103 protein-coding genes and 4 pseudogenes (2 of these 107 only partly in view) are annotated in these 115,343 nt (G+C 56.1%); 68 read left to right on the forward strand and 39 right to left on the reverse strand.

The window, feature by feature from the left end:
- From C2U54_RS15950 to C2U54_RS16015, 14 genes are all read left to right on the forward strand, one after another.
- Window positions 1–1,324: the end of a phage tail tape measure protein gene (locus tag C2U54_RS15950; protein WP_103179524.1), read on the forward strand. 2,132 nt of this gene lie to the left of the window's left edge; 1,324 of the gene's 3,456 nt are visible here — the last part of the coding sequence; the start codon falls outside the window, past its left edge; it ends in the stop codon at window positions 1,322–1,324.
- Between the two features lie 33 nt (window positions 1,325–1,357).
- Complete coding sequence (locus tag C2U54_RS15955) at window positions 1,358–1,708, forward strand: phage tail protein (protein WP_103179525.1); 351 nt, start codon at window positions 1,358–1,360, stop codon at window positions 1,706–1,708.
- Complete coding sequence (locus C2U54_RS15960; RefSeq protein WP_168192017.1) at window positions 1,708–2,478, forward strand: phage minor tail protein L; 771 nt, start codon at window positions 1,708–1,710, stop codon at window positions 2,476–2,478. The genes C2U54_RS15955 and C2U54_RS15960 overlap by 1 nt, the downstream gene beginning before the upstream one ends.
- 12 nt (window positions 2,479–2,490) lie before the next feature.
- A complete protein-coding gene (locus C2U54_RS15965; RefSeq protein ID WP_103179527.1) occupies window positions 2,491–3,222 on the forward strand; it encodes a C40 family peptidase in 732 nt (243 codons plus the stop codon).
- Window positions 3,210–3,809 carry a tail assembly protein gene (locus tag C2U54_RS15970; RefSeq protein ID WP_103179528.1) on the forward strand — a complete coding sequence of 200 codons (600 nt, stop codon included), beginning with the start codon at window positions 3,210–3,212 and terminating at the stop codon, window positions 3,807–3,809. Before C2U54_RS15965 ends, C2U54_RS15970 begins: the two co-directional genes overlap by 13 nt.
- A gap of 85 nt (window positions 3,810–3,894) precedes the next feature.
- Window positions 3,895–4,293, forward strand: a complete 399-nt coding sequence (locus C2U54_RS15975) for a hypothetical protein (RefSeq protein ID WP_103179529.1) — start codon at window positions 3,895–3,897, stop codon at window positions 4,291–4,293.
- A 57-nt stretch (window positions 4,294–4,350) separates the two neighbouring features.
- Window positions 4,351–6,777, forward strand: coding sequence for a host specificity protein J (locus C2U54_RS15980; protein ID WP_233210520.1), 2,427 nt, complete (start codon window positions 4,351–4,353; stop codon window positions 6,775–6,777).
- Window positions 6,668–9,349 carry a phage tail tip fiber protein gene (locus tag C2U54_RS27740; protein WP_233210519.1) on the forward strand — a complete coding sequence of 894 codons (2,682 nt, stop codon included), beginning with the start codon at window positions 6,668–6,670 and terminating at the stop codon, window positions 9,347–9,349. Before C2U54_RS15980 ends, C2U54_RS27740 begins: the two co-directional genes overlap by 110 nt.
- A 158-nt stretch (window positions 9,350–9,507) precedes the next feature.
- Window positions 9,508–11,163, forward strand: a complete 1,656-nt coding sequence (locus tag C2U54_RS15990) for a phage head spike fiber domain-containing protein (RefSeq protein WP_103179530.1) — start codon at window positions 9,508–9,510, stop codon at window positions 11,161–11,163.
- Window positions 11,163–11,465 carry a hypothetical protein gene (locus C2U54_RS15995; protein ID WP_103179531.1) on the forward strand — a complete coding sequence of 101 codons (303 nt, stop codon included), beginning with the start codon at window positions 11,163–11,165 and terminating at the stop codon, window positions 11,463–11,465. Before C2U54_RS15990 ends, C2U54_RS15995 begins: the two co-directional genes overlap by 1 nt.
- Before the next feature lie 9 nt (window positions 11,466–11,474).
- On the forward strand, window positions 11,475–12,431 hold the full coding sequence (locus C2U54_RS16000) for a tail fiber domain-containing protein (RefSeq protein ID WP_103179532.1): 957 nt from the start codon (window positions 11,475–11,477) through the stop codon (window positions 12,429–12,431).
- Window positions 12,432–13,551: 1,120 nt separating this feature from the next.
- Entirely contained in the window at window positions 13,552–13,791 is a 240-nt protein-coding gene (locus C2U54_RS27750; RefSeq protein WP_103179533.1) for a hypothetical protein, read from the forward strand.
- On the forward strand, window positions 13,791–14,123 hold the full coding sequence (locus tag C2U54_RS16010; protein ID WP_103179534.1) for a hypothetical protein: 333 nt from the start codon (window positions 13,791–13,793) through the stop codon (window positions 14,121–14,123). Before C2U54_RS27750 ends, C2U54_RS16010 begins: the two co-directional genes overlap by 1 nt.
- 191 nt (window positions 14,124–14,314) lie before the next feature.
- Entirely contained in the window at window positions 14,315–14,725 is a 411-nt protein-coding gene (locus tag C2U54_RS16015) for a hemerythrin domain-containing protein (protein WP_103179535.1), read from the forward strand.
- Between the two features lie 85 nt (window positions 14,726–14,810).
- On the opposite strand, the pseudogene C2U54_RS16020 reads toward C2U54_RS16015, so the two are convergent.
- Window positions 14,811–14,927 (reverse strand): annotated as a pseudogene (locus tag C2U54_RS16020) (DinI-like family protein); the annotation flags it as partial.
- A 228-nt stretch (window positions 14,928–15,155) separates the two neighbouring features.
- Between C2U54_RS16020 and C2U54_RS16025 the strand changes: the two are divergent.
- Together C2U54_RS16025 and C2U54_RS16030 are read left to right on the forward strand one after the other, a co-directional pair.
- A pseudogene (locus C2U54_RS16025) lies at window positions 15,156–16,451 on the forward strand (MFS transporter); the annotation flags it as partial.
- 320 nt (window positions 16,452–16,771) lie between these two features.
- Window positions 16,772–18,232, forward strand: coding sequence for a mannitol dehydrogenase family protein (locus C2U54_RS16030; RefSeq protein WP_103179537.1), 1,461 nt, complete (start codon window positions 16,772–16,774; stop codon window positions 18,230–18,232).
- Between the two features lie 42 nt (window positions 18,233–18,274).
- On the opposite strand, the gene C2U54_RS16035 is transcribed toward C2U54_RS16030, so the two are convergent.
- Together C2U54_RS16035 and ydfG are read right to left on the reverse strand one after the other, a co-directional pair.
- A complete protein-coding gene (locus C2U54_RS16035; protein ID WP_103179538.1) occupies window positions 18,275–18,961 on the reverse strand; it encodes a GntR family transcriptional regulator in 687 nt (228 codons plus the stop codon).
- Window positions 18,962–19,052: 91 nt separating this feature from the next.
- Complete coding sequence (gene ydfG, locus C2U54_RS16040) at window positions 19,053–19,799, reverse strand: bifunctional NADP-dependent 3-hydroxy acid dehydrogenase/3-hydroxypropionate dehydrogenase YdfG (protein ID WP_103179539.1); 747 nt, start codon at window positions 19,797–19,799, stop codon at window positions 19,053–19,055.
- Window positions 19,800–19,952: 153 nt separating this feature from the next.
- On the opposite strand from ydfG, the gene dcp reads away from it, so the two are divergent.
- From dcp to C2U54_RS16105, 13 genes are all read left to right on the forward strand, one after another.
- On the forward strand, window positions 19,953–21,998 hold the full coding sequence (gene dcp / locus C2U54_RS16045; RefSeq protein WP_103179540.1) for a peptidyl-dipeptidase Dcp: 2,046 nt from the start codon (window positions 19,953–19,955) through the stop codon (window positions 21,996–21,998).
- A gap of 909 nt (window positions 21,999–22,907) precedes the next feature.
- On the forward strand, window positions 22,908–23,042 hold the full coding sequence (locus C2U54_RS27755; protein WP_231736623.1) for a hypothetical protein: 135 nt from the start codon (window positions 22,908–22,910) through the stop codon (window positions 23,040–23,042).
- A 114-nt stretch (window positions 23,043–23,156) separates the two neighbouring features.
- Window positions 23,157–23,480: a hypothetical protein gene (locus tag C2U54_RS16055; protein ID WP_103179541.1), complete on the forward strand. Its 324-nt coding sequence runs from the start codon at window positions 23,157–23,159 to the stop codon at window positions 23,478–23,480.
- A gap of 315 nt (window positions 23,481–23,795) precedes the next feature.
- Window positions 23,796–24,899: a cobalamin-independent methionine synthase II family protein gene (locus C2U54_RS16060; RefSeq protein WP_103179542.1), complete on the forward strand. Its 1,104-nt coding sequence runs from the start codon at window positions 23,796–23,798 to the stop codon at window positions 24,897–24,899.
- A gap of 203 nt (window positions 24,900–25,102) precedes the next feature.
- Complete coding sequence (urtA, locus tag C2U54_RS16065; protein WP_103179543.1) at window positions 25,103–26,374, forward strand: urea ABC transporter substrate-binding protein; 1,272 nt, start codon at window positions 25,103–25,105, stop codon at window positions 26,372–26,374.
- A 23-nt stretch (window positions 26,375–26,397) separates the two neighbouring features.
- Complete coding sequence (urtB, locus tag C2U54_RS16070; RefSeq protein WP_103179544.1) at window positions 26,398–27,972, forward strand: urea ABC transporter permease subunit UrtB; 1,575 nt, start codon at window positions 26,398–26,400, stop codon at window positions 27,970–27,972.
- Window positions 27,972–29,045 (forward strand): urea ABC transporter permease subunit UrtC, encoded by a 1,074-nt coding sequence (urtC, locus tag C2U54_RS16075; RefSeq protein ID WP_103179545.1) that lies wholly within the window; start codon window positions 27,972–27,974, stop codon window positions 29,043–29,045. The genes urtB and urtC overlap by 1 nt, the downstream gene beginning before the upstream one ends.
- On the forward strand, window positions 29,045–29,842 hold the full coding sequence (gene urtD, locus C2U54_RS16080; RefSeq protein ID WP_103179546.1) for an urea ABC transporter ATP-binding protein UrtD: 798 nt from the start codon (window positions 29,045–29,047) through the stop codon (window positions 29,840–29,842). Before urtC ends, urtD begins: the two co-directional genes overlap by 1 nt.
- Window positions 29,843–29,851: 9 nt before the next feature.
- Window positions 29,852–30,550: an urea ABC transporter ATP-binding subunit UrtE gene (gene urtE, locus C2U54_RS16085; RefSeq protein WP_103179547.1), complete on the forward strand. Its 699-nt coding sequence runs from the start codon at window positions 29,852–29,854 to the stop codon at window positions 30,548–30,550.
- Between the two features lie 67 nt (window positions 30,551–30,617).
- Complete coding sequence (gene zinT, locus C2U54_RS16090) at window positions 30,618–31,259, forward strand: metal-binding protein ZinT (RefSeq protein WP_103179548.1); 642 nt, start codon at window positions 30,618–30,620, stop codon at window positions 31,257–31,259.
- Between the two features lie 142 nt (window positions 31,260–31,401).
- Entirely contained in the window at window positions 31,402–32,118 is a 717-nt protein-coding gene (locus C2U54_RS16095; RefSeq protein WP_103179549.1) for a hypothetical protein, read from the forward strand.
- Window positions 32,119–32,121: 3 nt separating this feature from the next.
- Entirely contained in the window at window positions 32,122–32,316 is a 195-nt protein-coding gene (locus tag C2U54_RS27760; RefSeq protein ID WP_103179550.1) for a hypothetical protein, read from the forward strand.
- A gap of 17 nt (window positions 32,317–32,333) precedes the next feature.
- Entirely contained in the window at window positions 32,334–32,759 is a 426-nt protein-coding gene (locus C2U54_RS16105; RefSeq protein WP_103179551.1) for an Hcp family type VI secretion system effector, read from the forward strand.
- 122 nt (window positions 32,760–32,881) lie between these two features.
- On the opposite strand, the gene ydeE is transcribed toward C2U54_RS16105, so the two are convergent.
- Entirely contained in the window at window positions 32,882–34,075 is a 1,194-nt protein-coding gene (ydeE, locus tag C2U54_RS16110; protein WP_103179552.1) for an efflux MFS transporter YdeE, read from the reverse strand.
- A 191-nt stretch (window positions 34,076–34,266) separates the two neighbouring features.
- Between ydeE and eamA the strand changes: the two genes are divergently transcribed.
- Window positions 34,267–35,166 (forward strand): O-acetylserine/cysteine exporter, encoded by a 900-nt coding sequence (gene eamA, locus C2U54_RS16115; protein WP_103179553.1) that lies wholly within the window; start codon window positions 34,267–34,269, stop codon window positions 35,164–35,166.
- 32 nt (window positions 35,167–35,198) lie between these two features.
- On the opposite strand, the gene marB is transcribed toward eamA, so the two are convergent.
- The 3 genes from marB to marR are packed head-to-tail and all read right to left on the reverse strand — an operon-like array spanning window position 35,199 to window position 36,304.
- Complete coding sequence (gene marB / locus C2U54_RS16120; RefSeq protein ID WP_103179554.1) at window positions 35,199–35,414, reverse strand: multiple antibiotic resistance protein MarB; 216 nt, start codon at window positions 35,412–35,414, stop codon at window positions 35,199–35,201.
- 53 nt (window positions 35,415–35,467) lie between these two features.
- A complete protein-coding gene (marA, locus tag C2U54_RS16125; RefSeq protein ID WP_139156372.1) occupies window positions 35,468–35,851 on the reverse strand; it encodes an MDR efflux pump AcrAB transcriptional activator MarA in 384 nt (127 codons plus the stop codon).
- Between the two features lie 18 nt (window positions 35,852–35,869).
- Window positions 35,870–36,304 (reverse strand): multiple antibiotic resistance transcriptional regulator MarR, encoded by a 435-nt coding sequence (marR, locus tag C2U54_RS16130; protein WP_103179556.1) that lies wholly within the window; start codon window positions 36,302–36,304, stop codon window positions 35,870–35,872.
- 257 nt (window positions 36,305–36,561) lie between these two features.
- Here marR and C2U54_RS16135 point away from each other — a divergent pair, with 257 nt between their 5' ends.
- Entirely contained in the window at window positions 36,562–37,227 is a 666-nt protein-coding gene (locus C2U54_RS16135; RefSeq protein WP_103179557.1) for a MarC family NAAT transporter, read from the forward strand.
- A 39-nt stretch (window positions 37,228–37,266) separates the two neighbouring features.
- Here the strand turns inward: C2U54_RS16135 and C2U54_RS16140 are convergent, their stop codons facing one another.
- Complete coding sequence (locus C2U54_RS16140; protein WP_103179558.1) at window positions 37,267–38,463, reverse strand: sugar transporter; 1,197 nt, start codon at window positions 38,461–38,463, stop codon at window positions 37,267–37,269.
- A gap of 175 nt (window positions 38,464–38,638) precedes the next feature.
- Here C2U54_RS16140 and C2U54_RS16145 point away from each other — a divergent pair, with 175 nt between their 5' ends.
- Both C2U54_RS16145 and C2U54_RS16150 read left to right on the forward strand, forming a co-directional pair.
- A complete protein-coding gene (locus tag C2U54_RS16145; RefSeq protein WP_103179559.1) occupies window positions 38,639–39,427 on the forward strand; it encodes a PhzF family phenazine biosynthesis protein in 789 nt (262 codons plus the stop codon).
- A 17-nt stretch (window positions 39,428–39,444) separates the two neighbouring features.
- Window positions 39,445–40,236, forward strand: coding sequence for a PhzF family phenazine biosynthesis protein (locus C2U54_RS16150; RefSeq protein WP_103179560.1), 792 nt, complete (start codon window positions 39,445–39,447; stop codon window positions 40,234–40,236).
- Window positions 40,237–40,490: 254 nt separating this feature from the next.
- On the opposite strand, the gene C2U54_RS16155 is transcribed toward C2U54_RS16150, so the two are convergent.
- The 6 genes from C2U54_RS16155 to C2U54_RS16180 all read right to left on the reverse strand — a co-directional run bounded on the left by C2U54_RS16155 (window position 40,491) and on the right by C2U54_RS16180 (window position 46,345).
- On the reverse strand, window positions 40,491–41,168 hold the full coding sequence (locus C2U54_RS16155) for an SDR family NAD(P)-dependent oxidoreductase (RefSeq protein ID WP_103179561.1): 678 nt from the start codon (window positions 41,166–41,168) through the stop codon (window positions 40,491–40,493).
- Between the two features lies 1 nt (window position 41,169).
- Window positions 41,170–41,640, reverse strand: a complete 471-nt coding sequence (locus C2U54_RS16160; RefSeq protein ID WP_103179562.1) for a YhcH/YjgK/YiaL family protein — start codon at window positions 41,638–41,640, stop codon at window positions 41,170–41,172.
- Window positions 41,637–42,806 (reverse strand): sialidase family protein, encoded by a 1,170-nt coding sequence (locus tag C2U54_RS16165; RefSeq protein ID WP_103179563.1) that lies wholly within the window; start codon window positions 42,804–42,806, stop codon window positions 41,637–41,639. The genes C2U54_RS16160 and C2U54_RS16165 overlap by 4 nt, the downstream gene beginning before the upstream one ends.
- A 1-nt stretch (window position 42,807) precedes the next feature.
- A complete protein-coding gene (locus C2U54_RS16170) occupies window positions 42,808–44,220 on the reverse strand; it encodes a sodium:solute symporter family protein (RefSeq protein WP_103179564.1) in 1,413 nt (470 codons plus the stop codon).
- Between the two features lie 77 nt (window positions 44,221–44,297).
- Window positions 44,298–45,182 carry a dihydrodipicolinate synthase family protein gene (locus C2U54_RS16175; RefSeq protein WP_103179565.1) on the reverse strand — a complete coding sequence of 295 codons (885 nt, stop codon included), beginning with the start codon at window positions 45,180–45,182 and terminating at the stop codon, window positions 44,298–44,300.
- 17 nt (window positions 45,183–45,199) lie between these two features.
- On the reverse strand, window positions 45,200–46,345 hold the full coding sequence (locus C2U54_RS16180; RefSeq protein WP_103179566.1) for an iron-containing alcohol dehydrogenase: 1,146 nt from the start codon (window positions 46,343–46,345) through the stop codon (window positions 45,200–45,202).
- Between the two features lie 169 nt (window positions 46,346–46,514).
- Here C2U54_RS16180 and dtnK point away from each other — a divergent pair, with 169 nt between their 5' ends.
- Genes dtnK through C2U54_RS16195 form a run of 3 tightly spaced genes read left to right on the forward strand, consistent with a single transcriptional unit; the run spans window position 46,515 to window position 49,477 of the window.
- Entirely contained in the window at window positions 46,515–47,735 is a 1,221-nt protein-coding gene (gene dtnK / locus C2U54_RS16185; RefSeq protein ID WP_103179567.1) for a D-threonate kinase, read from the forward strand.
- Window positions 47,728–48,714, forward strand: coding sequence for a D-threonate 4-phosphate dehydrogenase (locus C2U54_RS16190; protein ID WP_103179568.1), 987 nt, complete (start codon window positions 47,728–47,730; stop codon window positions 48,712–48,714). The genes dtnK and C2U54_RS16190 overlap by 8 nt, the downstream gene beginning before the upstream one ends.
- Before the next feature lies 1 nt (window position 48,715).
- A complete protein-coding gene (locus C2U54_RS16195) occupies window positions 48,716–49,477 on the forward strand; it encodes a DeoR/GlpR family DNA-binding transcription regulator (RefSeq protein WP_103179569.1) in 762 nt (253 codons plus the stop codon).
- A gap of 3 nt (window positions 49,478–49,480) precedes the next feature.
- On the opposite strand, the gene C2U54_RS16200 is transcribed toward C2U54_RS16195, so the two are convergent.
- Window positions 49,481–50,425, reverse strand: a complete 945-nt coding sequence (locus C2U54_RS16200; protein ID WP_103179570.1) for an L-lactate dehydrogenase — start codon at window positions 50,423–50,425, stop codon at window positions 49,481–49,483.
- A 152-nt stretch (window positions 50,426–50,577) separates the two neighbouring features.
- On the opposite strand from C2U54_RS16200, the pseudogene C2U54_RS16205 reads away from it, so the two are divergent.
- Window positions 50,578–51,059: pseudogene (locus tag C2U54_RS16205) on the forward strand (GNAT family N-acetyltransferase).
- Here the strand turns inward: C2U54_RS16205 and ptrR are convergent.
- Window positions 51,013–51,891 (reverse strand): putrescine utilization regulator PtrR, encoded by an 879-nt coding sequence (gene ptrR / locus C2U54_RS16210; RefSeq protein ID WP_103179571.1) that lies wholly within the window; start codon window positions 51,889–51,891, stop codon window positions 51,013–51,015. The pseudogene C2U54_RS16205 and the gene ptrR sit on opposite strands and share 47 nt — an antisense overlap.
- A gap of 99 nt (window positions 51,892–51,990) precedes the next feature.
- On the opposite strand from ptrR, the gene sad reads away from it, so the two are divergent.
- The 12 genes from sad to C2U54_RS16275 all read left to right on the forward strand — a co-directional run bounded on the left by sad (window position 51,991) and on the right by C2U54_RS16275 (window position 67,635).
- The gene (gene sad, locus C2U54_RS16215) at window positions 51,991–53,373 is read left to right on the forward strand and encodes a succinate-semialdehyde dehydrogenase (RefSeq protein WP_103179572.1); all 1,383 of its coding nucleotides are present in this window, start codon (window positions 51,991–51,993) and stop codon (window positions 53,371–53,373) included.
- A 167-nt stretch (window positions 53,374–53,540) separates the two neighbouring features.
- Complete coding sequence (locus C2U54_RS16220) at window positions 53,541–55,118, forward strand: methyl-accepting chemotaxis protein (RefSeq protein ID WP_103179573.1); 1,578 nt, start codon at window positions 53,541–53,543, stop codon at window positions 55,116–55,118.
- A gap of 63 nt (window positions 55,119–55,181) precedes the next feature.
- On the forward strand, window positions 55,182–56,108 hold the full coding sequence (gene glsB / locus C2U54_RS16225) for a glutaminase B (protein WP_103179574.1): 927 nt from the start codon (window positions 55,182–55,184) through the stop codon (window positions 56,106–56,108).
- A 162-nt stretch (window positions 56,109–56,270) separates the two neighbouring features.
- Window positions 56,271–57,722, forward strand: a complete 1,452-nt coding sequence (locus C2U54_RS16230; RefSeq protein ID WP_103179575.1) for a GGDEF domain-containing protein — start codon at window positions 56,271–56,273, stop codon at window positions 57,720–57,722.
- 181 nt (window positions 57,723–57,903) lie between these two features.
- On the forward strand, window positions 57,904–58,896 hold the full coding sequence (locus C2U54_RS16235) for a sensor domain-containing diguanylate cyclase (RefSeq protein ID WP_103179576.1): 993 nt from the start codon (window positions 57,904–57,906) through the stop codon (window positions 58,894–58,896).
- Window positions 58,897–58,947: 51 nt separating this feature from the next.
- Window positions 58,948–59,913 (forward strand): sensor domain-containing diguanylate cyclase, encoded by a 966-nt coding sequence (locus tag C2U54_RS16240; RefSeq protein WP_103179577.1) that lies wholly within the window; start codon window positions 58,948–58,950, stop codon window positions 59,911–59,913.
- A gap of 166 nt (window positions 59,914–60,079) precedes the next feature.
- Entirely contained in the window at window positions 60,080–61,531 is a 1,452-nt protein-coding gene (locus C2U54_RS16245; protein WP_103179578.1) for a tagaturonate reductase, read from the forward strand.
- Between the two features lie 232 nt (window positions 61,532–61,763).
- Window positions 61,764–62,678 carry a bestrophin family protein gene (locus tag C2U54_RS16250; RefSeq protein WP_103179579.1) on the forward strand — a complete coding sequence of 305 codons (915 nt, stop codon included), beginning with the start codon at window positions 61,764–61,766 and terminating at the stop codon, window positions 62,676–62,678.
- Between the two features lie 151 nt (window positions 62,679–62,829).
- The gene (locus C2U54_RS16255; RefSeq protein WP_103179580.1) at window positions 62,830–63,825 is read left to right on the forward strand and encodes an alpha/beta fold hydrolase; all 996 of its coding nucleotides are present in this window, start codon (window positions 62,830–62,832) and stop codon (window positions 63,823–63,825) included.
- A gap of 48 nt (window positions 63,826–63,873) precedes the next feature.
- The gene (locus tag C2U54_RS16260; RefSeq protein WP_103179581.1) at window positions 63,874–64,614 is read left to right on the forward strand and encodes a response regulator; all 741 of its coding nucleotides are present in this window, start codon (window positions 63,874–63,876) and stop codon (window positions 64,612–64,614) included.
- The gene (locus C2U54_RS16265; protein WP_103179582.1) at window positions 64,611–65,912 is read left to right on the forward strand and encodes an ATP-binding protein; all 1,302 of its coding nucleotides are present in this window, start codon (window positions 64,611–64,613) and stop codon (window positions 65,910–65,912) included. The genes C2U54_RS16260 and C2U54_RS16265 overlap by 4 nt, the downstream gene beginning before the upstream one ends.
- Window positions 65,913–66,444: 532 nt before the next feature.
- Entirely contained in the window at window positions 66,445–67,635 is a 1,191-nt protein-coding gene (locus C2U54_RS16275) for a cytochrome c biogenesis protein/redoxin (protein WP_103181080.1), read from the forward strand.
- On the opposite strand, the gene tam is transcribed toward C2U54_RS16275, so the two are convergent.
- Together tam and C2U54_RS16285 are read right to left on the reverse strand one after the other, a co-directional pair.
- Window positions 67,636–68,394, reverse strand: a complete 759-nt coding sequence (gene tam / locus C2U54_RS16280; protein ID WP_103179583.1) for a trans-aconitate 2-methyltransferase — start codon at window positions 68,392–68,394, stop codon at window positions 67,636–67,638. It abuts the gene before it with no gap.
- A gap of 87 nt (window positions 68,395–68,481) precedes the next feature.
- Window positions 68,482–69,066 carry an NUDIX domain-containing protein gene (locus C2U54_RS16285; RefSeq protein ID WP_103179584.1) on the reverse strand — a complete coding sequence of 195 codons (585 nt, stop codon included), beginning with the start codon at window positions 69,064–69,066 and terminating at the stop codon, window positions 68,482–68,484.
- An 86-nt stretch (window positions 69,067–69,152) separates the two neighbouring features.
- On the opposite strand from C2U54_RS16285, the gene C2U54_RS16290 reads away from it, so the two are divergent.
- From C2U54_RS16290 to C2U54_RS16310, 5 genes are all read left to right on the forward strand, one after another.
- Window positions 69,153–69,908 carry a DeoR/GlpR family DNA-binding transcription regulator gene (locus tag C2U54_RS16290; RefSeq protein WP_103179585.1) on the forward strand — a complete coding sequence of 252 codons (756 nt, stop codon included), beginning with the start codon at window positions 69,153–69,155 and terminating at the stop codon, window positions 69,906–69,908.
- A gap of 64 nt (window positions 69,909–69,972) precedes the next feature.
- Window positions 69,973–70,332, forward strand: a complete 360-nt coding sequence (locus C2U54_RS16295) for a hypothetical protein (protein ID WP_139156342.1) — start codon at window positions 69,973–69,975, stop codon at window positions 70,330–70,332.
- 154 nt (window positions 70,333–70,486) lie between these two features.
- The gene (locus tag C2U54_RS16300) at window positions 70,487–70,789 is read left to right on the forward strand and encodes an ArsR/SmtB family transcription factor (RefSeq protein WP_103179587.1); all 303 of its coding nucleotides are present in this window, start codon (window positions 70,487–70,489) and stop codon (window positions 70,787–70,789) included.
- Window positions 70,779–71,210 (forward strand): YeeE/YedE family protein, encoded by a 432-nt coding sequence (locus tag C2U54_RS16305; RefSeq protein WP_103179588.1) that lies wholly within the window; start codon window positions 70,779–70,781, stop codon window positions 71,208–71,210. The genes C2U54_RS16300 and C2U54_RS16305 overlap by 11 nt, the downstream gene beginning before the upstream one ends.
- 9 nt (window positions 71,211–71,219) lie before the next feature.
- A complete protein-coding gene (locus C2U54_RS16310) occupies window positions 71,220–71,633 on the forward strand; it encodes a DUF6691 family protein (RefSeq protein ID WP_103179589.1) in 414 nt (137 codons plus the stop codon).
- Window positions 71,634–71,642: 9 nt separating this feature from the next.
- Here the strand turns inward: C2U54_RS16310 and C2U54_RS16315 are convergent, their stop codons facing one another.
- The gene (locus C2U54_RS16315; protein ID WP_103179590.1) at window positions 71,643–72,200 is read right to left on the reverse strand and encodes a GNAT family N-acetyltransferase; all 558 of its coding nucleotides are present in this window, start codon (window positions 72,198–72,200) and stop codon (window positions 71,643–71,645) included.
- 164 nt (window positions 72,201–72,364) lie between these two features.
- Between C2U54_RS16315 and grxB the strand changes: the two genes are divergently transcribed.
- Window positions 72,365–73,000, forward strand: coding sequence for a glutaredoxin 2 (gene grxB, locus C2U54_RS16320; RefSeq protein ID WP_103179591.1), 636 nt, complete (start codon window positions 72,365–72,367; stop codon window positions 72,998–73,000).
- A 113-nt stretch (window positions 73,001–73,113) separates the two neighbouring features.
- Window positions 73,114–73,431, forward strand: coding sequence for a YebG family protein (locus tag C2U54_RS16325; protein ID WP_103179592.1), 318 nt, complete (start codon window positions 73,114–73,116; stop codon window positions 73,429–73,431).
- Window positions 73,432–73,606: 175 nt separating this feature from the next.
- Here the strand turns inward: C2U54_RS16325 and catA are convergent, their stop codons facing one another.
- Window positions 73,607–74,269 carry a type A chloramphenicol O-acetyltransferase gene (catA, locus tag C2U54_RS16330; protein ID WP_103179593.1) on the reverse strand — a complete coding sequence of 221 codons (663 nt, stop codon included), beginning with the start codon at window positions 74,267–74,269 and terminating at the stop codon, window positions 73,607–73,609.
- 177 nt (window positions 74,270–74,446) lie between these two features.
- On the reverse strand, window positions 74,447–75,403 hold the full coding sequence (locus C2U54_RS16335) for a sensor domain-containing diguanylate cyclase (protein WP_103179594.1): 957 nt from the start codon (window positions 75,401–75,403) through the stop codon (window positions 74,447–74,449).
- A gap of 57 nt (window positions 75,404–75,460) precedes the next feature.
- On the opposite strand from C2U54_RS16335, the gene C2U54_RS16340 reads away from it, so the two are divergent.
- Window positions 75,461–75,823 (forward strand): MarR family winged helix-turn-helix transcriptional regulator, encoded by a 363-nt coding sequence (locus C2U54_RS16340; RefSeq protein WP_103179595.1) that lies wholly within the window; start codon window positions 75,461–75,463, stop codon window positions 75,821–75,823.
- Between the two features lie 89 nt (window positions 75,824–75,912).
- Here C2U54_RS16340 and C2U54_RS16345 read toward each other — a convergent pair.
- Both C2U54_RS16345 and C2U54_RS16350 read right to left on the reverse strand, forming a co-directional pair.
- Window positions 75,913–76,195 (reverse strand): annotated as a pseudogene (locus C2U54_RS16345) (helix-turn-helix domain-containing protein); the annotation flags it as partial.
- 186 nt (window positions 76,196–76,381) lie between these two features.
- The gene (locus C2U54_RS16350) at window positions 76,382–77,287 is read right to left on the reverse strand and encodes a LysR family transcriptional regulator (protein WP_103179596.1); all 906 of its coding nucleotides are present in this window, start codon (window positions 77,285–77,287) and stop codon (window positions 76,382–76,384) included.
- A 116-nt stretch (window positions 77,288–77,403) separates the two neighbouring features.
- Between C2U54_RS16350 and C2U54_RS16355 the strand changes: the two genes are divergently transcribed.
- Both C2U54_RS16355 and C2U54_RS16360 read left to right on the forward strand, forming a co-directional pair.
- Window positions 77,404–78,813 (forward strand): MFS transporter, encoded by a 1,410-nt coding sequence (locus C2U54_RS16355; protein ID WP_103181081.1) that lies wholly within the window; start codon window positions 77,404–77,406, stop codon window positions 78,811–78,813.
- 92 nt (window positions 78,814–78,905) lie between these two features.
- Window positions 78,906–79,742, forward strand: a complete 837-nt coding sequence (locus C2U54_RS16360; protein ID WP_103179597.1) for an alpha/beta fold hydrolase — start codon at window positions 78,906–78,908, stop codon at window positions 79,740–79,742.
- A gap of 47 nt (window positions 79,743–79,789) precedes the next feature.
- On the opposite strand, the gene C2U54_RS16365 is transcribed toward C2U54_RS16360, so the two are convergent.
- The 5 genes from C2U54_RS16365 to C2U54_RS16385 all read right to left on the reverse strand — a co-directional run bounded on the left by C2U54_RS16365 (window position 79,790) and on the right by C2U54_RS16385 (window position 85,839).
- A complete protein-coding gene (locus C2U54_RS16365; RefSeq protein WP_103179598.1) occupies window positions 79,790–80,971 on the reverse strand; it encodes an aminotransferase-like domain-containing protein in 1,182 nt (393 codons plus the stop codon).
- A gap of 133 nt (window positions 80,972–81,104) precedes the next feature.
- Window positions 81,105–83,099: a TonB-dependent receptor domain-containing protein gene (locus C2U54_RS16370; RefSeq protein WP_103179599.1), complete on the reverse strand. Its 1,995-nt coding sequence runs from the start codon at window positions 83,097–83,099 to the stop codon at window positions 81,105–81,107.
- 10 nt (window positions 83,100–83,109) lie between these two features.
- Window positions 83,110–84,171 (reverse strand): 7-bladed beta-propeller protein YncE, encoded by a 1,062-nt coding sequence (gene yncE, locus C2U54_RS16375; protein WP_103179600.1) that lies wholly within the window; start codon window positions 84,169–84,171, stop codon window positions 83,110–83,112.
- 105 nt (window positions 84,172–84,276) lie between these two features.
- Window positions 84,277–85,584 (reverse strand): type II toxin-antitoxin system HipA family toxin, encoded by a 1,308-nt coding sequence (locus tag C2U54_RS16380; RefSeq protein WP_103179601.1) that lies wholly within the window; start codon window positions 85,582–85,584, stop codon window positions 84,277–84,279.
- A gap of 3 nt (window positions 85,585–85,587) precedes the next feature.
- Window positions 85,588–85,839 carry a helix-turn-helix domain-containing protein gene (locus C2U54_RS16385; RefSeq protein WP_103179602.1) on the reverse strand — a complete coding sequence of 84 codons (252 nt, stop codon included), beginning with the start codon at window positions 85,837–85,839 and terminating at the stop codon, window positions 85,588–85,590.
- A gap of 814 nt (window positions 85,840–86,653) precedes the next feature.
- Between C2U54_RS16385 and C2U54_RS16390 the strand changes: the two genes are divergently transcribed.
- Complete coding sequence (locus C2U54_RS16390) at window positions 86,654–90,445, forward strand: NAD(P)-binding protein (RefSeq protein ID WP_103181082.1); 3,792 nt, start codon at window positions 86,654–86,656, stop codon at window positions 90,443–90,445.
- 55 nt (window positions 90,446–90,500) lie between these two features.
- Here C2U54_RS16390 and C2U54_RS16395 read toward each other — a convergent pair whose 3' ends face one another.
- On the reverse strand, window positions 90,501–93,758 hold the full coding sequence (locus C2U54_RS16395) for a DEAD/DEAH box helicase (protein ID WP_158251041.1): 3,258 nt from the start codon (window positions 93,756–93,758) through the stop codon (window positions 90,501–90,503).
- A gap of 267 nt (window positions 93,759–94,025) precedes the next feature.
- On the opposite strand from C2U54_RS16395, the gene C2U54_RS16400 reads away from it, so the two are divergent.
- Complete coding sequence (locus C2U54_RS16400) at window positions 94,026–95,363, forward strand: glycoside hydrolase family 10 protein (RefSeq protein WP_103179604.1); 1,338 nt, start codon at window positions 94,026–94,028, stop codon at window positions 95,361–95,363.
- 48 nt (window positions 95,364–95,411) lie between these two features.
- On the opposite strand, the gene C2U54_RS16405 is transcribed toward C2U54_RS16400, so the two are convergent.
- Both C2U54_RS16405 and C2U54_RS16410 read right to left on the reverse strand, forming a co-directional pair.
- The gene (locus tag C2U54_RS16405) at window positions 95,412–95,822 is read right to left on the reverse strand and encodes an ASCH domain-containing protein (protein ID WP_103179605.1); all 411 of its coding nucleotides are present in this window, start codon (window positions 95,820–95,822) and stop codon (window positions 95,412–95,414) included.
- A gap of 66 nt (window positions 95,823–95,888) precedes the next feature.
- Window positions 95,889–96,509 (reverse strand): LysE family translocator, encoded by a 621-nt coding sequence (locus C2U54_RS16410; RefSeq protein ID WP_103179606.1) that lies wholly within the window; start codon window positions 96,507–96,509, stop codon window positions 95,889–95,891.
- Between the two features lie 147 nt (window positions 96,510–96,656).
- Here C2U54_RS16410 and C2U54_RS16415 point away from each other — a divergent pair, with 147 nt between their 5' ends.
- Window positions 96,657–96,884, forward strand: a complete 228-nt coding sequence (locus C2U54_RS16415) for a hypothetical protein (RefSeq protein WP_103179607.1) — start codon at window positions 96,657–96,659, stop codon at window positions 96,882–96,884.
- 116 nt (window positions 96,885–97,000) lie between these two features.
- Window positions 97,001–97,285 carry a VF530 family DNA-binding protein gene (locus tag C2U54_RS16420; RefSeq protein WP_103179608.1) on the forward strand — a complete coding sequence of 95 codons (285 nt, stop codon included), beginning with the start codon at window positions 97,001–97,003 and terminating at the stop codon, window positions 97,283–97,285.
- Here C2U54_RS16420 and glgX read toward each other — a convergent pair.
- From glgX to C2U54_RS16450, 6 genes are all read right to left on the reverse strand, one after another.
- Window positions 97,282–99,357 carry a glycogen debranching protein GlgX gene (gene glgX / locus C2U54_RS16425; RefSeq protein ID WP_103179609.1) on the reverse strand — a complete coding sequence of 692 codons (2,076 nt, stop codon included), beginning with the start codon at window positions 99,355–99,357 and terminating at the stop codon, window positions 97,282–97,284. The two genes, C2U54_RS16420 and glgX, sit on opposite strands and share 4 nt — an antisense overlap.
- A 26-nt stretch (window positions 99,358–99,383) precedes the next feature.
- On the reverse strand, window positions 99,384–101,900 hold the full coding sequence (gene treY, locus C2U54_RS16430) for a malto-oligosyltrehalose synthase (protein WP_103179610.1): 2,517 nt from the start codon (window positions 101,898–101,900) through the stop codon (window positions 99,384–99,386).
- Window positions 101,900–103,684, reverse strand: a complete 1,785-nt coding sequence (gene treZ, locus C2U54_RS16435; RefSeq protein ID WP_103179611.1) for a malto-oligosyltrehalose trehalohydrolase — start codon at window positions 103,682–103,684, stop codon at window positions 101,900–101,902. Before treZ ends, treY begins: the two co-directional genes overlap by 1 nt.
- Window positions 103,685–103,947: 263 nt before the next feature.
- Window positions 103,948–105,498 (reverse strand): methyl-accepting chemotaxis protein, encoded by a 1,551-nt coding sequence (locus C2U54_RS16440; protein ID WP_103179612.1) that lies wholly within the window; start codon window positions 105,496–105,498, stop codon window positions 103,948–103,950.
- A 198-nt stretch (window positions 105,499–105,696) separates the two neighbouring features.
- A complete protein-coding gene (locus C2U54_RS16445; protein WP_103179613.1) occupies window positions 105,697–106,929 on the reverse strand; it encodes a diguanylate phosphodiesterase in 1,233 nt (410 codons plus the stop codon).
- 217 nt (window positions 106,930–107,146) lie between these two features.
- Window positions 107,147–107,896, reverse strand: coding sequence for an SDR family oxidoreductase (locus C2U54_RS16450; protein WP_103179614.1), 750 nt, complete (start codon window positions 107,894–107,896; stop codon window positions 107,147–107,149).
- Window positions 107,897–108,021: 125 nt separating this feature from the next.
- On the opposite strand from C2U54_RS16450, the gene C2U54_RS16455 reads away from it, so the two are divergent.
- Window positions 108,022–108,927, forward strand: a complete 906-nt coding sequence (locus C2U54_RS16455) for a LysR family transcriptional regulator (protein ID WP_103179615.1) — start codon at window positions 108,022–108,024, stop codon at window positions 108,925–108,927.
- Window positions 108,928–108,952: 25 nt separating this feature from the next.
- Here C2U54_RS16455 and C2U54_RS16460 read toward each other — a convergent pair whose 3' ends face one another.
- Window positions 108,953–109,381: an OsmC family protein gene (locus tag C2U54_RS16460; RefSeq protein ID WP_103179616.1), complete on the reverse strand. Its 429-nt coding sequence runs from the start codon at window positions 109,379–109,381 to the stop codon at window positions 108,953–108,955.
- 364 nt (window positions 109,382–109,745) lie between these two features.
- On the opposite strand from C2U54_RS16460, the gene bdm reads away from it, so the two are divergent.
- From bdm to C2U54_RS16475, 3 genes are all read left to right on the forward strand, one after another.
- A complete protein-coding gene (gene bdm, locus C2U54_RS16465) occupies window positions 109,746–109,961 on the forward strand; it encodes a biofilm-dependent modulation protein (protein WP_103181083.1) in 216 nt (71 codons plus the stop codon).
- Window positions 109,962–110,041: 80 nt separating this feature from the next.
- Window positions 110,042–110,179, forward strand: a complete 138-nt coding sequence (gene sra, locus C2U54_RS16470; protein WP_103179617.1) for a stationary-phase-induced ribosome-associated protein — start codon at window positions 110,042–110,044, stop codon at window positions 110,177–110,179.
- 177 nt (window positions 110,180–110,356) lie between these two features.
- A complete protein-coding gene (locus tag C2U54_RS16475; protein WP_103179618.1) occupies window positions 110,357–112,054 on the forward strand; it encodes an NAD-dependent malic enzyme in 1,698 nt (565 codons plus the stop codon).
- A 52-nt stretch (window positions 112,055–112,106) separates the two neighbouring features.
- Here the strand turns inward: C2U54_RS16475 and C2U54_RS16480 are convergent, their stop codons facing one another.
- The gene (locus tag C2U54_RS16480; protein WP_103179619.1) at window positions 112,107–113,309 is read right to left on the reverse strand and encodes an MFS transporter; all 1,203 of its coding nucleotides are present in this window, start codon (window positions 113,307–113,309) and stop codon (window positions 112,107–112,109) included.
- A 349-nt stretch (window positions 113,310–113,658) separates the two neighbouring features.
- Between C2U54_RS16480 and C2U54_RS16485 the strand changes: the two genes are divergently transcribed.
- Window positions 113,659–115,343: the 5' portion of an ABC-F family ATP-binding cassette domain-containing protein gene (locus C2U54_RS16485; RefSeq protein WP_103179620.1), read on the forward strand. Its footprint extends 25 nt past the window's final position; the window shows 1,685 of its 1,710 coding nt (coding positions 1–1,685); the start codon lies at window positions 113,659–113,661; the stop codon falls past the right edge of the window.

The following is a 115,343-nucleotide window of genomic DNA, read 5'->3' on the forward strand; positions in this document are numbered from 1 at the left end:
GCCATTCAGTGAAGCAGAGTTAGCTAAGGCGCGAGCTGGTATTGAGAAGTTATATCAGGATCCCAAAACGCCAAGAGCCAAAGGGGTAACAGTCGCCGCTGGCGATCGTGCCGAAGATGCTGCTCAGGCCGAACTGCTGGCCCTGCAGGCGCAGCTGAAAACGCTTCAGGATCACCGCTCGGTTAATGACACTATCAGCCAGCAGCGTAAAGATCTCTATACCACACAGTCAAAGTTCGCCGTGCTTGAAGAAGCGGCACGTACGCGGCAGCTGTCGAAGCAGGAACAATCCCTGCTGGCCAGCAAAGACCAGGTACTGGCGCTGGCGCGCCAGAAGGCGCTGCTGGGTGACCAGATCACCGCCCAGGAGCAGCTGAACAAGCGCATGGACACGGCCAGCAAATATGTCACGCAGATGGCAGAGAAGCGGGCCGGACTTGAATCAGGCGCAACGATGAGCGACAGGCTGGCAGGCCGCCAGACGGCGCTCTCTCAGCTGCGCAGTGGCTGGATTAATACTGGCGGCAGCCTTGAGGATGAGGGCTACCAGAAGGAGCTTAAAGCTGCTAACGACTACTACGAAGCGGAGGATAAGCTTCGCGGTGACTGGCGGGCTGGCTTTAAGAAAGGGTGGTCCGAATACCTGGACTCAGCTACGAACGTCTATGCCTCCATGCAAAGCGTGGCGCAGTCAACCCTGGGCGGTATCTCCGATATGATGACGAACCTCGTGACCACTGGCACAGCCAGCTTCAAAAGCTTTGCTGCATCGATGATGAAGATGATAGCTGATGTCATCAACCGGTTGCTGGTGGCCTATGCCGTACAATCCGCGCTGGGGTGGGTTACTGGCAGCGTCAGCAGTAGCGGTGGGAGCACGCCATCAGGTGCCTACACCAGTGCGGCTAATTCAGGCGTAAGCCTTTATGATTCTGGTGGCTATACCGGACCAGGAGGCAAATATGAGCCTGCAGGCATCGTACATAAGGATGAATTTGTTTTCACCAAAGAGGCCACAGCTGCAATTGGCGTGGGCAACCTTTATGCCATGATGCACAACGCCCGGGGCTATGCCAGCGGTGGTTTGGTCGGTCGGGCACCCATGTTCGGCCTGGGCAATAACGCAGGCACGGGTAATACGGCACCAGTGATCCAAACAACCGTACACGTCGATGCCAACGGCAATGCTTCAGCGCAATCAGAAGGCTCTGGCGATACCATGGGCCGGGCGCTGGCGGCGGAGATGCAGAATGCAGCCACCCAGATAGTGCAGAAGCACCTGAAGAACGGCGGATTGATTTACAACTTTGTTAAAGGCCGGTAGCCCACTCAGGTGGGCTTTTTTTATGGAGTAAACATGGCAGTCGAAACCTATAAATGGCCTGTACAACTGGGCAGCGGGGCTATTGAGTACGATCAGGCGATCCGCTCCGCCCAGTTTGGCGACGGTTATGAGCAGGTCGCTGATAACGGCATTAACTCTACAGCCATACAGGTCCCGATGAAATATGTCGGCAAGGATACTGAGGTTAACGAGATCCGCGCCTTCCTGCTGGCCCACACGGTCAAGGCATTCATTATCACCCCGCCGGGAGAGGAGAAGGGCCTTTATCGCGTCGTGGCTAACTCAGTGCGTAAGAATCTCATCAGCAGCAACGTTGCGGAGCTGACGTTCACTATCAGGCGTGCATATGGAGTTTTCGCATAATGGCTCTGGTCGATCAGGCAGCAAAACTGGCACCCGGTGGCAGGGTGCGATTAATCAAGGTGGATGCGTCAGAATTCAGTGGCGGGATCCACCGCTTCCATTACAGTCCGTTACCGCATACACCTGAAGAAATTGACGCGACGAACGGAGACGAAGATAAGCTCGGGCCAAAGCCCATTATCTGGGACGGAGAGGTCTATGAGTTCTGGCCCTTCCAGATGTCAGGCCTTGAACTTTCAACAGACCAGGCGGCAGAGCCTGATCTCAGCGTGTCGAACCTGGACGGACACATCACGGCGCTGTGCCTTCAGTTCAAAGATATGGTGAATGCGAAGGTGAGCATCATCGACACCTACGCCGTCTATCTGGACGCGGTGAACTTTCCGGGCGGTGTAAACCCGACCGCTGATCCGACGATGTTCACGCTGCAGACGTTCTGGCTGGATACCAAAACCGCGGAAGACGAAGAAGTCGTTTCGTGGTCTCTCAGTAGTCCAGCCGACCTGCAAAATCTGGTCATTCCCACACGGCAAATCACCTCTCTGTGCGAATGGGCCCTGCGCGGGCAGTACCGCAGCGGCGACGGTTGCACCTACAACGGCACGGCGTATTTTGATGCGAAAGGTAATGCGGTCGCTGACCCGGCGCTGGATGTATGCGGCGGCTGCCTGAGTGACTGCCGTAAGCGGTTTGGTGCCGGACTGGCAGAGCCTAACGCAGCAAACCTCGATTTTGGCGGCTTCCCGGCAACCGTTCTCTTCTCCCGATAACCGGACATACCAATGAACAAAACCATTATGGCGGCGATCCGCGCACATGCGCTGGAGGAATCTCCGCGCGAGTGCTGCGGCTTCGTCATCCAGTCGGGGCGGCGTCAGCGTTACATCCCTGTAACGAACAGCCACGAAAACCCTACAGAGCATTTCCGCATTGATGGCGAGCACTGGGCGAATGCTGAGGATGCCGGGACCATTATCCGCATCATTCACTCCCATCTAGGCGACGGCGCCCGGCCTATCCCGTCAGACCTCGATCGCCAGCAGTGCAATAACTCCGGCGTGGTCTGGGGGATCTACGCGCCGGACTGCGATGAGTATGCAGAGGTATCACCGGACGCCATCCCGCTGATTGGCCGCCCGTTCATTCTGGGTTCGCACGACTGCTGGGGTCTGGTCATGGACTGGCACGCCACGCAGGGTGTGATGCTTAACGATTTCCGGGTAGATTATCCTTGGTGGGAAAGCCAGTACCCGGACAACCTGTATTTTGAGAACTGGGAGCAGGAAGGGTTTGTCGAATGTGACCCGGCGCCCGGCTGCATGGTTATCATGCAGGTTGAGTCTGCCAAGTGGAATCACGCGGGGATCATCACCGAAGAAGGCGAGCTGCTGCACCATCTGTACGGCCAGCCATCCTGCATTACTCCGTATGCCCGGGGCTACTTCAAAGACCGGACCATGATTTGCGTTCGCCATAAAGACCTGCCGCAGGAGATACAGCCATGGCGCGTTTAACCACTATTCGACTGTATGGGGCATTGGGGGCACGGTTTGGCCGCGTTCACCGGCTGGCGGTCCAGACTTCAGCAGAGGCCGTAAAGGCACTGTGTATCAACCTAGACGGGCTGGAAAGCTATCTCCTGAACGCCAAAAAGAACGGCATGACGTTCGCGGTGTTTCGTGGCAAACGCAACATCGGCGAACAGGATTTCAAGGAATTGGGTGGTGACAGTGATATCCGCATCGCGCCTGTGATGGAAGGGGCGAAAAAGGCGGGTATGTTCCAGACGATCCTGGGGGCAGTAATGGTGGTTGCTGGGGTTGTTACTGGGGTGCTTACCGGCTGGACAGGGATCGGTGCGACGTTTGCTGCCGGATTGATAATGTCCGGTGGTTCAATGATGGCTGGCGGCATCTACCAGATGCTCTCGCCGCAGCCCAAAGGCCTTCAGGGACGCGATGACCCCGATAACAAACCCAGCTATGCGTTTGGCGGTGCCGTGAATACCCTGGCGATGGGCAACCCGGTCGCGCTGCTATATGGCGAGCGTGAGATCGGCGGTGCAATTATTAGTGCCGGTATCGTAGCAGAAGATATTTGATGATATCGAATGATCACACTTCCGGTTAGTCCTTCCTAAAGACACTGGTTATGATGGATTCATCTGTTCTTAAGAGGGAAAAAAAGTGAATAAATGGTCTTCTATTATCTGTGCAACTTTATTGGTGGGCTGTGCAAACAAACCTTATGAGCCAACTCCAACTATTTACAGTCAAAAATACGTCGCGCAATCGGAAAATAAAACAAAGATTAGGGTGTATCGTGTTCAGCAGTTAACTGGTGCGGGATTGGGTGAAAGTTGCCCTTTGGTATTGAAAGTTGACAATATCGAGGTCGCGGGGTTGCAGCAGAACCAATACATCGACCTTTACCTCAACAATGGTGAACATGACTTGTCTGTCCGTTTTTCATGCGCTTTTACGCAGTGGCGTAAAACGCTAACCGTGATTGCGGATGGGCAATATCAAGAAATACAAACTGAGCAGGGTGCAGCAGGCCAATATAGAATGTGGCGTGTGAAATAACCCAGGCCTCATCAGTTAGCTTAATACCCGCTTCGGCGGGTTTTTTATGGATGCAATATGGCAACGATTACTGGTGCAAAGGGTGGCAGCCAGAAGCAGCACACGCCTGTCGAACAGCCTGATTCAGCTCAGTCAATGGCGCGCTGCCGCATGCTGCTGGCACTTGGCGAAGGTGAGTTTGCTGGCGGGCTGGATGCGACCCGGATTTTCCTCGACGGCACGCCGCTGGGTAACCCAGACGGCTCAATGAACTTTGAGAATGTCTCCTGGGATTTTCGCCCCGGCACGCAGACGCAGACGCCGATCCCCGGCTTTCCTGCTGTGGAGAACGAGACTAGTATTGGCGTATCGCTGACGAAGGCTACCTCCTGGACACGCGCTATCAGCAATACCCAGATTGATGCTGTGCTGGTGCGCATCGGGATCACCGGCCTGCAGCAGCAGGAGAACGACGGTGATATCGTCGGCACAACCGTCGCATATCACATCGACGTTGCGGTTGATGGCGGGGCATACCAGACAGTGCTCACCAAAACGGTAACGGAAAAGCTCAGTTCACTGTACGAACTGACGCACCGCATCAATCTGCCCAAAGCCACCACTGGCTGGCAGATCCGTGTGGTCCGCGATACTGCCGACAGCGCCAGCCAGATGCTGCAGAACAAAACGCAGGTGCAGGCCATCACTGAGGTGATCGACGCCCGCCTGCGCTATCCGCATACCGCGCTGCTGTATGTGTCATTCAACGCCAAAGCATTCAGCAACATCCCGAAGATATCCTGCAAGCCGAAAGGCCGGGTAATCCGCATCCCTCAGAACTACGATCCTGTTGCGCGGACGTACAGTGGCGCATGGGACGGCACATTCAAATGGGGCTGGACCAACAATCCGGCGTGGATCTGGTTTGATGTCCTGACAGAGCCGCGCTTTGGTCTGGGCCGCCGGGTAACGGTGGATATGCTCGATAAATGGGAGCTCTACCGCATTGCCCAGCGCTGTGACCAGCAGGTACCGGACGGGAAGGGCGGTACCGGCACAGAACCGCGATTTATGTTTGACGTCTATATCCAGTCGCAGGCCGACGCCTGGCAGGTTATCAAGGACATCGCTGCTGGCTTCAACGGCATGACGTTCTGGGGCAACAACATGTTCAATGTTGTCTCTGATATGCCGGCAGACACGTCGAAACTGCAGATCCTCACCCGCGCATCCGTGGTGGGCAAGCCAACGTATTCCAGCGGCAGCGAAAAGACGCGATTCTCGAGTGCGCTGATTAACTTCAGCGACCCGGATAACCATTATCAGGACCGCACCACCGCAGTAATGTTTCCTGAGTTGGTGAAGCAGTTCAAATTCAAGCAGACGCAACTCACGGCCATCGGCTGCACGCGCGAGAGTGAGGCGCAACGCCGTGGAGGGTGGGCAGTTTATTCCAACTCGCTGGACCGCATCATTACGCTGCAGACCGGGCTGGATGGCTTCGCCTTTGTGCCAGGCACCGTCTTCGCTTTTGCTGATGAGCGCGTCTCAGGCAGGGTATATGGCGGGCGCCTCACGGACTATAACGCCGGGCTTAAAGCGGTAACAACCGATCGCGGTACCAGTGCCGTCGCGGGTGACACACTGATGATCCGCACCCAAGGTGGCATTGTAGAAAGCCGGATTATTCAGGCGGTCAACGGTACGCAGCTGATCGTGGCCACGCCGTTCACAGCGGCGCCAGCGCCAAACGCTATATTCGTTATCGATGCTGGGCAGTTGCGCCTGCAGTACTTCCGCGTCACGAACCTGACGTTTAACGATGAGGAAAACACCTATACCATTACCGGCGCGGAATACAACGCATCGAAATATGATGCCGTCGACCACAATGCGCGCCTCGATATCCCGCCGATCAGCCTCATCCCCACGGGAGTTGTCTCACAGCCCGGCAATATCGTGGTAACGAGTTATGAATCGGTGCGCCAGGGGCAGCGCATCGCGACGCTGACGGCGTCCTGGGACGTCCCACTGGATAAAGCCGGGAAGCCGCAGGCCGATGTGATCGCCTATCAGGTTCAGTGGCGCCGCGGGAGCAGCGAATGGGTGAACGTTCCGCAAACCGGCCTACGGAATATCGAAGTGCCGGGGATCTTCGAAGGTGATTACCTGGTGCGGGTCAGGGCAATTAATGCCGGTGGCGCATCAAGCCTGTGGGCAACGTCAGCGCTGACCCACCTTAAGGGCCGGATCGGTGATGTGCCCAAGCCAGTTAATTTCCGCACTACACCATTGCTCTGGGGGGGTACAGCTGGACTGGGATTTCCCTGCGGGCACTGGCGATACGCTACAAACCGAGATTCAGTATTCCACGGTATCAACCGGCGCGAACCCGATGCTGCTGGCTGGCGTCCCGTATCCCCAGCAAATTTACCAGCAACTTGGGCTAAAGGCCGGGGTAGGGTTCTGGTACCGGGCGCGGCTGGTGGATCGCACCGGCAATAAGTCAGCCTGGACTGCCTTCATTCAGGGCAGCAGCAGCTCGGATGCCGCGGATTACCTGTTGGATATCGATAACCAGATCAAACAGACCGACGCCTACAAAGACTTGGTTTCGGATATAACTGATCTGGGTGAAGATATCCAGTCAGCGCGCGACGACATCAGCACAGTCACAACAGAGTCGGCGGCGACCAAAGCGGGCCTGGCGAAGGAGATCACGGACCGTAAAAAAGCCATCACCGACGAGGCAGCGGCCCGGGGCCAGGCGTTGCTGACCGAGAAGAACGAGCGCGTCGCGGATATCAGCAACGTCAACCAGACGATTCAGACCACCACTGAATCGCTGGCGCAGCAGATTGCGCAGGTGTCTGCTGGTACTGGCTCCCAGTTCGACCCGGCCAAAATCTGGTACTTCGATTCGACTGTAGAGGGCTGGTCCGGCAACGGCACGCCGACCATTGTTAACGGCTGGTTGCGCCCTGCCAACCACGCATCGGACCCGTACGTTGCTTCTCCTGCAACGCTGGGCATAACAGCAGCTGCGTATCGCTTCCTGAAGCTGCGCATCAGGAAAGTGGGAGCGCCTGCATGGGCGGGTGAAATTCGCTGGCGCAATACGGCCAGTTTCAACGAAACCAACCGCTTCGTGGTGGCCGAACCGGCGTATAACGCCGACGGCGTTGCCACGCTGGAATGCGACGATATCCCCTGGCTGGCCGAGACGACGATTAACCAGATTCGGCTGGACCTTTCCAGTAAACAGGACGCGACAAACTACTTCCTGATTGACTGGGTGGCGATCGGGCGGCCAACGCCGGGCGCCGGGATGGCCGCCCTGCAGCAGGAAACGACAGCCCGTGTTACCGGCGACCAGGCGGAAGCCACGGCGCGCGAGACGCTGGCGACGCAGATCCGGGGCGGTTATACCGGTGACGACCCGTCAAAACTGGCCTCGGGTCTGCTGTACACTGAACGCCAGGCGCGCATCACGGCGCAGGAAGCGGAGGTGACAGAGCGGAAGAAGCTGGAATCGACCGTTAACGCTAACCAGGCTTCCGTTACTCAGGAGCTGGCGACGCTGACAACTGCGCAGGAGGCTCAGGCCACCACGCTTTCGGGCCTGCAGGTTACTGTCGGCAAAAACACCGCAGATATCACCACAGTCACCAAAGCCGTCGCTGATAACAACAAGGCGCAAACCACCGCGCTGGCTGCGGTTAAGGCCACGACCGAACAGAACACTTCGGACATCAGCACGGAAACCACGGCCCGCACGAATGCTGACAGCGCGCTCGGCCGCCGCATCGATACGCTGAAAGTGGATGTGGACGGCAACACGGCCAGCCGGGACGCCGGTATTGTCGGTAACGTCACCAATGCGCTCGCCAGCTTCACCGCGTTCTCTGAACAGCGCGTGACGTATGCTGTTGGCGAAAAGAAAACGATGGCTGAAATCATCGAAACCCGGAAGACCGCCGCGGATGCCACGAGTGCCGTGGCGGAGCAGGTCACCACGCTTAAGGCGACGGTTGAGCAAAACGGTAAGACCAACGCCGCCGCCATTACGCGCATTGATGAAGCGGTCGCGGATCTGGAAAGCGCCACCGCGACCAGCATTGAGCAGGTGACGGCTGCGATCGACGATACCAATGCCAGCGTGCAGACGACCAGCGAAGCTGTTGCTGACATTACCGGCAAGCTGGGTGCCCAGTGGGGCGTTAAGGTTCAGGTGGAAGCGAACGGGGTTAAACGTATCGCGGGTATTCAGCTGGGCATTGATGCAACCGGGTCCTCAAACTTCCTGATTTCTGCCGATACGTTTGCGGTTTATAACCCGACGACAAAAGGACAGGAACTGGTATTTGCGGCTACCGGCGGGCAGATATTTTTACAGTCTGTATTTATCAAGGATGGCTCGCTGGATAATACCAAAATCGGCAATTACATCCAGTCCAGTACGTGGGACGGGACCGGAAATATCGGCTGGCATATCAATAAATCCGGTTACGCGGTGTTCAATAATGTGACCGTGCGCGGGACCGTCTATGCCACCAACGGAGAATTCAGAGGCACTATTTATGCTACGGATGGAGACTTCAAAGGCACAGTTTACGCGAACAAAATCGTAGGCGATGTCGTTAATATGTTCTCCTTCCCTGGTGGCAGATTCAGGGGAGATCCAGGCCAACAAAGAGATTTTTATCGACAGGTTACCTGGGCGGGGGGTGTCCCGTATGACGTCACTATCGCTGTTCCGACATTTGTCGTCTGGAATGAAAGTGAAGCTTATAATGGCTCTCTGGAAGCATATATCAATATAAACGGGAGAGATATTACAGTAGTGTCTCTTGGCTTAAAGCTATCGTATAACGACCCCAATAGTGTCAGTCGTCAGGTTAACAGTTATGTGCCCGTTACAGGTAGTCTGGATATTCCCGCAAACTCAGGCCCTGTGACTATACGTATTGGCCTTAGAGGGATTACCAGTGGGAGTACTCATATGGATATGCAGCCATCAATGGCGTTAATTACCAAAAGAAATTCCCCTAACTTCTCCGGTTATTCAGGTAATTAATTCCGGTCAGGTGGATGCTGGCGATTTGGCTTACACGGGCTGTAAATAAAAATCCGATATAAGTATTTCGGCTGCGCACACGTTGTTTCTTCTGAATTTAATAATCACACCCTTATAACCCAGCTCCGGCTGGGTTTTTCATTTTAAGGACATCACGAATGGTCACACTTGATGACGATTTAGCGAACGCCGTCACGGAAGGGTTTCGCCTGGCGCAAAGCAGTATTATCAACCAGGACCTGATTTTATCGGGCACCGGTGACGTCACCGTTACTCTGGCAAATGGTTCGAAAAAAACGGGCCCCAGCTGGTCGAAGCTGATCACCGCCGCGAACGCGGCAGGGACCAGCGCTGCGGCGGCGGAAGCGTCAGCGAAGAATGCAAAAACATCAGAAACGAATGCGAACTCATCAAAGAACGCAGCGGCAACATCAGAGAAGAATGCGAAAACGTCAGAGACAAACGCCGGGGCCTCTGAAACCAACGCGGCAAAATCTGCGTCAAACGCCAGGACGTCAGAAAACAACGCAGGGGCCAGCGCCAGTAGTGCCGCAGCATCGCTGGCCGCTGCGCAGCAGCTGACGTCTGTACCCTATGAGGCAGCGCCGTTCCCTGACGTATGGGCACCGCTCAATGATGACCTGCGGCTGCTGGCCGGTTTCGCGCCTTATGACCGGCTGACGATTTCCGGCCAAGTGCTGGAACTGCCGACAAAGTCACTAACGTTTAGTCGGGCAACTACAGCGACTTATATTGATAAATCCGGGGTGCTTAGAATAGCAGCAATTAACGAGCCGCGTTTTGAGAAGGAGGGTTTATTAATTGAAGGGCAGAGCACTAATTTAGCGGTTTATTCATCACCGACTCAGGATTATTCCAGTTACTTTCGTAGTGGCGCAAACAATACACGAACGTTTAAACCCGAGGGTGGCGTTCTGCTTACCACATTAACGGATACAGGTACCTGGTGGGAGCAGAATATAAATGTGGCTAATTATGACCCAACAAAGCCAGCGTCCGTATCCTGTTATTTAGAATTTCCCGCAGCCGCCAAGGTTAGAGTAATGCTAATGCGCTACTCCAGCGAGGGCGATATTGCGGCAGCATCCATCACAGCAGCGCCTGGTGTTAATAAAGTTTCAGTGCCTGTTCTGGGTGGGGCTGTAAACCAACGCCTGGGCTTGCGAATTACGGTTGATGCCGGAACACCCGTTAGCAGTGTGATTTTCATTGACCGTATGCAAATTGAGGGATCCGCTCAGGCGACATCTTACATTCCTACAAATGGATCAGCTGTAACCCGAGCAGCTGACGATTGCACCCTGCAACGCTCAGGTAATGATAACTACTTTGGGCCTGTTACTTTTGCAATGGAAGTCCACTGCAACGGGAAAACGGTATCGGGTGCGGATGCTAACAGCCGTAGGGGGATTTTCAGCTATTACCCATCGTCCACCGAGTGGGTTTTCGCCTCGCTTAACTCTACCCAAGGCGCCGCAGGAAGGCCCATGTTTTGTTATGCAAGCCCCGCGCTGGTGGGGGGAGCAACTGAAATAGACGATGGGGCGATCCATAATATGGCGTTCGTCTCTGACACCGTAAATAAAAAGATATTCACAGACGGCGCGGTTATCACATCGGACACCATAACCAGACCGACGCCAGGGAATGTTGGCGCATCTAACTCCACGATTTATATCGGAAGGGGTGCAGGGTCGGCTGCCCCAGGTGTTCGAATGCTTAACGGGCACATTCGCAACTTCCGTATCTGGCATCGCCTGTTAACCCCTAACCAAATTAATGGACTCCGCTAATGAAAGACTTATATCTGCGCTTTGCTGACGCCGATGAAATGCGCACGCAATTAACCGCGGCGGGGTTTGTGGATGATGAGGAGCAGGGCGGGTTATATCACCCGGATATCAGCCTGGATGTAATCGGCGTTATCACTGTCCCTGCTGAAGTTATCAATCCCGGTGAAGAAAACGAAATCATTAAGTACACCACCGAACCCGGCTATCACGTCAATTTGCGGGTCATGAATGACTCGCTCAGTTTATCCGGGCTGAACGACTTTATGGTTACACCGAAAACACCGGCTCGCGTCTGGGCATAAGGAAATTACATGGCAAACCGAATTGACAGCATTGAACTGACGCAGGCCAATGGTACATGGATATCATTAATCAACAGCGCATCAGTGCCAGGTAATAGCACGTCTACTTTAGGTGGTCAGATACGCTCTCAATTTAATATCGCAGGAGCCGAGGCCGCTTCTGCTTTGTTTGAAGCATTGTATTTTAAGGACGCTGCCGGGGCTATTACCCGTCGGGGCCGTATCACTGTCAAAGGGGGAACCCCTCCGGCTGACGCCGATGTCGTAGAGATTGGGCAAAATGGGCAGATATTCTGTAACGGCGCAGTATTTAAGGGACAGACCGGAATATCACCCTCATTGCAACTGTTCGGGAATACTAACGCGGGCGTTTTCGTGAACAGTTATCCCTACAATAAAGCGGGTGAGCCCTATACGCGCAGGATTATGAGAATAGGTGCTTCAAGTTCCGCCAGTCAGGACATCGCGTCTATATCCGTGGCTGGCGGGTATACCTGTCGGGCCGGGACAGGTGGGGTTGATAATCATGATAACGCCTTCAATTTCAACTGGTTGAATAGCACGCTAATAGCCTACATTGACTCATCAAACGTAGGTACTATCCAGATGCAAAGTACCTGTGATGCCGAACTTAAAAAGAACAAAGTATACGTTACTGACAAAATGGCTGCGCTGACGGAGGTTTTGCAGTGGAAGCCGGCTACCTTTAAGTACAAAGCGCGTGGCATCCTGCCGGAGAGTGAAACTAAACTCAGCTTCATTGCAAACGACCTGGCTGAGACTTCACCAGAAACTGTCAAGGGTGAGGGCATCTCTCCTGGAGAGGATATTCATGACAATGCGGTATTTGCAAAAAGTTACATTCTGGATAAAGACGCCATGATCGCTAAGCTGACATTAGCGCTACAGGCGACAAACCAGAAGTTAGACAAGCTGCAGGCTGAGGTTCAGGCGCTGAAAGCGTAACGGCACCAGGATGTTCATCAGTAATTATCATCAGCAGCATTTCGATGTCTTTGAAGAAAAAAAAGCCCGCACGGGAGCGGGCACAACTCCCTTAGCTTTGTTATTAATCCTGCGTTCATGACGCAGGTAGTTAACATATCGGCGGCATTAGCCATTACTTTAGGTAGGAAGCATTAGCGCTTCGTTTAAAATCATCTAAATTTAATGAAGGTGAATCCCCCTATGCGGCGGGGCAATCCAGTTCTGTAGGTGTAAATATGCTTGCGGCTCGTATAGCTGGTAACGAGTCACCGGGAGGCACCCGGCACCTGTATCAGAGTAAGCTGTTTGTTTGTGCTGATTTCATTTGCCTGCTTAATCGGCAGGCCTTTTTTACGACGTTGATAAGGAGTTTCGGATGGCAAATGTTGCGTTTTTAGCCGGTTTGTTTGTGCTTATCGTGTCGGGGCTTATCGGTCTTTCAAGGGCGTTATTAAACATCTGGTGCGGTCCGGAGCATCATTAAAACCATTCAGAATGACGCCTGAACCGGCTCCAAATATCTGTATTGTCCGGGGCTTTTGGTATCGGGCCAGAAGCATAATAAAGGCAGTGAAGTGATGTTCATTTGAGCACATTGAAAGGGTTTTGAGGCTGGTTCAGCCAACAGTCTGAGGGCAAACTTGTTATGAAATTCATCTGTCCTGCTTGCAAAAGTAATCGGTTCTTTTTCACCTCCTTCAATCCCGAGCAAAATCTGCCACACGGCGCGGTATGTTCCGTATGCGGAACCCGGCTTACTAAGCGCTCCATCCTTCCAACTCCGCGCAGAAGGCGATGGCCTAAACAGGTGGTTTAATCATTTGTGACACGAAGCGGCTTGCGATGATCGATGCAGTCCTTAAGGGTTTACATGACTCATTCCGAAACCAGCCACATATTGGCTTCTTCGAAAACTTCTCCCAGTATGCCCGGCATCGGCTTAACCTCTGTCTCCGAAAAAGTTCTATGCACTCGCTTGGTTAATTCGGCAGTACAAGCAGATGTTCAGCAGTAATTATCAATAGGCACAGCCTCCTTGCCCTGGCCCCTTCTTAAAATTACTGTGTGAATAAACAGTAATAATAATTGAGAGGTCACCATGCCCCGCCGTTCCGACATTCACGCCGCATTTGTGGCCGCAATACAGCTAAACCCCAAGGGCTACCGGTGCTTGCGCACTGAAGACTTTATCCGACAACTGGCAAAGGTCCATTGGCATTTCAGCCGGACCGACGCTAACGAGTGGATACAACGCTACCAGCCAGATTTCACGGATAAGACAACTGACGGAACCGACAATCACTACTGGATCCTGCGCAACATGGGGATGGTTCACTGATGGGTTTCGTATCTCCAGCCACCGATTATGTCGAGCAGCGCCTGTCCCCGGCCAGCATTTGCACCACGAACGAAAGTCGCATCCTGGAAACGTCAACCGGGTTTGCGGTGATCGAACCTGTCAGCCGTCTGGTAAACAATCAGGTGCTGCTGATCCTCAGCGGCGGGCGTACGCAGTTCGCTCGGGTCATGGAAAAAGCGTTAATCACGGATGACGGCGAAGCGATCGAAGGTGATGCAGCTGAAGAGGCTGAGGTTATGAGGCGGGTGATGCACTTTATCAACAGCACTGATGCTGCGATATCTCCTGAGGCGGCATTGGCGCAGTTTTGAGACATATGTACGATAGAAAAATTCCGAAGATTGGCAATAGATCTCTTTATATTTGCATTCAAATTTTGTTTATTATGTATTTACATAACGTAAATTTATAAAATTTAATAAAAACAACTCAGGTTGCTTATTTTTAAAGATGCATTTAATATATATGTTATAAATTGCAAAGCTCATTAAGGGATTCCCCAGTGAATATTGATAAAATGAAGATCCAGCATGCCGAGATTATCCATAAAATTAGCCGCCTCAGGGAGCTTAGCCGGGCGGGTGTGACGGCTCATGCGCAAGAAATCGCTCAAACCGTTATCAGTATGAGTTCTGTGATTAAAGTACACCTTTCTGCCGAAGATCAGTTTTTATATCCTTATCTGGAAAAGGTGAACGATCAAAAGCTAAAAACAATGAGCGTAAGTTTTCAGCGCGAGATGGCTGATATTGTTGCCGAGTATGAAAAGTTTTCCCGTCGCTGGAATACGGCAAATAAGCTTATCAATTGTGACGAGGCATTTCGCCGCGACGCGAATGTAGTGTTGCGCAAGGTGCATGAACGAATGCAGCGCGAGGATCATAATTTTTATCCGCTGGTAGAGCAGCTTTAAAAAAGGGCGGCAATGGTTCATCCAATACGGGAATTTGGTTTCCCGTATCCAGAAAGGTATGAAAAGGACTTGGTAAAAGCTGGCACTACTCCGAAACTAACCACATATCGGATTCTTCAAACATTTCCTCCAGCATGCGGTTCAGCTTCTCCCGATCGCTTTTGCTGGCATCTCTGTTTAAGCCGTTCGTTTGCATCGATTTGCCCGGCTGTCGAACGCAGTTCACTAAGCTCAGAGGCAAGGCATTAATCACGGATGATGGCGTGGTGTGCTGTTATATTGGGGCATGGATGGGGCATGGATGGGGCATAAAAGTACCGCAGGTGATATGCAAAAGAACAAATGGATGCATTTCACGAGCGGCAAGTTACTGTTAAATACTCAGGAATTAAGGACAATCCCACAAAGACCCGTCACAGCGCTTTAAATTATGGACTTCCAGCTTTATTCGCTGGGCGCGGCCTTAGTCTTTCACGAAATCTTCTTCCCTGAACAGTCCGCGGCAATGGCGCTGATTCTGGCGATGGGTACCTATGGGGCAGGCTATATTGCCCGTATCATTGGCGCTTTTGTTTTCGGCAAAATGGGCGACCGCGTGGGGCGCAAGAAGGTGCTGTTTATCACCATCACCATGATGGGGATCTGTACCACGCTGATTGGTGCGCTGCCGACCTATGCGCAAATTGGTATTTTCGCGCCGGTGCTGCTGGTGACGCTGCGTATTATCCAGGGGCTGGGCGCAGGGGCGGAGATCTCCGGTGCGGGCACGATGCTGGCGGAATATGCGCCGAAAGGGAAACGCGGCATCATCTCTTCTCTGGTGGCGATGGGGACTAACTGCGGGACCCTGAGCGCCACGGCGATCTGGGCAGTCATGTTCTTTGCCCTCGACCGTGAACAGCTGCTGGCCTGGGGATGGCGTGTGCCTTTCCTTGCCAGCGTGGTGGTGATGATCTTTGCCATCTGGCTGCGTTTGAACCTCAAGGAAAGCCCGGTATTTGAGCAGGTTAATACCGACGAGGCGTCTGTGCAGGCTGCGGTTGAAGAAAATACCCTGGGTGGGATGCTGAAAAGCAAATCATTCTGGCTGGCGACCGGTCTGCGTTTCGGCCAGGCGGGTAACTCTGGCCTGATCCAGACGTTCCTCGCCGGGTATCTGGTCCAGACGCTCTTGTTTGATAAGGCCATCCCGACCGACGCCCTGATGATAAGCTCTATTCTCGGCTTTATTACTATCCCGCTGTTGGGCTGGTTGTCAGATAAATTTGGTCGTCGTCTGCCTTATATTTTGCTGAGCATTTCCGCCATTATTCTGGTCTACCCGATGCTGTCGATTATTGTCGACAAATCGTACACCCCTGGCGTGATCATGACCTCGATTATCGTGATCCATAACTTCGCGGTGCTGGGGCTCTTTGCTCTGGAGAACATCACCATGGCCGAGATGTTTGGTTCCCGTAACCGCTTCACCCGGATGGCGATTTCCAAAGAGGCGGGTGGTCTGATTGCAGTTGGTTTTGGTCCGGTACTGGCGGGGATCTTCTGCAACATGACCGGCTCCTGGTGGCCAATCGTGGTGATGGTGATGGTTTACTCCTTCATCAGCCTGATCTCAGCCCTGCTGATGCCTGAGGTCTGCGATCGCGAGCTGAGCGCGCTGGACGATGCTGCGGACGATAAAGCTGCTGCGCTAAAGATCAACGGTAAACACCGCGTCATCTCGTAGTTGCTGACGACTCCTCTGTTATACGCAGGGGAGTCTTTTTTAACCCTGTCAAAGCCTGCGTTAATGACTATCCCGCTGTCTCCTTCGCATCAATGGTTCATAGCATTACGTTTTTATTCAAATGCTGTCACACAACTTTTAATTGATGTCACACCAGATGGCGAAAAGTTAACGTAAATCAATATCGCTATATCAACAATCAGTATGGTTAACGGCAGAGATTTTTTTACGCCATCTACCATTCTAGTTGGGTTAGTAAGCCGGGTCATGGAGTCAAGCCGGCCCGGATTTATCGCTTAAATACATTAACGAGTACTATCATGAAAAATCCGTTATTACAGGCGCAAGCTACGCTTCCTCACTACAACCGGGATACTCTGCAAACGCGCATCGTGCATCTGGGCTTTGGCGCCTTCCACCGCGCGCATCAGGCGGTTTATACCGATATCCTCGCTGCCGAACATGGCAGTGACTGGGGCTATTGCGAGGTCAATCTGATTGGCGGCGAGCAGCAGATAGCCGATCTTAAGGCGCAGGATAATCTCTTCACCGTTGCTGAAATGTCCGCTGATGCGTGGACAGCGCGAGTGGTGGGCGTGGTCAAAAAGGCGCTGCATGCCCAGGTGGATGGTCTTGAAGCGGTGCTGTCCGCCCTCTGTGAACCGCAGGTGGCGATCGTCTCGTTAACCATTACTGAAAAAGGGTACTGTCACGCCCCGGCGACCGGGCAGCTGATGCTGGATCATCCATTGATCGCAGCCGATCTGCAGAGTCCTCATCAGCCTGTTTCGGCTGTAGGCGTGGTGGTGGAAGCGCTGGCGCGACGTAAAAACGCCGGGCTGCCCGCTTTCACCGTGATGTCCTGCGACAATATGCCGGAGAACGGCCACGTCATGCGCAATGTTACCTGCGCCTATGCCCGCGCGGTCAGCGCTGAGCTGGCGGAGTGGATCGAAGCCAACGTCACCTTCCCGTCAACCATGGTCGACCGTATCGTGCCCGCCGTGACTGCCGACACGCTGAATAAAATTGAAGAGATTACCGGTGTGCGCGATCCGGCAGGTGTGGCCTGCGAGCCGTTCCGCCAGTGGGTGATTGAAGACAACTTTGTTGCGGGTCGTCCGGCGTGGGAAAAAGCCGGGGCCGAACTGGTGGCGGATGTTATTCCGTTTGAAGAGATGAAGCTGCGCATGCTGAACGGCAGCCACTCCTTCCTGGCGTATCTGGGCTATCTGGCGGGCTATCAACACATCAACGACTGCATGGAGGATGCGAACTACAAGCGCGCCGCCCGTGCGCTGATGTTAAACGAGCAGGCGCCGACGCTGAAAGTGACCGGTGTAGACCTGGAGCGTTATGCCGATCTGCTGATCGACCGTTACAGTAACCCGGCGCTGCGCCACCGGACCTGGCAGATCGCGATGGATGGCAGCCAGAAGCTGCCGCAGCGTATGCTTGATTCAGTGCGCTGGCACCGTGTGCACCAGAAACCATTCCCGCTACTGGCGCTGGGTATTGCCGGCTGGATGCGCTATGTCGGCGGCGTGGATGAGCGCGGCGAAGCCATCGAGGTGTGCGATCCGCTGTTGCCGGTGATCCAGGCGGCGGTAAACGGCAGTGCTGAAGGGGTATCCCGCGTGAAGGCGCTGATGGGTATTGAGGCGATCTTTGGTAATGAACTGCCGCAGGATGCGACTTTTGTCGAGGCGGTAACCGGGGCGTATCAAATGTTGCTGGAGAAGGGGGCGAAAGCCGCTGTGGCCCACTATATCGCGGGCTAATTATTATGCCGAATGCCGCCGCTATGGCGGCATTCATTTTCGTTACTCTTCGCTAAACCAGTCACTATTTTCCTGACGAATTAACTGCACTGACTCGCCAATTTCCTGCAGATGCAGGGTCATCGCTTTTTCTACCGCATCGGCGTCACGCTTTTCCAGGGCATGGAAAATATCCAGATGCTGGCGCAGCAGCATCTCTGGCGGTGATACGTGATTAAGGCTCATGTAACGCACCCGGTCCATGGTCGCCTTGATGTTCTCGATGGTATCCCACGCCAGCTGACAGCCAGCAATTTGCGCCAGCTTCTGATGAAATTCGTCGTCGAGCAGGAAGAAGTCATTCAGCTGTTTACGTTCAATGGCGATACGCTGCTGATGCAGATTCTGCTCCAGCTGATAGCACTGATGATCGTCGACCAGGGTTGCCGCACGACGGACCACGGCGCACTCGATGGCCTGGCGGACAAAACAGCCGTTCTGTACCTGACTGAGGGAGATCTTGTTAACGTAACTGCCGCGCTGGGGGCGGATCTGAATCAGGCCATTTTCCGCCAGCTTGATAAAGGCTTCGCGAACCGGCTGACGGGAGACATCAAAGCGTACCGACACCTCTTTTTCTGATAAAGGGGTGCCCGGCGGGATCAGGCAATGCACAATATCGCTGCGCAAAATACGATAAATTTGCTGATTTACGGGTTGTGTCGGATTAAGTTGCGATTCAGCGGCCATTCGATGTGATTTCTCAGAGGGTTAACCCGGAAATACTACCATTCTTTTACCCGGTATCCCAGACCCGGCCCGCAAGCCGGGCGGGGAAAGATCATCCGCGATGAACGCTCAGGCCAGCAAAGCTCTGCGTCACCGGCATCATTTCAACGGTGTTGATGTTGACGTGCTTCGGCAACGTCGCCACCCACCAGACGGCTTCAGTGACATCATCCGGGGTGAGGGCGGTGGTGTTTTCGTAGGTTTTACCGGCTTTGTCATCATCGCCTTTAAAGCGAACGTTGGAGAACTCCGTTCCGCCGACCAGACCCGGCTCGATATCCGTCACGCGGATAGCGGTGCCGTGCAGATCGGTGCGCAGGTTCAGGCTGAACTGACGTACAAAGGCTTTGGTCGCGCCATAGACGTTGCCGCCCGCATAAGGCCAGCTACCGGCGGTCGAGCCGATGTTGATCACGTGACCACGGTTGCGCTCCACCATGCCAGGCAGCACGGCGCGGGTCATATAGATCAGGCCTTTGTTGTTGGTGTCGATCATCGTTTCCCAGTCTTCCACACTGGCTTTGTGCGCAGGCTCAAGACCCAGCGCCAGCCCGGCGTTGTTGACCAGTACGTCGATGTCACGCCATTGTGCCGGCAGATTGGCAATCATCTCTTCTATGGATGCACGGTTACGCACGTCAAGCTGGGCGGTCAGAATGCTGTCGCCCAGCTCCTCTTTCAGCTCCTGCAGACGCTCCTGACGGCGGCCTGTGGCAATCACTTTATGGCCGTTTGCGACGAAGCGACGCGTAATGCTTTCACCAAATCCTGCTGTCGCCCCGGTAACTAAAATAATCATGTCACTGTTCCTCAACGCTTTTTGTGTAGTACTACCATAGCATGTGATCTGACGCAGAGTAAGGTTACTTTTCGTGCCCTCAAGGCCACAGAGATTGCAGCCCATGCCGGGCTGGCCTACTCTGGTGAAATTCACCTTATTCAGGAGTCTGTTATGTCTGGCACTAATCCGTTTTTCACAAGCAGCCTGCTGCCGTACCAGGCGCCGCAGTTTGATCTGATCCGCGACGAACACTATCGTCCAGCCTTTGATGAAGCCATTCGTCAGAAGCGCAGGGAGATCGCGGCGATTGCCGGTTCCGCAGACGCCCCCGATTTTGCCAATACCGTACTGGCGCTGGAGAAAAGCGGCGAGCTGCTGAGCCGGGTAAGCAGCGTCTTCTTTGCCATGACTTCGGCGCACACCAATGATTATCTGCAGCAACTGGAAGAGGCGATCTCAACCGAACTGGCGGCGCTCTCTAACGATATCTGGCTGAATGACGCGCTCTTTGCCCGGGTGGATGCCATCTATAATGACCGCCAGGCGATGGCGCCGGATGCCGAGTCCCTGCGGCTTATTGAGGTGCTTCATCAGCGCTTTATTCTGGCCGGGGCCCGGCTGGAGGAGGCGCAAAAGCAGGAGCTTAAAACGCTCAATACCGAATCAGCCAGCCTGACCAGCCAGTTTAACCAGCGTCTGCTGGCGGCAGACAAGGCGGGTGGGCTGGTGGTGGATTATCAGCATCAACTGGATGGCCTGAGCCCGGCGGAACAGGCCGCGGCTGCCGAGGCCGCAGCGGAGAAGGGACTCAGCGATCGCTGGCTCATTCCGCTGCTGAACACCACGCAACAGCCGGCTCTGCAACAGCTACGCGATCGTCAGACCAGAGAAAACCTCTTCAAAGCGGGCTGGCTGCGCACGCAAAAAAATGATGCCAACGATACCCGCGAGGTGGTCGCACGTCTGGTGGCGCTCCGGGCGCGTCAGGCTGAACTGCTGGGCTATGGTAGCTACGCCAGCTGGAAAATTGCCGATCAGATGGCGAAAACCCCCGACGCCGCGCTGCAGTTTATGCGGGGTATCGTTCCTGCCGCGCGCGGTCGCGCCCTGCAGGAGCAGGCCGACATTCAGAAAGTGATTGATGAAGAGCAGGGCCATTTTCAGGTTCAGGCCTGGGACTGGGCCTTTTATGCCGAACGTGTGCGCCTGGCGAAGTACGCCCTGGACGAGTCGCAGGTCAAACCCTATTTTGCCCTCAATACGGTGCTGACAGACGGCGTCTTCTGGGCGGCGACGCGCCTTTTCGGCATTACATTTGCCGAGCGCAGGGATATCCCTGTCTACCACCCTGACGTGCGAGTCTGGGAGATCTTCGATCATCACGGAGAAGGGATGGCGCTCTTTTACGGTGACTTCTTCGCCCGCGACTCGAAAGGCGGCGGGGCGTGGATGGGTAACTTTATCGAGCAATCCCATGAAGCCGGGTCGCGGCCGGTAATCTACAACGTCTGCAACTATCAAAAACCGGCGGAAGGCCAGCCAGCGCTAATCTCGTGGGATGATGTGATCACCCTGTTCCACGAATTTGGCCACACCCTGCACGGTTTGTTTGCCAGCCAGCGTTACGCCACGCTCTCTGGCACTAATACGCCGCGGGATTTCGTAGAGTTCCCGTCGCAAATAAACGAACACTGGGCCAGCCACCCCGAGGTCTTTGCCCATTATGCCCGCCATTACGAAACCGGGGAGCCGATGCCCGACGCCCTGCGGGAGAAAATGGTCAGCGCCACCCAGTTTAATAAAGGCTATGACATGACCGAGCTGCTCAGCGCCGCGCTGCTGGACATGAACTGGCACGGAATAACCGCCAGCGAAGCGCCAGCAGATGTGGAGGCGTTCGAAGCCACGGCGCTGGAACGCGAACAGCTGGATCTCCCGGCCGTGCCGCCGCGCTATCGCAGCAGCTATTTCGCCCATATCTTCGGGGGCGGCTACGCGGCGGGCTACTATGCCTATCTCTGGACGCAAATGCTGGCCGATGACGGCTATCAGTGGTTCGTGGAAGAGGGTGGACTGACCCGCGAAAACGGGCAAAAATTCCGCGAGGCGATTTTATCCCGTGGGAACAGCACTGATTTAGCTGAACTTTATCGCGCGTGGCGCGGGCAGGATCCGAAGATTGAACCGATGCTGGTTAATCGCGGGTTGAGTTCGTAAGGGCTTTTTAAGGCTGAAAACAGAACCGGGCGCGATGCCCGGTTTTTTTGTCCACTTACACCCAGTCGTCGTTATGATTCGCGATAGCCCACGATATTGACCCGCTGGCGACTATTATACCCATGGTGAAACCGAAGGTCTGGAAATGGGCCAAATCATTACTCGTATCTGGAATCTGACCCAGGGCGATGATATTTGCGACAACGGTGAGGCAAAAGTAATCAGTGATCCATTACCACCAGCAATATGAGCACTAAGAGCTAATTTCCAATTAACTGTTATCTATAACATCCCGCGCCACTGGCCTCGTCGCCAATGGACGGCGGTAAGTTGGAATTATCCGCGAGGTCAGGCCAACCCCTTTAATCCCCGGCATTTAGCCGGGGCTTTTTCGCATCTGAAATCCCCATACCTGGGACTATAAGCGCATAGCGCAACGCAGCACCCGGACAACGTCTGAAGGTAAGCAATATGCTTGTGATTCCGTAGGGCGACTTTGTCCCGCGGGAATCGTACTGATTTAGCTGAACTTTATCGCCAGTGGCGGGGGCACGATCCGCAGATTGAACAGTGGTGGGGAATCGCGGGTTGAGTGCGTAAGCGCTTTTTCAGGCTGAAAACAGAACCGGGCGCAGTGCCCGGCTTTTTCACCTGAAAGATGCATCTGCCAGCTCAGTTGAACCTTCTGTTTATCCTCTCGCCTCGCTCGATATAACCATAAGCATGCCTTATATTTTAAAGGTGGCGATTTGCCGCATATGCCAACAGGAGTTCAAAATGAAATCCAATGAGCAAGGTTCAAACAGAGATCAATCTAAGCAGTCTCAAAAGAACCCGAAAGATGACCAGTCCAAACAGAAACCGGGTAAGTCTAAGTAGACTCTCATAACCAAGTTTGACGGAGGTTTTATGACCGATCGTCCAGATTACGTTGATCCTCTTCCTGATGATGAACCGCTTCCTGATGATGATATTCCTGACACACCTGATGTGAATGACCCGCTGGTCGAGGATGACCCTGATATCACCAGGAGACCGCTATAAAAATTTAATAACCGCCTTCGGGCGGTTTTTTATGTAAAGCGTGCACAGCTATGTTGTCTAAAGGTAAAAGATTAAACTGGAAAACAATGCACAACGGGAGTGGCTGGAGACGTAATGGATTTTTCCCCTTTTATGCACGCATTAGCGGCACTTATTGTCCAGTGTCTGTGCGGTCTGAAATGGAATCGGTGGGGCACGGGCGGGGCGTTGGGTTCGCTGTGGTTTGTCGCCCGGGAACAGACTCAGGCTGAATACCGCTGGATTGCCCTGTTTGGTCACGGCAAGCGCGCCAATATGCCGTGGTGGGGCGGGTTTGACTGGCAGGTCTGGAACGTCGCCAGCCTGCTCGACTGGCTGGTGCCGGTGGTTGCCTGCACCCTTCTCTGGCTTTTATCCCGCGCCTGGCAATTTAAAAGAGCAAACAGCCCGCAGCTATAGCGCAACGTTGTTTAGTCTTTATTTATCTTCCCCATGCTAGCTTATTTACGATCCGCAGCCAGGTATGGAATACCGGGTCCGTAGATAGCAAAATACAAATCTATCCATGCAAGCATTTACCGCCAGTCTCTGGCGGTTTTTTTTGCTTATCAGCCGCAACATGAATTTTTTTCAACACCAGTGAATTTTTCTCGTTTGCCGTCAGTCCGACACTGTGACATCTTTTTTAGACATTTAGCCGTCCAGAAGGCTAAAACTTCAAGAGATGAATTATCACTGTCGGCAACTACCTGGCGGCAGTTAAAGGAGAAAATCATGCAGCGACAACACGCCCCGTACCGTGCCGATGTGGTAGGCAGCTTCTTACGTCCCGACGCCATCAAGCAGGCGCGGATCCAGTTCGCCAGCGGTGAGATTAACGCGCAGCAGCTGCGTGCGGTAGAAGACGAGGCGATTCGCCACGTGGTTGAACAGCAGTGCGCCTGCGGCCTGCAGGTGGTGACCGACGGCGAGTTTCGTCGCGCCTGGTGGCACTTTGATTTCTTCGACGGCCTGCAGGGGGTGGAGCGCTACGAATCTGAGCAAGGCATTCAGTTTAACGGCGTGCAGACCAAAGCCCACGGCGTGCGCGTCACCGGCAAACTGGGCTTCGGCAGCCATCCGATGCTCGACGACTTCCGCTATCTGCAAAGCATCAGCGGTAATGCCCAGCCGAAGATGACCATCCCAAGCCCGAGCGTGCTGCATTTCCGCGGTGGGCGTAAGGTCATCGACGCTACGGTCTACCCGGATCTGGAGGTCTACTTCGACGATCTGGCGCAGACCTGGCGCGATGCTATCCACGCCTTCTACGACGCGGGTTGCCGTAATCTACAGCTGGACGACACCGTCTGGGCCTACCTCTGCTCGGACGATCAGCGCCGTCAGATCCGTGAGCGGGGCGATGACCCGGACCAGCTGGCGCGTACCTATGCCCGTGTGCTGAACAAGGCGCTGGAGGGCAAGCCGGACGATCTGACCATCGGGCTGCACGTCTGCCGCGGCAACTTCCGCTCGACCTGGATTTCAGAAGGGGGCTACGAGCCGGTGGCCGAGATTCTGTTTGGTACCGTCAACGTCGATGCTTTCTTCCTGGAATACGACAACGATCGCAGCGGCGATTTTGCCCCGTTACGCTTTATCCGTCCGGGCAAGCAGCAGGTGGTGCTGGGTCTGATCACCACCAAAAGCGGCGAGCTGGAGAACCCGGAAGGGGTGAAAGCGCGTCTGGAAGAGGCGGCGAAGTATGTCGCGAAAGATCAGATCTGCCTCAGCCCGCAGTGCGGCTTTGCCTCCACCGAAGAGGGGAACGCCCTGACCGAAGCGCAGCAGTGGGACAAGGTGCGTCTGGTCACGCAAATCGCCAGCGAAGTCTGGTAACCGCTTCTCACAGCGTTGCATTAATAAAGTGCAACGCTGTGCCATTCTGATCCGCGCCTGCTTCAAAAATCCTCTCCAGCCCACTGATTCTGCTCTCTATTCGATCTGGCATCCTTTTTGCTCTGTCTCATCCTGAATGCTTTTTCTGCGTCCACGCCGTAACGGACGATTTCGCACAGCGTTTCTTTTCAGGAGTGAAAATTATGCATCGTCGTACCTTGTTAAAAGCTTTTGCTTTGTCGGCCTCTGTGGTGGCCATGGGGATGAGTTTCAGCGTGCAGGCCGCCGACACCATTAAAATTGGCATCATGCACTCCCTCTCCGGAACGATGGCGATTTCCGAAACGCCGCTTAAGGACGTGGCGCTGATGACCATCGACGAAATCAACGCCAAAGGCGGCGTGCTGGGTAAAAAACTGGAGCCGGTGGTGGTGGACCCCGCCTCCAACTGGCCGCTGTTTGCCGAGAAGGCTCGCCAGCTGTTAAGCCAGGATAAAGTGGCGGCGGTGTTTGGCTGCTGGACCTCGGTGTCGCGTAAATCGGTCCTGCCGGTATTTGAGGAGCTGAACGGTCTGCTGTTCTACCCGGTGCAGTACGAAGGGGAAGAGATGTCGCCGAACGTCTTCTACACCGGGGCAGCGCCTAACCAACAGGCTATCCCGGCGGTGGAGTACCTGATGAGCGAAGACGGCGGGGCGGCGAAGCGCTTCTTCCTGCTCGGCACCGACTACGTCTACCCGCGCACCACCAACAAAATTCTGCGCGCCTTCCTGCACTCTAAAGGGGTCCAGGATAAAGATATCGAAGAGGTCTACACCCCGTTCGGCCACAGCGATTACCAGACCATCGTCGCCAGCATCAAGAAATTCTCTGCCGCAGGCAAAACCGCGGTGGTCTCTACCATCAACGGCGACTCCAACGTACCTTTCTATAAAGAGCTGGCGAACCAGGGCGTAAAAGCTACCGAGGTACCGGTTGTCGCCTTCTCGGTGGGGGAAGAGGAGCTGCGCGGCATCGACACCAAACCGCTGGTGGGCAACCTGGCGGCGTGGAACTACTTCGAATCGGTGGATAACCCGGCCAACCAGACCTTCGTTGCGGCGTACAAAAACTGGGCCAAAACGCAGAAGCTGCCAAACGCCGATACGGTCGTGACCAACGATCCGATGGAAGCCACCTACGTAGGCATCCACATGTGGGCCCAGGCGGTAGAAAAAGCGGGCACCACCGACGTGGATAAAGTGCGTGCGGCGATGGCGGGCCAGTCCTTTAAAGCCCCGTCGGGCTTCACCCTGACCATGGATGCCACCAACCACCATCTGCATAAGCCGGTGATGATCGGTGAAATCGAAGGCAATGGCCAGTTTAACGTGGTGTGGCAGACCGAAGCGCCGATACGCGCCCAGCCGTGGAGCCCGTTCATCGCCGGAAACGACAAAAAACCCGATACGCCGATTAAAACCGCCAGCAACTGAATCCGGATCAGAGAGGTAAAGCCATGAACGTCATGCGCACGATCTTCGCTCTCGTATGGCTTGCCGGACTGCTGCCAGGGATGGCGCAGGCAACGGACGCCGATAACTTTGTTGCCGCCAGCCGCAGCCAGCAGGCCGTTCTGCTGGAGCAGTGGGCCGCCGCGCCGGATCCGGCCAGGCTGCCGCTGCTGCGGGCGTTGAAGCAAGAGAATGTCGTTGTCGACGACGACAAACACGCTTTTACCCGCCAGGCGGGCGGGTTAATCCCCCTCGGTGATGCCGCTCAGGCGCAGGGCTTACCTAAAGCGGTGCGTCTGACCAACCGCCTGAGGGTGCTGGCCGCCACCGCGCTCGCGACTCATCAGCTGACAGGTGACAGTGTCACCGAAAGGCTGGCGGCGGCGCGCCAGCTTCAGCGCGATCCCCAGCCGCAGATGCTGCCGTTTTTACAACGCCAGCTGGCAAGTGAAAAGGACGATGGGGTGCGGCAGGTGCTGAGCCTCGCCGTCGCCAGTCTGCAACTGACCAGCCCGCAACCCGCGGTGCGCAAGCAGGCGGTGACGCTGCTGGGAGAATCGAGCGACCCGGAAGTGCAGGCCCGCCTGCTGCCCTATACCCACGCCCAGACGGAGCCGGATGGTGAAGTACGCGAGGCCGCGGCGGAAAGCCTGCGCCAGATCCAGCATCGTCAGACGATAAGCGACCTGCTGGGGCAGGCGTTTATGGGGCTGTCGCTGGGTTCCATTCTGCTGCTGGCCGCGCTCGGGCTGGCGATCACCTATGGCTTGCTGGGGGTGATCAATATGGCGCACGGGGAGATGCTGATGCTCGGGGCTTACGCCACCTGGCTGGTGCAGCAGGCGATGGCGCAGTTTACCCCGCAATGGCTCACCTTTTATCCGCTGGTGGCGCTGCCGGTGGCGTTCATGCTGACGGCGACGGTAGGTATGGCCCTTGAGCGCACGGTGATCCGTCATCTGTATGGCCGTCCGCTGGAGACGCTGCTCGCCACCTGGGGTATCAGCCTGATGCTGATCCAGCTGGTGCGCATGCTCTTCGGGGCCCAGAACCTCGAAGTGGCGAACCCGGCATGGCTCTCCGGCGGCGTGCAGGTCTATGCCGGCCTGATCCTGCCGTGGAACCGACTGGTGGTGCTGGGCTTTGTACTGCTGGTGCTGTTTTTCACCTGGCTCATCCTCAACAAAACCCGTCTGGGGCTGAACGTGCGGGCGGTAACGCAGAACCGCAGCATGGCCGCCTGCTGCGGAGTGCCCACCGGGCGCGTCGATATGCTGGCTTTTGGGCTGGGCTCCGGGATTGCCGGGCTCGGCGGCGTGGCGCTGTCGCAACTGGGGAACGTCGGGCCGGAGCTGGGTCAGGGCTACATTATTGACTCCTTCCTCGTGGTGGTACTCGGCGGTGTGGGTCAACTGGCTGGCAGCGTGGCGGCCGCCTTTGGATTGGGGATTTTCAACAAGATCCTTGAGCCGCAGATGGGTGCCGTGCTCGGCAAAATCGTGATTCTGGTGGCGATCGTTCTGTTTATTCAGAAGCGCCCGCAGGGGTTATTTGCACTGAAAGGGAGGGTAATTGACTGATGAGCCAGCCACTGACCTTAACGCTGGCGCGCAAGGCGCCGCGCAGCGTACCGATACTCGGCGCCGTGATTCTGGCGGCACTGCTGGTGCTGCCGTTTCTGGCGCTGCTGCCCGCCAGCCATCCGCTGGCCGTTTCGACCTGGATGCTGACCCTGGTAGGCAAAATTCTCTGTTACGCCGTTGTCGCCGTGGCCCTTGATCTGGTGTGGGGCTACGCCGGGATGCTCTCGCTCGGCCACGGTCTCTTTTTTGCCCTCGGCGGCTACGCCATGGGAATGTACCTGATGCGTCAGGCCGCAGGCGACGGATTACCGGCGTTTATGTCGTTCCTCTCCTGGAGCGAATTGCCCTGGTACTGGTGGGGCACCCAACATTTCGCCTGGGCGCTGGTGCTGATTGTGCTGGTTCCGGGCCTGCTGGCGCTGCTGTTCGGCTGGTTTGCCTTCCGCTCGAAGATTAAGGGGGTCTACTTTTCGATCATGACCCAGGCGCTGACCTTCGCCGGAATGTTGCTGTTCTTCCGCAATGAAACGGGCTTTGGCGGCAACAACGGGTTTACCGGATTTACCACGCTGCTGGGCTTTTCCGTGACCGCCACCACCACGCGTATCGGATTGTTTATTGCCACCGTGCTACTGCTGGCCGCCTCGCTGGCGGTGGGCTATGCGCTGGCGAAAAGCAAGTTTGGTCGCATTCTGACGGCGGTGCGGGATGCGGAAAACCGGCTCACCTTCTGCGGCTACGATCCCCGCGGTTTCAAACTGCTGGTCTGGACCCTGTCCGCGGTGCTGTGCGGACTGGCCGGGGCGCTCTACGTTCCGCAGGTGGGCATTATCAACCCCGGCGAGATGTCGCCTACCAACTCCATCGAAGCGGCGATCTGGGTGGCCCTCGGCGGACGCGGAACCCTGATCGGCCCGGTAATTGGCGCGGCATTGGTCAACGGCGCAAAAAGCCTCTTTACCGTGGTGATGCCGGAGTACTGGCAGCTGTTTCTGGGGCTGATCTTTATTGCCGTCACGCTGTTTTTACCGCGCGGGGTCACGGGCCTGTTACGCAAAGGAGATAAATAATGCAGCCAGCCGAAGCGTTATTTACCCGCCAGCTTCCCGGAGATCGTTACCGCGATCAAACCGACCCGGTGTTGCAGCTGGAGGGGATCAACGTCAGCTTTGACGGGTTTAAAGCGCTTACCGATCTGTCGCTTAATATTGGCGTGGGGGAGCTGCGCTGCGTGATTGGTCCCAACGGCGCCGGGAAAACCACCCTGATGGATGTTATCACCGGTAAAACGCGGCCCCAGAGCGGGCGGGCGATTTACGATCAGACAACAGATCTCACCACCCTCGACCCGATAGCCATTGCCCGCCAGGGCATCGGGCGCAAATTCCAGAAGCCAACAGTGTTTGAGGCCCTGACGGTATGGGAGAACCTTGAGCTGGCGATGAAAGGGGATAAATCGGTGTGGGCCAGCCTGCGCGCCCGGCTGAGCAGCGAGCAGGGGGACCGGATCAACGAGATGCTGAGCCTGCTGCGCCTCGGCGGGGAGCGGCATCGCCGGGCGGGGCTGCTGTCCCACGGCCAGAAGCAGTTTCTGGAGATCGGCATGCTGCTGGTGCAGGAGCCGCATCTCCTGCTGCTCGATGAGCCGGCCGCGGGGATGACCGACGCCGAAACCGAGTATACCGCCGAGCTGTTCCGCACCCTGGCGGGTAAACACTCCCTGATGGTGGTGGAGCATGACATGGGTTTTGTTGAAACCATTGCCGATCACGTGACGGTGCTCCATCAGGGCCGGGTGCTGGCGGAGGGGTCGCTGCGCGACGTGCAGGCCAACGAACAGGTGATTGAAGTCTATCTTGGACGCTAAGGAGCGCGGATGCTTAAGGTTAATGAACTCAATCAGTATTACGGCGGGAGCCATATCCTGCGCGGGGTCAGCTTTGAGGCGCTGCCCGGCGAAGTCACCTGCCTGCTCGGGCGCAACGGCGTAGGTAAAACTACGCTGCTGAAGTGTCTGATGGGGCTGATCCCGGCGCGCAACGGGGAGATCCTCTGGCAGGGAAAAAATCTCACCCAGGCAAAACCGCACCAGCGGGTGCAGGCGGGCGTCGCCTATGTGCCGCAGGGGCGGGACATTTTTCCCCGCCTGACGGTGGAGGAGAACCTGCTGCTCGGCTTATCGCGCTTTCCGGCTCGCGAGGCGAAGCAGGTGCCCGACGAGATCTGGCGGCTGTTTCCGGTATTACAGGAGATGAAGCAGCGTCGGGGCGGGGATCTTTCAGGCGGACAGCAGCAACAGCTGGCAATTGGCCGGGCGCTGGCCAGCCGTCCGCAGCTGCTGATTCTGGATGAGCCGACAGAGGGGATTCAGCCGTCAGTTATCAAGGAGATCGGCCAGGTGATCCGCCAGCTCGCCAGCCGGGGAGATATGGCGATCCTGCTGGTGGAACAGTTCTATGATTTTGCCGCCGAGCTGGCTGACAGTTATCTGCTCATGTCCCGGGGAAGCATTATCCAGCGCGGGCGCGGGGAGAATATGGAGCAGGAGGGTGTCCGCGGTCTGGTCGCAATTTAACAGGGTTGTTTTGCGCAATGTTATACTATAACATCCTCACTCACTTAAACGGAGTGAGGATATTATCTTGGCAGGACATATTGGTAAGTTTGCAATAACTCTGGGGGCGCTGCTGGTCAGCGGCCAGCTGTATGCCCATTCCCACGGACATCAGATGACCGAGGCGGAACAAAAAGCGGCTAACGGCGTGTTTGACGATAAAGATGTAAAGGATCGCCCGCTCTCAAACTGGGATGGCGTCTGGCAGTCGGTCTATCCGTTTCTGCTGAGCGGCGATCTCGACCCGGTATTCAAAAAGAAGGCGGAGAAAGACAAGAGTAAAACTTTTGATCAGGTAAAAGCCTACTACCGCACCGGTTACGCCACCGACGTAGAGAGCATCGGCATCGAAAATAATGTGATGGAATTTCATCGCGGGAAAAAGGTCGCCAGCTGCGAATATGTCTCTAGCGGCTACAAGATCCTGACCTACGCTTCCGGTAAGAAAGGGGTGCGCTACCTGTTTGAATGTAAGGACGCCAGCAGCCAGGCGCCGAAATTTGTCCAGTTCAGCGACCATATTATCGGCCCGCGCCAGTCCAGCCATTTCCATATCTTTATGGGCAACACCTCCCACGAGGCGTTATTAAAAGAGATGGACAACTGGCCAACCTACTATCCAAACGAAATGTATAAAGAGCAGGTCGTTGAGGAGATGTTGCACCATTAATTTCGGTGCGATATGTGTGCCGGGTGGCGGCTGCGCCTTACCCGGCCTACGAATATTTCGGAATTCATTAATACTTCCTTCAAGTTATGTGTGCTTATATCTCATCCTGTAATGCTAATAAAAAATTACTGATGGGAGGGGTATGTATTTCAATGATGCAATCATTACTTCTGTGCAAGCTTATAAAATCCTTGCTCTTAAGTTGGATAAGGCGGTAGCAGGCGTCAAGGATAATGTCACCTCCACTCTTAAGCAAATGGAAGGTGGTGTAACCCGTGCATCGTATTATATATCTTGCTTTTTAGAGAATTATCAGGATGTATGTGCGAAACTTAAGCATGAGGATGTAAGGTTTATCTCTGGTCTTATTCAGTTATATAAAGATCGAGATGTTATTTTTGAAATGATTAGACTGTATATAGAAATTCATTTTAAAAATAAAACAGAAGGGCGTATTCAACATATCCTTCGCAAACTTGTTAAAGCTGGTGTTTATCTATCAACAACAGGCACGACGAACCGGCTGCTCACTATTTCTGTAGCAACTGCGATCTGCCAAAGCTACAGTTTTCATGCCATAGTACACGGGCGACTAAGTCAAGCCAGATCGCTGATTCTAAAAGGAAGCGTAACAGCTACAGCAGTTTCGCTCAGCGTTTATGGTTTAGTTCATGAAGCAGCGCTTTGTGCTGATAATCTTAAGATATTTAATGCATTTTATTATCAAGCGCTCTATACGCGTAAACTTGAGATGATGTATTTCATTATCGAGCCATTAATTACCCGTAGCCCCTATCTAAACCCCATGATTATATCAGATGATGAGCTTGTTGATTTAATCGTCAGGCTAATGAGGTAAATTATGCGGTTCTTAAAAAAATGGTTGAAAGAAGAGTTTATCCTGTTTCTATGGGGATGGGGATGTTGTTTATCAATTGTTGTATTTGCTATGTTCGCTGTCTCTCACTTTCCTGATGTTACCATCGAGTTAACAGGATTATTCATTTTATTTCTTATTGGTTTTCACGTTTTTCTCTGGTTTAAATTTAAAAAGTGATAGAGAGGATATAAAATATGTCTAACCCCGCACATTTATGGCTTACGGATGACAACGGTTCACCCATAGTTGGTCCTTGTCTTATGCCTGCCCGACTTGGTTCTATTGAACTGCGGTCTGTTAGTCATCATGTTTGGTTACCCTCGGATCCAAATACGGGTAAACTAAGTGGGACCAGACTTCATACTCCTGTAAAAGTCCAGAAAGAGTTTGATAGAACGACGCCATTGCTGTTTCGGGCACTTTGCGAAGGCCGTACATTAAAAACAGCAACGCTTAAGATGTATCAAACCAACGACGCTGGTATTGAGGTAGAGTATTTCAATATTGTCATGGAAAACGTCAAAATTTGTGCCATTACGCCGAATTTGCATCCCAGTGGTATGACAAGCACGCACCTTGAAGATATTGAATTACGGTATGAAAAGATTCTGTGGAAGTAAATCGATGGAAATATTCTCTACGAAGATAGCTGGAACCATCGTGTATTCGCGTAAAATGTGAACCTTAAGCTCCAGTGTTATTCAGACTGGCCCGGCAAGCGCCGCGTCGCCGGGCGCTGCTCTCAAGCTACACGAGGTAATTCAACCCACGCCTTCATCCGCATCCCGCGCAAAATCATCATCCATGCCAGCACGATGGCGATCATCATTATCACAAACAGCGACCAGTGCGGGAGATGGGTCAAAATTAGGCCGGTGATCATCGGGTTAAACGCCGCACCCAGCCAGCCGAGGGCCTGTGCGGAGAAGTAGCTCGCTTTCATGCCCGGCGGGGCGATATTATCGATCAACATATATTCACCTGGCGCATAAACAATTTCGCCGATGGTAAAGACCGCCGCGGCAATCCCCCAGTAGACCAGATTCTCGCCGGAGAGCATAAACCCAGCCAGACCCAGGACGAAAAATAGGGTACCCAGGGTCATCAGCGGGCGAATATTACGTGCCGACAGTTTGCGACCAATGATGTATTGCAGGGAGACCACCAGCGCGGCATTCACCGGCAGCACCACGGCCACCACCTTTTGGGCAAAATCGCTGTCGTAATCGGCCGCCAGTACATACTGAGAGATACAGCTGGCGAATGAGCCGCCCACATAGGAGGCCAGCAGCCCGGAGAGGGTATACCAGAACAGCGCCCGGTCACGAAGCAGCACTGACGGCTGCCACGGCACCGGGGCGTTTTCACCGTCGGCCGCCACGCTTTTTTGCACATAGCGCTGAACTAAAACCAGCGGCAGCGCAGCGCAGAAGGCGGCAACCCAGAACGGCAGTTGCAGGCTGTACATCACCAGCAGCGTGCTCAGCGGCGGTCCAATGGTCCAGCCAATGTTCAGAAAACTGTAGTTTAGCGAGAAAACGCGCGCCTTTTCTGCCGGGCTCAGCACATCGGAAAACCAGGCTTTCAGCACCGTGGAAAAGACCGAATAGGCGCAGTTGATCAGCGAGAATGCCAGCACCACCATGACTGCATTATCTACCAGCGGGATCGCCAGGAAGCCCAACGCCACTGCTGTAATGGCGATCAGCATATAGCGGTTTTTATCGAATTTGTCGGCCAGAATGCCAAACCCTAAGCTGAAGACCACGCCAATCGTCAGGGCCACCGTCAGGGCATAACCAATATTTTCCACGCTCATGTTGAAGACGCGGGTTAAATAGATGGTCATAAACGGCAGCGTAGCGCCGCGGCCAATGGTGAGTAATAGCGATGAGGCCAGCAGCGCTGCGGTTGAACGCCTGAGAGACTGTTTCATTTTCCTGCCCGACAAATGCATGTAAATTTTTGTAATATCTATCAGGATTATCACGCCATAAGCATCTTGTATAGCACCCAATTTATCCCTAAGTGCTTTGCCTGCCTGTCAGAATTAATGATCTGTTCCTCGCCCGTTTTTTTCGTTACTTTGATAAGTGTTTACAAAAATTTAATAAACAGGGGCAGGGTATGACGCGCAAAGATGGGCTGCTGGCGTTGCTGGTCGTGGTGGTCTGGGGACTGAATTTTGTAGTGATCAAAGTCGGGCTGCACAATATGCCCCCGCTGATGCTGGCCGGTTTACGCTTTCTGCTGGTAGCCTTCCCGGCGCTCTTTTTTATCGCGCGCCCGAAAATCCCGTTTCGTCTGTTGCTGGGCTACGGTCTGACCATCAGCTTTGGTCAGTTTGCCTTTCTGTTTTGCGCCATCAACTTCGGCATGCCCGCCGGGCTGGCTTCCCTGGTGTTACAGGCTCAGGCGTTCTTCACCATTATCCTGGGGGCGCTGACGTTTGGCGAGCGGCTGCAGGGCAAGCAGCTGGCAGGTATTGTCCTGGCGGTGGTCGGGGTGCTGGTGCTTGCCGAAGCCAGCCTCAACGGGCAGCACGTCGCGCTGCTGGGCTTTTTACTGACCCTGGCGGCAGCGTTCAGCTGGGCCTGCGGCAACATTTTCAACAAAAAGATCATGCAGCTGGAGACGCGTCCGGCGGTGATGTCGCTGGTGGTGTGGAGCGCGCTCATCCCGATTGTCCCCTTTATGCTGGCCTCCTGGCTGATGGATGGCCCGACGGTCATGCTTAACAGCCTGGTCACTCTCGATGTCACCACCATTTTGTCGCTTTTCTACCTGGCCTTTGTCGCCACCATTATCGGCTATGGCATCTGGGGCTCGCTGCTCGGACGCTACGAAACCTGGCGGGTGGCGCCGCTGTCGCTGTTAGTGCCGGTGGTGGGGATCGCCAGCGCGGCGCTGCTGTTGGATGAAAAGCTCGGCGCATTGCAGCTTGCAGGGGCGGTTCTGGTGATGGCAGGGCTCTATATTAATGTCTTTGGTTTTCGTGTGCGCCGGACGGCGCGGGTGAGAAGCTAAAAAAAGCCCCGCGCGGGGCGGGGCAAAACGAATTAATTGTGCTGATTGTAGTACGGCACCCCTAATTCGTCTGATTTGTCGCTGCCTGCGCCCATATGGTTAAAATCGTGGGGCGACTGACCGTTAGCGGTCGGCAGAATCATCGTGTCACGGCTGTGTGGCTGCGGCACGGATGGCGTTTGCTCCGCAAAACTCTGGCCTGAGACCAGCACCAAAGCGGTAAAGGCGGCGGAAGCGAATAGTTTCATGATTTCCTCGATACGTCTTAGAGCCTAACCCACCAGGCTCTTAATACAGGCGATTAGCAGTTACAGTGATTGATCGGAAGCAGATACCGGGATTCCCCATGCATATTGGTAATACGGTATTTATGCGGCGGCACATCGAAGTAGTTCTTGAACGTGCGGGTCAGGGTCTGTTGCGATTCAAACCCGTAACGCTCAGCCAGATAGAGGATCGGCTCGTTACTTTCCTTCAGCTTCTGTGCGATTTCCGTTAATTTGCGGCTGCGGATGTACTGGCCTAATGAGTGGCCGGTCTCTTTTTTAAACATCCGTTGCAGGTGCCATTTTGAGTAACCTGAGCGCTCAGACACTTTTTCAAGCGAGAGCGGTGACTCCAGGTTATCTTCGATCCAGTCCAAAATGCTATGAATAGTGATGGCGTCAGTATTGCGTCTGGACATCGTCATACCTCTTTCTGTTTACGGCAGGATTTTCTTAAGCAAATGCTCAAGAGTTGCCACTTCGTCCGCCGTTAAGTTTTTTGTTAGTTCCTGGTGCAGCTCTTGTCCTACTAATTGATGACATTGTTCACACATGTCCGCGCCGTTGCTGGTCAGTTGCAACAGCACGCCACGTTTGTCATTCGGATTCGGGCGGCGTTCAATCCACCCTTTGCAGACCAGCCGATCGATCATTCGGGTCAGCGCGCCGAGGTCCACAGATAAGATTTTCTTCAGCTCAACCGGGGTAATACACACTTCGCAGCGCACAGAGCAGAGCACTTTAAACTGCGTTGCGGTGATATCCAGCGGCGACAGATAGTCATTGAGCAGGCGATCTTTCTTCTGGTTAACCATATAGATAAGGCGACCCAGCGGAATGATTTCGTTGAAGAGGTCACTGGTGCTTTTCACAATGGTTGCCCTGGCAAGTAGTTTAATCACGGCAGATATTATTGCTCAGGCAACTATAAGTCAACTGAATGCATTTGCTTATGACACGATTTGCTAAAGTGATTCAGCTCACGTTTTTGCCCGTTTTGCCGTTCTATCTATCACCAGAATAAATTGATTTCGTAACGAAAATATTACTTACGATGTGTGCGTGGCTGAAACAGGCGGTTTAACCTTATACTTGCCCGGTTATATTTGGATAAGGACAACTCAGTAAAATGGTTGATTTAATTAAAGCAATTGGGCTTGGACTGGTGGTGCTGTTGCCGCTGGCTAACCCGTTAACTACCGTTGCGCTGTTCCTGGGTCTGGCGGGGGATATGAACCGTGAGCAACGTAATCACCAGTCGCTCATGGCGTCCGTGTATGTCTTCGCGATCATGATGGTGGCGTACTACGCCGGGCAACTGGTGATGAACACTTTCGGGATCTCTATCCCCGGCCTGCGTATCGCGGGTGGGCTGATCGTTGCTTTTATCGGATTTCGAATGCTGTTCCCGGCGCAAAAAGCGACGGATACCACCGACGCGCAGGACGCGCTTGAGGAGAGGTCGGGTAAAGAGGTGCCGAATATCGCCTTTGTACCGCTGGCGATGCCAAGCACCGCAGGGCCGGGGACCATTGCGATGATCATCAGCTCCGCCTCAACGGTGCGCAGTGGCAGCGCCTTCCCGGAGTGGGTAATTATGCTTGCGCCGCCGCTGATCTTCGCCCTTATCGGCGTGATCCTGTGGGGCTGTCTGCGCAGTTCAGGCGCCATTATGCGCTGGGTGGGTAAAGACGGTATCGAAGCGATCTCCCGTCTGATGGGCTTCCTGCTGGTCTGCATGGGCGTGCAGTTTATCATTAACGGCGTGCTGGAAATTATCCAGACCTACCCCTAATCATTGAACCGGGTGGCATTCCGCCACCCGGTCGCCTCGCTAGCCGTGATGGGGCTGCTCTTCCAGCGTGACGGGCCATTTGCGGAAAATCAGTACCGACCAGATTAACGCCGCCAGCGCCGGTATCGCCCCCAGATAGCCAATTGATGCCATCGACAGATGCAGGCTTATCTGATTCCCCACCAGCGCACCTGCGCCAATCCCCAGATTGAAAATGCCGGAAAAGAGCGCCATCGCTACATCGGTGGCATCGGGCGCCAGCGCCAGCACTTTAACCTGCATCCCAAGACCAATAATCATGATCGCCACGCCCCAGACCAGGCTCAGCAGCGCCAGATGCATTTCACTCCCGGAGGCGGGGAGCAGAAGCAGCAGACAGACCAGCAGCAGGCCAATGGCGCTGCTCACAAGCGTAGAGGCGTGACGATTGCCGAGCTTACCGAACAGCAGACTGCCAATAATGCCCGCGCCACCCAACAGCAACAGCAGGAGAGTGGCGAAGCGGGCGCTGAATCCGGCAACCGACTGCACAAACGGCTCGATATAGCTGTAGGCGGTGTAGTGGGCCGTCACCACCACGACCGTCAGCAGATAGAGGCTCATCAGCGCAGGGCGACGCACCAGCAGCGGCAGGCTTTTCAGGGAGCCGGAGTGCTCGCTCGGCAGTTTCGGCAACAGTTTGATCAGACACAGCAGAGTGAACAGCGCCCCGAGGCCGATAATGAAAAAGGTGGTACGCCAGCCAAAATATTGCCCGACGATGCGGCCCAGCGGGAGCCCGAGCACCATTGCCAGCGCGGTACCGGTCGCCAGCAGGCTCAGCGCCTGGGCGCGTTTCCCGGCCGGGGCCAGGCGGATGGCCAGCGAGGCGGTAATCGACCAGAAAATGGCGTGGGCAAAGGCAATCCCGATCCGGCTTATCACCAGCACCGTAAAGTTCCAGGCCAGGAACGACAGCACATGGCTGGCGATAAACAGCACGAACAGGCCGATCAGCAACGCGCGGCGCTCAATCTGGCTGGTGAGCAGCATAAAGGGGAGCGACATCAGCGCCACCACCCAGGCGTAGATGGTGAGCATGATCCCCACCTGCGCCGTCTCCATGCCGAAGCTGCTGGCGATGTCCGAGAGCAACCCGACCGGAACGAACTCCGTGGTGTTAAAGATAAACGCGGCGACGGCGAGCGTCACCACCCGTAGCCATGCGACCCGGCGGGAAACTGTGTTGGTTGTCATAGGAATGTCAGGGATTGGTTACGTATATGAGGTGTTTTGATCTTAAAACCAACATTGGTGGAAATACAATCATTTTGTGATGCAGATCTCACTATGGTGGCAAAGTAATCGCTGGTGGAATCGGTTAATTTCCATGAATATAGGATGCAACATTAAGTTAACAGTAGGTAGAGCGATGCAGGAAATTGAGTTTTATCTCGTTGATGCGTTTAGCGATAGCGCATTTGGCGGTAATCCGGCGGCAGTGTGCCCGCTTGCGGAGTGGTTACCGGACGAGACGCTGCTGAAGATGACGCAGGAGCATAACCAGTCGGAGACCGCCTTTTTCGTGCGCCATAAAGGTGGCATCGAACTGCGCTGGTTTACCACCCACGGCGAGGTTAACCTCTGCGGTCACGCGACGCTTGCCACCGCCTGGGTGTTGTTCAACGAGATGGACTATCCCGATGCCCGGGTCCAATTTGATACCGCCTCCGGCAGGCTCACCGTCAGCCGCGACGGTGACTGGTTAACCCTCGATTTCCCGGCCTGTCCGACGGAGGCCCAGACTCCACCGCCAGAGATGCTCCATGCGCTGGGGATCGACCGCTATGTCGAGGCCCGTAAGGGACGTGCCTGGGTGCTGGTGCTGGAAAACCGTCAGCAGGTTGAGGCGGTTACGCCTGATATTCAGGCCATGACTCCCGGCGAGCACAAAGTGTCGATTACCGCCCGGGGCGAGGGCGAATACGATTTTGTCAGCCGCTTTTTCTCGCCGGGCGTGGCATTGTGGGAAGATCCGGTCACCGGCTCGGCGCATACCATGCTGATCCCCTACTGGAGTGAAAAGCTGAACAAAACCTCGCTGTTTGCCCGCCAGGTCTCTGCCAGGGGCGGCGATGTGCGTTGTGAACTGAAGGGCGACCGGGTGCTGATGAGCGGGAAGGCATCGCTCTACATGAAAGGTCATCTGTTTTTACGCTAATAACAAGGATTAACCCATTGAAAGAAATACAATTCTATCTGGCCGATGCGTTTAGCGACCGCGCATTTGGTGGGAATCCTGCAGCCGTTTGCCCTCTGGAGGCGTGGCTGCCGGATGAGGTTCTGTTAAAGATGGCACAGCAGCATAACCAGTCGGAGACCGCTTTTTTCGTGCGCACCGATAGCGGTTTTGAGCTGCGCTGGTTTACCACGCTGCATGAAATTAACCTGTGCGGTCACGCCACGCTTGCCAGCGCCCACGTGATTTTTGAGTATCTCGACTACCCGCACACGGAGATCGTCTTCTCCACCCGCTTTGTCGGCGAACTGCGGGTTAAGCGCAGCGGCGACTGGCTGACGCTGGACTTCCCGGCATGGGGTTGTGAGGCGGTGGAAAATCCTCCCGAACGGCTGTTCAGCACCCTGGGTATCCGCGAGGCGAAAGAGGTGCGGGCAGGGCGCGATTATATGGTAGTGCTGGAAAACCAGCAGCAGGTTGAGGCCCTAACCCCGGATATCGACGGCATGATGCCGCTGGGTAAGATGGTCTGCGTCACCGCCCCGGGGGATGAGTATGACTTTGTCAGCCGCTTCTTCTGCCCGGGCGAAGGGGTGGCGGAAGATCCGGTTACTGGCTCCGCCCACAGCATGTTGATCCCTTACTGGAGCGAGAAGCTGGGGAAAACCGCGATGCAGGCTCGCCAGGTCTCCGCCCGCGGGGGCGATCTGCGCTGCGAGCTGAAGGGCGACCGGGTATTGATTGGTGGCCAGGCGGCGCTCTATCTGAAGGGCACCGTGTTCCTGCGTTAGCATCATAAGCCCGGCGGCGCTGCGCTTGCACGGGCCTACAAAACCCCGCAGGCCGGGTAAGGCGCAGCCGCCACCCGGCAAATTCCATGCCGCACTCGCCGTAGGCCGGGTAAGGCGCAGTCGCCACCCGGCAAATTCCATGCCGCACTCGCCGTAGGCCGGGTAAGGCGTAGCCGCCACCCGGCAAATTCCATGCCGCACTCGCCGTAGGCCGGGTAAGGCGTAGCCGCCACCCGGCAAACAGGCCGCACCAATCACGCCAGCGACGCCCCCCCGCACAGCACCAGCTCCTGCCCGGTGACGGGCGCAGCCTCGGCGCTCAGCAGGTAGCTCACCATTGCCGCTACCTCTTCCGGGGCGATCAGCCTCCCCATCGGCGGCACTTTTGGCGGCGATGCTTCCCGACCTGGCGCGCTCAGCATCGGCGTCTGGGTTGCCCCCGGCGCGACCACGTTGGCGGTGATCCCCCGCGGCGCCAGCTCTGCCGCCCAGCTGCGCACCATGCCTACCAGCGCCGCTTTGGTGGCGACATACTGCGACCGGCCCGCGGCGCCGCGTGAGGTACGGCTGCCGATAGCCACCAGCCGCCCACCGGCGCTCATCCGTGGGGCAAAGTGGTTGAACAGGATCTCGGCGGCGTGAATATGCAGCCCCCACAGGCGGGCGCTGACTGCCGGATCCAGCTCACCGAGCGGGGCGGCAGCCATCATCCCTGCGGCATGAACAATCGCCTGTGGCACCGGAAGGGCGTTGAGCGCGGCAGTAAATGTGACAGTGTCACTTATATCGACGCTCAGGCTGGTGAAGTGCGGATGGGGGTTATCCACACCGCGACGACTGATCCCCGTTACCTGCCAGCCCTCGGCCAGCAGGCGGTTTACGATCGTTTCGCCGATGCCGGAGCTGGCTCCCGTGACGATGGCTGAACGCATATCACCCCTCCAGCAGCGCGCGCGGCACTTTAAACACCGCCTTACGCACGGTCATGGGTTCATCCACGGCACACAGCGCCTGATGGGGTTCCCCGGGCAGAAACACCGCAAAATCACCGGCGCGCAGGGTGATACTCACCGGATGCACCGCACCGGGAGCGATAAAGAGATCCGGCTTGCGCTCCTCGTCGTTTGCCTGGGCCAGCGACTGCATGCCGGCGTTAATGATCTCTTCGCCGTCCAGCACCACCTGAATATCGGCCCACTGATGGTGATATTCGGTATGGCGCTGCGCCTGCGGCTGGGTCTGCGCCGGGCCGATATGGCAGAACCACGGGCAGCCTTCCGGCTGCCAGCGTCCATCATCCCGGGCAGCAAGTGCCGCCAGGGTGCACTCGGGGCGACGGAGGATCTCACTGAGAGCGCAGGGCAGCCCTGCCAGCGGCAGGGCGTTAAGGTGACCGATAATCATTGTTGCGACTCCTTCACCCATTCCGGCGATACGCGTACATATTTGATCGCCTGACGGAAATATGTGTAGGCGATATGCAGCGTACCGTCGGAGCTCTGCTTGATGCTGGGATAGGAGAACTCACGATTGAGCTTCTCCAGCGAGTTGTTGGTCATGCAGTAGCCGTCGCCTTCATCGAGATTGCGCTGCCAGGGCCAGCTTTTCCCGCCGTCGTTGGAGATCGCCACCGTCATCGGCGCGCGCGGTGCGCCCCAGAACGCGGCGCGGCCATCGGTCACTTCCGGCTCTTTACGCCCGTCGCCGTCGTCGATCTCGTCATACAGCGAGGCGCGGCGTTCCAGCGCTCCCGCGGCGCTCATGTGGTTAAACACCAGCGCCAGCTCGCCGCTGGCAAGGGTGGTGACCTGAATCGACGAGTTGTTGTTCGGCAGCTCAGTCGGCTCCGGCACCGACCAGCTTTCGCCGTTGTCCAGCGACTGGCTGATGTAGATATTATCCGCCCAGCGGCTGCGGTAGAGCGCCACCAGATTGCCGTTTTTCAGCGCCGTAATGTTCATGTGCACGCAGCCCAGGCTCTCCGGCACCTCGACATCGCGCCAGCTTTTCCCCTGATCTTCAGAGATTTTCACCGCGCTGATGTCGTCATTACCCACCCATTTCTCACCCGGACGGGTGCGGCAGTAAAAGACCGGCAGCAGCCAGTTGCCGTTATCCAGCACCACGATCGGCTGGCGAATAAAGGTGCCGGGCTTATCGAGCAGGGTGGCGATCTCCCCCCAGCTTTTGCCCAGATCCTCAGACTTGCGGTAGCGCACGATGGCGGTATCCTGGTTGCCGGAGATCTGCGCGGTCCACAGCAGCCACAGCACGTTGTCCGGGGCGAGGAACAGGACCGGGTTCTGCTCTGAGCGGCTGGCGTCGTCGGAGAGCTTCACCGCCGCGCTCCACTGATTGCTGCCGGGGGCCAGGCGCGACCCCCACACCGAAATATCAGCGATCCCTTCCTGGGTGCCGCCGAACCAGACGCACATCAGGGTGCCATCCGGCAGCGGCAGCAGATTGGCTGCGTGGTTCTGCGGGCAGGAAGAGGGCAGCATCGCCGTTTCCACGCGGGCATCCTCTGGCTGCGGGCGAACAATCCCGTCACGGGTTACGGTTACAGACATATCAAACTCCATTATGTTGAACAGGGGCATGCGCTTTGCGATCCGCTTTATTCGGGATGATGCGGTCGAGAACCATAATCACCGCCGGGGTGATCAGCGCGATGTACATATTGTTAATACCAAACGGGTCGCCCAGCAGATACCACAGCGAGGTCATCACGCAGGCGCCAATCAGGCCGGCGTTGGCACCGCGGGTGCTTTTGAAGAACGGAGCGTAGAAGGCGATCACCGCCACCACCGAAATCGACAGACGAATGGCGCGGGTGAAGAACGACAGCTTCAGCACTTCCGGTACCAGCAGGACGAAGATCAGCGGCAGGAAGCCAATCAGCAGCGACAGCCAGCGGGTCGCTTTAAACTCCTGCTCCGGGGTCGGGTTGCGGTAGGGTACATAGAAATCTTTCACCACCAGCGAAGCGATAGCCAGCGCCACGGTACTTACGCTGACGAAAATCGAAGCCACAAGTGACGTTGTCACCAGACCGGCCAGCCACGGATTCATATCCTGCAGGAAGATCGGCATGGCGTAGAGGCTGTCGATCTCCGGGTGCAGATACTTCGCCGCCACGCCAATCACCGCAATCGCCAGGGCAATCGGCAGGCAGAAGAAGAAGGCGACCCAGGTGGAGCGTTTGGCCGACTTCACATCTTTAGTGGATGAAATCGCCTGGATAACAAACTGGGTACAGAAGATGGAGCCGATGGTGCCAATCAGCCAGGCAAAGATGGTGCTGGCGCCGATGTTGCCGTCCCAGGTCCAGTAGTAGCTCGGCATCTGCTCAATCATTGGCGTAAAGCCGCCGGTTTTAGAGAGCGCGAAGCCCATGATGATCAGGATGCCGAAATATTTCAGGGCGCTGTGCAGCAGCGTCACCCACGCCACCCCCTTCATGCCGCCAAAGGCGAAGTAGAAGGTACTGACAACCGCGGTAATAAAGGCTGCCACCGGCAGGTTGACCTTCAACACGGTGGAGATCGCCGCCGCGCCGGAGACATAGTTGCCGACGTTTACCAGCAGCAGGGCGTAGATCATGATGATGGAGATGATGTTTTTGGTGCTGGTGCCGTACTTCTCGGCAATCGCCCCGGAGATGGTGATTTTGCCGGTGTTATAGATGCGCTTCACCAGCAGCAGGCCGAACAGCGGGAAGCCGATGGCTGCGCCAATCACTGACCAGGAGGCGGCAAAACCATCCTCGAACGCCGCCTGGGCGGTCCCGATGGTGGACTTGGCGCCGATATATTCAGACATCAGCAGGATCCCGACGATAAAGGCCGGCATCGCCCGGGAGCCTTCCATAAAATCACCGGTGTTTTTACTGCGTAACCGGAAGGTCAGCCAGGTGGTAAACAGAATGTAGACAATCACGATGCCTACGATGATCAGGGTATCTTCAGCGGTAAAATTGTTCATCTTTGCCTCTCTTCAGGGCGTAGGAAACCTGGGCACACCTGGTGCCCGGTATTCTTATGGACGAAATCAAACGCCGGTTACTGCAGTGACTTCGTCACTATCTGGCGGATCTGTTCAGTCTGTTGCGCATCGAAAGCCACCGCGTAGCGGCTTTCACCCACCTCTTCGCCCATCACCTGCAGCGCTTTTTTTACCGCCGCCGGAGAGAAGGCCACTTTATACAGATTCGTGCGCAGTTCGGTCACGCCATCCTGCGCCCGACGCGAGCCCTCAACATCGCCCGCATGGAAACGCGTCCAGATGGCGTTGATCGCCTCCGGCGCCACGTTCGCCAGCCCGGAAATACAGGCCGAACAACCTTCAACATAGCCCTGATGGATGAGCGAGTCGGGGCCGTTGAGCACGTCGAAATCGTCGATATCCGCTACGGCTTTCAGGAATCCGCTCAGGCTCTCGTAGCTGCCTGCGCTATCCTTAATGCCGATGATATTCGGGTGTGAAGCCAGCACCCGCGCGGTCTGCGGCTCAATGGTATTGCCGGTGCGCGCCGGAATGTTGTAGAGAAATACCGGCACTGTCAGGGCATCGGCGATAGCGGTGTAGTGGGCGATCAGTTCCGCCTGGGTTAAAGGTACAAACCACGGGGTGATAACCGAGACGGCATCCACCCCCAGGGATTCGATCTGCTTACCGAGACGAATAGTGGCGCGGGTGGAGATCTCCCCGATATGCGCCACCACCAGCGCACGCCCGGCGACCTCCTCCACACAGGCGCGGGTGACGGCCACTTTTTCCTCTTCGGTCAGCACGAAAAACTCCCCGTTGGTGCCGCCACAGAAAATGCCATTACCCGCCGCCAGCTGACGCTGGATCTGGCGTTTCAGCCCCGGCAGATGCAGGGCGCCATCCTCGGTAAAGGGGGTGACGATCGCCGTCAGCACGCCTTCAATCTTGTTACGCATTGTTCACTCCTTCGATATTAACGTTCGGGGAACAGGGTCTGGTAAATACCCTGCACCTCGGCATGGCTGACCTGACGCGGGGCATTGTTCATCAGGCGTTTTACGTTCAGGGCGGCATCGCTCAGCGAAGCGATATCATCCCGCGGGACGCCCAGCGTCTCGAGGTTGTCCGGGAGGTTGAGGCGGCGCACCAGGGCAGCAAACCACTCCACCAGCGCGTGGGATTTCGCTTCCACCGACAGGGAGGTATCGGCGCCAGGCACCAGATCCCACACCTGGGCAAATTTTTCTACCGCGTCCGGGCGCACCACGCGCATGCAGGGCGCTAACAGGATGGCGTTCGCCACCCCATGCGGCAGGTGATATTTCCCGCCCAGCGGATAGGAAAGGGCATGCACCAGATGGGTTCCGGCATGGGCGATGGCCACGCCGCCGTAGTAGGATGCCCACAGCATTTCGAGCTTCGCCGCCAGGTTGTGCGGCTCGGCGCAGGCGGTTTCGATGTTATTGACCAGCTTGCGCAGACCTATCAGCGCTGCGTTATCGCTCACCGGGTTCGCGACGGTGGCGGTAAAGCACTCGATCAGGTGGCACAGGGCGTCGATCCCGGTCGAGGAGGCGATGTGCGGCGGCATGCTGGTGGTCAGTTCCGGCAGCAGCGCCACGTAATCGGGCAGCAGTACCGGGGAGATGATGCCGATTTTGGTGCTCTGCTCGGGTATGGCGAGGATCGCGTTCGGCGTAGCTTCGGAGCCGGTACCGGCGCTGGCCGGGATCAGCAGCGATGCAAGGCGCGTGTTGGGTTTTTCACCCGCCAGCAGCGCATCCAGACCCGGCGAGGCCGGATGGCACAGCACGGAGAGCAGTTTCGCTACATCCAGTACGCTGCCGCCGCCTACGCCCACCACCAGATCAAAAGCGGTATCGTTGATGTCAGCCAGCAGAGCGTGAACGTCGTGATGCGTGGGCTCTGGCGGCACGCGCTCAATCACGCTGACGCTGCGGTTATCGGCTTCCAGCAGGGCGCGGATAGCTCGGGCGGCCTCCAGACGGGCGATATTACCGTCGGTGACCAGTAAAAGGCGCGACTTGCCTGCCAGCAGGGGCGCGAGGGCCGGGATCGCACCCGCACCGCTGATTATCGTACTGTTAATGGTTAACACATTGCTCTCCTGTTGCTGTGTCTGTGATTGATTTCGCTCAAAACAGGCAATCACAGTCATCGTGTCTCTAAATTTATAATTTATTCGCAAACTGAATAACTTGATCTTGCTCACATATAATCAATCATGATTGAATATAATCATTAACAGGAACGACGAACCTTTGGGGATGAACGTGAACAACCTGAACAGAGAGATCGTGGTGATCGCTGACGACTTTACCGGTGCCAACGATGCGGGGGTGAGCCTGGCGCTAAGCGGCAAAAAAGTCAGCGTGGCGTTTCAGACGCCTTTTACCGACGACACCGATGCGCTGGTTATTAATAGCGATAGCCGGGCGATGAAGGCATCAGAGGCGGCTGAAAAACTGACGCGGTATGCGACCGACGTTCACGCGGCCAAATGGCTGATTAAGAAAATTGACTCAACGCTTCGCGGCAACCCGGGCGCTGAAGTGGAAGCGCTGCTGAGGCTTAGCGGTAAGGGCCAGGCAATTATCGCCCCGGCATTTCCGGCCGCCGGGCGCACCACCGAAGAGGGCCTCTGCCTGGTGAACGGCGTGCCGGTGACGGAGACCGAGTTTGCCAGCGACCCGAAAACCCCGGTGCGCCACGCGCAGGTAGCGAAGGTGCTGGCGGAGCAAACCCGGCTTAAAAGCAGGGTGGTCACGCCGGCGGAACTTGCCACGGCGCTCACGAGCGATGCGCGTCTGGTGATTGTGGATGCGCAGACCGACGCGGAGCTGGATCAGATTATCAACACGGCGTTTGCCTGCGATGAAAAGCCGCTGCTGGTGGGCTCTGCCGGGCTGTGCGATGCCCTGGCGCGCCGTCTTGCCACGCCGCGCCAGCTGCTGGCGGTTATCGGTTCGATGAGCGAAATTGCGCAAAAGCAGATCCAGCGCGTGCGCGGGCAGCACAATGTCAGCACGGTATTAATTGATATCAATGATGTGTTTAACGGGACGATGGCGGGATACCAGCAGCAGATCGCCCGGGCGCTTGCGGCAGGCCAGCACTGCGTGGTGCATACCTGCGCCGACACCCAGGCGCGGCATCAGATAGAGACGCTCTGCCAGCAGCGCGGATTAAGCCGCGCGGCGCTGGGGGAGACCATCAGCGCCTTTCTGGGTGCGCTGACGCGTAATGCGCTGGAGACCCGCCGCCCGGCGGCGCTCTATGTCTCCGGAGGCGATGTGGCGATGGCGGTTGCCAGCGCGCTCAACGCACAAGGTTTTGCCATTCGCGGACAGGTGGCGCAGTGCGTGCCGTTCGGTCGTTTTTTGGGTTGTCGCTGGCAGGGGCCGGTTATGACCAAAGCGGGCGGTTTTGGTACTGAAACCACGCTGCTTGAGGTTTTGCATTTTATCGAGGAGAAGATGAGTGACTAATATCATTGCTGTAACGATGGGTGACCCGGCGGGCATCGGCCCGGAAATTATTATCAAATCCCTGACCGAGGGTGAGCTCTCCGGTGCGCCCGTCGTGGTGGTGGGGTGCGCCCGCACTCTGCAACGGGTGCTGGAGAAAGGCATTACCGCCCCGGCAGAGTTACGTGTGATTACCCGCGTCAGCGAGGCGCAGTTTGGCCCGGCGATCGTTAACGTGCTGGATGAGCCGCTGGCGGAGCCCGAGGCGTTACAGCCAGGCGTCGTGCAGGCGCAGGCGGGGGATCTGGCCTACCGCTGCGTGCGTCGCGCCACCGAGCTGGCGATGGCGGGGGAAGTGAAAGCCATTGCCACCGCGCCGCTGAACAAAGAGGCGCTGCATCTGGCGGGCCACCACTATCCGGGCCATACCGAACTGCTGGCGCACCTGACCGACAGCAAAGATTACGCGATGGTGCTCTATACCGATCAGCTGAAGGTGATCCACATCACCACCCATATCGCGTTGCGCAAATTCCTTGATACCCTCAACCAGGATCGGGTAAAAACCGTGATTGGCATTGCCGATACCTTCCTTAAGCGGGTGGGCTACACCAATCCGCGTATTGCGGTGGCCGGGGTTAACCCGCACGCCGGGGAGAACGGTCTGTTTGGTGACGAAGAGATCAAGATTGTCGGCCCGGCCGTTGAGGCGATGAAGGCGAAGGGGCTGAATGTGTTCGGGCCGTGTCCGCCGGATACGGTGTTTATGCAGTGCCACGAAGGCATGTACGACATAGTGGTGGCGATGTATCACGATCAGGGCCATATTCCGTTAAAATTACTCGGTTTTTATGACGGGGTGAACATCACCGCCGGGCTGCCGTTTATCCGTACTTCAGCTGACCACGGCACCGCATTTGACATTGCGTGGACAGGTAAAGCGAAGTCTGAGAGCATGACGGTTTCTATCCAGTTAGCGATGCAAATCACACGGGAATAATATGAAGGGATATAGCCGGTTAGAACAGATAATGGACTACCTGAAAGGGCACAATCTGGTGACAGTGGATCAGCTGGTGGCGGCAACGGATGCCTCGCCTGCGACCATTCGCCGGGATCTGATTAAGCTCGATCAGGAGGGGGTCATCAGCCGCACCCATGGTGGCGTGACCCTGAACCGGTTTATCCCCTCCCAGCCCACCACCAGTGAAAAGATGCAGCGCAGCCTGGCGGAGAAACACGCCATCGCCTGCGCCGCCGCCAGTTTTGTTAAAGCCGGTGACGCGGTGGTGCTCGATGCGGGCACCACCATGATTGAACTCGCGCGCCAGTTGACCCATCTGCCGCTGCGCGTCATCACCAGCGATCTGCATATCGCCCTGTTTCTGTCAGAGTTTAAGCAGATTGAGGTGACGATCATTGGCGGGCGCATCGACGATTCCAGCCAGTCCTGCATTGGCGAGCATGGCCGCCGCCTGCTGCAAAATATCTGGCCGGATATCGCCTTTGTCAGCTGTAACGGCTGGGATCTGGAGCGCGGCATTACTTCTCCGACGGAAGAGAAAGCGGCGCTGAAGCGCGATCTGATTGCCAACGCCCGACGCCGCGTACTGCTCGCCGACAGCACGAAATATGGCGCCTGGTCGCTGTTTAATGTGGCGCACCTCAACTCCCTGACCGATATCGTCACCGATAAACGTCTGGATGAGAATGTGCAGCAGACCTTAAGCCAGCTGGATGCCACGCTGACCTTAGCCCCTTAAGGCTCAGGGCAGGCGGGCGATATTGGCCTTAATCACCTCTACTGAATGGCGGAACTTCTGCTGCTCCTCTTCCGCCAGTTTTAATTCAATGATTTGCTGGACGCCGCTCTGGGCCAGCACCGCGGGCACGCCAATCGCTACCCCATCAACGCCATACTCACCCTCCAGAATGCAGGAGATCGCCAGCGCCCGGTGGCTGCCGGTGAAGATATTGCGGCAGATTTCAGCGATAGTGGCGGCGATGCCGTACTCTGTGCAGCCCTTGCGGGCGTAGATCTCAAAGCCCTGTTTGCGCACGCGTTCGGCCAGCTCGTCAAAATCCAGCGTCTGGCCGGTATGGCGTTGATACACCTCGGCAATGGGTGAGCCATATACCGACGAATGGGACCAGACCGGGAACTGCGTATCGCCATGCTCGCCCAGGATAAAGGCATCGATGCTCTGGGCGCCGATATCCAGCGCCTGCGCGAGGGTACGACGCAGACGGGTGGTATCCAGCCAGACGCCGGTGCCGATTACCTGATTACGCGGCAGGCCGGAGAGCTGCCACACCTGCCAGGTGATGATGTCGCACGGGTTGGTGGCAATCAGAAAGATGCCGTTAAAGCCGCCCGCCATCATCTGCGGGACAATGTTCTTCACAATGCTGGCCGTGGCGGTTAATTCATCCAGCCGCGTCTGTCCTGGCTTCAGGGCGCCGCCGGAGACGGTGATCACCGCGATATCCACATCGGCACAGTCGCTCACCTCGCGGGTGGAGATGCTCATCATGCCGGGCATATAAGCGGCAGCATCCGCCAGATCCCAGGCGTGGCCTTCACTGCGGGCGTGGTTAATATCCACCAGCAGCAGCTCTTCGCAGATATTTTGATTGAGCAGGGCATACGCCGCAGAGGTACCGACATTTCCGGCACCGATAATCATCACTTTACGGGCTTTGGTGTTCATTGTTTTTCCTGAAATTTAAACCGGCAATAAGCACCAAACTAACGCTGCCGGGGCAGGTGGCGCAATGGTCAGGCGCAGCTATAAGTTAAAAATATGCCGTTGCGTTTGTCGGCCAGCGTTATGGTGGAGAAAAACGACAAAAGGAGCCTGCCATGTATTCCATTACCTCTGAATCCCCCGCCCATCCCGACATCATTAACCTGATTGCCGCCCTGGACCGTTACCAGAGCGCGCTCTATCCGGCAGAGAGCAACCATCTGCTGGATCTGACCGGGTTGCCCGACCACGCCCTGATAATGATGGTGATCCGCGATCGCCAGCTTAACGCCGTCGGCTGCGGGGCGATCGTGCTGAACGGCGATGGCAGCGGCGAGATAAAGCGGGTCTATATCGATCCGACCCATCGCGGACAGCGGCTGGGTGAAACGCTGCTGGCGGCGCTGGAAGATGAAGCGCAAAGCCGGAGCTGCCACAGCCTGCGGCTGGAGACGGGGATCAAGCAGCTTCCGGCCATCCGGCTCTATGAACGCTGTGGCTACCAGCTGTGCGAGGCGTTTCCTCCCTATGCCCCGATCCCCTGAGCCTGTTTATGGAGAAGCTGCTGGTGGCTGACCTTCGTTTAGCAGCGCTATAAACGCTTCCAGTTGCCGGGTCATCGCGCCCCGGCGCCATACCAGCCAGGTGGTGAGCCAGCGCCAGTTTTCCGCCAGCGGCCAGGCAGCCACCTGGTGATGTCCGGGCATACTTTCCAGCATTGAACGGGGCATCAGCGCAATGCCCGCCCCGGCAATGACGCAGGCCAGCATCCCGTGATAGGACTCCATTTCGTGGATGCGCCCTGGCGTGGCGCGATCCGCGTGAAACCAGCTCTCGAAATGGCGGCGATAGGAGCAGTTGGCGCGAAAGGCATAGATATCGTGCCCGCTGATGTCGGCGGCCCGCGCAACCTCTGGATGACCGGCAGGCACCACCAGCATCATCTCCTCCCGGTAGACCGGCATGCCCTCCAGTTCCGGGTGGTTTAATGGCCCGTCCACAAAGGCCGCGCTCAGCGTCCCTTCCAGTACCCCGTCAATCATTGTCCCGGAAGGGCCGGTCGCCAGCGCAAACTGAATGCGCGGGTAACGCTGGTTAAACTGCGCCAGCGAGGCCGGGATGCGCACCGCCGCGGTGCTCTCCAGCGACCCGAGGGTAAACAGTCCCTGTGGTTCATCACCGGCCACCACCATCCGCGCCTCATCCACCAGGGCGAGGATCTGTCGGCTGTAGCGTAAAAAATTATGCCCTGCGGGTGAGAGGCGCAGCCGCTGGTTCTCGCGGATGAATAGCGCCACACCAAGATCGGCCTCCAGCTGTTTGATGCGGGTGGTCAGGTTTGAGGGCACGCGATGCACTTTCTGCGCGGCCTGGGTAATGCTGCCGGTCTGGGCGACGGCGTTAAACATCTCCAGCTGGGTCAGATCCATATCGTTCTCGTTTCGTGAATAAAGTGGTTATTATTATTCATTTTTAAGAAATGGCAGATCGCGCCACACTGTAGCAACTGTTAATACACGGAGCCGATCATGACTACACCTTCTGCTACCCATGCCCTGTCCATTAACCCGGCAAACGGCGAAACCCTGGCTGTCTGGCCGTGGGCGACCGTCACCGAGGTTGAACATGCCCTTGCACAGACCGATACCGCCTTTCGCCTGTGGCGCAACGTGCCGGTGGCGACGCGTGCGCAAAAGCTACGCGATCTGGGCGCCGCGCTGCGCAATCGTGGCGAAGAGATGGCGCAGATGATCACCCGGGAGATGGGCAAACCCATCGCCCAGGCGCGTGGGGAGGTGGCGAAATCTGCCGGGCTATGCGACTGGTATGCTGAACATGGCCCGGCCATGCTCAATACCGAGGCAACCCAGGTAGCGGACGCGGTGATTGAGTATCGCCCGCTGGGGTCGGTGCTGGCGGTGATGCCGTGGAACTTCCCGCTGTGGCAGGTGCTGCGCGGTGCGGTGCCGATTATTCTGGCGGGTAACAGCTATCTGCTGAAACATGCTCCGAACGTGCAGGGTGCCGCGAACCTGATCGCGGCAATTTTTACCGATGCCGGATTCCCGCAGGGGGTGTTTGGTCAGCTGAACGCCACTAATGACGGGGTGAGCCAGATGATCGCCGATCCGCGCATTGCCGCGGTCACCGTGACCGGCAGCCTGCGTGCCGGGGCCGCCATTGGCGCCCAGGCCGGGGCGGCGCTGAAAAAATGCGTGCTTGAACTGGGGGGTTCCGATCCCTTTATTGTCCTCAACGATGCCGACCTGGATCTGGCGGTAAAAGCGGCGGTGACCGGACGCTATCAGAACACCGGGCAGGTGTGCGCGGCAGCCAAGCGCTTTATCGTCGAGGCGGGTGTTGCCGATGCGTTTAGCCGTCGCTTTGTCGAGGCCACCGCGGCCCTTAAGATGGGCGCGCCTGAAAACGAAGAGAACTACCTCGGGCCGATGGCCCGTTTCGATCTGCGCGACGAGCTGCATCAGCAGGTGCAGGCGACGCTGGCCGAAGGGGCGACCCTGCTGCTGGGCGGCGAGAAGATTGCCGGGGCAGGGAACTACTATGCGCCGACCGTGCTGGGGAATGTGACCCCAACGATGACCGCGTTTCGTCAGGAGCTGTTTGGCCCGGTAGCAGCGATTAGCGTAGCAACCGATGCCGATCACGCGCTTGCCCTGGCTAACGACAGCGATTTTGGGCTTTCGGCGACACTCTTTACCGCCAATGCAGAGCTGGCCGACCGCTTTGCCCGCCAGCTTGAGTGCGGCGGGGTGTTTATCAACGGCTACAGTGCCAGCGACGCCCGCGTGGCGTTCGGCGGGGTGAAGAAAAGCGGATTTGGCCGGGAGCTGTCGCACTTTGGCCTGCATGAGTTCTGTAATGTGCAGACGGTGTGGAAAGACCGGGTTTAACTTTGCTTCCATTGTTCCGCCGGGTGGCGCTGCGCTTACCCGGCCTACAAAACCCGCAGGCCCGTGCAAGCAAAGCGCTGCCTGGCGCCTGTCATCATTCTGAAATAGTTCTGTCATTTTCACTGCGTAGACTCGCCCACGTCTAAGTCCTTGTTAATGAAGAAATCATGAACTTAATGCAAATTTTTCGCCGCATTACTCCCCGGAAGTTTGGTTTGCTGGCGGGGATCTTCTGTATCATCGGCCTCTTTTCCGCGCTGCAAATCTCTTCATCGGTCTTACTTTCCGTCTCCCTGCGCGATGCCCAGCGCAACGAACAGCGCAACCAGATGGCCTGGCTGCAACAGGCAAAGGTCGATCAGGCCCGCATCTCGTTGCTGGCAGCAAGCGATCTGCTTAACCGTGCGGGAGTTTATTTTATGCAGGATAAAGAGACCGGATCCGACGGCAGCTGGCACAGCCTGATGGATGAGGCGCAACAGGCGCTACGTGATTCTCAGCAGGCCTGGCAGGCGTGGCAGGCGATGCATCCGCCACGGGATGAAGCACTGCTCAACAGCTACCAGTTGTTTTTCGACGCTATCCGTGAGCAGGCCGACGGGCTGGTCAACGGTCAATCGATCGATGCCTTCTTTGCCGTACCTGCCCAGGCGTTTCAGGCCGATTTTAATGACAACTATGCCCGCTATCAGCAGGCCAGCGCCCAGCGCGCCACGGAGGGGCGGCAGCGGCTGACGGCCAGTCTCTCCGGTCTGCAATCACTCTTTCTGCTGGCCCCGGTTGTTCTGCTGGGGATTGCGGTTGCGGTGTGGTTTGCCATGTCCCGCTGGGTGATCGTCCCGCTGCGTCGTCTTATCGCCCATATTAATCTGCTGGCGGCGGGGGATCTCTCTTCACCGCTACCCACCGTGACCCGGTTTAACCGCGAGATTGCGCAACTGGGCGGTAGCGTGGAGACGCTGCAACAGGGCCTGCAACAGCTGGTGACCCAGGTCAGCGAGGCGACCACCTCGATGGTGACCAATATTGGCTCGCTGGCGCAGGGCAATCAGGATCTCTATCAGCAGTCTGCGCGTCAGGCGCAGGAGTTGAAAGAGGTGACCGCGCATATTGCCGCGCTGGAAACCCACGTCGAGGGAAACAGCGGCTATGCAAAACTGGCAAGCTCACGGGCGGACGAGGCGCGGGAGATGGCGGCAGGGGGAGACCGGATGATGGAGACGGTCAATGCCTCGATGGCGGCCATCGTGGAGCGCTCTTCGGAGATGCGCGGCATTGTGGCGATCATCGATAATGTGGCGTTCCAGACCAATATTCTGGCGCTGAACGCGGCCATTGAAGCGGCCCACGCCGGCAACCAGGGACGTGGATTCGCCGTGGTGGCGCGGGAGGTGGGGCTGCTGGCGCGTAAAAGCAGTCACTCGACCCAGACCATCCAGCAGTTAATTAACCACTCGTTGCAGGGCATTGAGGATGGCTCGAAAGCCGTCACCCGGCTGGAGGATAACCTCCAGCAGGTGATTGGCCTGGTGGGTAATCTCTGTAGTCTGCTGAATGAGATCTCCGTTGCCACCCTCAGCCAGGGCGAGAGTATTCACCGTATGACCAGCCAGCTCCAGGCGCTGAACCAGGTGGCTCGCCAGACCGATGCGCTCGTCAACACCGCCTCCGAAGCCTCCCAACGGCTCCATGATGAATCGGGCCTGCTGTTGCAGGCTGTCTCGCGGTTCCGACTGCCTGCCTGACGCCATCCATCAGCCTCTGTTATACTCGCAGGCCGTTTTTGGCCTGTGAGCAAGGAGCAACCGATGGCTGCGAACATCAATAATCAGATGCTGGACGCCATTCTGGCGCAAGTACGTCCCCTGTTGGGCAAGGGTAAAGTCGCCGATTACATCCCGGCGCTGGCCTCGGTCAATGGCAACAAACTCGGCATTGCCATCACTACGGTGGACGGGCAGCACTTTCAGGCCGGTGATGCCACAGAGCGTTTCTCCATTCAGTCGATTTCGAAAGTCCTGAGCCTGGTGGCGGCGATGCGTCAGTATGACGAGGATGAGATCTGGCAGCGGGTGGGAAAAGATCCCTCCGGTCAGCCGTTCAATTCGCTGTTGCAGCTGGAGATCGAACAGGGCAAACCGCGTAATCCGTTTATTAACGCCGGGGCGCTGGTGGTATGCGACATGCTGCAAAGCCGCCTGAGCGCACCGCGTCAGAGAATGCTGGAGATCGTGCGTCAGCTCTCCGGCGTCAGTGATATCGGCTACGATTCCGCCGTTGCCCGCTCGGAGTTTGAACACTCGGCGCGCAATGCGGCGATCGCCTGGCTGATGAAGTCGTTCGGCAATTTCCATAACGACGTGCCAACGGTGCTGCAAAACTACTTCCACTACTGCGCCCTGAAGATGAGCTGTGTCGAACTGGCAAATACGTTTCTTTTTCTGGCTGCTCAGGGTTATGCCCCGCATCTGTCCGAGCCCGTTGTCACGCCGATGCAGGCCCGGCAGGTCAATGCGTTGATGGCGACAAGCGGGATGTATCAGAATGCCGGTGAGTTTGCCTGGCGGGTGGGGCTGCCTGCGAAATCGGGGGTTGGTGGCGGGGTAGTGGCGATCGTGCCTCACGAGATGGCGATTGCGGTCTGGAGCCCTGAACTGGACGACGCGGGGAACTCCCTGGCGGGCGTCACGGCGCTGGAACACCTGACTCAGCAGCTGGGGCGTTCAGTCTATTAAGCACTGCCTGTGCCGTCTGGCTGACGGCACAACTGATAAGCACTGCTAACTGGATGATGATAGTTATCCCCTTAATGTGATATACATTAATACCAAACTTTTAACATTCATCCGCGTGGATGTGTATTCAATGTTAAAAGCAACCCTATGGATTGATATTGCATGTCTTCTGCTTACGCCAGAACATTCACACTTTTTCAGCCGCACAGTCCGTTCCGAAACGCGGCGGGAATAGTGGTATTGACCACGCTGTTCTATTTTATCGGCGCGCAGCTTCGTCTGATGGAGTCGCTGTCGATGTTCTGGCCGCTGAATGGCGTGATGGCAGGGGTGTTTGCCCGCTACGCTTACCTGAACCGGCCTCGCTATTACGTGATGTCCTATATCGCCATGCTGGTATACGACGCCATCACCACCGACTGGGGCATCTCCTCGCTGGGTATTAACCTCTCGAATATGGTGTTTATTGTCACCGTAGCCCTGTTGGTCCAGCGCGACAAGCGAGTGAAAAATCGCACCCCGGATCCGGTGAATGCCCTGCGGCTGTTTAACTATTGTCTGGTGGCTGCGCTGCTGAGCGCCCTGCTCGGAGCGGCGGTGGCGGGCGGGGTGGACAGTCGCGCCTTCTGGCCGCTGGTCGCCGACTGGTTTAGCGAACAGTTTTCTACCGGGGTATTAATTGTTTCCTGTATGCTGACCATGACCTGGCCCACGTTCAACCGGGCCATAGGTGCCAGCCATTTGATGCCGGTGGTGTTGCTGATTATCTCGGTGATGGCCTCGGTCGCAATCGGCGGGGCCGGTGCGCTGGCGTTTCCGCTGCCGGCGCTGATCTGGTGTGCGGTGCGCTATTCGCTGCCGGCAACCTGCCTGTTGACCTTTGTCACCGGGACAGTGGAGATCACCCTGATTGGCAACTCCATCATCACCATCGTGGCAACCACGCCGCTCACCACCCCGATGATGTTCTCTGCCCGTCTGGGGATCGCTACCCTCGCAATCTGCCCGGTTATGGTCTCGGTCAGCATGGCGGCGATCAATTCCCTGATCCGCCAGGTTTCCCTGCGTGCCGATTACGACTATCTGACTCAGGTTTACTCCCGCTCCGGGCTGTATGAGGCGCTTAAAAATGTTGAAGGGAAGCGCAAAAGCCCGCGGCTGACCGTCATGCTGCTGGATATCGACTATTTCAAAAGCATCAACGACAACTATGGTCACGAATGTGGCGATACCGTCCTGGCCGCTTTTGCGCGCAAAGTGCAGGAGACGGTGGGCAACGCAGGGCTGGTGGCGCGAATGGGCGGCGAAGAGTTTGCCGTGGTGGTGAACTCCGCTTCAGCCGGGCAGGCATATGCTCTGGCGGAGCGTATTCGTACCACGGTTGAACAACATCCCTTTAACTGGCGGGGGCAGACGCTGTTTTTAACCGTCAGTATTGGTCTGGGCAGCGGAAGGTCGGAGCCGTCACAGCTCACAGAGGTGTTTAATCGTCTGATGACAGAAGCGGATGATTATCTGTATCGCTCGAAAAAAGCAGGTCGAAATCGTACCAGCGCCCGAATGACAGAGATCAAAACTACCGAACAGGCGGCAGCGCCTTCGGAACAGCTGTAATCGTTTGCCAGGGCGCGACCACGCCCTTCACCATATATTCACGAAACTGATAAATGCCTTGATACAAAATTTCAACGTCAATAATATAAAAGGGTGATTATATCGGAAAAATCGTGTGATGAACGGAACTGACAGACTCAGTAAATCCCCTCGCGTGCCTGGCAGTCGGTTTATCAAACGCATGTATCTGATGCGAATGCTTGGAACCTTCCTCTGCTTTATCCCTATTCTCTCCGTCCTGCTGGAACAGCAACGTTCCGTCTGGCTTATGGGATTGCTGGCTATCAACGCCTTTGTCTGGCCAACCCTGGCCTGGTGGCGCGCCCGGCGTTCTCCGACGCCGCTCTTTACCGAACATCAGAACCTGGTTTTAGACGCCGGGGCAGGCGGCTTCTGGATCGCCATGATGGCGGTCAATCCGCTGCCTTCCGTCGCCATTGCCACTATCTTACTTGCCGACCGGCTGGCGGCGGGTGGCTTCCCGTTGATGAAAAAGGCCGGGGCGGTGATGGTGGCGGTCTTTATGGGGAGCTGGCTGGCGCAGGGAATGGCGCTGGTGCCGTGGGTGTCGCAGCGCACTCTCTATGCCACGCTGCCGTTGATTGCTATCTATACCGTGGCGCTCAGCGTGCTCACCAACACTATCGCCGTGCGGCTGCGCTTTAAATCACGCGAGCTGGAGCGTATTGCGATGATGGATCCGCTGCTGGACATTGCCAACCGGCGTCTGCTGGAGGAGCGTATCGATCATGAGCTGCATAAATTGCAGCAAACCTGCCACGATTCGGCGCTGATGTTTATCGATATCGATAACTTTAAAGAGTTCAACGATCGCTACGGCCACAAGGTGGGAGATATGCTGTTGGTGACAGTGTCACAAATTTTGCATATCGCCAGCCGTCAGAGCGACACCCCGGCGCGACTGGGTGGGGACGAGTTTGTGATCCTGCTGCCCGATACCACCCTCGACGAAGCGCGAATAGTCGCTACCCGCATTATGGATGCGGCAGCGATTATCAGTGACGTCGCGGAAGAGGCGGTCCATTGCACAATGAGTATTGGCATTGCCTGCGCCACCCGGGAGATGGGAAATGTTACGGACTGGTTACAGGCTGCCGACGCCGCACTGTATCAGGCGAAACGCGATGGTAAAAACCGCATATTTGCCCACTAACTGGCCTCAGTATGCGCTAAGCTTTTAAAAAGCCTGACGTCCGGAGTCTGTATGAAATCACCCTCACTACCCAACAATGAAGCAAAGCGTCTCAGTGCCTTGCGTGAATCCGGGCTGCTTGAACCAGAAGATCACCCGACCTACGCGCGTATAACCCGGCTGGCAAGACGCGTGTTTGGCGTGCCGGTGGCGATGATCAATCTGGTTGACGAGCACGTTGTGGTCGTTAAATCCACCGATGGTGGCGACCCGACCAGCCTGCCGCGAAATCTCTCTTTTTGCGGCCATACCGTCCTTAGCGATGCACCGCTGGTGATCCCCGATACCCTTGACGATACCCGCTTTGCCGATAACCCCCTGGTCACCGACGATGATCCTATCCGCTTTTACGCGGGTTATCCGCTGCGTCTGCCCGGTGGGGCCGCGGTGGGATCGCTCTGTATTATCGATCACTATCCACGCCCTTTTTCGCCTTCTGACATTGAGGCGCTGGCCGACCTGGCGGCACTGGTGGAAGCGGAGTTTGCCGCCGCCAGCGCCAGTATCACCGACCCGCTGACCGGGCTCTACAACCGCCGGGGCTTTCATCATCTTGCGACCTATGCCATTCGCGCTGCCCGCCGTCGGGCTGAGCCTTTAACCCTGGCCTGGCTGGATCTCGATCGTTTTAAGCAGATAAACGCCCGGTATGGCCGCACAGATGGCGACAACGCCCTGAAGGCGATGGCCGGTCTGCTGAGCTCCACCTTTCGTGAAGCCGACGTGCTGTCGCGCTACGGCGGGGATGAGTTTGCCATCCTGTTTGCCAACAGCGACGAAAAGGGGGCATGGATCGCCATGCAGTTTTTAACCGAACAGGCGGCGAACTGGAACGAGCATGCCGAATATCCGTGGGCGCTATCCTTTTCCTGGGGCGTGCGCGAGTTCGATCACGACCGCGACGATCTCAAGAGCTGGCTGACCACTGCCGACCAGATGATGTACTCCATGAAACAGCAGCGAGGTACCGGATGTTGAGAAGGGAGAAGTAAACCCCTCAGGCGTTCTGGTCTACAAATTCATATAGATCCTGTCACAATTCACACCGGAATTGATCAAAACCGGGGTTCGTGGTCGTAAAGTTTGATAAGTTATCGTACCAATCTTATCAGGCTGTATGACTAATCATTACAAGGACCCCATTGTGAACACACTAAACCGTCGTGATTTCCCCGGTGCTCTCTATCCTGAACGTATCATCCAGTTTGGTGAGGGCAACTTCCTGCGCGCGTTTATTGACTGGCAGATCGATCTGCTTAACGAGCATACCGACCTGAACGCCGGTATCGCGATTGTGCGCCCCATCAAAAGCGATTTTCCGCCTTCGCTGAGCACTCAGGACGGCCTGTATACCACCATCATTCGCGGCCTGAACGAGCAGGGCGAAGCGGTCAGCGACGCGCGTCTTATCCGCTCGGTGAACCGTGAGATCAGCGTTTACGATCAGTACGATGAATTCCTGAAGCTGGCGCATAATCCAGAGATGCGCTTTGTCTTCTCTAACACCACGGAAGCGGGGATCAGCTATCACGCCGGGGATAAGTTTGAGGATGCGCCTGCGGTCAGCTATCCGGCAAAACTGACCCGCCTGCTGTTCGAGCGTTTCAGCCATTTCAACGGGGCCGCCGATAAAGGCTGGGTTATCGTGCCGTGCGAATTAATTGACTACAACGGTGACGCCCTGCGTGAGCTGGTACTGCGCTATGCTCAGGAGTGGGCGCTGCCTGCGGCCTTTATCCAGTGGATTAACGACGCCAATACCTTCTGTTCCACCCTGGTTGACCGTATCGTCACTGGCTATCCGCGCGATGAAGTGGCAGAGCTTGAAGCCTCTCTGGGCTATCACGATGCCTTCCTCGATACCGCTGAACACTTCTATCTGTTTGTGATCCAGGGGCCAAAATCGCTGGCACAGGAGCTGCGTCTCGATAAGCTGGCGCTGAACGTGCTGATTGTTGACGACATCAAGCCATACAAAGAGCGCAAAGTGGCGATCCTCAACGGCGCACATACCGCGCTGGTGCCGGTGGCATTCCAGGCGGGGCTGGATACCGTGGGTGAAGCGATGAACGACACCGAAATCTGCGCCTTTGTCGAAAAAGCGATTCATGAAGAGATTATTCCGGTGCTGGATCTGCCGCGCGATGAGCTGGCCTCGTTTGCCAGCGCGGTAACGGGCCGTTTCCGCAATCCGTATATCAAACATCAGCTGCTGTCGATTGCCCTGAACGGCATGACCAAGTACCGGACCCGCATTCTGCCGCAGCTTCTGGCGGGGCAGCAGGCCAGCGGCAAACTCCCGGCCCGTCTGACCTTTGCGCTGGCGGCCCTGATCGCCTTTTACCGTGCGGAACGTAACGGCGAAAGTTATCCGGTGCAGGATGACGCGCACTGGTTAACCCGTTTCCAGCAGCTGTGGACGCAGCAGCATGACCAGCAGATCAACACCCGCGAGCTGGTGACCGCGGTACTGAGCGTCAGCGAGCATTGGGAACAGGACCTGACCCAGGTGAGCGGGCTGGTAGAACAGGTTGCGCAGGATCTGGATGCCATTCTGCATCAGGGCATGCGCGCCGCCGTCAAACCGCTCTGCTAAGCCATGGAGCCTCCCTCTCTCCTGACGGGAGAGGGGGAGCGCCCGCATCGGTTATCCTGACCAATTACCTGTTTTAGTTACAACATACTTTAATCCCTTCTTCTTTTCCCGAAATGAAACACCGTGCGGTCTGAACAGGCTTAGCAAAACGACAGCATTTTTTAACATACTTGCAACCGTGATAACGATCACGTTTAATAGTCACCGCTCTTTTTTCCCGATGAAGCTGACTATGATCGTTCGACCCCAACAGCACTGGTTGCGTCTTATTTTTGTCTGGCACGGTTCCGTGCTAACCAAAATCTTTTCCCGCCTGTTCCTCAATTTTTTGCTCTCCATCGTGGTGATCCTGATGTTGCCCTGGTATACCTCGCTGGGCATCCGGCTGACGGTCGCGCCGTTCAGCATTCTTGGGGTCGCCATCGCAATCTTCCTCGGTTTTCGAAACAACGCCTGTTACGCCCGCTATGTTGAGGCGCGACAGCTGTGGGGGCAGCTGATGATTGCCTCGCGCTCCCTGTTCCGGGAAGTGAAGAACACGCTGCCGGACGATCCGGCGTTAGGGGAGTTTGTCCGCCTGCAGATCGCCTTTGCCCACTGTCTGCGCATGACCCTGCGCAAACAGCCCCAGGCCGGGCAGCTCTCAAAATACCTGTCAGCAGAGAACCTGCGGGCCGCGATGGACTCCAGCTCCCCGGCGAACCGCATCCTGCTGATCATGGGGGAGTGGCTGGCGGTAAGACGCCGCAATGGTGAACTGTCGGATATCCTGTTTCACAGCCTGAATATTCGCCTGAATGATATGTCCACCGTGCTGGCGGGCTGCGAGCGGATCGCCAATACCCCGGTGCCGTTCGCCTACACGCTGATCCTGCACCGTACGGTCTACCTGTTCTGCATCATGCTGCCGTTCGCGCTGGTCAGCGATCTGCACTACATGACGCCGTTCGTCTCGGTATTGATTTCCTATACCTTTATCTCGCTCGATACCCTGGCGGAAGAGCTGGAAGAGCCGTTCGGCGTCGAGAATAATGACCTGCCGCTGGATGCCATCTGCAATGCGATGGAGATTGATTTGCTACAGATGAACGACGAGCAGGAGATCCCGGCGCGCAAACTGCCGGACAAGTATTACCAGCTGACGTAATTTCCCGGGTCATCGGGCCGCCTTTTGTATCGCAGTGTATCTGCGCGCGAGCGCGATACACCGCCTTGCAAAACGGCCAAATCTGCACATATTCGCCATACATCAGGGTGATGAGATAAGCGGGTCGAATAGCTGACCCGGAGAAACCACCATGATGAACAAACTGGCTTACTCAACCCTGGCCTTAACTCTCTCATTCGCCACCGTATCCGCCTGTCAGGCCGAGGCGGCAGGCAGCGATTATCACGCGGCCTTTAAGCAGATCCACCAGATTGACGCAGGCGATCTGAATATTGGCTATGTCGATATCGGGCCGAAAAACGGCGAACCGGTGATCCTGCTGCACGGATGGCCGTACGATATTCAGAGCTATGCCCAGGTGGCTCCCGCGCTGGCGGCAAAAGGCTACAGAGTGATCGTCCCGTACAACCGCGGTTTTGGCACCACGCGTTTCCTCTCCTCTACCACCCCACGTAATGGCCAACCGGCGGCCATGGCGAAAGATGTGATTAACCTGATGGACGCCCTGAAAATCAAACGCGCGGTCTTTGCCGGTTACGACTGGGGCGCGAGAACGGCGGATATTGTGGCGGCGCTGTGGCCGGAGCGCGTGAAATCGCTGGTTTCGGTGAGCGGGTATCTGATTGGCAATCAGCAGGCGGGGGCGAAACCGTTGCCGCCGAAGGCCGAACTGCAGTGGTGGTATCAGTTCTACTTCGCCACCGAGCGCGGTGAGAAGGGGTATGCGGCCAACACCCACGACTTTGCGAAACTGATCTGGACCCTGGCATCCCCCGGCTGGAAATTCAGCGATGCGACCTTTAACGTCAGCGCCAAAGCGCTGGATAACCCGGATCACGTGGCGGTGACCATCAGCAACTATCGCTGGCGTCTTGGGCTGGAGCGGGGTGAAAGCCGTTACGACAGCGATGAGCAGAAGCTGGCGGCCGCACCGACCATCAGCGTGCCCACCATCACCATCGAAGGTGACAACAATGGCGCACCGCATCCGGAGCCTGCGGCGTATGCGGCAAAATTCACCGGCAAGTATCAGCATCGCACCTTTACCGGCAATATCGGCCACAATCCGGCCCAGGAAGATCCGCAGGATTTCGTCAAAGCGGTGGTGGATGCGGACAAGTTATAAGCCAGCTATGCTATTTTTTTGCCCATCGCTGAAAAACAGGAGCTTAGGGTGGAGACAACCGATCACATTCTTGTCGTGGATGATGACAGAGATATACGCGAGCTGATCGTCGATTACCTGGTGAAGTCCGGCTATCGCGCCACGGGTGCGGCCAACGGCAAGGAGATGCGCGCCGTGCTCGACAGGCAGGCCGTGGATATGGTGGTGCTGGATATCATGATGCCGGGGGACGATGGCCTCACGCTCTGTCGCCAGCTGCGCAGCGGTCAACATAAGGATCTGCCGATTTTGATGCTGACCGCGCGCCATGACGATATGGATCGCATTCTGGGCCTCGAGATGGGCGCAGACGACTATGTGGTTAAACCCTTTGTAGCGCGTGAGCTGCTGGCGCGGATCAAAGCGATACTGCGCCGGTTTCGCACGCTGCCGCCCAATCTGCAGGTGACCGAAGCCGGACGGATCATCGCCTTTGGCGACTGGCAGCTCGACACCAGAGCCCGTCATCTGCTTGACGCTACCGGCACCATCGTGGCGTTGAGCGGGGCGGAGTACCGTCTGCTGCGGGTATTTGTCGATCATCCCCAGCGCGTATTAACCCGCGATCAGCTGCTTAACTTCACCCAGGGGCGGGATGCAGAGCTGTTTGAACGTTCAATCGATCTCCTGGTCAGCCGGGTGCGCCAGCGCTTAAATGAGGATGCGCGCACACCACTGTATATAAAAACAGTACGTAGTGAAGGCTATGTCTTTTCGATGCCCGTCAGCATTATTGAGGCCAAAGAATGAGGCTCTGGCCGCGCTCGCTTCATTACCGCCTGCTGCTGATTGTCCTGCTGGGGTTGCTGCTCGCCAATGGTCTGAGCCTGACGCTGGTGCTGGCCGAGCGGATGAGCAGCGCCCGGCACGTGATGCTCGGCAATCTGGAAGATGATGTTTCCACCAGCGTGGCGATTCTGGATCGACTGCCGGCCAATGAACGGGCGCAGTGGCTGCCGCGTCTTGAGAGGGGCAACTATCGTTATCTGTTGGGGCCAGGTGAGCCGGGGGCACCTCCGGCCGATGCCCGTTCACGGGATGCAGTCCGGACCCTGACGGAGACGCTCGCAACCCACTATCCGCTGCGCTTCACGGCGGTGCCGGGGCCGGTTTCGCACATTCAGGCCCACCTGACGCTAAGCGACGGCTCGCCGCTGACGCTGGATCTCACCCCCCGCATGCCCCCGGTCGCCCGCTGGCTGCCGATGGTCTTTGTGATCCAGCTTTTGTTGGTGGTGATCTGCGCCTGGCTGGCGGTGCGCCAGGTGGTGCGGCCCTTTACCCACTTTACCCGGGCAGTGGACACGCTCGAACCCACCAGCCCCAATCCGCTGACGCTCACCGAGCAGGGGCCGCTGGAGGTTCGTCAGGCGGCGCGCGCCTTTAATGCCATGCAGGCGCGGATCCAGGCGTCGCTGAAGGAGAGGGCGCAGATTCTGGCGGCTATTTCGCACGATCTCCAGACGCCCATTACCCGTATGCGGCTGCGCGTGGAGATGGCCGATCAGCCGGATCTGCGCGACAAGCTCACCCAGGACCTGGACAGCATGACGCGCCTGGTGCGCGAGGGAATAGACTACGCGCGCTCGTCCGGCGTGGCGCCTGAACCGGTTCGTAATGTCGATCTCTATACCTTTATTGATACGCTGGTCTGTGACTACAGCGATACCGGCAAAAACGTGCAGTTCTCGGCGGCGAGAAACCACATGCCCTTTGCAACCCGTCCGCAGGCGCTGCACCGGATCCTCACCAATCTGCTGGATAATGCCCTGAAGTTTGCCGATAAGGCAGTGGTGACGCTGACGACAGGTGATAACAGAGTGCAGATTGCCGTGGAGGATAACGGGCCGGGTATTCCGGAGCATGAGCTGGCGGCGGTGTTGCAGCCCTTTTACCGGGTGGAGTCTTCCCGTAACCGGGAAACCGGGGGGACGGGGCTGGGGCTGGCGATAGCGGCACAGCTTACGGGGCAGTTGAACGGGGAGTTGCAGTTGGTGAACCGGGCTGAAGGGGGGCTTTGCGCACGGATAACGTTGCCGATGGTTTGATTTTGTACCCTATCGCCGGGTGGCGGCGTTGCCTTACCCGGCCTACAACATAGCGATGCTAAAGCAATCGAATCATTACAGTAGGTTAAAAGACATACAGCGACGCCCGTGTCCGGCTGAAAATCGCTGAGGCGTTGACCGCAGGCCGGGGCGAGACGCATGGACGCGCCGAGAGGGGGCGACCTACATGGATGTAGGATCGCCCCCGACCCGAAAGCCGAAGGGAATAAGCCGAAGGCACCGCAACGCGGCGATTTTCGTTGCCGGGAGCCGGGGTAGCCAGGGGGGAGGCGGCGAGCCCCCCTGGCACGTTCACCGGTTCCTTTGTACCAGAGGAGCAAGGAACGTAAGGTGAACGGAACCACCTCGGTAGCCACATGTATACCCGTACCCTTCATCACGCCAATTGTACCGCAATGTATCTCCGCTCAACGCCCATACATCACCTGACAAAAAACCCTATCCCTCAACACACCGCAAACACATCCCCACGCTGTAATGGCCTCACTATCAACTGGTAAGTGAGGTGTTTATGTTTCTTGTGATCGCATTTTTAGGCGGCATGGTCAGTCTGCTCAGCCCCTGCACGCTTCCCGTTATTCCTCTGCTGTTCGCCGGATTCCGCGGCCAGCGGCGTCAGCTTGTCGCTATGCTGTGCGGTATGGTGATGATGTTTACCCTGGTCGCCAGCCTGATCGCCGTCGCCAGCGACTGGGTGGTGAGCGCCACCATCGTGGGACGCTGGGTGGCGCTGGTGCTGCTGAGTCTCGCCGCCCTGGCGTTGATCTTCCCATCTTTAGCGCAGCGTATCGCCGGGCCAGCGTTACGCCTCGGCAATATGATCAATTCCCGGAGCAACTCTACCCGCGGCTTAGCCTCGGCGGTGCTCGCCGGGCTGGCGGTCGGGCTGCTGTGGTCGCCCTGCGCCGGACCGGTGTTAGGGGCCATTCTCAGCCTGAGTCTCGCGGGTCATAGCCCGATTGCCACCGGCAGCCTGCTGGCAGCGTATGGCAGCGGCTGTGCAGTAATGCTCGCGCTGCTTGGCTTCAGTGGGCCGGCGCTTATCGCCCGCCTGAAAGCCAAATCGGGTCTGATGGAGGGGCTGAGAAAAACCGCGGGGGTGATGATGCTGATGTCCGTTGCGTTTACGGCGTTTGGTCTGAACAGCGTCTTTCAGGGGGCAAACGGGCTGGCCGACCGGCTGGAGAAAACGCTGCTGCAACTGGCGCCAGGGAGCCAGACTCCGCCGACCCTTCAGCCGGTGGCACAGCCGGTCACCACCAGCGCGATGCCCTCTCTGGAAGGTGGTACAGGCTGGCTCAACGGCGAGCCGGTCAGCCCGGCGTCGTTAAAAGGCAAAGTGGTGCTGATCGACTTCTGGACCTGGGACTGCATTAACTGTCAGCACTCGCTGCCGTACGTTCGCGACTGGGCCAACAAATATTCGTCACAGGGTCTGGTGGTGATCGGCGTCCATACCCCGGAGTACCCGTGGGAGAAACCGCTGGCCTCGGTGCAAAAAGCCATTAACAAATGGCAGCTGCCGTACCGGGTGGTGACTGACAATAACTATAAAATCTGGACCGCCTTTGGCAATCGCTACTGGCCTGCACACTACTTCTTCGATGCCAAAGGGCAACTGCGTTACGCCTCTTTCGGCGAAGGGAATACTGACAAGCAGGAGCAGGTGATCCAGCAGCTGCTGAAAGAGGCAAAAGCGTAGCTACGGTGCGCGTCGGGCGATGATAAACAGCCGCGGAAAGGCCAGCAGTATCTGCCCGTTTTCCTGAAGTGGATACTGCTCCTCCAGCAGCTGATGATAGCGATGCAGATAGCGCTGCTGCTCACTCTCATTGAGATCCTGAAGCCACGGACGCAGGCCGGTGGCGCTTACCCAGTCGACGATCGCCTGGTGGGAGGCCATCTGGTGATAATAGGTCGTACGCCAGATATCCACCTCGCAGCCCGCCTCGGTCAGGATATCGTAATAGGCATGGACGCCGGGGAGCGCTGCCCGGCCGCGATCCGGATAATCCTGTTCAAACGCCACCTCACGCATCAGCACGTGGGTGGGCTCCAGGTCGTTATCCGGCATCTGGATAGCCAGTACGCCGTGCAGTTTCAGCATTGAGACCAGATGCGGCAGCAGCTCATAGTGATTCTCTACCCACTGCAAGGAAGCATTGGCGTAAACCACGCTCAGGGTGCGTTCGGGACGGTAGTGGCGAATATCCGCCTCAATAAACCGACAGCCTGGCAGGGTGGCTCTGGCTTCTGCGAGCATGGCGGGCGAGGTATCGACGCCGGTTATCTGCGCCGTGGGCCAGCGCTGCTGCAACAGCGCCGTGCTGTTGCCCGGTCCGCAGCCGAGATCGACCACATCGGTAACGTTATCCAGCGCAATCCGGGACAGCAACTCTAAGGCGGGGCGGGTGCGTTCCGCGCCATATTGCAGATACAGGCCAGGGTTCCAGTCGGTCATGCGGACATCTCCAGTTTGCTCTTTTCTGAAGTGTAGATGATGAGGTTTCAGACATGACAGAAATCCCTTTCTGTCGGTGCGCGGATGTTAGACGATCTTCTTCAGGGCGACGTGGTAGAGCAGCATGATGGTTTTGCCGTCGACGATAGTGCCATCATCAATGGCCTGGAGCGCCTGTTCTATCGGCCATTCCAGCACTTCGATATCTTCACCTTCGGCCTCGATACCGCCCCCTGCGCCGGTGCGATCCCCTGCGTGATATTCCGCGATGTAGAAGTAGAGCTTCTCGGTGACGGAGCCGGGGCTCATAAAGGCTTCGAACACCTTCTCCACCTGGTCAATCTGGTAGCCAGTCTCTTCTTCCACTTCGGCTTTGATGCGCTTTTCCGGGGCCATGTTATCAAGCAGGCCTGCGGCGGTTTCGATCAGATAACCGTCGTGACCATTTATATAGACCGGAAAGCGAAACTGGCGGGTGAGGATCACCGTTTTTTTTTCGCGGTTATAGAGCAGGATGGTTGCGCCGTTTCCCCGGTCGTAGGCTTCGCGGTTCTGACGCTGCCACTCCCCGTTGCGACGACGCAAATCAAAGGTATATTTTTTGAGTGTGTACCAGTCATCTGACAGCGTTTTGCTGTCAAGAATGCGTACTTCTGCACGAGTTGATTGCACGATGCCTCCTGAATAGGTAGAGTGACCATCATAGTCTGCACATTCGTGCAATATCAAGATCAAACATGCAGCCTCAGGAATCTCTCATGCTCACCCGTCAACGCAAACAACTGATCCTTGAAAAACTGAATACCGAAGGGGAGGTGCTCTCTAAAACCCTCAGCATCGAATTTCAGGTATCGGAAGATACCATTCGCCGGGATCTGCGCGAGCTGGCAGCCGAGGGGCGTTTACAGCGGGTGCATGGCGGCGCGCTGCCAGCATCAAAAGCGGTATCCAGCTTTGCCGAGCGCAGCCACCTTGGCATCGACGCCAAAAAGCGGGTGGCGCAGAAGGGGGTTGAGCTTATCTCACCGGGACAGGTGGTGATCATTGATGGCGGGACGACCACGACCGAGCTGGTTCGCTGCTTGCCGGCGGATCTCTCCTTTACGGCGGTCACCCACAGTCCCGGTATTGCGCTGGCGCTGGTGGACCATCCCCGGGTTGAGGTGATCCTGATTGGCGGGCGTTTGTTCCGCCACTCTATCGTCACGGTGGGAGCCGCCGCGATTGAGGGTATCGAACGTATCCATGCAGATCTCTTTTTCATGGGAGTAACCGGTATTCACCCGGAAGCAGGGTTAACAACCGGTGATTATGAAGAAGCGTGCATCAAACGCGCATTTTCCGGCAGGGCCGCCGAAACGGTGGTGCTGGCGTCGCCGGAGAAGATAAATACCGCTTCACCCTTCCTGATTGGCGAGCTTTCACTCATTAACACCGTAGTGGTTGAACCGGATACCGACAGTCGCTGGGTTGAGGCAGTGGTTGGGCAGGGCGTGTCGGTTGTTAAAGCGTGATACGGAAATGCTGATCGCAGGAAGAGCGTAGCCGTATAAGCTACGCTTTTGCAGTAACCTGTTCATGACTAAGGACTGCGTGATGCTGCAAAAAATCAGCCTTCTAACCCTTGCCTGTTTACTCTTCACCGGCTGTATGTCCATGTCCGGTGAAGGCACTTCACCCGAAGAGAAGAAGTTTCGTAAAGTCGAGGCCGCGGCGAAAGAGTGCGCCGAGATTGTGAAAAACCAGACTATCGAACTCACCGCCGAAGGCAAAGACGCCGACACCCGCTGGACGACCCTCGACTATGTGGGGCCCGATCAGCGTACCCGCACCGTAGAATATCGTACCTCGTCGGTGCTGGATAATGGCGAACCGGGCAGAGCGTGGCAAAGCTGTATGTCGGATAAAAAAGCGCTGGTGCCTGAGCTGAAATTATAAGGTCAGGCCACATGGGGAAGAAAAAAATGCCGGCAGCCATCTGCCGGTTTTTTTTTGCTATGCGGCCCGGCTTACAATATACTAAAATACATTATATAAATATGTATATTGATAGGTGCATATCGTGACTACGAATAGCGATATTCAGGATGCAATGAAACAGGCGGCACTGGGGGCTGCGGAGCTTTTGCGCGGTTTGTCCAATGCGGACAGACTGTTGTTGATGTGTCAGTTAAGTCAGGGGGAAGCGAACGTCGCGCAGCTTGAAGAGGCGGTGGGGATCCGTCAGCCCACCCTGTCCCAGCAGCTGGGCGTATTGCGGCGTTTAAAGCTGGTGGAGACCCGACGTACAGGTAAACAGATTTTCTACCGGATTGAGGATCCGCGGATCTTCACGCTGCTCAACACCTTATATGACCTCTATTGCCCACAGATAGGTGCCGATCATGATCGTTGATTTCGCTCACTTTACGCCGCTGAGTAGCCTCGCGGGGGGGATGTTAATCGGGCTTGCCGCCATACTGCTGATTCATTTCTGCGGGCGAATCGCCGGGATCAGCGGCATTGTGGCGGGGATGCTGACGAAACAGACCCGTAACGAGGGGTGGCGGATAGCCTTTTTAGCCGGTCTTATCGGTTCACCTCTGCTGTTCAGCCTTTTCTTTCCCTTACCTGAGATAACGGTTCAAACCTCGTGGCCACTGATTATCGTGGCTGGCCTGCTGGTGGGTGCCGGGACGCGCCTGGGATCCGGGTGTACCAGTGGGCACGGCGTCTGCGGACTGTCGCGTTTTTCCAGACGTTCCCTGGCGGCCACGCTGACCTTTATGGCGGTCGGTATTATTACCGCAACGCTGGCCGGTTTCTGGCTCGGTTAAGGAGGAGATATGTTAATGGTCATTGCCGCGTTTCTGTGTGGCCTGATTTTTGGCGTGGGTTTGCTGATAAGCGGGATGGCAAATCCTGAGAAGGTGCTTGGCTTTCTGGATCTCTCTCAGCCCTGGGATCCCTCTCTTGCCTTCGTGATGCTCGGGGCGATTGCGGTGGGGATAGTCGGCTTCAGGTTAGCTAAAGGCAAACAAACGTCGTTTTGCGGGGCGCCGATCCGGCTGCCGGAGAATAACACCGTAGACCGCGCGCTGCTGATGGGCGCTGTTCTGTTCGGCCTGGGTTGGGGGCTGGCGGGTATTTGTCCCGGACCGGCGCTGGTCTTACTGGGTACGGGCGCAGGGAAGGGAGTGCTGTTTGTGTTGTCGATGCTGGCCGGAATGTGGTTCGTGAACAAGGTCCGGCCAGCGTAACACCGCGATTCAGGACATTGACTCCGCTTCTGGCAGAACAAGGGAATTGAGGACATGGTCCTGCCAGATCCCGTTTATCTTGAGGTAGGAGTGGGCATAGCCCTCTTTGACAAATCCGAGGCTGGCAAGCGTTTTACTGCTGCGCGCGTTATCAGGAAGATGGTTTGCCATAATCCGGTGAAAGCCGTAATGCATCTGTACATAATCCAGAGAGTCTTTAAGCGCCTCTTGCATGAGTCCTTTCCCCTGATGAGCGTGATCGAGAGAGAAACCGAGATAGCACGCCTGGAAAACCCCAAAGATAAAATTGGTGAAATTAATGCTGCCGATGATGTTATTTTCACCTTTTAACGTGAAAACGATTTGCAGACATTTTCTTGCTTCGTAATCTTTCTGCGCACTCTCAATCCGTTGGGACACGCTATCAAGTGTGAAATAGTCTTCATTACGCAATGGTTCAAAGGGCGCGAAATGTGAGCGATTTTCCAGCAGGAAAAGCTGGAATCTTTCTGCCAGGTCGGGCGTCAGCTGCCAGACATCTGTACGTTGAGTGGAAAATAACTTCATATGTATATCTCATTAACATTGTGGTTACATCTATTGTACTGATTACAAGATTGATTTTCAGCTGACTTCAACCTACTAAAGTTAGACTGGTAACCCTGACCCGATTTGCCCGATCCTGTCAGGTCATTCCTCCCTCATCCAACTGTATAAAGAAAGAGAGCGCTATGAAACTCTATGTATATGAGCATTGCCCGTTCTGTATCCGCGCGAGAATGATCTTTGGTCTTAAAAAGGTGCCCTTCGAGCTGGGCGTAATAATGGAAGGGGATGTCGAAACGCCAACCCGTATGGTGGGCAGAAAGGTCGTGCCGATCCTGCAAAAAGAAGAGGGCGCTTACATGCCGGAAAGCATGGATATCGTCCATTATGTCGATCAGCTTGACGGCAAGCCGGTGATTAAAGGTGAATGCGATCCCCTGATTGAGGCCTGGTGCAAAGAGAACACGCGCACCGTCTTTAACCTGGCGATCCCACGTTTTACGCGGGCAGATTTTCAAGAGTTGTCCACCCCAGCCGCACGCGAAGCCTATACCCAGCGTGAGATAAAAGCGTTTGGCGATCTGGAGGCATTACTGGCCAATAGTCAGGCCTGTATCGATACGCTGGTGGATGAACTGGCTAAAATCGAGCCTTATCTGCGTGCCAGACACCCGATAAGCATCACCGATTTTTACCTTTTCCCGGTGCTGAACTCGCTGACAATTGTGAAAGCGTTCCCGTATCCGGACTACCTGAGCGGCTATCTGGACCACGTTGCGACGTCCTGTAACGTACCGCTGTTTACCGATAAGGCGTTGTAATTGAAGGGGGGCCGCCCCCGAACATATTAAGCAGGTTTACCCAGCGCTTTTTTGGCTGCAACACAAACCGGGAAGTGTTATACTGTATATAATTACAGTATAGGGGGTGCATAATGGCTGTTGAAACAAAATATGTTGTCGTAAGAAAAGGTGAAGAGAAAATGACATTTGCCAGTAAGAAAGAGGCTGACGCTCACGACAAACTGCTCGACCTCGCAGAAGCGTTCACCGACTGGCTGTTGCAAAGTGACATGCAGATGGATGAAACGCAGGCTGAAAATCTGGGGCTCTATCTCGCCGAGCAGAAAGAGGCCGTGCAGCATATTCTGCGTACCAGCAAACTTCCCGATCTTAATGCCGCAACAGCAGCAGAGAAAGCAGCGTCAGATGAAGGTGGCAGTAAAAAAATCAGAGCAGTTAAAGCTGCCTGATCAACACATCATCGCTGAGCCTGTCGCCGCAAGCGGGTAACTGCTTGCGGTTTTTTTTTGTCATATGCCAGGCACAGATGGGTAAATGTGGTGAGGAAGGCAGGAAGCGGGCAGAGCATTAACATAATCGTCATCGCCTGGACCCGTTTCTCGCTTAACTACAGAAGCGGCCAGTTTAAGCGCGGTGCGGTAAGTCGCTCATTATCTCTTGTATTTCATTGAACAGTCTTGCCAGATGGAAACCATCGCAAACGGAATGATGGACCTGAACGGCGAGCGGCAACAAGGTCTTTCCATCCTGTTCGTAGTATTTGCCAAAGGTGAACATGGGCGCGAAAAAGTTCTTCATGTTTGCAACGTTGACATTGAAACTGGTAAACGTTGCCCAGGGAATAGCCGATACGAAAAATATATTGTCCGGTGACTCGCCCTTAGGCCAGTAAGAAAGGTTATTCCCGTAGCGTGCAACGTCCTCAGAATAGGTTTTTTGGAAGTGCGCCATATTGCCATCGTAATAACTCCATATTGATGAGAATGTCTCCGTTTCATTATGGAAAATGGTGTAGCTCGGATAAACTTCCTTCCATATAACCAGTTCATCGTCCTTCATAGCCATACGAAACTCGGTATGCCTGTTTACCACCTCAGAAATGATGGAGATGATAGTAGGGTAAAACTTCCAGCCAACATCTTTAATATGTTTCAGCAGATCGGTGATGTCTAAATTAACAGTCTGGTTAATGGTGCTCTGAGCAAAAGACTGAAATACCGCAAAATGTTCCTTCCTGGCCCAACGAGATAAGTCAACAGGCGTATATTCTGGGATTGTTTTTTTCATTTTTAACCCTTTGATTAGCGATGTAATTCAGCGTTCAGCTAAGATTTTTCCATGATAAACCAGCATATCTCATTATCACTCTGATATGCATCGGTAAAGTGAGGCTGATTGCCAGTTACGTTAAGAAGAGCGGTGGCTGCGACGGTACCTTAAAGAATGCTGCGCAAAGCGCTCCTTTTAAAGCTGTCTTCTGCGCTTCACTGAGTACATCACTTCGTCACTCTTTTTGATCATTTCGTCAAGCGACGAATAGTGGCCCTGATCATTGTGCAGAACGCCAGAAGAGTAATTGATGTTATAGGGTTTACCTGATTTTTCGTTGTAATCGTCCACTCCCCGACGAAGCGCATGCAAAAAAGCTTCCGTAGCACTCCGGGTGGTAATGAGCACGGCGAATTCGTCCCCACCCAGCCGACCGGCAATATCGCCGGGATTGAGGAACTGAAACAACAGTCCTGAGAAGACTTTCAGAACCTCATCGCCTTCAGCATGCCCCCAAAGATCATTGATAGGTTTGAATTTATCCAGATCAAAAAAGATAAGACTGAACGGTGTATTACGCTCAGTGAGGGCGCGGAACCGTTTTTCTCCTGTCCGGTAAAAACCCCGCCGATTCGCTATTCCGGTCAGACTGTCGGTCATCGCCATGCCGATGACCTGAAATTCATCCTCAACAATGAAAGCCAGATCCTTGAGTGAAGCAATATCCTCGTCGTTAAAGCTGCGAAGGATGGTATGAATGAGGCAAAGCGTACCTGCCACTTCTCCGTCAGGGAGATGCACCGGATAGCCAGCGTAAAATCTGATGTAAGGTTCACCGGTGACCAGGGGATTATCATGAAAACGCTCATCAACAGATGCATCGTTAACGATAAAAGCGCCATCCTGCAAAATGGCATGCCCACAGAATGAGATATTACGTGGCGTTTCCCGGACACCGAGACCCTCGCATGCAATCAACCATTGTCGCTCGCGATCCAGCAGGCTTATCAGGACCACAGGTACCTGAAAGATTCGCCTGGCAAGCCGGGTAAGACGATCAAAACGCTCATCGTCTCTGGTATCAAGCAGGTCTGCGAGATAAAGCGACTTTAGTCTTTCTTCTTCATTTTCCGGTATGCCGGGGAATTTCATAGAACCTCAATCTCGCTATACTCCGCGGGACATGCGTTTACGCAGCTCTATCGCCCAATGCTCGATAAGCTGGGATTAACCTATCCCCAGTACCTGGTGATGATCACGTTGTGGAATCAGGATGGACGCACAGTGAAGGAGCTGGGTGGAATACTCTTCCTTGAGTCCAGCACGCTCACGCCTTTACTTAAGCGGCTGGAGAGCGCGGGGTTGATCACCCGGACACGCAATCCGAAGGATGAACGTGAAGTGCTTATTCATCTGACAGAGAAGGGGGATACACTGAAAATTGAGGCCAGCAATATCACGCGCTGTATTGTGGATACCCTTGGAATGGATGCGGATGCAGTTGCTGACATTAAATCATCAGTCGATAAGATCCGCGATCGGCTACACCGGGCACAGAGACCGGACAACTGATGATGCGATAAAGGCAATAGGGTCCTGTATAACATGAAGTTGTAGGGGGATATCTTCTGGTATTCATCCGGGGGATAAACCCTGAATAGCGACCGGACCGTTTCTTTGGACAGGTGAACATCGTGCAGTTCTGCGAGTTTTTCACCTGCAAGCGTCGGCCCGAAGTCGGTATAGCGTTCTCGGATAATATTGAGTGCGTACCGGGCAAGACCATCAGGCGTTAGCCATACCTGGTGGGCCAGTTTCACGGTAACGCGACAGAAGGCATCTGCACTGACGATCGGAGATACCCAGGCGCTGCGCGACCATCTGAGTGGTCAAACGCCGGTCGACAAAATCCAAAACGAAAAACACAGCTGAATGTGCCATCATCGGAATCCATCGATGCTGAATCTTACTGTGATGAACTCTGCCCAGACCGGACATTATAATTTTGCTATCACCATGTTAGTGCGCATAATGTATATTATGTTAAATTCGATCTGTGGCAGCAACGCAGACGTACCGGGCCTCGTATTACGCGCCCAGCTTTATCCCCTCGCCTCAACTTCTCATTCATCACCGTACACTCCGACACACCTCAAGCACTTTTTCTCTTAGCCATCGATGACCGGGATCTTTTTCCATTCTCGGATGCCACATCTGCGACACCGTGATGGCACGGGTCTTGAACGGCAGTTCGAATACATGCAGTTGCTCTGTCATCTGCGGGTTTTGCAAATACAACGCCGGAACCATGGCGATAAGATCCGATGCCAGCGCCACGGACAACGCCGTCGGAAAGCCAGGCACCACGCTTGCCACCTTACGCGACAAACCTGACTCCGCCAGTGCATCATCTACAAACCCATGTAATGATCCATTGGGTGCGGCCACCACATGGCCCCAGGCGACATAATCCCTCATGCTGATTTCCGGTAACGATGCCAGCGGATGCGTCTTCCGCACGGCGCCGACAAACCGGTCCTGAAAAAGTCGCTGCAGGCGAATTTCCGGCCCCATATTGCCCTGGACGCCAATCTCCAGATCGACCAGACCCTCGCGCAGATAGCGCGACGTTTTTTCAGGCTTGGGCGCAAAACGGAGACAGACATCCGGGGCGGCCTCCGCCACCGCGGCAATCAGCGCCGGGCCAAACGCGACGACAAATCCATCGTTGGCCCGGATAGTGAACAGGCGCGCCAGACTTTCCAGCCTGAGCGTCTCCATTGACGGCTGCAACACTGCCCTCGCCTCCTGCACCGCATTTCTGGCGCGATCCCGGGAGGCTTCTGCCCAGGGGGTCAGCACCATATTTCGTCCAGCCCGCACCAGAATCGGATCGCCTGTCACCTCGCGCAGCCTGTTGAGCGTGCGGCTCATGGCAGATGCACTCAGGTTTAAGCGCCGTGCAGCACCGGCCACGCTCGCTTCTGCCAGCAGAATGTCGAGGGCGACCAACAGGTTAAAATCGGGATCGGACATAATAAACCTCAGATAAGGCGTTCGGTGCAATGATTAAGTGTAAACCATGCGTCTTCCGCCTTATATACCTCGTGCTTATAGTTTCGTCATTAAAACCCCCTTAAGGAGTTCAGATGATGACGCTATTTTCAAACCAACCCGGTGATGAGGGGCTGCCTGGCCCGGCGCGCGCCCGGGTGATGATCGCCGTAATGGTGACCACCCTGATGGGGGTGTTTGATGGCACCATGATCAACATTGCCCTGCCCTCTATGGCGCAAGCGATGCAGGTGCCTGCAAGCTACGCGGTCTGGTTCGCCAACGGTTATCTGCTCTCTGCGGCAATGACGTTGATGATTTTCGCCTCCCTCGCGACGATCTATGGCACTCGCCCCATTTTTCTGTCAGGGCTCGCCACCTTTACGCTGACCTCACTGGGCTGCGCACTGGCAACTACCCCAGAAATGCTTGTGGCAATGCGTATTATGCAGGGGATCGGCGGCGCGGCGACGTTAAGTATTGCTCCGGCGATCCTGCGCGGCGTTTTCCCGGGACGACTGCTTGGCCGCGTGCTGGGTCTGCATGCCCTGCTTATAGCATCCAGCACCGCCATTGGCCCGGTGCTGGGCGGCACGATACTGGATACCCTGAGCTGGCAATGGTTGTTTGCCATTAACATACTTCCGGGAACCTTAGCCCTGTTGCTGGCTTTCAGGGCGCTACCCGGAAAAACAACGTCCGGCAAAACTGCGTTTGACCTTCCTGGCGCGCTGCTGTCAGCGACCCTTTTGGGGGCAATGATTATGGCGGCGAACAGCCTTCACCAGGTGGCGGTCTGCTGGGGACTCCTCGCCCTGTTCAGTACGATGCTGTTTATCGGGCATATCCGCCGCGCCAGGGCGCCCATACTGCCGCCCGTTATATTCAAGAACGGACGTTTCACCCTCGCGGCATTAACGTCACTGGCCTCTTTTGTCAGCCAGGGGATCACCTTTGTTGCGTTGCCTTTTCTGTTTCAGAGCGTATATGGCTACAGCCCCGTTGTATCCGCGCTGCTGTTCGTGCCCTGGCCGATAGGTATTGTGCTGATCGCGCCCCACGCCGGCCGCTGGGTAGACACGGTTTCTGCGCCGCTGATCTCGACTCTTGGGCTGGCCATCTTTGTTGTGGGGTTGATTCTGCTGGCGATGCTGCCCGCCTCGCCTTCCGTATGGGATATCGGCCTGCGTAGCCTGGTTTGCGGCATCGGATTTGGATGTTTTCAAAGTCCTAACAACCGGGAAATGTTGTCGAATGTTGCTCGCGAACAGGCAAGCTATGCATCCGGGGTATTATCCATTGCCCGAACTTTCGGGCAGTGCCTGGGCGCCGCTGTTGTAGGTATCCTGCTGACCCTCATCTCGCCGGTAACCGGCCAGACGTTAAATGAACGGGCTGTCCATTTCGCTCTGTGGGTCGCAGTTGCTGCTTCTGTCGCTTCAGTGTTGTTTAGCCTCAGCCGACTGCGCAGAACGCATGCGTTTTCGTTGGGAGGAAGCAATCGTTAATCTTCTCAACTAGACTTCTTAGCGGCTGTACGTCTTTAACTGCGGACGCAGCCCACTTCACTCAGGTTCTTTTATTCCCCGAGAGGTCTATCATGTCATTTGTTACCACCAACGATGATGTCAGTATCTTCTATAAAGATTGGGGTCCTAAAGATGCACAGCCCATTTTCTTCCACCACGGCTGGCCATTAAGCGCTGACGACTGGGATAACCAGCTGTTGTTCTTTTTAGCTGAAGGTTTCCGCGTTATTGCCTCCGACCGTCGTGGTCATGGCCGCTCAAGTCAGGTCAGCGATGGACACGATATGGATCACTACGCCGCCGATGTGTCTGCCGTTGTGGAACATCTGGATCTGCGTAACGTTGTCCATGTTGGTCACTCCACCGGCGGCGGACAGGTTGCGCGCTATGTGGCGAAATACGGTCAACCGCAGGGGCGCGTGGCGAAAGCGGTATTAATCAGCGCCGTACCGCCATTAATGGTGAAAACGCCGGAAAATCCAGGCGGTACACCATTGGAGGTTTTTGATGGATTCCGTAAAGCGCTGGCCGCAAACCGGGCGCAATTTTATCTCGACGTGGCGACGGGCCCCTTCTACGGCTTCAACCGAACGGGGGCTGAAATATCTCAGGGAACTATTCAGAACTGGTGGCGGCAAGGGATGATTGGCAGTGCGAAAGCGCACTATGAAGGCATTAAAGCCTTTTCCGAGACGGACCAGACCGACGATCTGAAAGCGATTACCGTGCCGGTGCTTATTTTGCAGGGTGATGACGATCAGGTGGTGCCTTATAAGAATGCCAGCCTGCTTCAGGATGAACTTATCAGCAATAGCACGCTGATAGTTTATCCAGGCTATCCTCACGGGATGCACACCACGCACCCTGATACGATCAACAAAGACTTACTCGATTTTATCCGCAGCTAAGTCAATGATTCGGGTGGCCTTCGCCACCCGTTTTACTTCCGCGCCCCTTATAAGGAGGCTTTCAACCGTGCGACCGCCTCTTGCAGATTTTCATCCGTGACGCTGACGTAGGACATGCGCAGCGTGTTGTGATCCGGCTCGTTACAGTAGAAGAACTCCCCTGGCACGTAGACCACGCCGTTGTTGAGGGTCTTTTTCAGCCACTCGGTAGTATTCATCTCATATTTGAATTTCGCCCACAGGAACATGCCGCCCATCGGTTTGTGGAACGTCAGGTGATCGCCCATTTCGCGCTCCACCGCCTGGCAGAGGATCTCGCATTTGTGTTTATAGGCGTCACGGATCAGCGCGATTTGTCCCGCCAGGCGCCCCGTGGTGAGATAGTGATAAGTGAGCGACTGCGACAATGTGCTGGTGTGTAAATCGGTGGCTTGCTTGAGGATCACCACCTGACGCTTCACCCAGTCCGGCAGCACTAACCAGCCTACCCTTGCCCCTGGCGCGAGGATTTTTGAAAAGGTCGAGGTGTAAATCACGTTATCGCTGCACCCCATCTCTGCCGCCCAGGCTTTTAATGGCGTGAAGGTGTTGTCGGTAAAATTGATTTCGCCGTAGGGATCGTCTTCGATAATCACAAAATCGTAGCGCTGCGCTAATTCCACCAACTGCCTGCGGCGCTGCTCTGTCAACGTAACCCCGCCTGGGTTGCCAAACGTCGGTACGATGTAGACCGCTTTGATCGGCGTAGTCTTAACCAGCGCTTCGAGCTCATCAACGATCATCCCTTCGCCGTCGGTACCCACCGACAACAGGTTAGCCTCTGCGAGCTGCAGAACCTGCAGGGCCGCGAGATAGGTTGGACGTTCAACGACAACAATGTCGCCCGGATTGATCAGCGCGCGCGCCAGAATATCCAGTGACTGCTGGGAACCGGATGTGACGACCACCTCGTCGATACCGCAGCGGATCCCCCTGCCGCACAGCAGCTGGCAGATTTCGCCGCGCAGCTCCGGGCTACCTTCGCTCAGACCGTACTGAAAAGCATCCTTCCAGGTGCTGGAGAGCACCTTTTCCATTGCCATTTCCAGCCCTTCGCGATCGAAAAGATCCGGATTGGGAATGCCCCCGCCGAGTGAAATCACCCCTTCCATCTTGCTGTGTTTTAATAGTTCTCTGATCGCCGATGACTGGAGGTTTTGTACTTTGTGGGCAATTTTGTTCTGCGACATCTCTCGTTATCCTGGTTTGTTGTCTCCCAATCTAAGTATCACATGTCGGCGGCTTTGATAATCACTTTCTGTGGTAGAAAAGCGAGGAATAACAATTGCAGAAGCCGGAGCACGACGGCTCCGGCAGTAAGGTTCAGAACTCGATACGGGCGCCGAAGTTATAGCGGCGGCCTTCCAGCATCGAAGACTGGTTGTACGAGGTGCGGTAAATCGGGTTTGCGTCAAACAGGTTATAGATGCCGGTCATTAACGTAACGTTCTTGTTCAGATGGTAACGTGCCCCTAAATCAACCAGCGCGTAGGCTTCTGTTTCGCTGGATTTACCGATGTCCGGTGAGGTGCTGCGCCAGCTCGCTTTGGTCCATAACTCCAGGTCGTTTAGCGCCTGCCATGTCAGAGAGACGTTAGCCATGCTTTCCGGAAAGTCGCTCAGGGCGTAACCCTTATACTCGCCGCTCTGTTGTTCGCTGTGAGTCCAGGTATAGTTGGCATTGGCTCTCAACGATGAGGTGACCTGCCAGTCGCCGTTCAGCTCCACACCGTAGATTTCGGCATCGCTGACGTTGAAATACTGGAAGACAGAGTCAGCGACGTAACCATTATACCTGCACTGCTGCGAGGCCGACGTGGTGCAAATGACCCGGTCGCTGATTTTGTCCTTGAATTTGGTGTAGAAGACGGTCGCGTCCAGCGCCAGCGCATCCTGCTGCCAGTAGACGCCAAGCTCGGTGTTGACGCTCTCTTCCGGTTTGAGATCGTCATTACCGATGCCTATTTCCGAATAAGGATAAGCCCCATACACGCTGGTAAAGCCGGCATTATTCTGGCGCAGATCCGGTTTTTTATAGCCCGCAGACACACCGCCCTTCAGCGCCCAGTTTTCATCAAGGGTCCAGTTGCCGTAGAGCTTAGGCGTGACGTGATAACCAAAGTAGCTGTCGTGATCCAGACGCGCCGAGGTCGTTAAGGTGAAATCCGGGACGATCATCCACGCATCTTCGGCGAATACCGCCCAGCCGTTGCGCGATATTTCGCTCACCGGCGTTACGCCCGGCGCCTCTTTATCTTTAATGCCGAACTCATCATCCAGCTCATTGCGGGTAAAGTTGATGCCCAGCGTCAGCTTGTGGTCGCCGAGGGTAAAGGTGTTGGCGCTGTTCGCCTCGTAGTTTTTCTGGGTAATAAACTGTGATGCCATTCCCGGCACGCGGTACTCGGTTTTCGCTTTCTCGTAGCTGACGAAGTTCTTCACCTCCAGTATGTCGCCATACCAGGCGTGCTGCGACAGCGAAGCCGCGTCGCGGTCGAAGCCCCAGTACCACTGTTTATCGTTATGCGTTTTCTCCTGATTCCCTTTCGTAGCGTTCAGATCCCAGAGCTGGGTCTCCGTTGGCGACAGGGCGATCGTCGCGTCCAGGTTGCCGGACTGATGCTTCACAAAACGCTCGTCGTTGACGCTGTCATCGTCGCGACGGTCGAGATAATCCGCGGCCACGCTCACCCCCAGTTTACCGGGGATCACCGGGCCCATCACAAAGGCATTGGTCTGGTTGGTGTTACCGTACTCGCTCTTCTCCTGCAGGAAGTAGTTATCCTCCAGGACGCCGGTCCACTTCTCCAGGTTGTACGCTTTTTTAGTGATGACGTTGACCACGCCGCCGATGGCGTCAGAACCATACAGGGATGACATCGGCCCGCGGATCACTTCGATGCGCTCGATGGCGGCCAGCGGTGGCATAAAGGCGGCCTCGGTACCGATATGGTGCCCGTACGGGCGGGATTCGCGGGTGGCCTGTTTGATGCCGTTCACCATGTAGGAGGTATAGGTGGAGTCCATCCCGCGCATCTGGACATCGCCAGTCGCCAGGCTGCCGTGGCCGTTACCCACCAGGAGACCCGGCATCTCGCGCAGGGCTTCGGTGACGTTCTGGTTAGAGCGGGTGTTCAGCTCCTTTTCATTCACCACCGAGATGGTTGCTGGTGCCTCGCGACGCTCCTGGCTGAAGCCGGTCGCGGTCACGACCAGCTCATCTTCGTTGACGGCGGTGGATTCCGCGGCGAAAACGGCCGCAGGAAGATTTGCCAGGGCGAGCGAAACCGCCACGGCCATGCGTGTCTGCTTTATCACAACAGGATCCTTAGAGCTGGGTTAAATCAATCTTGAGCACGTAGTCAGCTTTGTGAGCTTTCTCATCCTGCTTGACGCTGGCATAGAGCGTGCTGGCATCGGCAGACAGCACCAGGCTGTTTGGCATCGCCGTGGTTTTAATGGTGTGTTTCAGATCATAAGTGGTCGCATCGATCACGCTAATCTGGCGATCGTTACGATGGGTGACATAGACCTCTTCCCGCGCCGGGTTATACAGCACGCCAACGGAATTAGGGGTCGGTACACGATGAAGCAGCTTGCCGGTGTCCAACTGCACAACCAGCAGATCTTTGGTGTTGGTGTCGGCGATATACCCCATCCCTTTGCCACTGTTTAGCGCGATATTCAGGAAATAGTGCTCCGGATCGGCAGGATCGACCTTCACGCGGCTGAGCAGCCTGGATGTTTTTGCATCCAGCGCGATCAGTTCCCCGACGCCAGACACGACATACACCTTGTCGCCCGCTTCATCTACTGCAAACCCGACCGGCTCAAGTTTTTCAAGGGTTTGGGCCAGGGCCTGCTTCTGGGTATCCACAACCCAGAGTAATCCTTTATCCTTACGCCCTATCCCGGAGACATAAAGACGCTGATGCTTCTTATCCAGCACCACTTCACGCAGGTGCACGCGATTTTCTGGATCTGACGTGTCGCTCAGCTGAATTGTTTTAATGGCTTTATCAGTACGGGTATCGAGCAGCGTGACCGACCCTTCCAGCGAATTACCCAGATAAAGGCGATGATTTTCTTCGTCCAGCGCGACGGCGAATGTGCGACGTTCCGTGGGGATCTTCGCTTCAATTTGCAGCGTCTGCGCCGCCAGCTTAAAGACCAGTCCGTCCGATTTGTCTTTATCAAAGGAAGGCGCTGACGCGGCATAAAGGGCCTGCTGGCCCTTATCGTAGGCCAGCTCGTACACGCCGTGCCCAAGTGGCTGGGTGACGAAATCTTTCTCGGTAAAGGTTTTAGCGAGTACAACGCCAGAGTGCGTTGCCAGGGAAATGGCGACGGCACACAGAGTTTGCTGTATTAGGGCAGAGGGAATATGCATGTCATTTTTCTTTACAGTTGCTTACGTAAAGACAAATGATAATGAAAATAAATATCATTAACAATTGCAAATGGGGTTTGCTACCCTACCAATTTTTGTACCGATTTAATCAAAGCGGCTTATTCTCGCCGCCTGGCTTACCAGACCGCGGAAAATCGCCTCGCTTATCTGTTCCGGAAAATCCGCTGGCAATTCCGCCCTGACGGTGGCGATCGCCTCATCCGTGCGGTCGGCCATCTCTTTCATCAGCCTCCGGGCGATCTCCTGCGAAAAGCCTGCGTGCGCAGCGGTACTGATAAAGTGACGCGGCTGGATCATCGCGAAATGGTACTGGCGGTTTTTGCCCTGTAATGCCATGGCCATCTTCGCTTTTTTGGCCGGGATACTCCCTGCCTCAAACAGCGGAAAGGCCGAAATCACATCGTATAACGGGGCCATGCGAAACGAAGAGTCCGCTTCGATAAACAGGCTGAAATTCTTACCGTGACCATCAATCGCGGCCAGCATCCAGAACAGGATCTGCGCTTTGAAGAACATCTCCCGATCCTGCGCTGCCAGGCGGGAACCGAGCAGCAGTTTCATGGCATCGGCGATGCCCGGCCCGCCGTGGGACTCATACTTCAGTGCCGGAGCGATGCCCAGCGCCTGACAAAAATCTTCCTGCGGCAGGCGCATCAGCCACCCGCTGCGGGCCCAACGGCGATCGAAGCGTTCAATAATCAGCACTTTTTTGCGACTAAAGGTGGCCATTTCGGCATGCGCTACCGGAAATCCAAAGGCTTTTGCGATCCGTAAGCAGAGCCACTCGTTTTCACAGCTCTCGCTGAGATCGATATTGTTCTGCTCTATTCTGCCGATCGGCAATTTGAATATATGGCTGGTTGGTGTACTACCCTGAGGCCGCTGCCAGCGATCCTGATACCATAGCAACGCCGTTTTCTCCTGCGCCCCGGCCAGCGAAATGCGAAAATCAGCCCCCTCTTCGCTCATCCCTAACGGGGCCATCTGGTAACCCTCCAGCAAGGAAGCAATCTGCTCGTCATCCAGCGGTTCGGCGACGATATCCATCACCGATGGGATCTCCAGCCCCGGTGGATAGAGCTGAATGGCACCCACGCAGTCTCGTCCGACACTGGCGAGCAGATCAAAGGGATGTGCCGTCTCAACCTGAAAACGGGCCTGCATGCGGGCGATTATCGCCTCTGAGTCTGGCAACAGGTTGCTGAAAAAATTGAAGACCTGCTTTCCGCGGATCCTCCCGTGCTGGAGCGGCAAAGAGAGCGAAATGGCACGTGCGCCAGGCTCTGCCAGCCACTCGGGCGCATACTGAAATGACATCGCGCCGCTGCCATCACGATGCAGCGTACCCACCACTTCGCCATTCATGGCAACAGTCAGACGTTGAGCGCGCATCGTTTACCACTCCTTTGTCCAGTTGGCATGATCGGGCAGCGTCGAGCCTCTTTTCACCACATGAAGTTCCAGATCCAGCGCTGAGAGAATTTTGAACAGGGTTTCCAGCTTGGTGGATTCAGGTTTGTTCTCGAAATCCGATACCGTGGTTTGTTTAATGCCAACCTGTTCAGCGGTCTCCGATTGCGTTAACTTATTGACCTTACGCTGATCTTTGACAGCCTGCGCCAGTGCGCCTGCCGAGGTCACTTTCATGCTTACCCCCTATAGCGGATATTCAAGGAAAATCCCCTACAGGGGATAAAACAAGAATAACCCCTCTGGCGGTTAAATTCAATTTACTCCCTTTAGGGGATAAAAAAGGGACGGCTACCTCTTTTTTCTGATAAGCGATGATTCAGGGCACAATGTTTAGGTTTGTTTAAAAGTAAAGGCACATTGTATGTTGTAACTATTTAGATCTGTTTACAATATACCCTAGGAGAGGAAACTAATACTCCATTATTTATATTCCCGCAGCGAGAAGCTATCGGAATTAAATATCCGAATCACTAATTAACAGGCCAAGGACGCTAAGACAAAAGTGCCAGAAAACAACAGAGATCATGAAGAGAGTAATCCAGCAAACTAACGAAACGGGCAAGGCTTATTTAAAGGCCCGGTTAAGCATTATTTTCGTTTAACCGAAACGAATCCCATAAAAAAAGCGCCACCAGCAGACAATGATTTTGTTCATCTTTTTAACTGCCGAAGCCGGACATTGCTGAAAAACGCCGCGTAGCGCCGGAAACTCAGGCTATCATTGATGAATAAGACAGTGATTTTTTCTCATTGAAGACCAGGATGTCAAAATATAACGGGTGAACTCCGGGGTATTCCTGTTGCCCTGTTCCGCTGCTTACAAAATATGTAGGGAGGATGGTTATGGTTGAATGTTATACAAAAAATAATACTCGCTATTTTCTAAAAATTCATTTTCTGCCATAGATGTGGGTAATTAAAAAAAGGCCAATGAATTTAAACGCGCTGGCCAGGTATATTTAAAAAGGCCCATGAGGGAGCAATGTATATGGCGATATTCAGGTCATTCTGGCAGGCAGGATTCGAAGGCGCTGATTTTATCACCCGGGCGGGTCATCCCCTTTCAATGGATAACGCAACGGCGCATGACGTACGGCATGCCGAGGATTACCGCGCGCTTAAGCCCTTCAACATGCACACGATAAGAGAGAGCGTCGGCTGGCGACTTGTTGATAAATCAGGTGGTTACGACTTTACTAACGTCGCAAAAAAAATGATGTCGGCAAAAGAGAGCGGTATCCAGATTTGCTGGACAATCTGTCATTACGGCTTTCCCCCTCATCTCGATTTTTTCTCAACAGAGTTTGTCTCTCGCTTCGCCCACTTGTGTGGCTCGCTGGCGGCGTTTTTGCGCCCCTGGTATGAGGAGCCGCCGGTCTACTCACCCGTCAACGAAATCTCATTCACAGCCTGGGGCATTGCGGAAGGATTGTTTCCTACCTCCCCTCCAGGCGTGGGCGAAAGCGAGCGGGTCAAGCGGCAACTCGTTCGTGCCGCCATAGCCGCCTGCGACGCCATTCTGGCGGCCGATCCCAGAGCGCGAATTTTACATTGCGACCCGTTAATCCATCTGATTTCACCGGATGACGATCCTGCAAATATTGAGCAAACCGAAGCGTTTCGTACCGCGCAGTTTCAGGCGTGGGACATGCTGACGGGCAGGCATGAGCCTGAGCTGGGTGGCCATCCGCGCTATCTGGATCTGCTGGGCGCCAATTACTACCACGACAATCAATGGATGATGGGCAACAACCAGCGCCTGCCGTGGCATCTGGGTGACGGTCGGCGACGGCGATTGCACGGAATGTTGCAGGAGACCTGGGAGCGTTATCGCCGCCCTATTCTGCTTGCCGAAACCAGCCATGTAGGTAGCGGGCGCGGCGCCTGGATTAACGATGTCGTCTCAGAGGTGGCTCAGGCGCAGCTGGCCGGCGTAGAGGTTGCGGGCATTTGCCTTTACCCGATTATCGACCGCCCCGACTGGGAGAATAACGCAAACTGGCATCACTCTGGCTTATGGGATGTGAGGCCCGACAAAGAGCGAGAGCTGAATGCCGTTTACGCCCGGGCTCTTAAACATGTCCAGACCCGGCTGGAACACTTTCACCAACTAACTGGCGTCACTACCTGCACCAGCACAGAGGTATCAGGCATGAAAAAAATCTATGTTTTTAGTCATCTGCGCTGGGATTTTGTTTTTCAGCGCCCGCAGCATCTGATGACACGGCTTGCTCAGCACTATCAGATCGTCTTTATCGAAGAGCCGCTGCATTCCGTTGGAAAACCAGAGCTGAAGATTTCCCAACCCGCGCCGAATGTGACGGTCATTCAGCCGCAGACACCGTCAACAGAGCCGGGTTTCCATGATGGACAGATCGCCTGGCTGGAAACACTGCTGGCGGAGATACGCGAAGAGGATGAAACCCCGGTCGTCTGGTTCTACACGCCGATGGCCCTCCCTCTGCTGAAGGTCTTTGCCCCCGCCGTTGTGGTGTATGACTGCATGGATGAACTGGCCGCCTTTGAAAAAGCGCCCCGCCAGCTGTTGCAACGTGAGTCAGCCCTGCTGACGCGGGCGGATATTGTCTTTACCGGCGGGCCAAGCCTGTATGCGGCAAGAAAAGGACGCCACCCGAACATTCACTGCTTTGCCAGTAGCGTGGATGCGGTGCATTTTGAACAAGCGCTGGATCGGGCCAATCACCATCCTCTGCAGGACACTATTCCGCACCCGCGCCTGGGCTATTACGGCGTAATTGATGAACGTATGGATTTGTCGCTGATCGCCGCCCTTGCCGATGCGCACCCGGAGTGGCAAATCGTGATGGTTGGTCCGGTGGTGAAAATAGACCCGTCAACCCTGCCGCAACGAAGCAATATCCATTACCCTGGCATGCAGCCTTATCAGGCCCTGCCCCATTTCCTTGCCGGGTGGGACGTCTGCCTGATGCCGTTTGCGCTGAATGAATCCACCCGCTTTATCAGTCCGACGAAAGTGCTGGAATACATGGCCGCGCAGCTTCCTGTGGTGAGTACCGCCATCGCTGATGTTGAAAAACCCTATGGCCACATTGTGGCGGTCGCCAGGGATCATGCCGCCTTTGTGGCCGCCTGCGAAGAGGCGCTGGCATTGTCTGAGGAAGAACGCGCTTCGCAGCGGCAGATCATGCAAAACATCGTCGCCAGCACCTCCTGGGACACAACCGTGCAAAAAATGCATGAGCTGATTGGGCAGGCGCTCTCTCGTCATCAGGCGCAGGAGACGGCGACAACGGATGCCGGAGGCGAGGATGTCTCACCTCAGGCAGTTTTACGCCTCATCCCCCCTGCCAGAACGGGTTCAGAAGTAGAGCCATGCTTAATTCTGGGTGCCGGGCCAACCGGCCTGAGCGCGGCCTATCATTTTGGCGAAGGGGCAACCTTACTGGAGCGTAATGAGACGGTGGGAGGCTTGTGCCGCTCGGTTCAGGACAAGGGATTTACCTTCGATTATGCGGGACACATTATGTTTTCCGCCGATGAAGAGGTGCTGGCGTTATACAACATCTTACTGGGTGACAATATTCACTGGCAGATCCGCGAAGCCTGGGTCTATACCGACGGCGTCTATACCCGCTATCCCTTCCAGGGATCGCTTTACGGCTTGCCGGCCCCGGTGATCAAGGAGTGTATCCTGGGGGCCATCGAGGCGCGTTACGGTACCGGGTCAGAGGTGAAAAGCATGGCCTCGACCTGTGGCAATAATGCCGAGACGCATCGCCGTCATCATCATGACTGCTGCGCCGATGGCGCGGTGCCGGACTACACCAGCACAGGCCAGAACCTACCGCCGGAAGGCAGTTTTGAAGCCTTCATCTATGAAACATGGGGCAAAGGGATCGCCCGTCATTTTGCCATTCCCTACAATAAAAAATTATGGACGGTGCCACTCTCAGAGATGGAGACCTCATGGCTGGGCGGACGCGTCCCCTTGCCCGATCTGGACCAGATCATCGAAGGTGCGCTGGGCGAAACGGCGAAGCCTATGGGACCCAACGCGCGTTTCGGCTACCCCCTGAAAGGCGGTTTTCAGGCGCTTATGTCCGGCTTTGTGCCGCACATAAAGGGCCGCATTGAGACCGGCGCCGAGGTCAGTAAAATCTACGTTAATCAGCATATTGTCGTGCTCTCTGACGGCAGGCAGTACCGCTATGAGCAGATGATCAGCACGCTGGTGCTGCCGGAGCTTATCCGCCTGATGGGCGACGAAGTACCGCCAGAAATTCGTAAAGCCGCAAAAGCCCTGCGCCATGTCTCCGTCCGCTGCGTCAATCTGGGCGTTAATCGTGACACCCTGACGGATAAACACTGGATCTACTACGCTGGCAAAACCGTATTCCACCGTATTTTCGTGCAGGGCAACGCCAGCCCGTTCTGCAGTCCGCCGGGTGCGTGCGGCCTCACCTGTGAGATAAGCTACTCCCCGGACAAACCACTGCCCGCTGACGGCCAGGCGCTGATCGACAGATGTATTCAGGAGTGCATCGAGGTGGGGATCATCTCGGAAACCGATGAGATCCTCACCAGCAACCAAATCGATATTCCTTACGCCTATGTCATCTATGACCAGCAGCGTAAAGAGAACGTTGAGATGATCAGAAAATGGCTGTTGCTGCACGGCATCACGCTGGCCGGACGTTACAGCGAGTGGGAATACTACAATTCGGACCATGCGTTTATCGCCGGAAAGGCGGCGGTTGAGAAAGTTCGCCAGTCTGCGTACCGCCACTCCGTGTCATAGTGGTGACAGTGTCACGCAGCGTAATAAGAGGGCACGAAATGTGCCCTCTTTCCGTTTACTCAGCGGGTAAACCGTTCGCCAGCGTGGAGAAGTAGCGCTGTTTCTGCCACTCCGTACGATTACCGATGACGTACAAGCGTTGTTTCGCCCGGCTGACTGTAACATTGAGCAGATTAGGCCGGCTGGCCGCCCATGATTTGGCGCCGGGCCGCTGAACATTTCCCCCCAGGACAAATATCACAATGCTGGCCTCTTTACCCTGAGTGGTATGCACTGTGCCGGTCTTTTGAGTGTCAAACCCAAGTTCAGACGCCAGCTGGGATAATTTCTGCGCACAATCTTTAAACGGTGAAACCAGGAAAATATTGTCTGGCTTTACGCCATGACTATCCCGCAGGCCCGATAACAACCTTCTGACCGCTTCACCTTCCTCTGCAATCCAGTTACCTTCACATGCCTTGCCTTCGACATCAATCCAGCAACTTTCCGGCAAGGGCAAGGGTACCGCCTTTTTCCCATGAACCATGAGACCGTCATAAGCAACCGCATTACTGACGGTGAACATCGGATCGTCACAGCGGCGATGAACGCGAAGCGGACAGCCAACCCAGACCTGCCCATTATCCGGGTCAGGTAAAAGCGTGCCCAGATCCATCGTGTGATCGGCCAGGATTTGTGCCGACACCATTCCCGGCCACCAGCACGCTGAAACGCCATAATGCTGCGCCAGCGCCCCTTCCACGACTTTAGCGATCCCGCTAACCGGTTCCAGCTGCTTTGGATCGCCTACGACAACCGTTCGGGTTGCACGCCAGATGGCGCCTGCGGCCTGCTGGGGTAACGCCTGACCCGCTTCATCAATAAGCAGCCAGCCAATCGCTTCCCTGCCGATCCGTTTGAACATGCGCGGGACGGAAGCAAAGGTCGTTGAAATAACGGGAACGACAAGCGTGAGGGAATTAAGCGCCAGCTCAGCCTGCTCCTCTGACAAATTCTTGCCTTGTAGCCAGTTGCTCACCAGATTGATGTTGCTGATAAACGGCTCCGGGTGATGCTCAATAAAGGCCCTGTGAACATCCAGTGCGGCCAGGAACAACGCCTGTCGGGCTTTTTGCCACGCGCCGTCCGCCCAGGGCGCGGACTTCTCTCGCACCTCATCACTGGCATGCGGATCGGGCCAGACATCACCCAGTGCCGATTTTGCCTCTTCTGACCGCGCTTGCGTTGAGATAAGCTCCAGGTGCATCTCGCTCAGAGCACGATCAATCTCCTGTAACTGCCGCGTCTGGTCCGTAACGCTCTTCTCTGCCTCCTTCTCTTTGCGTTCGAGGGCATCCCGTTCTGTCTGGTATATCTCCATCTTTGCGCGAAGGTGATCGCTCTCCTGGGTTAAACGATGATAACGCTCCCGCCATTCACGATGGGCGCGTCCCCATGTGGAGATCCAGTCCAGGAAGGTGGGCTTATGGGAACCATGCTGTTCCAGGCGCTTGCCGGCAGCCTCAAGCTGCCCGCTCCATTCTGCATAACTGGCCTGATGCTCGATTTTTTCAACCTGGATCTTCGCCAGCGCCTCCTGAGCCTCTGTCAGTTGGTCTGCCGACAGTGTCCGGGCGTCGCGCTTTTGCAGAATGCGCTGATGAATGTCATCGATCTGTTGATCCAACGTTGCGTAGTCGATCAGCTGCTGACGTATGGCCTCTTCCCGCTCCTGCGCCTGTTTAAAATTCAATTTCGCCTTATCCCAGGAGATGGCCGGTTTTCTTTTCCCGGCTTTTATCAGTCTGAGATGGTAAGCCAGCCCTTCTCCCCGCTGAGGCGTGAACGTATCAGGAGGCAATAACGGCGTATCCTTATTCTCTTCCGGTTTTCTCCACCAGAACACCTTCATAAAACTGTTCCTGTTGCCTTTGTTGCCCAGTCTGGCCGCCAGCAAACCCCAACCCGGCTTACCGATCAGTTCAGAAACCAGATCGGCAAAATAATCACTTTCGCGATGCACGCTTTCCGGCACGGCGTCTGCGCCGGGCAGTTCAAGTGAAATATTTTCCACCGCGCCATTATTTGCGGAGGCAACGACAATCGAAGACCCCTTTATTGCAGGATGCAGAGGATAGTAAGGGTATCTGTCGTCACCAAGGATGAGCATATTTTTGCCCGCGAAGACCTCATCTTCATGGCGAATCAACCTCCCGGCCCGGTGCGTCACCACCGCGGCAACCACATCCCGCAATAAGGTGGTTTTCCCTGTCCCGGGAGGACCATTCACGGCAAAGATACCGGCTTGATCGGCGTGGCGGCGCCAGATCTCGTTAACCGCCAACTGTTGGCTGAAAGCCAGAGGATAAGGCGAAGGCCAGGCGCCCGCAGGCGGTTGCGTGGGAAGCAATCGCTGAAAGGCGAGCCGTAAACCCTCAGGAGAACGTAGATCGATACGCGCTCTGTCAGGTTCAGAGACAGCACGCATATACTCAACGAATCCCGGTCCTGCATCGTTTTGCTGCCAGGCGTGACCAAGATTACGCAGCTCGCTGATATAAAAACTGTTTAATAAACCATCCTGAACGGGATCAACCCTCTTTTCTTTATCTTTGTTATCCGGTGTTGGCTCCTCCCCGGCGGGCTTCGGTGCCTTAACCTGGATACATTTCACAAGACAGACAAACTCAGATTCCAGGGTTGAGTGCGGGAAAAGCGTTTTATCAACCACCAGCGCCCCCAGCTTCTGGATCCAGTCGATATCCGGGCTGTACCCGTTAGCCTCTAAAAGCGAGGCTTCATCGGCTATCCATTGCATAAGACGCAGGGTTAAGGCATCGAAACCGGCGAACCCACTATCAACAAGAGGAAGGGTATCGCCTGGAAGGGGTAAGTCGGAGAAATCCACGGGAACGTTGTTCTCAAGCGCCGCCACGCCATCCTTATGATGCAGGATTTGACCGGCAGCCCATGCGGAGAGCGACAGCATAAATGTCTGATATAGCGGTATGCCCTGCTCATTGAAGCTAATATCAAAAAGCCGACTGTTGACACGTCCCCTCTCTTCAACGACATCATCATGCGCGCCAATCTTCTCTTCCAGTTGCTGAGAAAGCGCCGTGGCATCATAAACACCGCATTGCGCGGTATAGAGCCAGACTTTGTCATCCTTAAGAGGTTTATCGGTGTGTCTGGTATCACGCCAGGGGAGATTGCCACCTTGCGCAACTTTATAGGCTGGCCGGAACAGATCGTCGGGATTATCTTTGTCGAGTTTCTGAGGCGTGAGCGCCTCGACCGCTTTCCAGAACTGAAAAATGTGTTGTGCCTGCATCTGCTGTTGAAATACCTGAGTAGGAGGTGATCGTTCGGCTGTTTGGCGCATTGCTTAGCAGCAAGAGTAAAATACTTACGCGAACAAATAATACCCCTGGTAACAAATGGGTCAACCTTGCAGACAACAGAAGAACGCTATAGTCAACTGAACCCTAACACATTTTTCGCTGAACAATTGAAACCCAGGGGGACAGACAACAGGGTCACAGCATTGACTTCCCTCCGAATAGAACGACAATAAACGTACCCGGCGACATTCGTATAACTGGAGCTTATCATCGCCTGTTCACGTCGTTCTCAGCTTGCCACTCACCTTAAGCGCTCCGGCGCGCTCATCGCCGCGCTTTTACTGGTCAGTTGCAGCTCAACTCCCCCCAAATCTCTGGTGACGCCGCTACCGCCGGTGGCGAAACAGCCCCTGCCCGATAAAACCGCACGCCACGAGCCGGTGCGCGGCGTCTGGCTGGCTACCGTCTCCCGTCTCGACTGGCCGCCCCAGGCGTCAGTGAATGGCCGCAGCGCAGAGTCGCGGAATGCCATGCAGCAGAAGGCCCTGACCGATAAGCTGGATAACCTGAAAAACCTCGGGATCAACACCGTTTTTTTCCAGGTGAAACCGGACGGCACAGCCCTGTGGCCCTCTAAAATATTGCCGTGGTCAGATATGCTGACCGGCAAAATAGGTGAAGATCCCGGGTACGATCCCCTGCAGTTTATGCTGGATGAAGCCCACAAGCGTGGGATGAAAGTGCATGCCTGGTTTAACCCTTACCGCGTCTCGACCAATATCCGCCCGGGTACGGTCGCCGAGTTGAACCAAACCCTGAAGCTGAATCCACCCAGCGTCTTTGTCCTGCATCGGGAGTGGATCCGCACCGCGGGCGATCGCTTTGTCCTCGACCCCGGCATCCCGGAAGTCCGGGACTGGATCACCAGCATTGTGGCGGAAGTGGTGTCGCGCTATCCGGTCGACGGCGTGCAGTTTGATGACTACTTCTATGCCGAGTCCGCAGGCTCGAAGCTGAACGACAGCCAGACCTATCGCCAGTATGGTCAGGGTTTTGACTCAAAAGCCGACTGGCGGCGCAACAATACCCAGCAGCTGATTACCCAGGTGTCGCGGACCATTAAACAGCTAAACCCGAACGTGGAGTTTGGCGTCAGCCCGGCAGGCGTATGGCGTAACCGCTCCCACGATCCGGCCGGGTCCGACACCCGGGGTGCGGCAGCCTATGACGAGTCTTTCGCCGACACCCGCCGCTGGGTGCAGCAGGGTCTGCTGGACTACATCGCTCCCCAGCTCTACTGGCCTTTTGCCCGGGATGCGGCGCGTTATGACGTGCTGGCAAAGTGGTGGGCCGGCGTGGTGAAACCGACCCATACGCGGCTCTATATTGGGGTGGCGCTCTATAAAGTGGGCGAACCCTCGAGCAAAGAGCCCGACTGGACGGTGAAAGGCGGCGTGCCGGAGCTGAAAAAACAGCTCGATTTGAATGAATCCGAGCCAAATATCGACGGCACGATTTTGTTCCGCGAGGACAATCTGAATCAGCCCCAGGCGCAGGATGCGGTGCGGTATTTGCGGACGCGTTGGGGATCGTGATGCAGAGGCGGCTGTCCGCCTCTGCTACAAAGAGACTGAGCGCTTAAGTTACAGGCGTTCAACAACCTCAAACTCTTCAGCAATCAGCGCCATATCCTCCGAAAAAGAACCTTCCTGCGTAAAGAAGCGCTGATGCTCTTTGCGCCAGTACTCGAGACTTAAATCGCCTTCGCCCTCTTTACAGGCAAACTCAGCGGTGACATCACAAAAACGCACCAGACGCGCTGAAACCAGCCTGACAACGCAGGCTGGTCGCGCTTGCCCATCCAGGATAATGATGTAACCACCAATGGTGGAGCTCGCGCCTTCTTGCTGATAAGAGGCCAGGGAGCCACAGGTGGCTGTTTTTATCCCCTTTCTGATCAGGTCTGCAAGCTCGCTGGCCAGTGCCGGGCTGTCACCCATCTGCCAGACAGCCGCACCTGGATACTTCACCGTTAATTCATCAACTGCGGTCATAAAATCCTCTTAATCGCCTATGAACATAATGCCGGGGGCGCTGCGCTTGCCCGGCCTGTAACGGCACTATCGCGAGCTGAGCGCAAGTTTAGCGGCGAAGGCTAAAAACAGACATCCTGTCGCTCTGTCCATCGCTTTAACGACGCCGCTTTTTCTCAGGATGGCCGAGGCAAAGTGGGTGGTTAAAATCAGCGTGACCGACCAGAGCGTACCGATTGCCACGTGAATAGTGACAAGAATAAAGGTCCATATTACAGGAGAATGCCCGGCTGGAATAAATTGCGGTAAGAAAGAGAGATAGAAAATGCCCATTTTGGGGTTAAGCACATTTCCCAGCATGCCTTTGATAAACCAGTTCCCACTGGCAGCGATATTGTTCTCGCCATGACTGAACGTTGAGCGAGGACGCCTCAGCAACTGTACGCCCAGCCAGCACAGGTACGCGGCGCCACAGAATTTGAGTAAGGTATAAGCCAGCACAGACACTGCCAGCAGCGCACCCAGACCGAATGCGACAAGCGCACCCCAGATGAAACAACCCACATCAATACCCAGCGCAGCCTGAAAGGCTTTTTTACCGCCTTCCGCGCAGGCGGTGCGCAGAATGAGTGCCGTATCCAGGCCAGGCGTCAGGGTAAGTAAAAGCGCAGCGAAAGAGAAAGCGAGAAGTGAATCGGTGACAGACATGTTGTTTATCCGAAAGAGTGGATGCTATCCACTTTACGCCTTGCGATCAACCTCTTAGATTTGGGGAGAGTTCATATCAGGTAGTAGCCACAGAACGACCGTTGGTCTATTGTGAAGGTCATAACAACCCGTCGGGAATAATGCACTATGGATAATCCCTTACTTCAGAAAGCGATCGTTGCCTTTATTCTTGTGCTGTGGGTTGTGAGTGAATTCAGGGCTAAAGCCAAAAAACAACATTCTGATCCTGCCATTGCAGAAGCAGATGCCAGAGAACGCAACGCATGGCGTTATTTAATATGGGGCTTCCGGGCAATTCAGATTGCAGCAATGGTTTATCTCTTCACATTATTGCTCCAGTTTTTACTGGCATAAATTCCAGTAAGATTGAGGCAATAATCGGCCTGTAATGTCGACGGGTAACGTTGCTGGTTTCCCGCTTTTCTTGTACCCTTCCCCGCTTTCAGACCTTTAATAATAACCGGACGCATATGACCGCTCACCCTTCCAGAGATCCGCTGCACGGCGTCACCCTTGAGATGATGGTTAACGCCCTCGTGGCGCGCTATGGCTGGGCGCAGCTGGGCAAGCTGATTAAAATCAACTGTTTTAACAGCGACCCCAGCGTCAAATCCAGCCTCAAATTTTTGCGCCGCACGCCCTGGGCTCGCGCCGAAGTCGAAGCGCTCTATCTGGATTCGCTGGAAGATACCGCGCCGGCCAAAGCCGACGACGATACCTCCAGCCCCTGGGAGAGAGCCCGGGCTAACCGTTAAGGTCGACGCAACAGCACGATACTGCGGCCCGCCAGCGGGAAGTCACTATCCGGGGTGATAGCCTGGCCCAGGTTGTCATCCTGTACCGTACTTAGCTCCAGCACCCAGCCCCCCTCGCCGCAATCCGGGATACGGAACGGTACCGCAGCCTCGTATGGATTGATCAGCAGCAGCACCTCCTGCCAGATCCCGTTTGCAGCCTCTAAATCGGCCCGGGTCAGATAGAGCCCAAGGGTGGTGCCTTCATCCCAGTGTTCTGGCAATTGCAGGCCGCCACCCGCGTTGTACCACAGGATCTCCATCCCATCACGCCAGCTCTCGCGGCGTAACAGCGGCTGGCGGGTACGCAGCTCAATAAGATGCCGGGTAAAATTACGCAGCATCTCGGCGCTTTCCGGCAGATCCTCCCAGTGCACCCAGCTGATCTCGCTGTCCTGACAGTAGCCGTTGTTGTTCCCCATCTGGCTGCGGCCAAACTCATCCCCCGCCAGCAGCATCGGCGTACCGTGAGAAAAGAGCAGCGTGGTGAGGAAGTTGCGCTTCTGCTGTTCGCGCAGGGCGTTAATCTGCTCGTCGTCGGTAGGCCCTTCGGCGCCATAATTCGATGACCGGTTATCATTGTGGCCGTCGTTATTATCTTCCCCGTTCGCCTCGTTGTGCTTCTCGTTATAAGAGACCAGGTCGTTCAGGGTAAAGCCGTCATGGGCAGTGATAAAGTTGATGCTCGCCCACGGACGGCGCCCGCGCTGGTCGTAGAGATCGCCGGAACCGAGCAGACGCGCGGCGAAGTCCGAGGAGACGTTATCCCCGCGCCAGTATTCGCGCACGGTATCACGATACTTGTCATTCCACTCGCCCCAGCCTGGCGGGAATCCCCCTACCTGATACCCGCCAGGACCGATATCCCACGGCTCACCAATCAGTTTCAGCCGCGAGAGCAGCGGATCCTGCATCATGGCATCGAAAAAGCCCCCGCGCTGGTCGAACCCTTCCGGCTCGCGACCCAGAATGGTACCGAGGTCAAAACGGAAACCGTCGATATGCATCGATTCGGCCCAGTAGCGCAGAGAGTCCATGATCATCTGCAGCACACGGGGATGGGAGGTATTCACCGTGTTGCCAGTACCCGTGTCATTCACATAGTAACGATGCTGGCCTGCAATGGTCCGGTAGTAGGAAAAGTTGTCGATCCCCTTGAAAGAGAGCGTCGGGCCCAGCTCGTTGCCCTCGGCGGTGTGGTTATAGACCACATCCAGGATCACTTCGATACCCGCATCGTGGAAGGCGCGCACCATATCGCGGAATCCCTGGATGCCGTTCGGACCGTAATAGCGGGATGCCGGGGAGAAGAAGTTCAGGGTGTTATAACCCCAGAAGTTTTTCAGCCCCCTGTCCAGCAGATGTTGATCGTCCGGGAAGGCGTGCACCGGCAGCAGCTCCACCGAAGTAATGCCGAGGCTTTTGATGTAATCGACAATCGCTTTATGCCCCATCCCTTCAAAGGTGCCGCGCAGCTCAGGCGGAACGGCCGGGTGAAGCTGGGTAAAGCCCTTCACGTGGGTTTCGTACAGAATGGTTTCAGACCACGGCACCGCCGGGCGATGCGGATCCTGCCCGTCAAACACCCGGGGGTCGATAACCCGGCATTTCGGCGTAAACGGCGCGCTGTCGCGGGTATCAAAGCTGAGATCGAGATCGTCATGCCCCAGCTCATAGCCAAAATGGGCGGCGTTCCAGTTCAGCTCGCCGGTTAATGCCCGGGCATAGGGATCGAGCAGCAGTTTATGCGGGTTAAAGCGGTGGCCGTTTTCGGGATCGTAAGGACCATACACACGATAGCCATACAACGCGCCCGGCTGCAGATCCGGAACGTAGCCGTGCCACACTTCGTGAGTGTATTCCGGTAGCTCCAGGCGGGCAATTTCATGCTGGCCCGTCGGATCAAACAGACATAGCTCAACGCGTTCGGCACAGGCCGAAAAGAGCGCAAAATTGACGCCTTTGTCGTCATAGTTTGCGCCTAGCGGGTAACTCTGCCCCGCCTCAATCTGATAGATCTTATTATTTGCCATAACATCTCTCCCTCGAACCATCATTATTAGCCGCAGGCCAGTAACACCCGCCAGCAATCCTGTGCATCATGTAACTTCAGGCTTTCGCCCGGTATAACGATTTCACCGCTGAAACAGTCCTGATAGCGACGCCCGGCCAGTTCAGCAGGCAAGACAACCTCCGTATCGCCCCACAGTGCCGCGCCGGTCAGTGGAAACGTCTGTGCGGCGCTGGCAAACGCCAGCCGTGGGGCGACCACGATCAATACGTCGTCGTCATCCACGCGGGCAAAGGCGATAGCTTTGTCCGCCCTTTCCCCCCGGGTCAGCAACGCGACATAGCTGCCCAAGCGGAACAGCGCCGGTTTACGCTGGCGCAGATTCAGCAGCGTGCTGGTGACATACACCTTAAGCTGGCCGTCGAGCCAGCTCGCCTCACGGGAGGCAGTATGCAGATCGGCGCTGTTGAGCTGCTGGCTGAGCTGCGCGAAATCCGGCTCGCGGCGGTTATCCGGGTCGACGAGGCTAAAGTTAAGCCCCTCGCTGCCCTGATAAACATCCGGTACGCCCGGAGCGGTCAGTTTGATCACCGTCTGGCTCAGGCTGTTTACCAGCCCGGCGCGGATAAACGGGCGTAACGAGGTGCTGAAGTCGCGCAGAAAATCCTGATTGTCCGGCGAGAGCAGATGGCGGGCATACTCCAGCACCACCGTCTCATAGGCTTCGTTGCTGTCTACCCAGTCGGTACGCAGCTTGGCCTCGCGCAGCGCTTTCTCCACAAAAGCCAGGAAGCGCGCTTCCAGCGCATTCAGACCCGCCGCATCCTGGGGATCGAGTGCGGGTGGCCAGACCCCCGCCAGCGCCTGATATAACATCCAGGTGTCAGCGGCTCGCGGCGCGGTGCCATCGTTCAGAAAGCGGACATGGGTCTGATTGAGTTGCTGCCAGCGGGCCACGCACTCGGCCCATACCTGCGGCGCTTCGGTCAGGGTATAGAGCCGGGCGCGGGCATCTTCCCCGCGCTTGGTGTCGTGGGTTGAGGTGCCCGAGAGCGCATCCGGCTGGCGTTCACGCCGCGCCGTCATTTCGGTATGGAAACGTGTCAGTGAGAAGGCGCGCGGCACCGGTTCGGCCCCGACTTCGTTAAGCGCCAGATCCATGTGCTGGCGGAAAAAGAGCGTGTCTTCAACGGATTTCGCCATCAGCGGCCCGGTCAGCTGCTGGAAACGGGTGCGGAACTGGCTGGCGGTATCGCGGGCCTCATCGCTGACCTCGCCGGTCAGGATACGGGTCAACAGCGTGAGCGCGTCCGGGTCGGCGTTAACGTGGGTCAGCACGTTTTGTAGCAGCCGGATATCCGCGCCGGACATCCCCTGCGCGGTGCCATAGGTGCGATAGACCGGGAAGGCCACCAGCAGCTCCCGCAGCGCCAGGCGCAGCAGCTCTTCATCAATCGCCACGCCCTCCACCTGCGCCAGTTTTTTGGCCAGCGTCAGCAGCGTGGAGAACTCCCCGGCGAAATTGCGATCCACCATCAGCAGGCGCGCCGCACGCAGTTCAGCGTGCATGTCCACCGGGCTACCCACCACCGCGTCGTAAGCCTGACGCAGGCTGTCGATTTTGTCGTCATCCACCAGCACTTCCGAGAGCGAGGCGATGAATTCATACCCGGTCGTGCCGGAGATGGGCCAGTCTGCGGGGAGGTTCTCCCCTTTACTGAGGATCTTCTCTACCGTGATGTAGCAATCGGCTCCCGCCTCCTGCCGCAAACGTTGCAGGTAAGCGCGCGGGTCGGCCAGACCATCCACATGATCGATGCGCAGCCCGTCCACCGCCCCCGACCGCACCAGGGCCAGGATCAGGGCATGGCTGTCATCAAAGACCGCGTCGTCCTCAACGCGCACACCCACCAGACCGGTGATCTCGAAGAAGCGCCGCCAGGAGAGATCCCGCGGGGCGTCGCGCCAGCTGCTGAGCCGCCACGGCTGCTGGTCATGCAGGCGTGCAATCGCCTCAGGCTCGCGCAGGTTCAGAACCTCTTCCTCGCGCCCCATCCAGCTCTCCGGGGTGAGCGGATAGAAGTTGTCATAAACGGCCAGCGCCGGTTTACCGGTGTTGGGATCGCGCTGGATGCTGATCTCCCCGTTTGCCAGTACCACGTCAAAGTCATCGCCCAGAAACGGCAGCGTCAGGCGGCGGGACCAGTCGATATCAAAGTGACGGGCATAGCGGCTCTTCTCGCCATGTTCAATCACATCACGCCACCAGGCGTTTTCCAGCGAGGTGGACATATGGTTCGGGACGATATCGAGAATCAGCCCCAGGCCAGCCGCCTTAAGGGCACTGACCAGCCGTTCAAATCCGGCGCGGCCACCAATGGCCGGGTCGATCTCATTGGCGTCGGTCACGTCATAACCGTGGGTCGAATCACGGGCAGCGGTAAAAATCGGCGAGGCATACAGATGGCTGATGCCAAGTTGTTGCAGATAGGGCACCAGACTGGCGGCACGATCGAACGTCATGCCATTACGAAACTGGATACGCCAGGTCGCTGTGGGGATCATCAGGTTGGTTCTCCAGGGGCAAAGCGGACAATAAGGGTGTCGGGCCGTAATTCGGTATGGATCTCAGGCCAGGCAAAGAGGGTTTCACCCGGCAGATCGGGCAACGCCTCCGTATGGCCGCCGACGTTAAACACCAGCGACAGGGTTCCCCGTGGAAACGTCCAGGTGACTGCCACGCAGCCGGGTGCCAGGTCCAGCACCTTGCCCCCACCGTTGCGGGCGGTTGCCAGCAGCGGCACAATCACCTGCTGACGCAGCTGCAACAGGTGACGGGTAAAGCTCAACCAGCTTTCCCCCTCCGGCTGGTTAACTTTGTCCCAGTCGAGTTTCGATCGTGTAAAGGTCTCCAGCGCATTCGGATCGGGCACGCCCTCCTCCTGGTGGCTGGCATGGTCGGCGAACTCCTTCGCCCGTCCTTCCCGTACCGCCCGCGCAAGATCACCGTGAAAATCGGTAAAGAAAAGGAATGGCCGGGTTTCGCCGAACTCCTCGCCCATAAACATGAGCGGGATATGCGGCGACAGCAGCAGCGCGGCCAGCAGCACCCGGGTGCGATCCTCCCCGATAAGGGAGAGCAGACGATCCCCCTGCGCCCGGTTACCCACCTGGTCGTGATTCTGGATAAAGTCGACAAAGGCCACCGGCGGCTGGTCGATGCTTTTAACCCCGCGTGGCTCCCGGTCCCGGGGAGTGATTTCGCCCTGATAGGCAAACCCTTCCGCCAGCGCCCGGGCGACCCATTTTTCCGGCTGATGCGCAAAGTCCCTGTACCAGGCGTGGGTTTCCCCGCTGGCCAGGACGTGAATGGCATTGTGCAGATCGTCATTCCATTCGGCGGTATAAAGCGACGGGGAGCCATCCTCACCGTAAGGATGCAACGAGATAATGTTGCGGTTGTCTTCGGTGGTGAGATGGATCGGGCGATCGGTTATCTGCGCCCGGATGCGTTCAGCAATTTCAACCAGGATATGTTTTTCAGACGAATCTGCAATGTGATCGATGGCGTCGAAGCGCAATCCATCGAAGCGGAACGCCTCCAGCCAGTATAGCGGCACGCCGATCATAAACTGGCGCACGGGGGCCACATCGTAGGCGATGCCATTTCCCCAGGGGGTCATTCGCTCCGGATGGAAAAAGTCCGGGGAGAGGCGCGGGAGGTAGTTTCCCTCCGGACCAAAATGGTTCAGCACAATATCCAGCTCCACCGACAGTCCCAGTCCGTGAGCGGTATCCACAAAGGCTTTCAGCTCATCTGGCGTACCGTAGGCGCTGTGCGGGGCATAGAGCAGCACTCCGTCATAGCCCCAGTTGCGATTGCCTCCGGCCTGCGATACGGGCATCAGTTCAATCATTGTGATGCCCAGCGAGGCCAGATACGGCAGCTTGTCGGCTGCCGCGCGGAAGGTGCCTTCCGGGGTAAAGGTACCGATATGCAGCTCATAGACCACGCTCTCTTCCCAGCGTCGGCCCTGCCATTCAGTGTTGCGCCAGACATAGCTGTCGGGATCGCACACCAGCGAAGGACCGTTGACATCCCCTTGCTGGGCGCGGGAGGCGGGATCCGGCACCGCAGTGCCGTCTGCCAGAATATAACTGTAGGGTGAACCGGGTTTGACGTAGTCAACCGTCAGTTCGAATCCGCCGTCACCGGTCGGGTGCATCGCCAGCGTTTCGTCGTTGAGGCGCAGGGAGACCTGCTCCTGACCGCTGGCCCATAGATGGAAGCGAACCGTGTTAGCATCAATGTGTTCACAACCCCAATACGTAATAGATTTAGCTGTCATTCCACCACCTCGTTTGACCCGTGTTCCTCAGGGTGCTTAACGTTTATCGTTACGCAGAGGGAAAAAGAGAAAGTGCGGCGGCAATCCGCCGCGCATGCACATCAAGCATAGACCAGGAAATTAATGTGAGATGGGTCACGACGAAGCGGCAGGAAAAGGTGTGGTCAGGGTATCGCCGGGTGGCGGCTGCGCCTTACCCGGCCTACGAACGATAAAACTGCAGGCCCGGCAAGCGCAGCGCTGCCGGGCAATCAGACATTGCCTTATGCTGGTTCCGGAAGGCGGAAGCTGGCAATACTTTGGGTGAGGTGTCTGGCTTGCTCTTCCAGCGAAGCCGCTGCCGCCGCAGACTCCTGCACCAGCGCGGCGTTCTGCTGGGTCACGCCATCCATTTCGGTCACGGCCTGCCCTACCTGACCAATGCCGCGGCTCTGCTCTTCGGACGCCACCTGAATCTGCTCCATCAGCGCGTTGACTTTGTTCACCGAGGTGATGATGGCATGAATGACCTCACCCGAGCGATTCACCAGCTGCGAACCGTTTTTCACGCTGGAAACCGACTGGGCGATGAGGTTCTCAATATCCTTCGCCGCCACGGCGCTTTTCTGCGCCAGAGTGCGCACTTCAGTCGCCACCACCGCAAATCCACGCCCCTGAGTTCCGGCGCGCGCCGCTTCAACGGCGGCATTCAGCGCCAGAATGTTGGTCTGGAAGGCGATGCTGTTAATGACGCTGGTGATATCTTCGATGCGCTGAGAGTTGGCGGCGATGGTGTTCATGGTTTCGATCACCTCGCGGGTCACGGCCTCCCCGGTACGGGCGTTGTTTACCGCATCCTGCACCAGCTTACCTGCCTGGTTGACGTTCTCGGTATTATTGGCAACCGTCGCGCTCAGCTGCTCCATGCTGGCGGCCGTTTCCGTCAGGGCGGCAGCCTGCTGCTCGGTGCGGGAAGCCAGGTCGATATTGCCGGAGGCAATCTCCTGCGAGGCGTGGTTAACGGTATGGCAGGCGGCACGTACCTGAGAGACGGTATCCAGCAGGGCCAGACGCATCTCCTCCATCGAGCCCATCAGCAGGTCGATCTCATTGTTCGATCCGGTTTTCTGCGGTACCGCTTCCGTTAATTTACCGGCGGCGATCTGGCTGCAGTGCTCACGGGCAAGATGAATCGGCGCGAAGACAAACCGCTTCATCAGCACGCTCACCCCGACAATGACCACCACAAACAGGGCGGCAAAAGCAATAATGATGGTTAAGCCGGATGAAAACTGCGTCCGCGCATCATCATTTAACTGTTTCGCGTATTTCTGGTGCACCGACAGCACCTGATCGAGGACAATTTCGTACTGACGGTCGAGGCCAGAAATCTGCGGGATCAGCGCATCAAACTTTGCCTTGTCATGGGCGGAAGCCGCCTCAATCATCGGCACCAGGCCACGATCGCGGTAGGCCAGCCAGCCGTCATTATAGTTTTTCACCAGCGGCGCTTCGTCCGCCAGGCGGGGGGCGTCATTAAACGCGGCGAAGGCGCCATCGGCTTTGGTCAGAGCCAGCTTAACGGAGGCCAGCTTCTCATCGAGACCGGTGGTGTCGCCACTTTCCACCTGTTTCATATACTCCATAACCCGCACGCGCAGGGTACGGCTATGGTTAATGGGATCGATAATGGATAACACCACCTGAATCTCTTTATTCACGTTATCCAGGGAGTTGTTGCTTTTAATGGCCAGCCAGACGTTAGTTGCGGCACTGGCGACAAAGAAAAACAGCAGGGCAAGCAGGATGGCAAGAGACGACTTTTTTAATGACATAAATACCTCAGAAACAATACGGTCTGAGGTATTATCGGCAGCGCAAAATTAACATTGAGTTAAAGTTATTTATTAATAAAAAAGCCGAAAAAACATTAAATTTATTAAAATCACTGCATTACAAAATATTTGCTAATAATTTAACCTGCGAAGCATTGTAAATATTCAACTATTTACCCAATCCTTATTGCTGAATATTTAATCGCTCAGGAAAGGTGTGCTGGACAACTGCGGCCAGTGGATCTCTCCTACCCCGTTTAATTTTGGCCGGGAGAAGAGAAAGCCCTGAAAACGCTTAATGCCAGCCGACTCCAGCCAGCACCACTCGTCGATCTTCTCAATGCCCTCGGCCACCAGCGCAATTTCAAGGTCTGTACAGCAGCTGATAATCGACTTCACAATTGCCTGCTTCGGGCCGCTCAAATGGATGTCGCTGACAATCTCACGGTCGATTTTGAGCTTATCCGGCTGGAAACGGGTTAACAGCGACAGCCCGGCATACCCGGAGCCAAAATCATCGATCGCCAGGCCAATACCTGCCGCCCGAAGCTGCTTAATGGCGCTGTTAAACTGGTTGAACCCGGAGATCATTTCGTTTTCGGTGACTTCAATCACCACCTGCTCCGGCTGCAGGCCGTGGATGAGGATCTGGTCCATCAGAAAATCAACAGCACCAGGGACATTCACCAGCGACATCGGCAGCAGATTGACGGCGATTTTATGATTGCCGATGCCGATTTTCTCCGCCAGGGCAAAAGCATATGCCTTCGTCTGGAGATCCACTTCGTACATTTTGTCCTGATCGATGGCGCTAAAGAAGCGTTCCGGACTTCCTCCGTCGTTACCGCGAATTAACGCCTCCAGCGAGGAGATTTTCCCCTCGGTGGGTTCAATAATGGGTTGCAGGGCAAACTGGCAGACCTGATTTTCGATGAGCGCGTTGATGCCTTGCCCAAACGGGGCATGCTCCGGGGCCAGTCTCCATCTCTCCGGCAGGAAGACCGTCCGGTCGCGGGTGGGCTGTTCCCGGGTAATAAACGACTGAATAAACTTGAACACCCGATCCTGCGCTGCCAGATAGTAGTCCAGCTTGCTGTAGCGCAGCACCGATGAGAGCACCGATTTCTGGCTATCAACCAGCAGGTCGAAGAGTAGCATGCCGACATTTTCGAAGCGTCTGTGCGGGCCATAATCGCGCATCAGCTCTACCACGCTGTGATGGCGTTTGTCGCTACGGATCTTACAAAACAGTTTTTCAATGACCTCTTCCGATCCTTCAAGGATCTGCAAAAAGCCGACGCCGTTAAACAGCAAAATGCCCGTCACATCCAGGGCGGAATTCCGCTGCCTGGCTTTTTCAACAAGTAAAATAAGAGATAATGATTGGCAGGATGGATTTAACTGGCTTTTATAAATAAGAGTCGTCAGCACAGCTAGTGTTCCTGGTCGAATGTTAGGGCTTTTAAGCTATTGTTTAGCATAAATTACATTCGTGGCCTAATAGTATTACGAGGATATATTCAGAAAAGATCGATTCGGCTCAAAAATAATCAGTGTGAATGCTTATTGGTGCCATAAAGTAGAGAAACATCCTTGTTGTTGCAGACAGACATGCCGTCCGCGGCACGTTCAGTCAGTCCTGTTTGCGTCAGATTTGCGCCATCCCGCCGTCCACAAACAGCTCGACGGCGTTGATGAAGCTGGCGGCATCGGAGGCGAGGAACGCCACCGCTTTCCCCACCTCTTCCGGCTCGCCAATACGCCCCATCGGTACCGTAGCGGCTAAGGCATCAAACAGCCCCTGCCGCTGATCTTCTGGCACCAGTTCTCCCAGCCCCGGGGTTTTAATCGGGCCCGGGCTGACCACGTTCACCCGGATACCGCGCCCCTGCAAATCCAGCGCCCAGGAGCGGGCGAAGTTTCTTACCGCCGCCTTGCTGGCGCTATAGACGCTGAAGTTAGCGGTACCTTTAATGGAGACCGTGGAGCCGGTCAGGATCACCGAGGCTTTGTCGGTCAGCAGCGGCAGCGCTTTTTGAACGGTAAACAGTACGCCGCGGACGTTGGTGGCAAAAATGCGGTCGAACTGTTCTTCGGTTATCGCCCCCAGAGGCAGCATATCGCCCCCGCCGGCGTTCGCGAACAGCACATCCAGCCGCCCGGACTGTTCGGCGATTTGGGCATAAACGGTATCAAGATCGGCGAGTACGGAGGCGTCGGCGCGAATGCCGGTGACCTGCCCGCCGAGGGTGGCGATGGCGTTGTCCAGCTCCGCCTGGCGGCGACCGGTGATATAGACCTTCGCCCCCTGGGCTTGCAGCTCTTTTGCCGTTGCCAGACCGATGCCGCTGGTGCCGCCGGTGACGAGTGCGATTTTATCTGTTAATGCTGTGTTCATTTTGCTTTTCCTTCCACATTGTTGGTGTGGAAGCACTGTAGCCCTTGCGGCATTAGTGAAAAATTAGCAAAAATGGAAATCACTTTTTCCCTGTGGGAATAATCTCTGTGGCGGAGCGCCCCTCTATGGATCAATTACAGGCCATGCGCGCCTTTACGCGCGTGGTAGAAACCGGCAGCTTTACCCGGGCGGCGGACTCACTGAATATGCCCATCGCCAGCCTCAGCAAGCTGGTGAAAGCGCTGGAGGCCCATCTGGACGTGCGGCTGCTGCAACGCACAACCCGCCGGGTGACGGCGACGCCAGAGGGCCAGGACTATTACGTAAAAGCCCGCCGGGTGCTGATTGATATCGAAGAGATAGACACCTCTTTCAGCCAGGCGAAACAGCAGCCCCAGGGGCACCTCCGCATCGACGTGGGCGGCTCTACGGCGCGAGACGTGCTGATCCCTGCGCTGCCGGATTTTATACGCCGCTACCCCGCTATCCGTATCGATCTTGGCGTGGCTGACCGGCCAGTGGATCTGATCAGCGGCAACGTGGACTGCGTTATCCGCGGCGGCGCGCTGGAGGACTCTTCGCTTATTGCCCGGCATATTGGCAATGCAGAGATGGTCACCTGTGCCACACCGGGCTATCTGAAGCAGTACGGGCCCCCCGCTTATCCGGAGGAGCTGCGCAACGGCCATAAGCTGGTAAGTTATCTGTCGCCAGTAACCGGACGCGCCGTGCCGTTTCGCTTTACCCATGAGAATGAGATCCGCGACATTAACCTGGTGCATCATATAGGGGTGAACGAGAGCAACGGTCATGTGGCGGCAGCGGTGGCCGGGATGGGTATAATACAGACGTTTCGTTACTCAGCAGGCGCACTGCTGGAAGCGGGCACGCTGGTAGAGATCCTCGACAGGTGGCGTCCGCCGCACTACCCGTTTTACGTGGTTTATCCGCAAAACCGGCATATGACGCATCGTCTGAGGGTATTTATCGCGTGGCTGGCGGAGGTCTTTCCCGCCGCGGTCAAGGGATAGCCGGGCGCAACGCCCGGCAAGACAATCAGTTCAGCTGATAGTCGAGGGTGATTTCCGCTTTCAGCAGCTGTGAAACCGGGCATCCCGCTTTCGCTTTCTGGATAATGCCGTCAAACTGCTGCGGGTCGATGCCCGGAACGGTTACTTTGCTCTGCAGAGCGACTTTGCTGATGGTAAAACCGCTGTCGGTTTTATCCAGAGAGACATCTGCATTGGTATCAATGGAATCCGCAGTATAGCCCGCCTCACCCAGCATCAACGACAGGGCCATAGAGAAACAGGCCGCATGCGCAGCACCAATCAACTCTTCCGGGTTGGTGCCTTTTTCCCCTTCAAAGCGGGTATTGAAGCCGTAAGGTTGCTGATTAAGAACGCCGCTCTCAGTCGAAACCGTCCCCTTGCCGCGTTTAATATCACCAGACCAGTGTGCTGAACCGTGCTTATGAATTGTCATTCTTGCTCTCCTTGTTGGCTTACAAAGCCTTCAGTATAGACCACGCTGAAGAGAGAGCCCGAAAGTGTGATATATCAGGATTAATCTGTGAAGTCGGAGAGGTTATGACTATTGCAACCAGGATTTTTCCGTGTAATTTAAATCTGTCTTCAATAATATTTAATTCGGGGCCAACTGACACAGGATTATTTTTAAGGAGTCTAAAGAATATATTCTATTTTCTAAGATCATGAAAAAGCATGATTTTATGACAGCAATATTTCTGAGAGGATTCTTAAACACAGCGGCAAAAATATTTGTCATTCTGAATATCACGATGTTTTTGCGAGCCGGACCATTAAACAGAAAACGACACGGAGGCAACATGTTTAATTATTATTCTGCAAATACGACATCCGCACAGCCGGAACTGGTTAACGCTATCGCACAGGGTTTACGCGCTGAAATGGGCGCGGTCACTGAAGATGACATTTTAATGGAACTGACAAAGTGGGTAGAAGCCTCAGACAATGACATCCTCAGTGATATCTACCAGCAAACCATTAACTACGTCGTAAGCGGCCAGCACACCAGTTTCTGAAAACCTGCTATGCTGGAGAGGCAACCTTAAGGGTTATATTTCGATCACCTTATCACTATCAACAGGATGGAGGAGTCAATATGAAATCGAACCGTCAGGCACGCCATATTCTGGGAATGAACTACAAGGTGTCTAACCAGCGCAAAGTGGTCATTGAGGGAGGCAGCGAAACGCAGGTCACCCACGCCACCGGCAGAAAACGCCAGCAACCAAAGTAAGTTCTCCCTAAAGATCCCCGACACCATCGGCAAAACCGATGGTGTTTTTATTTGTATGTTGCAGTTTTTAACATTCACCTCCTCTATACTATGCGCCTGACATCCCCTGCGGGCACGACAGCGACAATGATCAACACCAGTGCCAGGGACGGATTTCCAAAAAATTAAGTGAGTAACATGGACAACAAAGCCAAAAAAAATCGCTCCCTCTATATTCCTTACGCCGGTCCGGTACTGCTGGAGTTTCCCCTCCTGAACAAGGGCAGCGCCTTCAGCATGGAAGAGCGCAGCAACTTCAACCTGCTGGGCCTGCTGCCGGAAGTGGTCGAAACCATTGAAGAACAGGCCGAACGCGCGTGGATCCAGTACCAGGGATTCAAAACCGAGATCGATAAACATATCTACCTGCGCAATATCCAGGACACCAACGAAACCCTCTTCTACCGCCTGGTGCAAAACCATCTCGACGAGATGATGCCGGTGATCTACACCCCAACCGTCGGCGCCGCCTGCGAACGTTTCTCGGAAATCTATCGCCGCTCACGGGGCGTGTTTATCTCCTATCAGAACCGTCACAACATGGATGACATTCTGCAGAACGTCTCCAACCATAACATCAAAGTGATCGTCGTAACCGACGGGGAACGTATTCTGGGACTCGGCGACCAGGGGATCGGCGGAATGGGCATTCCGATCGGTAAGCTGTCGCTCTACACCGCCTGCGGCGGCATCAGCCCGGCCTACACCCTGCCGGTGGTACTGGATGTGGGTACCAATAACCAGCAGTTGCTCAACGATCCGCTCTATATGGGCTGGCGCCACCCGCGCATCACCGACGACGAGTACTATCAGTTCGTGGATGATTTCATCCAGGCGGTAAAACACCGCTGGCCGGACGTATTGCTTCAATTTGAAGATTTCGCCCAAAAAAACGCCATGCCGCTGCTGAATCGCTATCGCGACGAAATCTGCTCCTTTAATGATGATATTCAGGGCACCGCAGCGGTAACGGTCGGCACGCTGATTGCGGCCAGCCGCGCGGCGGGCAACCAGCTTAGCTACCAGAAGATCGTCTTCCTCGGCGCCGGTTCCGCCGGGTGCGGCATCGCCGAGCAGATCATCGCCCAGACCCAGCGCGAAGGGCTCAGCGAAGAGCTGGCGCGTTCCCGCGTCTTTATGGTCGACCGCTTCGGCCTGCTCACCGACGCCATGCCGAACCTGTTGCCGTTCCAGACCAAACTGGTGCAAAAGCGCGAGAACCTCAAAAACTGGGATACCGATAACGAAGTGCTTTCACTGCTGGATGTGGTCCGCAACGTGAAGCCGGACATTCTGATCGGCGTTTCCGGCCAGACCGGGCTCTTCACGGAAGAGATCATCCGCGAGATGCATAAATACTGCGCCCGCCCAATCGTGATGCCGCTGTCGAACCCGACCTCCCGCGTGGAAGCCACCCCGCAGGACATCATCGCCTGGACCGAAGGCAATGCGCTGGTCGCCACCGGCAGCCCGTTTGCGCCAGTGGTCTGGAAGGACAAAATCTACCCCATCGCCCAGTGCAACAACTCCTATATCTTCCCGGGGATTGGCCTTGGCGTTATCGCCTCGGGTGCCTCGCGCATCACCGATGAGATGCTGATGTCCGCCAGCGAAACCCTGGCGAAGCACTCTCCGCTGGTCAATAACGGTGAAGGGCTGGTTCTGCCGGAACTGAAGGATATTCACGTGGTGTCGAAAGCGATCGCTTTTGCGGTGGGTAAGATGGCGCAGCAGCAAGGGGTGGCGGTGAAAACCTCTGCTGACGCCCTGCAGCAGGCGATTGACGAGAACTTCTGGAAGCCGGAATACCGCAGCTACCGTCGGACTTCGATCTAACCTCCTGCATCGCCGGGCGGCGCTTACGCTTGCCCGGCGAACCGACCGCACCTTACCTGCCCCGCGTCACCCACCAGAACACCAGCGCCAGCAGGCTGACCATCGCCCCCAGCAAACAGACCCCCTGCCAGCCCAGATGAGCCCAGATAAAAGTGGTGCCAATCGCCCCCAGCCCGCTGCCGACGGCGTAAAACAGCATATAGAGGCCAACCAGCCGACTGTGCGCCTCTGGCCGGGTGCGAAAGATCAGGCTCTGATTGGTGACATGCAATGCCTGACCGCCCAGATCGAGCAACACGATGCCGATCACCAGCGCCCACAGCGACACCTCCATCAGCGACAGCGGCCACCAGGCAAGCAGCAGCGCCAGAAGCGCCATCGCGCTGGTGCGTTGCGCCAGTCCCCGGTCGGCCCACTGCCCGGCCCGCGCTGCGGCAAGGGCACCAATTACCCCAACCAGCCCAAACGCGCCAACGGCGGTATGGGAGAAATTAAAGGGTGGCGCGCTCAGGGGCAATACCAACGCGCTCCAGAAAATGTTGAACGCTGCAAACATCAGCAGCGCCAGAATGCCCCTGACCTGTAAGACCTTTTCCTGACGAAGCAGCGTCACCATTGAGGCGAGCAGACGCGGATAGCTGAGCGTACCGCTAACCGCGGGTGTGGCAGGTAGCCCTCGCAGCAGGGGGATCGCAAGCATTAGCATCAGGCCCGCTGCGCAGAAATAGACCCCGCGCCAGCCCGCGAGATCACTCACGCTCCCGGCGAAAACCCTCGCCAGCAGTAAACCAATAAACACTCCGCCCTGCGCCGCCCCCACCACACGCCCCTGCTCGTGAGACGCAGCCGCATTCGCCGCATAAGCGATCAACCCCTGGGTCATCGCCGTACCGAGCAGGCCGACAGCTAGCATCGCCGTCAGCAGCACAGGCGCGGATTGTGCCATCCCCACCGCCACCAGCGCGGCCACCAGTGCCAGAAGCTGGATCATCATCAATCGACGGCGATCCAGCCCGTCGCCCAACGGCACCAGAAAGAGCAGCGCCAGCGCACAACCGGCCTGGGTAGCAGTGACAACGCCGCCGACCGCCGCCTGGCTGATAGCAAAATCCTGCGCCAGCGCATCCAGCAGCGGTTGCGCGAAATAGACATTCGCCACGCTCATTCCGCTGGCGATCGCGAAGAGCCATACCAGGCTACGCGACAGACCCGCAGGTTTCGCCTCCCCTGTCGATAACGTCATTTCCACTTTCATGCTCTCACATCCTCTCAATTGGTTTTAAAATAAAACCAAATAAAGGCTAGATGATGTGGTTTTAAAATGCAACCAACTAACATTCCTTGCTGAAAGACACCTTCCCCGCTACACTCGCTTCATCCATCAACCCACTGAATAAAAAGGAGGCTAATTATGCTGTGCAATGAAATCTTTGATATTTCATTCCACCTTGGTGATCGCACCTGCTCAAGCGTTATCGGTTTCGTGCTGCGATAACTTCGGCTTGAGCGAAGACACCTAAGACATCCCTTCTCTCGGGCTTACCGGGTTATCGTCAGCGTTGATTGACGAGGCATTTCCATGCCTGTAACTCTTGAGTAAGCAAATGAGCACATTACTGACTGCACTTTCTCTCCGTGTTGATACCGCCTTTGACACGCTGTTTAACGACCTCACCTTTAGCCTGAAAAAAGGCGACCGCATTGGTCTGCTGGGCGATAACGGCTGCGGCAAAAGTACCCTGCTGAAGATCCTCGATGGCACCGAAACGCCGCTTTCCGGCACGGTGGCGCTGGCCGGCCACTGCCTGATGGCGCGGGTGGAACAGCATCTTCCGGAGACGATCTATCCGTTAACCATGCTGGATGCGGTGCTGGCGCAGCTGCCGGTAGCCGAGCGTGAAAGCCTGCGCTGGCGGGCAGAAACGCTGCTGGCGAGCATGGGTTTTACCCCGGACGATATGGCGTTGCCCTCGGCGACCCTCAGCGGCGGCCAGCATACCCGTCTGCTGCTGGCGCGAGCGCTGATTAGCGAGCCGGATCTGCTCCTGCTCGATGAACCCAGCAACCACCTGGATCTGCCTACGCTGCTGTGGCTGGAACAGTTCCTCCAGCGCTGGTCCGGCAGCTTTGTGCTGGTGTCTCACGACAGACAGCTCCTGGATGCCGTTACCAACGGCAGTTGGATCCTGCGCGACAAAACGCTGCACTACTTCGCCCTTCCCTGCACCCGCGCGCGTCAGGCGCTGGCAGAGAAAGACGAGAGCGACGCCCTGCGCCATAAAGCGGAACAAAAGGAGATCGACCGGGTCACCGCCAGCGCGAAACGGCTGGCGACCTGGGGCAAGGTCTACGACAACGAAGATCTGGCTCGCAAAGCCAAACAGATGGAGCGCCAGGTAGAGCGGCTGAAGGAGAGCCAGACGGCGCTGACCTCGGGCAGCCCCTGGACCTTAACCCTGCGCGGCGATGCCCTGCGGGCCGACCGTCTGCTGGAGATCGACAGGCTGGGTGTGGCGCCTGCTCCAGGGCTGCCGACGCTCTTCTCGGTAGAAAACGTCCGCTTAAAAAGCGGCGATCGGGTCGCCATTGTCGGGCGTAACGGCTGCGGTAAATCCTCGTTAATGCGGCTTATCTGGCAGCAGATTATCGCCAGTGCAAGCCACGCCGGATTGACTATCCATCCGCGCGTGACGCTGGGCTATTACGACCAGACCCTGCATCAGCTGGCGGATGACGCCACGCTGATTGATGCTCTGGAGCCCTTCGCACCGAACATCCAGGATCGCAAGATGGCGCTGATCTCCGCCGGGTTCGCCTGGGCGCGCCACGGACAAAAGGTCAGCACCCTCAGCGGCGGAGAGCGTTCGCGCCTGCTCTTTATTGGCCTGACGCTGGCCCGCTTCAGTCTGCTGATGCTTGATGAGCCAACCAACCATCTGGATATGGAAGGCAAAGAGGCGCTGGCGGAGACGCTACAACAGTTTGAAGGCGGCGTGCTGCTGGTCAGCCACGATCGGCAGTTAATCAGTCAGAGCTGTAACCGTTTCTGGCTGATTGAAAAGGGCAAACTCAGCGAATGGCACGATGCCGACGCGGTGTTTGCCCGGCTGCGTGAGGAGAGCGGATTACAAGCCCAACCGGTCCCCGCTACCCTGTCCGTCAGCCAGGCTGAACCCGCTGACGATCTGTTGGAGCGGCTGATAATGCTGGAAAGACTGCTGGAAGAAGATCGGCTGCGTAAGCCTAAACATCAGAAGCCGCAGCTTCAGGCGCAGTGGCTGGAGGAGAT

It is taken from the genome of Leclercia sp. LSNIH1 (assembly GCF_002902985.1).
Lineage (GTDB): Bacteria > Pseudomonadota > Gammaproteobacteria > Enterobacterales > Enterobacteriaceae > Enterobacter.

Bases quoted from the DNA above. Each gene is read 5' to 3' on its own strand.
- C2U54_RS15955 (WP_103179525.1), top strand. From the start codon at position 1,358: ATGGCAGTCGAAACCTATAAATGGCCTGTACAACTGGGCAGCGGGGCT.
- C2U54_RS15960 (WP_168192017.1), top strand. From the start codon at position 1,708: ATGGCTCTGGTCGATCAGGCAGCAAAACTGGCACCCGGTGGCAGGGTG.
- C2U54_RS15965 (WP_103179527.1), top strand. From the start codon at position 2,491: ATGAACAAAACCATTATGGCGGCGATCCGCGCACATGCGCTGGAGGAA.
- C2U54_RS15970 (WP_103179528.1), top strand. From the start codon at position 3,210: ATGGCGCGTTTAACCACTATTCGACTGTATGGGGCATTGGGGGCACGG.
- C2U54_RS15980 (WP_233210520.1), top strand. From the start codon at position 4,351: ATGGCAACGATTACTGGTGCAAAGGGTGGCAGCCAGAAGCAGCACACG.
- C2U54_RS27740 (WP_233210519.1), top strand. From the start codon at position 6,668: ATGCTGCTGGCTGGCGTCCCGTATCCCCAGCAAATTTACCAGCAACTT.
- C2U54_RS15990 (WP_103179530.1), top strand. From the start codon at position 9,508: ATGGTCACACTTGATGACGATTTAGCGAACGCCGTCACGGAAGGGTTT.
- C2U54_RS15995 (WP_103179531.1), top strand. From the start codon at position 11,163: ATGAAAGACTTATATCTGCGCTTTGCTGACGCCGATGAAATGCGCACG.
- C2U54_RS16000 (WP_103179532.1), top strand. From the start codon at position 11,475: ATGGCAAACCGAATTGACAGCATTGAACTGACGCAGGCCAATGGTACA.
- C2U54_RS27750 (WP_103179533.1), top strand. From the start codon at position 13,552: ATGCCCCGCCGTTCCGACATTCACGCCGCATTTGTGGCCGCAATACAG.
- C2U54_RS16010 (WP_103179534.1), top strand. From the start codon at position 13,791: ATGGGTTTCGTATCTCCAGCCACCGATTATGTCGAGCAGCGCCTGTCC.
- C2U54_RS16030 (WP_103179537.1), top strand. From the start codon at position 16,772: ATGAAAAATCCGTTATTACAGGCGCAAGCTACGCTTCCTCACTACAAC.
- C2U54_RS16035 (WP_103179538.1), bottom strand. From the start codon at position 18,961: ATGGCCGCTGAATCGCAACTTAATCCGACACAACCCGTAAATCAGCAA.
- ydfG (WP_103179539.1), bottom strand. From the start codon at position 19,799: ATGATTATTTTAGTTACCGGGGCGACAGCAGGATTTGGTGAAAGCATT.
- dcp (WP_103179540.1), top strand. From the start codon at position 19,953: ATGTCTGGCACTAATCCGTTTTTCACAAGCAGCCTGCTGCCGTACCAG.
- C2U54_RS27755 (WP_231736623.1), top strand. From the start codon at position 22,908: ATGACCGATCGTCCAGATTACGTTGATCCTCTTCCTGATGATGAACCG.
- C2U54_RS16055 (WP_103179541.1), top strand. From the start codon at position 23,157: ATGGATTTTTCCCCTTTTATGCACGCATTAGCGGCACTTATTGTCCAG.
- C2U54_RS16060 (WP_103179542.1), top strand. From the start codon at position 23,796: ATGCAGCGACAACACGCCCCGTACCGTGCCGATGTGGTAGGCAGCTTC.
- urtA (WP_103179543.1), top strand. From the start codon at position 25,103: ATGCATCGTCGTACCTTGTTAAAAGCTTTTGCTTTGTCGGCCTCTGTG.
- urtB (WP_103179544.1), top strand. From the start codon at position 26,398: ATGAACGTCATGCGCACGATCTTCGCTCTCGTATGGCTTGCCGGACTG.
- urtC (WP_103179545.1), top strand. From the start codon at position 27,972: ATGAGCCAGCCACTGACCTTAACGCTGGCGCGCAAGGCGCCGCGCAGC.
- urtD (WP_103179546.1), top strand. From the start codon at position 29,045: ATGCAGCCAGCCGAAGCGTTATTTACCCGCCAGCTTCCCGGAGATCGT.
- urtE (WP_103179547.1), top strand. From the start codon at position 29,852: ATGCTTAAGGTTAATGAACTCAATCAGTATTACGGCGGGAGCCATATC.
- C2U54_RS16095 (WP_103179549.1), top strand. From the start codon at position 31,402: ATGTATTTCAATGATGCAATCATTACTTCTGTGCAAGCTTATAAAATC.
- C2U54_RS27760 (WP_103179550.1), top strand. From the start codon at position 32,122: ATGCGGTTCTTAAAAAAATGGTTGAAAGAAGAGTTTATCCTGTTTCTA.
- C2U54_RS16105 (WP_103179551.1), top strand. From the start codon at position 32,334: ATGTCTAACCCCGCACATTTATGGCTTACGGATGACAACGGTTCACCC.
- ydeE (WP_103179552.1), bottom strand. From the start codon at position 34,075: ATGAAACAGTCTCTCAGGCGTTCAACCGCAGCGCTGCTGGCCTCATCG.
- eamA (WP_103179553.1), top strand. From the start codon at position 34,267: ATGACGCGCAAAGATGGGCTGCTGGCGTTGCTGGTCGTGGTGGTCTGG.
- marB (WP_103179554.1), bottom strand. From the start codon at position 35,414: ATGAAACTATTCGCTTCCGCCGCCTTTACCGCTTTGGTGCTGGTCTCA.
- marA (WP_139156372.1), bottom strand. From the start codon at position 35,851: ATGTCCAGACGCAATACTGACGCCATCACTATTCATAGCATTTTGGAC.
- C2U54_RS16135 (WP_103179557.1), top strand. From the start codon at position 36,562: ATGGTTGATTTAATTAAAGCAATTGGGCTTGGACTGGTGGTGCTGTTG.
- C2U54_RS16140 (WP_103179558.1), bottom strand. From the start codon at position 38,463: ATGACAACCAACACAGTTTCCCGCCGGGTCGCATGGCTACGGGTGGTG.
- C2U54_RS16145 (WP_103179559.1), top strand. From the start codon at position 38,639: ATGCAGGAAATTGAGTTTTATCTCGTTGATGCGTTTAGCGATAGCGCA.
- C2U54_RS16155 (WP_103179561.1), bottom strand. From the start codon at position 41,168: ATGCGTTCAGCCATCGTCACGGGAGCCAGCTCCGGCATCGGCGAAACG.
- C2U54_RS16160 (WP_103179562.1), bottom strand. From the start codon at position 41,640: ATGATTATCGGTCACCTTAACGCCCTGCCGCTGGCAGGGCTGCCCTGC.
- C2U54_RS16165 (WP_103179563.1), bottom strand. From the start codon at position 42,806: ATGTCTGTAACCGTAACCCGTGACGGGATTGTTCGCCCGCAGCCAGAG.
- C2U54_RS16170 (WP_103179564.1), bottom strand. From the start codon at position 44,220: ATGAACAATTTTACCGCTGAAGATACCCTGATCATCGTAGGCATCGTG.
- C2U54_RS16175 (WP_103179565.1), bottom strand. From the start codon at position 45,182: ATGCGTAACAAGATTGAAGGCGTGCTGACGGCGATCGTCACCCCCTTT.
- dtnK (WP_103179567.1), top strand. From the start codon at position 46,515: ATGAACGTGAACAACCTGAACAGAGAGATCGTGGTGATCGCTGACGAC.
- C2U54_RS16195 (WP_103179569.1), top strand. From the start codon at position 48,716: ATGAAGGGATATAGCCGGTTAGAACAGATAATGGACTACCTGAAAGGG.
- C2U54_RS16200 (WP_103179570.1), bottom strand. From the start codon at position 50,425: ATGAACACCAAAGCCCGTAAAGTGATGATTATCGGTGCCGGAAATGTC.
- ptrR (WP_103179571.1), bottom strand. From the start codon at position 51,891: ATGGATCTGACCCAGCTGGAGATGTTTAACGCCGTCGCCCAGACCGGC.
- sad (WP_103179572.1), top strand. From the start codon at position 51,991: ATGACTACACCTTCTGCTACCCATGCCCTGTCCATTAACCCGGCAAAC.
- C2U54_RS16220 (WP_103179573.1), top strand. From the start codon at position 53,541: ATGAACTTAATGCAAATTTTTCGCCGCATTACTCCCCGGAAGTTTGGT.
- glsB (WP_103179574.1), top strand. From the start codon at position 55,182: ATGGCTGCGAACATCAATAATCAGATGCTGGACGCCATTCTGGCGCAA.
- C2U54_RS16230 (WP_103179575.1), top strand. From the start codon at position 56,271: ATGTCTTCTGCTTACGCCAGAACATTCACACTTTTTCAGCCGCACAGT.
- C2U54_RS16235 (WP_103179576.1), top strand. From the start codon at position 57,904: ATGTATCTGATGCGAATGCTTGGAACCTTCCTCTGCTTTATCCCTATT.
- C2U54_RS16240 (WP_103179577.1), top strand. From the start codon at position 58,948: ATGAAATCACCCTCACTACCCAACAATGAAGCAAAGCGTCTCAGTGCC.
- C2U54_RS16250 (WP_103179579.1), top strand. From the start codon at position 61,764: ATGATCGTTCGACCCCAACAGCACTGGTTGCGTCTTATTTTTGTCTGG.
- C2U54_RS16255 (WP_103179580.1), top strand. From the start codon at position 62,830: ATGATGAACAAACTGGCTTACTCAACCCTGGCCTTAACTCTCTCATTC.
- C2U54_RS16265 (WP_103179582.1), top strand. From the start codon at position 64,611: ATGAGGCTCTGGCCGCGCTCGCTTCATTACCGCCTGCTGCTGATTGTC.
- C2U54_RS16275 (WP_103181080.1), top strand. From the start codon at position 66,445: ATGTTTCTTGTGATCGCATTTTTAGGCGGCATGGTCAGTCTGCTCAGC.
- tam (WP_103179583.1), bottom strand. From the start codon at position 68,394: ATGACCGACTGGAACCCTGGCCTGTATCTGCAATATGGCGCGGAACGC.
- C2U54_RS16290 (WP_103179585.1), top strand. From the start codon at position 69,153: ATGCTCACCCGTCAACGCAAACAACTGATCCTTGAAAAACTGAATACC.
- C2U54_RS16295 (WP_139156342.1), top strand. From the start codon at position 69,973: ATGACTAAGGACTGCGTGATGCTGCAAAAAATCAGCCTTCTAACCCTT.
- C2U54_RS16300 (WP_103179587.1), top strand. From the start codon at position 70,487: ATGAAACAGGCGGCACTGGGGGCTGCGGAGCTTTTGCGCGGTTTGTCC.
- C2U54_RS16305 (WP_103179588.1), top strand. From the start codon at position 70,779: ATGATCGTTGATTTCGCTCACTTTACGCCGCTGAGTAGCCTCGCGGGG.
- C2U54_RS16310 (WP_103179589.1), top strand. From the start codon at position 71,220: ATGTTAATGGTCATTGCCGCGTTTCTGTGTGGCCTGATTTTTGGCGTG.
- C2U54_RS16315 (WP_103179590.1), bottom strand. From the start codon at position 72,200: ATGAAGTTATTTTCCACTCAACGTACAGATGTCTGGCAGCTGACGCCC.
- grxB (WP_103179591.1), top strand. From the start codon at position 72,365: ATGAAACTCTATGTATATGAGCATTGCCCGTTCTGTATCCGCGCGAGA.
- C2U54_RS16325 (WP_103179592.1), top strand. From the start codon at position 73,114: ATGGCTGTTGAAACAAAATATGTTGTCGTAAGAAAAGGTGAAGAGAAA.
- catA (WP_103179593.1), bottom strand. From the start codon at position 74,269: ATGAAAAAAACAATCCCAGAATATACGCCTGTTGACTTATCTCGTTGG.
- C2U54_RS16335 (WP_103179594.1), bottom strand. From the start codon at position 75,403: ATGAAATTCCCCGGCATACCGGAAAATGAAGAAGAAAGACTAAAGTCG.
- C2U54_RS16340 (WP_103179595.1), top strand. From the start codon at position 75,461: ATGCTCGATAAGCTGGGATTAACCTATCCCCAGTACCTGGTGATGATC.
- C2U54_RS16350 (WP_103179596.1), bottom strand. From the start codon at position 77,287: ATGTCCGATCCCGATTTTAACCTGTTGGTCGCCCTCGACATTCTGCTG.
- C2U54_RS16355 (WP_103181081.1), top strand. From the start codon at position 77,404: ATGACGCTATTTTCAAACCAACCCGGTGATGAGGGGCTGCCTGGCCCG.
- C2U54_RS16360 (WP_103179597.1), top strand. From the start codon at position 78,906: ATGTCATTTGTTACCACCAACGATGATGTCAGTATCTTCTATAAAGAT.
- C2U54_RS16365 (WP_103179598.1), bottom strand. From the start codon at position 80,971: ATGTCGCAGAACAAAATTGCCCACAAAGTACAAAACCTCCAGTCATCG.
- yncE (WP_103179600.1), bottom strand. From the start codon at position 84,171: ATGCATATTCCCTCTGCCCTAATACAGCAAACTCTGTGTGCCGTCGCC.
- C2U54_RS16380 (WP_103179601.1), bottom strand. From the start codon at position 85,584: ATGCGCGCTCAACGTCTGACTGTTGCCATGAATGGCGAAGTGGTGGGT.
- C2U54_RS16385 (WP_103179602.1), bottom strand. From the start codon at position 85,839: ATGAAAGTGACCTCGGCAGGCGCACTGGCGCAGGCTGTCAAAGATCAG.
- C2U54_RS16390 (WP_103181082.1), top strand. From the start codon at position 86,654: ATGGCGATATTCAGGTCATTCTGGCAGGCAGGATTCGAAGGCGCTGAT.
- C2U54_RS16395 (WP_158251041.1), bottom strand. From the start codon at position 93,758: ATGCAGGCACAACACATTTTTCAGTTCTGGAAAGCGGTCGAGGCGCTC.
- C2U54_RS16405 (WP_103179605.1), bottom strand. From the start codon at position 95,822: ATGACCGCAGTTGATGAATTAACGGTGAAGTATCCAGGTGCGGCTGTC.
- C2U54_RS16410 (WP_103179606.1), bottom strand. From the start codon at position 96,509: ATGTCTGTCACCGATTCACTTCTCGCTTTCTCTTTCGCTGCGCTTTTA.
- C2U54_RS16415 (WP_103179607.1), top strand. From the start codon at position 96,657: ATGGATAATCCCTTACTTCAGAAAGCGATCGTTGCCTTTATTCTTGTG.
- C2U54_RS16420 (WP_103179608.1), top strand. From the start codon at position 97,001: ATGACCGCTCACCCTTCCAGAGATCCGCTGCACGGCGTCACCCTTGAG.
- glgX (WP_103179609.1), bottom strand. From the start codon at position 99,357: ATGGCAAATAATAAGATCTATCAGATTGAGGCGGGGCAGAGTTACCCG.
- treY (WP_103179610.1), bottom strand. From the start codon at position 101,900: ATGATCCCCACAGCGACCTGGCGTATCCAGTTTCGTAATGGCATGACG.
- treZ (WP_103179611.1), bottom strand. From the start codon at position 103,684: ATGACAGCTAAATCTATTACGTATTGGGGTTGTGAACACATTGATGCT.
- C2U54_RS16440 (WP_103179612.1), bottom strand. From the start codon at position 105,498: ATGTCATTAAAAAAGTCGTCTCTTGCCATCCTGCTTGCCCTGCTGTTT.
- C2U54_RS16450 (WP_103179614.1), bottom strand. From the start codon at position 107,896: ATGAACACAGCATTAACAGATAAAATCGCACTCGTCACCGGCGGCACC.
- C2U54_RS16455 (WP_103179615.1), top strand. From the start codon at position 108,022: ATGGATCAATTACAGGCCATGCGCGCCTTTACGCGCGTGGTAGAAACC.
- C2U54_RS16460 (WP_103179616.1), bottom strand. From the start codon at position 109,381: ATGACAATTCATAAGCACGGTTCAGCACACTGGTCTGGTGATATTAAA.
- bdm (WP_103181083.1), top strand. From the start codon at position 109,746: ATGTTTAATTATTATTCTGCAAATACGACATCCGCACAGCCGGAACTG.
- sra (WP_103179617.1), top strand. From the start codon at position 110,042: ATGAAATCGAACCGTCAGGCACGCCATATTCTGGGAATGAACTACAAG.
- C2U54_RS16475 (WP_103179618.1), top strand. From the start codon at position 110,357: ATGGACAACAAAGCCAAAAAAAATCGCTCCCTCTATATTCCTTACGCC.
- C2U54_RS16480 (WP_103179619.1), bottom strand. From the start codon at position 113,309: ATGAAAGTGGAAATGACGTTATCGACAGGGGAGGCGAAACCTGCGGGT.